The organism is Corynebacterium sp. HMSC036D02 (assembly GCF_001836165.1).
Taxonomy (GTDB): domain Bacteria; phylum Actinomycetota; class Actinomycetes; order Mycobacteriales; family Mycobacteriaceae; genus Corynebacterium.
Map to the genome: position 1 here is coordinate 1 of NZ_KV827648.1, position 115343 is coordinate 115343.

Here is a 115343-nt window from a genome sequence, read left to right on the forward strand (position 1 = left end):
GGTGTCTACCAAACAGGGGTCAGGTCCCAGTCTGACCTGCTTTTTCACAACAAAGGGGAGCTCTAAACTAGACACAGTTGTTGGCAAAGTTGTTTCAGAGTTGTTTTTCACGACACTCAAGCCTCAGAAAAACAACTTCCTGGGAAATGGATACCGAAGAGAGGTGAACCAGGCAAGGGATTTTTTGAAAGTTCACGCTCGAGGGAATGCGCACGTCCATGTTTTGGACTCAAAGAAGGAGCGCCAACCGCATACAACCAGCAATTTTGAAAGAAGGAATGAGTATGAATTCCACCTGCAGAATTGGACGTACCGTCATTTGCGCCTTAAACCCTAAAAGTCGCGCCGCCCCGAAAATTACATATGGCTACTTAATAGAAGATAGCTTTTACTAATGGCATGGACCGTGACACGCGCAAGGCCGCGGTCATGGATTTAGCCGATGAGCTGGGGAATTTAGTCGCGGTCTCCCCCGCCCTGGAGGAACAGCTCGGCGTGGGCCTTCCCCGCTTTGTCCGCACCATCATCGGGTTGGACGAATCCGCGGCGCGTTCCGCGTTTGCGGACATGATGGACGGCGCACGCCTGAACTCGGTGCAGCTGGCCTTCATGAACCAGATCATCGGCGGGTTGGTCCACAACGGAATCGTCACTGTCGCGGAGCTCTTTGAGGCACCCTACGACGACTATGGTTCCCCTTTCGACGTCTTCGACGGCAACGTGGCCACCATCCACGACATCAAGGAGCGCTTAGAGCGCATTGAACACAGCGTGGATGAGGTGTCCTCCTAGGGCCGTTCCTGAGGTACCTCAGAGGCGGTGCCGGAGTAACCGCAGGAGCGGCGCTTTCTTGGGGCGATTTACTTCACCACCAGGTTGACCATGCGGCCCGGGACGTAGATCTCCTTGACCACGTTCTTTCCAGCGGTCAGCTCAGCGATGCGCTCATCGTCCTTGGCGATGCCCACGACGGTGGCTTGGTCGGCGTCAGCAGGCACCATCACGCGTGCCTTGACCTTGCCGTTGATCTGCACCGGAACCTCGATCTCGTCATCGACCAGGTACTTCTCGTCGAACTCCGGGAAAGCCTCGTAGGTGATGGTCCCCTCATGACCGAAGCGCTTCCACAGCTCCTCCGCGATGTGCGGGGCAACGGGGGAGACCAGCTGGGCCAAGGGCTCCACGGCGGCACGCGGCGCGCCCTTCGGGTAGGCCTTGGTCAGGTAATTCACGTACTCGATGAGCTTGGCCACCACGGTGTTCAGGCGCAGGTTCTCGTAATCATCGCGCACGCCGGCGATGGTGCGGTTGAGGTGCTTCAGGTCATCCTCGGAAAGCTCTGCGTCCGTCGTCGACAGCTCGCCAGAGTTCTCGTCGATAGCCAAGCGCCACAGGCGCTGCAAGAAGCGCTGCGCACCGACGACGTCCTTGGTTGCCCACGGGCGGGAAGTATCCAGCGGGCCCATGGACATCTCGTACACGCGCAGGGTATCGGCACCATAGTCGCGGCAAATGTCATCCGGGGCGACGGAGTTCTTCAGGGACTTGCCCATCTTTCCGTACTCCTGGTTGACCTCTTCACCGTTGTAGTAGAATTTGCCATCCTTCTCCTCAACCTCGGCGGCCGGGACGTAGACGCCGCGGGAATCGGTGTAGGCATAGGCCTGGATATAGCCCTGGTTGTAGAGGCGGCGGTAGGGCTCCTTGGAGCTCACGTAGCCCAGGTCGAAGAGCACCTTGTGCCAGAAACGAGCGTAGAGCAGGTGCAGCACGGCGTGCTCAACGCCACCGACGTAGAGGTCAACGCCACCCGGGTCGTTGGCGCCGTGCTCTTCTGTGCGCGGGCCAGTCCAGTAGCGCTCGTTCTCCAAGTCGCAGAAGATCTCGTCATTCGTCGGATCGATGTAGCGCAGCTGGTACCAGGAAGAACCTGCCCACTGCGGCATGACGTTGGTATCGCGGTAGTAAGTCTTGGGGCCATCCCCAAGACCCAGGTCCAGCTCCACCTCGACCCACTCGCGGGCCTTGGCCAGCGGCGGCTGCGGGGAGGAATCGGCATCGTCCGGGTCAAAGGAGACCGGCTTGTAGTCTTCTACCTCCGGCAGTTCGATGGGCAGCATCGACTCCGGCAGCGGGTAGGCCTGGCCGGCCTCGTCGTAAACGATGGGGAAGGGCTCGCCCCAGTAGCGCTGACGGGCAAACAGCCAGTCACGCAGCTTGTACTGGATCTTCTCGCGGCCTACTCCCTGCTCCTCCAGCCATGGAATGATGGTGGCGATTGCCTCATCCTTGGACATGCCGTTGATGTCCAAAGAATCGTTGGCGGAGTTCACAGCCTGGCCGGACTCCGTGTACGCCTCCTTGGTGATGTCGCCGCCAGCAACCACCTCAGTAATCGGCAGGCCAAAGACGGTAGCAAACTCGTAGTCACGGGTATCGTGCGCCGGGACCGCCATGATGGCGCCGGTACCGTAGCCGGTCAGAACGTAGTCCGCGATGAAGATCGGGATCTGCTTGCCGTTGACCGGGTTGGTGGCGTAGGTGCCCAGGAAGACACCGGTCTTTTCCTTGTTCTCCTGGCGCTCGAGGTCGGACTTCGCGGCAATGGAGGCGCGGTAGGCCTCTACGGCCTCCTTCGGATCATCGTGGCCGAAGGTCCAGCGCTTATCCACATCATCCTCGTAGGGGATGGGGGAGAGGAGGGCGTCGACAAGCTCGTGTTCCGGGGCCAGCACCACGTACTCGGCGCCGAAGAGGGTATCCGGGCGGGTGGTGAAGACGTCGATGTTGTAACCCTCGGCGTGGAAGCTGACCTCTGCACCACGGGAGCGGCCAATCCAGTTACGCTGCATGGACTTGACCTTCTCCGGCCAATCCAGAAGCTCCAGGTCATCGAGCAGGCGGTCCGAGTAAGCGGTAATGCGCATCATCCACTGGCGCAGGTTCTTGCGGAAGACCGGGAAGTTACCGCGCTCGGACTTGCCCTCCGCGGTGACCTCCTCGTTGGCCAGCACCGTGCCCAGGCCCGGGCACCAGTTCACGGTGGAGTTAGACAGATAGACCAGACGGAATTCATCGAGTGCTTGGCGCTGCTCTTCCTTGGTCAGATCCGCGTAGTAGCGACCATCCTTGGTGGTGCGCTTGCCCACCTCAAGTTCCTTGATGAGCTCAGAAATCGGGCGTGCCTTCTGCTGCTCCTCATCAAACCAGGAGTTATAAATCTGCAGGAAGATCCACTGCGTCCACTTATAAAACTCCGGGTCAGTCGAAGCCACCGAGCGGCGCGGATCGTGGCCCAGACCCAGCATGCCCAGCTGGCGGCGCATATTGTTGATATTCGCCTCCGTGGTGGTGCGCGGGTGCGTACCAGTCTGGATGGCGTACTGCTCCGCTGGCAGGCCAAAGGCGTCATAACCCAGCGTGTGCAGGACGTTCTTGCCCAGCATGCGGTTAAAGCGGGCATAAGTATCCGTGGCGATATAACCCAGCGGGTGGCCCACGTGCAGACCCGCGCCAGACGGGTAGGGGAACATGTCCTGAATGTTCATCTTCTCCGCGGGAAGTTCCTTACCCTCCTCCGCGAGCGGCCCAACTGGGTTCGGCGCGTTGAACGTACCGTTGTCCTTCCAGTACTGCTGCCAGGCACTTTCAATCTGCGCGGCGAGCTCCGGCGTGTAGCGGTGGGTGGTGTTATCGCTCGGGTTAGTCATGGTTAGACAGTGTAGTCACCGCACGGACATCTCCCCAGTTAGACCCAGCCGGACCGTATTCCTGTTCTGAGGCATGGTAGTAACTAGGTAGCCTGCGCCGTCGCTTCAATCCGTTCAAGGCGCTTGCGTAGATCCACAATGACGTCGGTTTTGTTGTGAAAAATGTCGATGACGGAACCCTCTTCATCAAAGGGAGGCTGGAAGATCTCCTCGTAGGCCACACCACCGTTGTGAACCAGCACATCTACCAGCATCTTGATAAAGCGTATTTGGGCAGCATTGAAAGACGTATTACTGAGCAGGTCTGCAAACTGCTCCCGGACTGCCGCCTCGTCAAGGCCCACCAAGCGGCGGATGAAGGCAGGAATGCTGTCCCCACCCATGCGCTCACGCAGCTTGTCGACGCTTTCCGTGGAACCCCCACTTCCCCCGCCTGCCTGGGCTACCATCGCCTCCAGCGCTGCGACGTCCTCTGCGTTAAGCGTCCGTGCACTGCGCAATTTGATCATCGCCAGGTCGTTGGCATGCTCCTGCAGCAATTCGCGCAGGCGTTGCTCCAGTTGGGTGGGGTAGGAACCGGTGCCGGGCAGCCGCGCCGGCATCTCGTCATCAATCGTGAGCTCACCCATCTCATCTTGGATGTCGAGGGTGACGGCGTTGCGCTTTCCCTTGGGCACGAACTGAATGAGCGAACGCATGCCGATGCGGATGGTCTCGAGGTCCTCGACCGTCACGTTATTCCACCACTCCGGATCGAGCGCGCGCTCGAGGAAGGACCGCCGTTCGGCCACCATGGGGATGGTGGAACTCACGGCCATGAGGTCATTCGCCATCCTCTCGACTCGTTCGCGCAGTGCCGCGAACTCCGGGCTGTGGTCGAGCAGCCCCACCTGGAGCTTTAAAATCACTAGGTCAAAGCGCTTAGCTGTCTCAGAGTCCTTCATCGTGTCCAGCGGCAAGTGCGCAATGTGGCGGCGCAGCTGCTCAGCTTTCTCCTCACTTAGCTCATCCCACGCAGAGCGTTCGCGGTATCGCAGCAAGGTTTCCTTGTCGCTGGGGCGGACCATGATGTGGCCTAGCGGTATAGACGCCGCCGAGGCGTGAAGGGAGTCAGCAAGTTCGGCGCGCATCTCTGGGGCCTTAGCGTGCTTATCCAACTGAGCAAGCAACCCCACGCGGGCATCAAAGAGCTTTTCCGACAGCGACCGTGGGCGGCCAATAACCGATTCACGGGCTTCACCCTTAAAGAACTCGTCCACGTTGCCGCAGAAGTCGAAGATGAGGAAGTGCGTCTTGTCCATCCCCGGGCCGAAGAGGTCCGGGCGCAATCGCGTCCCTCGGCCCACCATCTGCCAGAACTTGGTGGGGGAGTAGACGGGTTTGAAGAACACAAGGTTGACCACCTCGGGCACATCGACGCCGGTGTCAAGCATGTCCACCGAAATCGCGATGTTGACGTCCCCGTCCGGATCTGCGAAGTCGTCCAATGCCGACTGCGCATACTTCGTGTGCGTGGTAATCACGGAGGCTCCAGTACGCGAATACTCCGGGAACGTAGCGTCAAAGACTTGCTTGATGAGCTCCGCGTGACGTTGAGTCCGGGCGAAGATGATGGTTTTGCCCAGTTGGTCACCGCCCACGCGGATCCCGTTCTCCACCACGGTTTTCAACACCTTGCGTATGGTGTCCTTGTTGAACAGGTAGCGGTTAATCTCCGCCGAGGAAATCTGCCCGGGCGGATCTAGGCGCCCACCGTCCTCGTCGGTACCCCAATCGGACGTGTCCCACGCCAGCTGTTCCTCGGGGGAGAGCTCGTCATAGGACATACCACGACGCAGGAAGAGTGAGTCCTGACGAGCCGTCTTGAAGGGAACGAGGTTTCCATCTGCCACGGCTTCATCGAGGCCGTACTCGAAGGACGGTGTTTTATCTTCCATCTCAAAGAGCGCATATGTGTCATGGTCGATTTCGCTCTTCGGCGTCGCCGTCAGCCCCACCACGTAGGCATCGAAGTACTCCAAGATGCGCTTGAAGCGGTTGTACACGGAGCGATGGGCCTCATCCACGATGATGAGGTCAAAGTCGAACGGCCCAAACTTGGCCGGCTTGTCTCCGTCATCCCCAATCAGGTTCATCATGGTGTTGTAGGTAGTGACGTACACATCACCTACCTGCTCAGGATTTTTGATGAGGTTCACGGGCGTGGACTCCGCATACATGCTCACAAAGGCCTTGTGCGCTTGGTTGACCAAGGCGGTGCGGTCCGCCAGGAACAGCACCTTGCCCACCCAGCCGGCCTGACGCAACAGCTTGGCGGTGGCCACGGCCACACGCGTCTTACCAGTTCCCGTCGCCATGACCAGCAATGCTTGGCGACGCCTCCGCCTCTCCAACGTCTCCGTCACCGCGCGGATGGCCTCGAGCTGATACGTGCGGGCGCCGCCGCCAGCAATCTCCGTATCAACCGCCGTCTCACTCAATAGGGCACGCATGGTGCGCCGCCCGATCATGCGGCGAAATTGCTGCGCAGTGGGGAAACCTTCAACCTCTCGGGCGGGATAGCCCACACCGGAGCCAGGAAGGTTAGCGGCATCATCGATCAGGTCAATGTGATAGCCGTTGGTACACAACATGACCGGCCGTGTGCCGTATTCGCGCTCGATGCAATCCGCGTACAGCTTCACCTGTTGGGCGCCCACGCTCATAGACTCCATCGATTTCTTCGCTTCGATAACGGCCAGCGGTGTGCGGTCATCATCCCACAAGACATAATCTGCGTAGCCAACGCCGGAGGGATTGGGCATGCCGCGCAGCTCGAGCTCTCGGGTGATTGAATCATCACTAAACCCTGCTGCTTCGAGCATCGGGTCAATGAGCTGTCGGCGGGTCTCGGCCTCGCTGATCGCCAAAGGCGCAGCCGACGGTGCTGCCACCCCAGCGCGCTCTGCCGCGGCTGCTTGTTGCTCAGCCAACTGCTCCTGGAGGGCCTCAATCTTGGCAGCAAGTTCGTCTTTCACCTGCCGTGCAGCTTCGCGCTCCGCTTCGGCTTGCTCCTGGGCATCGGCGATCTCCGCCTTCGCCTTAATCTCCGTGCTCCGCCGCTTGAGCTCGAACTGGGCTGCCTCACGAAGGCGCTTCTCCTCCGCTTCGCGCGCGGCTTCCTTGGCCTCATCGAGCAGCAGCCGGTTCTTCTTTAGCTCCTCATCCTGCTGCGCTAGCTTCTTGAGGTACGCGGCGGTCTGCGCTTGGGAGCGCCCAGCAACGTGAATGCCTGAAGAGTCAGCTGTGGCCTGGCCCAGCAGGTTAGTATCAAAAGCCGCCTGCGGACCCGGTGCGGCCTGAGGGTTGGCCGAGTGGTACCGCACCGCCCAGGCCATGAGGTCATAGAGGTGCGCCGCCGTCTTCCGCGCCCTCTGCGGGGAGGTCGGCGCTTGCTTGCCTTCCATGTCGTCTGCGTGCGCGGCGTCGTTGCCGCTCTTGCGCACGAGAGTCATCTTGCGCAGCATGGTCTTATTGTCCACACACTTAGTGAAGGCGCGGTCTCGGGTCATCTCCGCCAAGCTACGGTACTGAGTGTCACCCAAATTTCGGAGCACCCAGATGTGGCTGACCACTCGCTCCAGCACCTTGCGCGCATAGAAGCAGGAAATCACCGGGTCCGCATCCACGAACCGCTCTACCTTCAGGCACTCCTCATACGCCGTGGGCCAGACGTAACGTACAAAGCCGAAGTTGCTGCGTGCAGGCCCACCTGGCACACCGTTGCGTCCGGCAGTCGGGGGAGTAGTGGTCACCATAGAGTTCTCCAGGGACAAGTTTTCACATCACCAGGGACGTGGTGTCATATCGAATACAGCTTGATTCCAGTAATTCTAAGTCACCGCCCTATACCTAGCTACCAGAATTACTCCTTTCCCGGGTCAATCTCTTCAGCCTCTCTCTTCCCTGACCTATCGCCGTCCTCCCTGGTTAATCACTGCATTCGCCCCTTGTCCTTGCCTAAATACGCCACTAGAATCACCGTTGTCCTGCAGTTCTACAGTTGGCTGTTCCAAGGTCCACCACTCAAAAACAAGGACACCAATAAACCAATAAAGAAGGACAAAACTCCCGTCCACCGGATGTTCAGACAAGGCAGCTAAAACGATGACCAGTATTTCTTTGCGCGAACTCACCCAGCGTTCTGAGCACATAGTGCGTGCAGTGGCCGCTACGGGTCACAACGTGGTCATCACTGACCGCAATCAAGCCATCGTTCGAATTGTCCCCATCTCATCCCCAGATAGCCCCGTGAAGCAATTAGTGGCTGCCGGAATTTTGAGCCACGCTCCAGAGCCTTATTCACAGCCAGCCGCCACAGCCCCGCAGCCAAGGCACACAGACAATCTGCGTCCTGGAACCGACATTATTTCGCTACTGGACCGTGACGACCGCTTGTGATGGCTTATGTGGATGGCTCGTTGCATGACCCCATCCAGATGCGCCGACAGACTATCCACGCCGAGCCTTCTGCGCCGCTTCCTTGCGGACGTTTTTAAAGATCTGCGTAATGTCCACAGCGCCGTCAGTTTTATCTAGAGTATCTACGTCATAGGCACCAGCACGCTGGGCCTCAGACGCCAGCTCTCGCAGTGCTTTGCGGCGTTCACTCCGCAGCCCATCTCGGTACCGCAATAGGTCAACGAGCCGAACTCTCCTATGCCTTCCACCGGTAGTGCGCTCAAACGCAATCGATCCATCCTCAAGCTTCTTCACCAGAGTCGGCCTACTAATGCCCAGGAAATCTGCCGCTTGCTGCGTTGTGAGCAACTGGTCTACGGGCGCAACAGTCACGGCCTTTCCTTGCTGCATCGCGTGAACTGCGTCAAGTAATACGCTCAATGCCTCCTCGGGCAGATCTACCGCCTGCCCGTCGGGCCCCACTAGCGCAGTAGGTCCCGACTGCTGCTCTAAGAACCTGCTCACGTCAAGCATGACTTTCAGGTCCTGCGGCGGAAGCGTCGTGTGGGGGCGGTGATTCCGTGCCTCATCCATAAGTTCATCATAGGGCAATTCGAAAAATTCGAAAGAGCGAACGCAGCTCCTCGTGCCCGATGAATGCCTACTCATTTTCATGCTGCGGCATGCATCGTTTCTTCAAGGCAGCAGGCCAACAAACAAGCAGATCCATAAAAATAATTTTGATTACTAATAACCAAGACTTCAGACACAATCTTGGGCTATAACTACAAGGTCACTATTTCTCTTCTCTGAAAGTTGAACTCTCCCATGACATACTCTCGGCTCGGCCTTGGCGTCTCCATCGCCGTTTCGCTCTCCTTGGTTTCTGTCCCTTCCGCTACTGCTCTCGATGCTCAGCTGGACACTCGCAACGGCAAAGAGATTTGTGTGGTCTCCCTCGACTCCACGGAAAAGGAAATCTCTAAGAAGTACTTCGCTGCGAAACTCGAGGAACAAACCAAACTGCAGAACCGCATGCGCCAGGACTTCCCGCAGTATGCGGACAGCTTTGCCCGCCTAGACTCCGCCCCTCAGACCCACAGAATGCTCACTTTCTGGTCTGACATCAGCTTCTTTGCGCTCCCCACTGAGGCTGAGCTTGCAGCTCAGGGCTACGACCGCTTGGACGCTTCCTACCTCGTATTCACCAATTCTGACACTGAGGCCAAGTACAAGGATTGGGCGGCCAACGGATATCCCTTCAATTGGGAAGTGGCGCGCAATTGGACTCCCAGCGAACTCGCTGAGTATCCCTACGGCAATCTCCCCGTAGTGAACTCACAGAACGGTGAAGTCGAGGATTCTGCCATGGATCTTCGGACGCAGGTGCCCTCGTACTCCGCAGGTCTACATGCTGGTTTCCCCACTACTTCTCAAAAGCTGACCAATCTCATGAAGCCGGGGGAGCTTCGTCTGCAACCTCTCGAGGATGAATTCGAAGCCGTAGCAGGCCTCGAAGTCATGGGCTTTACCTTGCCCTTCAGCTCCACTGTCACCCTTGCTGGTGCTTGCGAAAACGCCTACCTCGCGAAGGAACAATCCGAAGCTGAGGCCTCTGCTACGCCGCCGACCTCTGAACCAGTTCCGTCCACTAGCACAACCACGGCACCGACCACTTCCGTTGTGCCTCCTTCTTCGACGAAACCAACCACAACCCGTCCGGCTAAGACCACCCCGGCAGCTACTCCTACTGCACCCGCGAAGCCGACCACGGCAAAGCCAACTACAACCAAGCCCAAGCCGACCACGACCAAGTCCACCTCTGCGCCTACGTCCACCGCGCCCGCAAAGCCGACCACAACCACTCCAGCGCCGAAGCCCAATAAGACCAATGACAGCGGTTCCTCCACTGGCGGAATCATCGCCATCGTCTTGGCAATTCTTGCCGCCGCAGGTATTGGTGTTGTGGCCTTCCTGCCGCAACTAGGGTTCAAGCTCCCTTTCTAGAGATTGGCTTCTTAGGTCATCGCCATTAACTCTTTTAAGGCGAAAGAGCGGAAATAGTTTCCCCGACGTGACCAATGACAGGCGCCCAGCTCCATTTCGTTGAGCTGGGCGCCTGTCCTTTTTAAACGCAGCGAAAGGCTGTACTCGCTCCCGCAAACACAAGAATCCGCCCCTACCTACTCGAAGTAATCCTCATCCACCTCGACCAGGGCCACGGTCCTCTTGACCTGCACACCTACGCCGTAACGAATCATCAGTTTCGCCAACCTGTCCCCGTCGATTAAAACGACGCGTGACGACACCGCATCCGCATACTCCTGCGCCTTATCTGAAAACGTCGCTGTAGTCAGAAACACCCCTCGATCCGCCTGCGCACCCTGCAGCGCACCCACGAATCCCTGAATAGCCGGTCGGCCGATGCTCTTGTCCAACGCATACCGCTTAGCCTGCACGTAAATACGGGACAGCCCCAGCGCATCCTGGTCAATAATCCCGTCGATTCCACCATCATTGGATAACTGCGTACGCGTAGCCTTGCCCTGCGTACCGCCATATCCCATGGCCATGAGCAAGTCCAGCACTGCCTGTTCAAAGAACGCCGGCTCATTGTCGTGCAACCGAGTCAACAGCTCACCAGCCACGAATTCGTTGTTACGAGACACACCGGTTTCCACCTGCTCTACCGGATCGAGCTCGCTCTCGGCCTCTGGAAGGACATCTTGCTTATCGACGCCCACCTCGTCCCCAGCCTTATGCCCAGGATTCCTGCCCCGCCACGTAAGTGCCGCTTCCGTGCCCGCAATCTCTCCCAACAGCTGCTTCTCCGTCATTCCTTCGGGGTAGCGCGCCAACAGGTCACGGCCAAAATCTGTAATTTGAAAACGCGCCCGCGCCGGTGAAGTAATGGCATTCGCCTTCTTAAGGAATGTCAACGCCCACCCAACACGGTTTTCAAAGCGCGACTGCCCCGACGCAATGGTCTCAAGCCTCTCTTCGTCAGTAATGCCCGCATAAGACGCAGTTATCTCGATGAGCTCCCTACGCCGGAGCTCAGCACCATTTGCGTTAAGAGCCTCCAACACCGAAATCATGTAGGCTTCCCATCTTTCGATAGCCACTAGAGCTCTCCTTGAAATGCGCGAGTGGATAGGGACTGTCGAAGCTCCTCAAAAGAGGAACGCTGAGTTTCAGCTCTTTCTTGTTCTAACTTCAATAACTCAATTTGAAGCGATAAGGCTCTTACGTCATCTCGCGTCAAATTTGGGATCGGTGTTCGAGAAAGCTGCGACTTATTTATCGAAGCAATTCCAGTTGTTTGTTTCGCTGACCTCAAGAAATGCTTCTTAGGCCTCGAACTACTAAGTATCGCAGCCAGCACTTCAGGCGTCATTACAGTCGAGTCTTGCAGAATGCGGACGCGAAAAATGTGGTTTTGATGGATGCAAACCGGGATCTCGTTATTCCACACTGTTCCTCTCCCCAGCTTGTCGGGATCCCCGCCTTCTGTTAGAACGATGTCGCCCCGTTGCAACTGATATCGCGATATTTCGTCATTTGTCGCGTTGATTTCCTTAATCGGATGCAGTTGAAGGAATCCATCCTTAACATTGGAAACCGAAAGATACGGCACTATCGAGGTTGTACTCTTTTTCGAGACCTTTCTACCCTTTGTAATTCCAGATTGAATTTCGGAGATGGTACCAAGCTCAACTTCTTGATCCCCCCTTGCCTTTAGAAACTCTTCAACGACAACCCGCTTTAGAGCTTCAAGGCCTTCGACTTTCTTTATCTGTATTGAGGATAGCCGGCCAACCTCGTCCAAAACCGCCGCGATGCGGCGCTGCTCGTCGAGGGGAGGGAGGGGGATTCGGATGTCCGCGGCCCTTGTTTTTGAGAGTTCCTTGAATGTCGCACCTGTACCCAGCGACTGAAGGGCATCTTTCTGCGATAGCAAATAGTGGGCTAGGTAGCGTGCATCTATTTCGGAGGAAGGAATGAAGCTCTTGCAACCCTGATTCGTAGTCATGGGTACTTGTGCGATTGCGACATAACCAATTGGTGCACGGCTCGAAAGCACTACACTGCCTGCAGGAAGAAGCACGGCAGAGCTTTTGTCAACACCTCTTTGAGTAATAGCTCGTTCCCCAGAAGATATTTCGAGTCCCTTGAGCTTGCTCAGATCGGCAGGAGTCACCCATGGGATCTCACCGCCCCAATACTCCTCAACACTCGTCTTCGGCGTGCCGCCTGAAACGACCTCACACACATCCCCCAACCGCACCATCGGCCAATCATGCTTTGCAGTGCTAGCCATCCTATTTCCCCTCGCTGAGCATGGCCTTGAGGTTGGCAAGGCCCTGGGTGATGTCGCGGTCGAGCTCTTCGATTTCGGCGATGATGTCCATGGGGTCGCGGGTTTCTTGTGCTTCGAGGACGATCTCCTTGTAGCGGTTCATGGAGAGGTCGTAGTCGGCTTGGGCGATCTCCTCCTTGGGCACGGTGAAGGAGTAGTCCGTGCGGGCGCGCTCACGCTCATCGGTGGTGCGGGAGTGCCAGCGGGCAACCACGTCCGGAAGGTTGTTGAGCTTCAACTGCTCGTCGGTGAGGGTGACGGGAGTGGGGACGTCGGCAAGCGCGGGATCACTTAAGTCCTGGATGTGGGAGGCAGGGGAGGGGCCGAGCAAGGGGCGCTCGAGAAGCGGAGTGCGTTTGTCATCCAGGGAGTAGCCATCCGCGGTGACGTCATAGAACCACACCTCGTCGGTACCACCGGAATCGGTGCGGGTAAAGCACAGCACGGCGGTGGACACGCCCGAGTAAGGCTTGAACACGCCGGAGGGAAGTTTGATGACAGCGTCCAGGCGCTGATCCTCAACCAAAATTTTACGAAGGGCCTTATGCGCCTTGGTGGAGCCGAAGAGAACGCCTTCAGGGACAATCACCGCAGCGCGGCCGCCCGGCTTGAGCAGCTGCAGGAAGCGGTGGACAAAGAGGAGCTCAGTTTTCTTGGCCGTGGTCACGGACTTGAGCTTGGGATCGATGGAGTCCTTATCCAGGCTGCCCGCGAAAGGCGGGTTGGCCAGGACAAGGTCGAAATCCCCAAACTTTGTGGGTAGCTTCTGCAAGGAATCGTGGTGCGAGATGTTGGGCTCTTCAAAACCGTGCATAAACATGTTCATCGCAGCAATGCGGACCATGGTTTTGTCAAAGTCAAAACCCGTCAGGCCCTTCTTGATGAACTTAGAGCGCGTGTCCTTGTTGTAGAGGTCTTCGCGGTGATGCTGAGCAACCCAATCGTTGGCGGCCACCAGGAAGCCCGCGGTGCCACAAGCCGGGTCGATGATCCGCTGCGTTGGCGTCGGCTCCATGAGTGCGACGAGGAGCTCAATGATGTGGCTGGGTGTACGGAACTGACCATTCGTGCCCGAGGTGGACAGCTTGTCCAGCATGTACTCATACAAGTCGCCCTTCATGTCTTTGTTCGGAAAGCGCAACTGGTCAATGAGCTCCATGACTCGCGAGAGCGTGGCCTCAGATTCAATCTCGAAGGAGGCGTTAGCCATGTGCTCCTGGAAGCCGGTGCCGCCCATCTCCTTGAGGAAGGGGAAGACCTTGGTGATGATGGTGGCCTTGCGGCGGGCGATGTCACGGTCTTCGATGAGGTTGCGCCACCGCAGATCCTGCTGGCTCGCATCAAAGATGTCTTCCGTCGCGGTGGGATCCCCCAACGCCCGGCGCTTATCAATCTGGACCTGACGCTCGTCCAAATCCTTGATGAAGAGCAGGTAGGTGAACTGCTCGATGACGGAAACGGGGTTAGAAATGCCGCCGGACCAGAAGGTGTCCCAGATGCGGTCGACGTTGTTCTTAAGGGCGCCGGTAATCATGTAACTCAGGGTAGCTGTCATGCGGAGCCATGCCGGCTATTAGCTCGCGGTAGGGGACTGCCTCCGAGTCTGCCCCACGCAGGTTTTAATACTAAACCTTCTTCACCACAGCAGGCTTGAGCTTCATCGCGCCAAAACCATCAATCCGGCAATCGATGTTGTGGTCTTCCTGGCCGGTGCCGGCATCGACGTTGAGGCGGATACCACGCACCTTCGTGCCAGCCTTGAGTGGCTGCTGAACGCCCTTGACCTTAAGGGTTTTGGTGATGGTGACCGTGTCGCCGTCGGCAAGCGCATTGCCCACGGAGTCGACGATGGTCGGTTCGCTTCCTTCCGCGGACGAGGCTTCGGCAGCGTCGGCGGAGAACTCATGCGCGCACTCAGGGCAGACGATGAGCGGCGGCATTTCGTAGGTGTACTCAGAGGAGCATTCGGGGCAGGGCGGCAGAGTTGCGGCCGAAGTATCAGACATAGGGGAGAGTTTAGCCTGCGTAGGAGGAAAAGATGATCCTTCTCTCATTCCATTGATGGATACCCGGGTGGGGTATAGGCTTGAGTGAACATAATCGGACCCATTCGGAAGACTTATGAAACGCCTCATTTCTCTTGCGGCTGTGTGCGCCGCAGCCATCACCCTGTCCGCCTGCTCCACGGAGAGCCCCGTCCCGAGCGAAGCCTCGAAGAGCGCCGCTTCCAGCACCGACATCCAACAGGTTCCTGCCGAGGAGATCCTCGCCGAGTTCGACCTCGAAGGATTGGATGGCCCGGGGATCATCGACAAGCTGGACCACATGCCCAAGGGGGAGCGCACTAGCAATCTTCACGCCTCCGTATTGCCAAACGAGCTGGTCCTCACCGCCGAGCAGGGCCAAGCATCCCTGCCCCTGCCGGAGGACAAGTTCTACGTCTCCATCGCGCCGTACATGACCCAGACGCATGATTGCTTCAACCACTCCCTGACCACCTGCACTGGTGAGCTCAGCAAGGAAGACATCCACGTCACCATCACCGATGACTCCGGAGAAGAGCTGGTCAACGAAGACACTACGACCTTTGACAACGGCTTCATTGGGTACTGGCTGCCCGCCGATAGGCACGGCACCATCACCATCACCCACGACGGCAAGACCGGCGAGGTTCCCCTGGACACCACCGAGGAAGGCGCTACCTGCGTGGCCACACTGCAGATGGCCTAGCCAACCGTGCCCCCACGCTGAGCGGTGCGCTCCATGAGAGGGACGCACCGCTTGTCGACGATCCACTGTCCTCAGGATCGTTCACCGCCCCATAAAGTTTCCTTCGATTGAATTTCCCCTTCCCCGAACCGACACTTGCGCTTATTACGGTCTCAGAGTGGATTCCGGCCATGCGAACAATGGCCCCCAGTCCGTCTCTTTTCTTGCTCGCTCTTTTCACTTTAGAAAGCTCAATAATGCGTATTTCTTCTCGTGCGCTGCGCACCTGCGCGGCTGTGACCGCCGCTTCCCTTGCCACCGCTGGTGTCGTCGCCCCCGCGCAGGCCGCGACCACGGGCCCGAAGAATGTCATCTACATGATTGGTGATGGCATGGGTTACAACCACATCGCCTCCACCAACCTCTACGAGTCCGGCCAGTCCAAGTACCTGGTTGAGGGCGCTTTCGACGGCCAGGCCAAGGAGCTCGACGGTGAGTCTGTCCAGGCCTTCGAGGACTTCAACCGCCTCTCCATGACCACCTTCCCAGACGGCGGCTCCTACGACCCGGAGAAGGCCTGGACCGACCACGACTACGTCAAGAAGAACAAGGTCACCGACTCCGCCGCTGCCGGCACCGCCATGGCCACCGGCCAGAAGGTGGACAACGGTGTTCTGGGTAAGTCCCCGTACGGCCACTCCCTGAAGAACATCTCCGAGCAGGCTATTTCCCACGGCAAGTCCGCTGGTGTTGTCAGCTCCGTTCCGTTCAGCCACGCCACCCCGGCTGCCTTCGCGGCGCACAACAAGAACCGCAACAACTACACCGAGATCGCTGAAGAGATGGTCGGCTCTGACCTCTCCGTTGTCATGGGCGCTGGCCACCCAGAGTTCGATGACAACGCGCAGAAGGTAGACGCGCCGAACTACAAGTACATCTCCAAGGACTCCTTCAAGTCCCTGCGCGATGGCTCCGCTGGCTGGGAGTTCGCCGAGAACACCGCTGACTTTGAGAAGTGGGCTGAGGGCAACGTTGAGGCCGACAAGAAGTACTTCGGCCTCGCACCGGTTGCCTCCACCCTGCAGCAGGGCCGCGACGGCAACCCGGATGCCGCTGAGCCGGGCACCGACCCGAAGAATGACGTCGTTGATCTTCCGACCATGACCAAGGGCGCCCTCAACGCCCTGGGCCAGAATGACAAGGGCTTCTCCGTCATGATTGAGGGCGGCGCCATCGACTGGTCCGGCCACTCCAACCAGACCGGCCGCGACATCGAGGAAACCCAGGACTTCAACAAGGCTGTCGACGCCGCCATCGCCTGGGTTGAGGAGAACTCCAGCTGGGACGAGACCCTGCTCATCGTCACCGCTGACCACGAGACCGGCTACCTCTCCGGCAAGGAAGAGACCGCCTCCTGGAACCCGCAGACCGGTGAGAAGGGCAAGGCTCCGGAGCACCAGTGGTACTCCGGCGAACACACCAACCAGGTGGTTCCGTTCTTCTTCAAGGGCGCTGGCTCCGAGGACATCATGGCCAAGGCCACCGCACCGACCCGGTCCGCGGCAAGTACATCGACAACACCGACGTTGCCAACCTGATCATCCAGGACTGGTGGTTCGCTGACGGCTCCGCCCCGGAGGACGAGGATCAGAATCAGGGCGACCAGGGTAACCAGAGCAAGGATGACACCAGCAGCAAGGTCGGTTCCTCCATTGGCGCCGGCTTCCTGGGCGCTGGCATCGCTGCCGCAATCCTCGGCGCTATCGCTACCTACCTGCAGTCCATCGGCATCGTGAAGGTTGACTTTGCCGCCCTGCAGAGGATGTTCCGCTAAGCGCTAGGCGCTAAGCGACGCGCTGAACAATCAGCGCCCAAGCAGGCCCTCCGCTTTCGAAGCGGAGGGCCTTTGCCGTTCACGCACTTCGAGTCTTCTCCCTCTACTGGGAGGATTCCGCTAAGCAGTCGTACAGGAAATCCATCAGCGTTGTGGCGTCGTCCGCACGGAAGAGCTCATCGAGGGCAAGGTTGAACTCCAGCCGCCGCGCGTGGGGGATATTCAATGCGCTGTATCCATGACTCAGCAAGAGACCGGACGCTACTAGCCTGGCGGTCCGCTTGTTTCCATCGAAGTAGAACTGGCTTCGCGTTGCAGAGCAGAAATAGGCCAACGCCTGCTCGACGGGGCCTCCACATCCTTGAAGGGAAGCCAACAGATCAGCATGGGCTTCGCCCAACTCTTCAGCAGGGTCGAGGGGGATGAACCCGCCGTCCATTAGCCGCACGCCACCGCCATCTCCCTCCACGTGTCCTTCACCACGGAAAAGGCCGGCATCGAGAGCCTCGTTCCTTGCAAGGACAGCATGGAGCGCGTCACTGGTGGCTTTGTCCACCGCACATTCCTCTTTGATGACCAGCTCATGGAGCAGGTTAAAAGCTTCTGACAGGTCCAAGATCTGTTGCTGTTCAGCAAGTGCCTTTCCACCGACAGTGACGCCATCGAGCAACGTGCGGACTTCCGGGAGGGTAAACGTGTTTCCTTCCAGCGCAGCGGCATTCCACACCAAGTCAGGAAGTTGCTTGGTTAGTCGGAATAACGCGCGCTCGGTCCCCAACTGCGCAATGAGAGGTCGCTCATGGTGCTCCCAGCTCACTCGGCTCGTCGCTCTTCTCATCACCTATGCCCCTCCCACATAGTTTTCTGCGCACGCATCGATAGCGAGCTGGTGCGGTGACACGTAGTGTATTCCTGATTCTTTTGTTGCGCCCGTTAGCTCTTCACCAGCCACTGGCACGAGGGTGATCCCTCCGGATACGGGCTCAGCACTGGCACGAATCCGCGTGGGCAACGAAGGCACGATCTCTGCTGGATTTGTGCACCAGATCAACGTTGATTGAGGTTCTCCTGCACCAGCGATCTGCCCCGCGACTCGTTGAGCTGCAAATGCGCCCGACATCGCCCATGGTTGCCCGCTCGCATCAACCGCTGAGGCAATCGTTATGGGATTCGACGGCAAAAAGTGGAGAGACCCGTGGCGGCCATAAGGGTTGGAGGCCCACGCGGCCCGTTCCATGAGAGCCTGGTAGCTACCGCCGCCGGCCGGGGCGTCACCCCACTGCACAAAGCGGTCAATCCAGGCTTTAACGTCCGGTTCCTCACTCTTGAGGTCCCCACAAAGCACTCGGGCGGCTGTCGCGGCCGCGGCATCACTGGTGCGGTGTACAGATACGGAAACCTCGTATCCGAGCACGCGCATTACCTTCTCCAACCCAGCCAAACTCGGTTGAGCTGTCCCACGCAACCACAGATTGAGCGTATTTCGTGAGACCCCCGAACGCCGCGACACTTCACTAAGGCTCAGTGGGCTTTTCTTGAGGAGTTGTACCGGGTCCATGGCCCTACTATAGCTAGCTGTCCTATTGATAGGACACCTGTCCTACGCATAGGACAGGTGATGCTTCTACCAGCGACATGGCAACAGCACCCCACGGTGTCCTATGATGAAAAAAATGAGCGCGGAGATCTATTCACTTCCCACAACGCCGTTGGTCACCACTGATTTCATCGAACAGGGCCCCCGGATTTCACTGCGCCGGGGAAGCAACATCCTCATGCTTCAACTGCCCGCCACGTACCCCGAAGCGGAACTGACGGATCCGCGGTGGGTGGTCAAGTCCCATTTCATCGATCGCCCCCACTCGGTGCGCGAATTCGCCACCGAAGAGCCGCTGGAAGTCGGCATCCCTGGGCCGTTCACCCGCATCGAGGTCACCCTGCACGATGGCGATGAGGTCCTCATCGAAACCATCACCTTCACCGGCATCACCGAAGACGCGCCCTTCATCGTCTATGACCGCACCACGCTTATCGCGCCGCAGGGCACCCTCAAGGACGCTAAGCCGCTCGGCATCTGGGCCGGCTGGGAAGTAGGCCCGCTGCCGGAGCGGGTGGAGGTGCCACAGAGGGAACCGGTGGACGTCGCCAAGCACGGCGATTTCGAGTGGGACTTTGACGTCGCCATCCTCCCCAACGCCCGTGGCCTCGACAACGAGCCCGTGTTCACCAAGTCCCCGCGCGTGCACCTCATCGCGGAAGGGGAGTGGCGCATCGATCTCACCTATGCGCCCCTCGGCGGCGAGCAGGAGGAGATTTCGGAGCAGACCTTCGACGCGGGCATCGCCGAACCTTTCCCGGGTGACCTCTACGAAGACCCGTGGGTGGGCCGCTACAAAGTGTCGCTGTGGCACGACGAGGAGCTTGTCGACGTCCGCTTCATTTCCCTCGCCGAGGGCCTCCACATGCGCGCCACCAACGACGGTCCGCGCGGCATGGATTTCCGCATCATCGATGCTCTCGGCGCGCACTCGGCCTTTAGCTACACGTTGGCTTCCCCGCCGAAGAAGCCCATCGCGTTGGAAAAGGGGCTGCGCACCTTCGAGGACACCGAGGTCTCGCGCCGCGAGGTCGTGGCCAGCGAGGCCGGCTATGAACTGGAATTCGATGTCTGGCCCGAGGCCCTGTTCAGCCGCGTCAAGCGCATCGGCCTGGAGCCCACTGAGCACTCCGATAAGCCGGTGATTTTTGCCGGCCAGCTCGATCAGGACGACATGTTTACCGTCCACTCACCGCGCCCGCTGCCGCTGGCGAAGTTCGTCACCATCGATGGCCGGCAGAAAATCAAGGAGCTGGCGCGCACCTCGAAGACAACGCAGGCGGTCACCAGCCTCGCCGTTCCCAACGCCGCGCTGGCCAACGCCGTGCGCAAGCAGCCCTCTGCCGAACTTTTCCTCATGTGGTCCACGCTGTCCTACGAGGACTACCTGGATTCGCTCCCGGCAGAGGAGCGCGCGGCCCACGAGGCCCGCAGCCTGGAGCGGCGCATCGTCGAGTACGAGGCTTCCGCATCCACCAGCCTGATCTATGCGGCGCTGGCCACCGTCCGCAAGTCCCCCTTCGTCAGCCGCGGCCTGCTCAACGGCGATGAGATTATCATCGAGCAGAACGCAGAACCGCAGGCAGATTTAGTGGGCTGGGCCTGGCCATTGGCCGAGCCCACCGTGGCGCCTACCCAACTCACTCCCACCGAAGAGGGGTTTGAGCTGCCCGCCGACCTTGCCGAGCAGGGCTCATTGCTTGTCGACGTCCGCGAGCTCCGCGCCTCCTCCAACCTCGCCGCCCCCGCTCGCCCCTCCAGCGCCTCCATCGTGGTCACGCCGGAAGGCTCGCCGGCGGCGCTCGCCTCGAAGGACTGGACCCCGGAGCAGCTCTGGGGCACCTTCCGCGCGCTTCACGTGCTCTCGCAGCGCAGCCCGAACCCAAAGCTGCAGGCGATGTTCGACAGCACGATTGATCGCCTGCGCGCCCAACCGGAGGACGCGCTCCACGCCCTGGCGCGCACTGGCGTTAGCGTGAACCAGCAGGCCCGCTCGCTCGCGCGCACGCGCTTGTTCCACTCGCCGCTGGAGCCCACCGCCGAGTCGAGCGCCGATAGCTACCTGGATCTCCTGCTCGATCCTTCCGCCAGCGAGAACGCGGAGCTGAACGCCGTGCGTGAATCCGGCGCCGATGGCCTAACCCGCCCGATGCTGCTGAATGCTGCGACCATTCACAGCCCCACGCCGCCCGTCGATGATCTGATGGGGGAGGCCGGCCGCGTCGCCGCGCTGCGCGAGTGCTTTGCCAACAACGGCGCACTCGATGCGCTGGGCACCATCGAGCACCTGCGCAAGGACGCCACGGCACTGGCCTCGCTGGTGCAGAACGCGGGCGTTGACATGTCCGTCAGCCACACCCTTATCGCGTTAGGCGCCTTTGCCAGCGGAAATACGGCGGATGAGCTCAATGCCGCTGCGTGGATGCCCTACATCTCCTATGCCTTCGCCTTGGCCTCTCGCGCCGCGGCGAACGACATCATCATGGAAAGCCCGTTGCTCAAGGAGGACATGCCCATGCTTGCCGACGTCCTCCCCCTCGCCCCCCGCCTCTTCTTCTACGACCTCGTGACCGCGGAGGCACTCTTCCACAATCGCGACATGTAGCCGCGTGAGGTGTGCCACAATAGGTGAGCATGAAGGTTATCTCCACGAACGTCGCTGTCCGCCGCCCCGAGCCGCATGGGCGGCACGAGTACACGGGCATCGATAAGCAGCCGCGCCCCTTCCTCGACTTGGAGGTCCCCGGGCCCAACTATGGTGACGGCTCCGGCGTGGTGGGGGATTCCATTGGTGACCACGCCCACCACGGCGGCGCCGAGAAGGCCGTCTACGCCTATGCCCGCGAGGAGCTTGACTACTGGGAGGGGACGCTCAACCGCGTGCTGCGTGACGGCTACTTCGGGGAGAATCTCACCACCGAGGGTATTTCCTGGCCGAATATGCTCATCAACCAGCGCATTCAGGTGGGGGAGTGCGTGCTCGAAGTCTCTATCCCGCGCCAGCCTTGCGCCACCTTCTCCGGCTGGATGGACGAACCGGGCTGGCTCAAGTCCTTCACGGAGCGCGGCGATTGCGGTTCCTACCTGCGCATCATCGAGCCTGGCCGCATCACTCCTGGCGATGAGATCACGCTTATTGGGCGCCCCGACCATGACATCACCATGGGCATGGCCTTTGCCGCCAAGATGGGGGACAAGGAGCTAGCCCGGCGCGTCGTCGACGCCGGCTGCCTCGCCCCAGTCCACCACGATCAGCTGGTTAAGCGTCTGCAGCCCCGCGGTTAGCTAGCCATTCATAGGTTGTCGCTTGTGAACCGCGCGTGCCATCCATACGCACGAATCGTGCCTTCACCAGTGACTTCAGCGCATATCGGACCTGCGCTCGAGTAAGGTTTGTGGCTGTTTCTATTTCGCCGATAGACAGCGGTTGTGCCGCCGTACGCAGCGCCTCCGCTACGCGCGGGGCGTTAACACCCAGGCGTTCCAAGGTCACTGGTGCATCCACTCGTCGTTCCGGGCCGGTGCCTGATTCCTCCTTGCGTAGTGGCTCCCAGATACGGGCCTCTCCACGAGTGTCCGGCCGCCACATTTTCACCGTAAATTGCACGCCAGAATCTATCAGGTCAGGCTCCGGTAGTCCTTGCTCTCGCGCGGCATCCAGCATGAGCTGCACGCCGCCGCCTTCGCCCTCAATAACAAAAGAGCCATCGTCTGCTTTGAGATATCGGCACAGTCTATAGAGCCGCTGGTTAATCTCCTGGCGCGCCAGATCTCTCGACTTGAGCTGTTCAACCGTCAGATCCCGTAGGCCTCCTGGACTGGAGATAACCATCTTGTCCGGTAATAGGCGGACATCAATCGATTTACCCGCACCCAACGTATTTGGCCCAAGATCACGGTGCACCAATGCATTAGCCACGGCCTCTCGAATGGCTGAAAGGGGAAGCTCCGGCACTTCCACCATTGAGCCATCCTCGCGATAGCGCCGAACTGCGGCCAAACGTTGCCTTACCCAGCCCATAACTGAGTTCAATAGGACCGGTATGGGTCCCTCAAAGGTCTCCAACCCCAACACTCGCCCGTGCTTCGAACCATTCGGTAGCCTTTGCGCCACTGTTACTGCTAGGGAAGGAAAATGTCCTTGAGGATAGAATCCCAGCGCATACAGGCCAGCAAGCGTCAGCTCTCCAGTCGCGGTCGTCACCGCTAGTGCCCGTAAGACGTCCTCATCTTGAGTAAGTCCCGATAGTCGCCGATTCTTTCTCCGCGCCTGAACCAAGAAATCTTCCACCACGGCGCGGTCCAAGTCTGCGATACTCGTGCCTTCCACAATCGTCGTGTCATAGGACACTGCCTCCTCGGCATGCAGCTTCGCTACGTCCATCATGCGTAGCTCGGAGGCACTCATACGATAATCCCCATCAGCCATTCGAAGATACGCTTCTCCCCTGTAGATAGCAGGCTTATCAATGATCGGAAGACCCGTAACCTCCGCAATCACGACATGCGTGCCATCTATTGCCACACTGTCGGTATGCACTGTGACTGGAGGGGTGATGGCATGACGCGCCTGCGAGGCCAGAGCAGCCTCCATCTCCGAAGGATTCTCAATGCCAGTGACAATGAATCCTTCCTTCTCATTGACACCGAGAATGATAAGGCCGCCACTCGGCATGTTTGCGAACGCGCACAATGTCTGCGGTAGAGAGTCCGGAATGCCCCCTTGAGCGGTTTTGACCTCGACTGTTGTTGAATCACCGCCGCGCAACTCAAGCTCAGCCAATAGCTCTCTCAGCTGATTCTCGGACCAATTGTTCACGATGAATACCCGCCCTCAATGTTAACAATGACGGCTCAATGCTAACTTCATTCCTCTTCAATGACAAGAGTTCTCATTGATCTTCCCATTGAGGTGTCATTGACATTCTCATTGAGGCCAAATTATGGCCCTGAAACCCCGTATGTTTAAGCTTTATCTAGCGCATAAACCGCAATGAGTGGTTGGATAAGAGTTATCCAACCACTCATTTGCTGTCTGACGAATGGATAGCCTCTACAAGCCTCACTACGTTACCGAGAGCTGGATCCCCGAATCAGGCTCCGGCATTCCCCGGCGCGATAAGGCCGGAGGCCCTTTTTAGGTCTATGTCCCTGACCATCTTGTAAGTAAGGCATGGAGTTTTCCCCAGAGCTCACCAGCCGGGCAGCACGTATCGAGCGAGAGATCTTGGATCTCAACCGTCATGCTGCTTCTGGCCAGTTGGAATCTGTGGCCCGCTTACTCATGCGTTCTGAGGCGATTTCTTCCTCACGCATTGAAGGTATTGCGCCCAACGTCGACAAGGTTGTCCTCGCGGAACTCGCCCAAAAGGAGGAAGTCCGCGGCTTTAAGGAAAGCGCGGAAGAGGTTGCGCGTAACCTCACCGTTCTGTGTTCCATTGAGAAGAGCTTTGCCACCGAACCAACATCTCCATCGGCCTTCTTGAAAAGCTCCAAAGAGAGTTGATGGGGGAGAAGGGCTCTATCCCCACTGGTCTCCGCACTATTCAAAACTGGATTGGTGGAAGTAACCACACACTCTTTGGGGCCGAGTTCATCCCAGCGCCCCCACGTCTAGTCCATGACCTCGTAGACGACTTATGTCTTTACCTCGATGGCGCTTCGCACGGTGCTCTCATCCAGGCCGCGATTGCTCACGCTCAATTCAAAACGATTCACCCATTTGCAGATGGCAACGGCCGTGTGGACCGTGCTCTCATTCATGGGATTCTTCTGCGTCGCGGACCTACTGAATACACCATTCTGCCGGTAAGCCTCGTCCTCGATACGTGGTCCAAATCGAAAGCTACCTGCCTTTTCGCACCATCAAGCGTGGGAAAATCCTCACCATGAAGCGCACGTATAAGTGGGAGCATGTCAAGATTCCCCTCATCCGGAACTAGGCCGCAGTTCATTTTTTAAGAGCCGGTTTGACCGCTTCCGGAGTGCAATACGGCGATGGATACGAGGCCACGTGGGAGCTGCGCGCCGCGGAGAACTGGGTGACTGAACGTGTGTCGATGAACGTTGAAGGCGACGGATGGGGGCGAAGCCTCGAGCTGTTTAGGTCCGAGCAAGGCGTGTGGTCGGCGGAAACCAATGAAGAGGGCGCCCAGCTTGAAGATCTGCCCTCCCCCGGTATCGTCCAGTCAGCCGACCTGAAAGCCGCACTCGATTGCGCTCTCGGTCTGTGCCCTCTCACCAACACAATGCCTATTCGTCGCTTGACGCTACTTGAGACTCAGGTTCCGAAAACGCAGCTGATCATGGCTTGGATTGATATACCGTCCCTCCAGGTGATCGCATCAGACCAGTACTACAGCTCCGTCGATTCTGAAACTGTCCGATATGAAAGCGGAACACGGGGAGTCGACGTCGAGTTGGAGGTCGACGGTGGCGGCGTGGTCGTACACTACCCTGATCTCGCACGGCGGGTCTGATCCGGAAGCAACTCTAACTAAGCCGGGCGGTATGAACGACCTGACCATCGCACCTGGCCCAGGGATCCCCGGGGGTCTGGTCATCGTCGCCGCCGACCTGACGGAGCGGTTCGCGAAGTCGTCGGGACCAGGTGGCCAAGGCGTCAATACTACGGACAGCAAAGTGCAGCTTTCCGTCGATATCGCTACGTGCTCATCGCTTTCCGACGCCCAGCGTCGCCGCGTCCTCCACAACCACGAGCACCGCCTAGACGGCACCGTCCTTACCGTTACCGCATCGACCCAGCGATTGCAGGTACGCAACCGCGCCGAGGCACGCGAACGCATGGCCGCCCTCTTGCGCGAGGCGCTCGCTCCGCCTCCTCCCCCGCGGCGCAGGACCAAGCCGACGCGGAGCTCGGTGCGACGCCGTCTCGAAGCGAAAAAGCGGCGCTCGGAACTCAAGTCCACGCGACGGCGGCCCCAAATTCCCTAGTTCGAACCATCCGCATGCATATCCTCACGCTGACGGACCTGGTTCGGGTAACCGCTACGCTGAGACAGCTTGGACCGGTTGAATCCGCTCGATTTCCGAGAGGATCTTGTCTTCCGCCACGTCCAAGTCATATTGAGCCTGTAACCCGAGCCAGAACTGGGGGCTCATCTCGAAAAACTTCGCTAGACGAAGGGCCGTGTCAGCGGTTACAGCGCGCTTACCGTGAACAATTTCGTTGATCCGGCGGGGCGGAACGCCGATGGAGACGGCGAGCTTGTGCTGGGTGATCCCCATTCCTTTGAGGAAGTCCTCCATGAGGATCTCACCGGGGTGAACCGGAGGGAGCTTGTCAGTGGTAGTCAACGATCTCAACCTCCTCTGGCCCCGCCGATCACCTTTCAACGCCTCGAGCTGGTTTCCCGGGGGAATCCGCTCTCGATTCCACAGACGCTCAGTGTCCTTGTCAGCGAACGACTGGATCATGCTTCACCTTATCCCTGATAACGCGAAGCGTCAATAACGCTACGCGTTAAATTTGAACTCCACGGTATGTAGTTGCAAAGTTACTTTCTCGTTAGCCTGCAACAATCAGAAAACTGTAATTACGTCAGCACACAGAGAACATATGGGCGCATGGAAACACGTAAAGGTTGTGCGGGATGGCGTGGACGTCAACGTGAAGATTCTGGAGAACCTCGCCGCGCACGTCGCTCCCGCGTTGGGTGGCAGCCGAACCACAAAGGACCAGTCATCTGCTATCCCATCGACTAATTCCTGCAGGTCGCAGGACCTTCGCGTAACCGTCAGTTCAGTGCATTTTGAATAGTTCAGCACACGTTGTACTGTTCAGCACATGCTGACTATTGCTTCACGCCTCGACGTTATGAACCGGCTCGGCCGGGCCATGGCTGATCCGACGCGTTCCCGAATCCTGATGACCCTACTCGACGGTCCGGGCTACCCGGCCGAGATTTCGCAAAGGTTGGATCTGACTCGCTCCAACGTCTCGAACCACCTGTCCTGCCTACGCGATTGCGGCATCGTCGTCGCTGAGCCGGAGGGCCGTAAGACCCGCTACGAAATTGCCGATCCGCACCTCGCGGCGGCGCTCGAAGCGCTGGTCAACGCGACGCTGGCCGTCGACGAGAATGCCCCCTGCATCGACAATGAGTGCTCGGTGCCCGGCTGCGGCGAGAAAGGAACGGACGCATGAGTTCAGCATGTGGATGCGAACACGAACCCGCCACGGAGATCGAAGAGCTCGATCGGCCATGGTGGAAGGACCCCGAGCTACTGCTACCGATCTTCTCCGGCGTAGCCCTCATTACAGGACTGGCGCTGGACTGGTCCGACTTGGAGACGCCCGCAACGGTACTGTATTGGCTTGGCCTGCTGTTAGGCGCTTACACGTTCGCACCTGGAGCGATCCGGAACCTTGTCACGAAGCGCAAGCTCGGCATTGGTTTGCTTATGACGATCAGCGCGGTCGGCGCGGTGATCCTTGGTTTCGTCGGAGAGGCCGCGGCGCTGGCGTTCCTGTACTCGATCGCCGAGGCGCTGGAAGACAAGGCGATGGACCGGGCCCAAGGCGGACTGCGGGCACTATTGAAGCTGGTACCGCAAACCGCGACCGTGCTGCGCGACGGTACGACGGCCGAGATCACTGCGAAGGACCTTGAGGTTGGCGAGCTAATGGTCGTACGCCCCGGGGAGCGGATCGCCACGGACGGCATCATTCGGTCCGGACGCTCCAGCCTTGACACCTCAGCGATCACCGGAGAATCCATTCCGGAGGAGGTTGCGCCCGGCGACGAGGTACCCGCGGGAGCGATCAACTCCGCCGGTGTGCTGGAGGTCGAGACGACCGCAGCTGGAACGGACAACTCGCTGACCACACTCGTCGACCTCGTCGAGCAGGCGCAGGCGGAGAAGGGTGACCGCGCCCGGATCGCCGACCGGATTGCCCGACCTCTCGTGCCCGGGGTGATGATCCTGGCGGTGCTGGTCGGCGTGATCGGCTCGCTGTTGGGCGACCCCGAGACTTGGATCACCCGTGCGCTGGTGGTCCTGGTCGCAGCGTCGCCGTGCGCGCTGGCAATCTCCGTGCCGCTGACGGTCGTGGCCGCGATCGGCGCGGCCAGCCAGTTCGGAGTAGTCATCAAGTCCGGCGCGGCGTTCGAGCGACTCGGCGGCATCCGTCACCTAGCGGTAGACAAAACCGGAACCCTTACCCGCAACCAGCCCGAGGTTACCGGAGTGGTCCCGGCAGACGGATTCGATCGGGCGCAGGTGCTTTCCTTCGCGGCGGCGGTTGAGCAGCAATCGACGCACCCCCTCGCCGCGGCGATCGTGGCAACGGAGCCCGAAGCGCCCACCGCCTTGGATATCAGCGAGGAAGCCGGTCATGGCATCGGCGGCACCGTCGAAGGCCGACGGGTGCTGGTCGGCAGCCCCCGATGGATCGACGCCGGGCCACTGAAGGCGGACGTTGAGCGCATGGAGTCCGAAGGCCAGACCTGCGTCCTAGTCACCGTCGATGACGCTCTCGCCGGGGCGATCGGGGTGCGCGACGAGTTGCGGCCCGAGGTGCCCGATGCCGTGCAGTCCCTGCACGACAACGACGTAGAAGTGAGCATGCTCACCGGCGATAACACTCGCACCGCCCGGGCGCTGGCTGACATCGCCGGAATCGACGACGTGCGCGCCGAGCTGCGACCGGAGGACAAGGCAAGCATCGTCGCCGAACTCTCCTCCAAGACGCCGACGGCGATGATCGGCGACGGCATCAACGACGCGCCGGCACTGGCGGGCGCAACGGTGGGCATTGCGATGGGAGCAACCGGCTCTGACGCCGCGATCGAGTCCGCTGACGTCGCCTTCACTGGCCACGACCTCCGGCTGATCCCGCAGGCGCTGCAGCACGCCCGCCGAGGCAGCAGGATCATCAACCAAAACATCGTGCTGTCTCTGGCCATCATCATCGTGTTGATGCCACTGGCGATCAGCGGTGTACTGGGCCTGGCCGCCGTCGTCTTGGTACACGAAGTCGCCGAAGTCATCGTGATCTTGAACGGCCTGCGGGCTGCACGAGCGAAACGCTGAGGCTGTGACCGGCAAGTCTTATAAGGGTTAAACCAAGCGCCGAGCGCACACACGTTGGACCAGGCGAGTCATTCGAGTTCACCACCTGGTCCTTCTCGGTGCGTGCAGGCACGGGAACTGTGGGTGAACCTAATAGTTCCACGGGCACTGCCTTAAAGTTTGCGGATACGCTCTGCATCAGCCACGAGGTTCTGCGTAAGCTTCTCCGCTTCAAGGCCAGCCAAGTCACAGCTGTCGAAGCGGGCCAGCCAGTCAGCACGAATAGCGGGGGGAGTCGAACCAGGTTGCGCGCTCAGCCTCAATAACCTCGATGCCGCTCAAAGTGCGGCCATCGCGGCTGCGGATCTCGAGGTCGTCGACAAGCGGGGCAATCGCTTGAAGCCCTGGGACGATGGCTTTAAAGCCCGACGTGTGGGAAACTTCATTTGTCCAGCGCGGATAGCGACTCACGCGCTGGGCTTCCAGAAAGCGCTGGACCACACCGAGCCTGGAGACCTCCTGCGCCACCGCCAGGCCCACGACCTTCATTCGGAAACCCGCGGAGCGAAACTTGGCTATCTCTCCCGCGATGAATTCCGGGTTAGACAGCGTGTTTTCAATGATGAGCGAATGCCCATGCTGGCGGCCATATTCAATGAGCGAGGACATCCAGTAGGGCACCGGCCCATTGGTGAGCACGTCCATGCGTAAGGGATCGCGTTCCATAATCTCGTCGAGGGCTGGGTGATACTTTCGTAGTTCATCCGAATCTAGAATGACGTGATCACCCGTGAGCATTTCAATCACCGAAGACTTTCCCGATGCTGGTTGTCCTGCTACATAGATGACCTCAGGCTCAGCGGATGGCTGACGAAAAAGATAAGCAATACGCCGCTCAAGGACGCGGCGTTTAAAAGCATCATCTACCGGAAAATCCGCGGCCTTCAGCACTGTCACGCCACCTTTGCCCGGGTTTCAAGTTCATCGAGCAAGCGAGCAAAGAACTCCGCTGCCGCACGGATTTCATCAAGGTCGGTGTTATCAACACCGCTCACAGTGCGCTGGACAAAATCTTCTTGTGCAGTCCAATATTCAATCTCCAGCTCACTGTCGGTCGCAAGCTGTTGGCGGAAATAGGCGGCTTTCAGCGAGGACGCAACCTCCTTCATGGCGTCGAAGGCTGCGTACTCGATCTCCGGGACTTTGGCGGTGCTCATGGCGCTAAGAATAGCAGCGCCATGTCGGTTTTAGCCGTTGATGATCTGCGGGTAGGCCAGGCCCTTGAGGCCCTCGGTTCCGAACTCCACGCCGTAGCCGGAGGACTTGATGCCACCGAAAGGCACGCGCGGATCCACGGCACCGTGGCTGTTGATCCACGTGGTGCCAGCCTCTAGCTGTGCTGCCACCTCCAGAGCGCGCTCGCGGTTGGAGGACCACACGGAAGAGCCCAAGCCCACGTCGAGCTTGTTGGCCTGCTCGATGGCCCAATCGAGGTCCGTGTACTTCACGATCGGCAGTGCAGGACCGAACTGCTCCTCCACGACCAGCGCGTTATCCGGGTCGATGTCCGCCACCAGGGTGGTGGGGTAGAAGTAGCCCGGCGCGTCATAGTCCGGGTCGCCGCCCAGCAGAACTCGGGCGCCGGAGTCCTTAGCGGCGTTGACGAGCTTGTCCACGATGTCGAACTGCTGCTTGTTCTGCAGCGGGCCGAGCACGTTCTCTTCCTCCAGGCCCACGCCCATCGGGGAGGCCTTGGCCACCTCGACGAGGGCTTCGCAGACGGCGTCGTACAGCGACTCCGGCACGTACACGCGCTTCATCGCCGCACAAGTCTGGCCGGTGTTGATGAACGCGCCCCAGAAGAGGTCGCCGGCGATCTCCTTCGGGTCGGCATCATCCAGCACGATGCCCGCGTCATTGCCGCCGAGCTCCAGCGTGAGGCGGGTGAGGTTGTCGGCGCTGGCCTCCACGATCTTCTTGCCGGTGGCGGTAGAACCGGTGAACATGATCTTGTCGACGCCCTCGTGGGTCGTCAGCGCCGCACCAACCTCACCGGCACCGCTGACGACCTGGAGAACACCCTCCGGCAGCACGGAATTCACGACCTTGAGCAGGCCCAATACGGACAGCGGGGTGTACTCGGAGGGCTTGACGACGACCGCGTTGCCCATACGCAGTGCCGGCGCAATCTGCCAGATGGTGATCATCATCGGCCAGTTCCACGGGCCGATGGCGCCGACGACGCCGAGCGGGCGGTAGTTGACGGTGGCGGTGATGTCATCATCGACGGCCGTGTAGTTCGGGTGCTCGAAGGAGGCGGTGGCATTCAACCAGCCGGAGCAGGCACCGACCTCGAAGCGGGCGTTCGGGCCGTTGAGCGGCTTGCCCTGCTCACGGGAGAGAAGCTCAACGAGTGCCTCTGCATTGGCGTCGATGGCGGCGGCTGCCTTGGTGAGCAGCTCGCAACGCTCTTCGTCGCTGAGCTTGGCAAAGTCCTTCTGCGCTGCGCGTGCGTTCTCAACTGCAGCGTTGAGGTCCTCAACGGGGTTCTCTGGGGCGCGGCCAACGACCTCTCCGGTAGCTGGGTTGAGGATGTCGCGTCCGTTCTCGTCCGTGATGGCGTTGAGCAGATCAGCGTAGGTGGCGAACTGAGTCATGAGATCTCCTTGTGAAGCAGTCGAGGGCCCCGCGAACAAAGCCCGAAGAAACTTTTATTCGGTATGTTACCTGCAACACACAATGCCGCTTGACTCTGCGTGCATACAATTTGTCCACAAATGTGTGAGCTCTCACGATATGATTCCAGCTATGTCTGCTTCAGCCGTTGAGCATTTCGATATCGCGTCATGGCGCACGGCGTCATCCGAGTCTTTTGGCCAACTCGACGTGGATACCGAAGACCCCTCGTCCTTTCACTCCACGCTGCGCTCAACGAAAGTGGGGGACATATCCCTCTTCGATATGTGCACCTCCCCGCACACCGTGAATCGCTCCAAGATAGCCGCCAACGAGGCCCCATTTTGCAAGCTCAGCCTGCAAATCACCGGTTCCTCAACCATGAGCCAGGACGGGCGAACATGTGAACTGCACCCAGGGGACCTAGCTCTGTACGTGACCCAACGGCCCTACACGCTGCGCTATCCGGAGGAGCAGAACACACTCATCGTGCACTTCCCGCAGAGCTTTCTCGATATTTCACCCGCGCAGATCCAACGCCTCACGGCGAACCCCATCTCACGCTCACACGGCTTGGGTGCGGTGGCGGTTCCCCTTTTTGAGCAACTGGCTAAGAACCTCGATCTGCTCAAAGGTCCCCACGCCACGGCGCTGGTCCGCTCGGCGCTGACCATGCTGGTGTCAGTCCTGGCTTCCGACGTGGCCGATGAACCTTCTGCGGGCACGCTTCTGTTCAACCAGGCCACCGCCTACATCGAACAGCACTTGGGCGACCCAGACTTAGGCCCCAGCACCATCGCCCAAGCGTTGTTCGTGTCGGTGCGCCACCTCCACGCCAAGTTCTCCGAACAGGGCCTCTCCGTCGGCAGCTACATCCGAACCAGGCGCCTAGAGCACATCCGCAGAGAACTCGTGGACCCGCGGCACTCCGAGGAATCAATCAGCCACATCAGCGCCCGCTATGGCCTGCACGATCCCTCGCACCTCTCGCGTATCTTCAAAGCGGAGTACCACGAATCACCGAGTGCGTACCGCACGCAGAATCTGACACAGTAGCACTCGCGCATTACCTCTTTGCCGCCCGGAAGAGCCGAACCAAGATCGTTACTCAAGTACAACGCGAACAAATTATTATTGCCCCCTTGGCCACCTTCACACTTCCTTCCAGAAGCACCATCAACACACCGAGACGGAAAATGTCCTCATCTCAAGCATCTATGCGAATACTTGTTCGATCTGTAACCCTCCCGATACCCTGGGAGCGCCTCGCAGCCTTTCTTTGAGGCTTGTTTTGAGACTGTTAAGGGAATTTTCCTGCGAGTTTGCCGCGAGGCTCCCACTCTTCCAGCCTTTAGCTTCCCAATTTCCCAATAATCGCATACTTGTTCTGAATCTTTTAGGGTTGAAAGGGATTTGCAGCTTCTAATGTCTTGGGAACTCGTTATTGTCAATACCAAGGGCGAACATCCCAAGTTCTCTCGATGCCGGTTCACTCCTTATTTTTACATTTCAAACGGACATGAACGTCCAGAAAGGCCCTCTCATGATCACTCTCGACATGCTCCTCAAGGCATGTGCTCCAGGCGGCGCATCAGTGTTAACTTCGGTCACCGAGCTACGAGCTGCCGCTGGCGAACATGCCTCCGTTGCACCTGCCAAGTTTGTCGACGGCAACAAATCCGTGTTTGCGTTTGAAACTCGCTATATCGACGGACAGCCAGCCAATGTCGTTGTTATTGATTCCAAGCAATCCAGCATTAATCGCGGTGAACAGGCCGTTAGCCTTGCAATTAGAGATGGCAATCCGATACTTTGCCGGATCCCTCGCATGGTTGTGGACTATGGCAATGGGATGAGGCTGTCAGATTGGGACCTACCCCACCGTTTTGCTGATGGCCATCTTCGCGCCGGCTCCATCGACGGCCAACCGACGGTACGTAACGAAAAATACATCGCGGTGCGAAACTCCACTATGGCTGATGCTAGCGCTGTCCTCAATACCGCGCCTGCGGCTCTATTACTTGGCGGTTGGGATTCAACACGAAAGGCAAACCAGCTTCGGCTTCGCAGCGCCCTCGTTGGCGAGATCATTGGCGTACTAGCGGATCAACAGACAAGCGGAGAAGCACAATTGTCTAAGCGAGGCGGCGCTCGAGTCGACCCGGTAGCTGCCGCCGTAAAGCTAGACAAGGTTGCATACGAAAACCTTTTGAGTGCCCAGGAGTCTGAACTTTCTCCGGGAAATCTCGACAAGAACCGCAATGCTATTAAAAAAGCCAAGAAGGGCGAGCTGCTGACTGCTTCTTCTCTAGGCCTTGGCGCTATCCCGCCGTCACTAGAGTCTCTTGGCGGTGTCTCCTGCCGCCGCGTCATCCGCTCCTGGGTTTTAAGCTTCGCTACCCTTCGCCAGCTTCGCTTCGGGACTTCCGCTGAAGCCAACGAAGCGGCACGCGCTCTTCTCGCCGCCCTCGGTCTTGCTGTTCTAGCACGCGCTGAACAGGAACTATACCTCCGCGCTAATTGCGACCTCATCGAAGCTTCTGCTCCTGAAGTAACTCTTGACTTGCGCCATGGCGATTCGATTGCGCTTCCCCCGCTCACGGTAGAGGCCGCGGATTCTCTCCTCGAAGAAGCCCTCATATACGCAGAGAAACTAGGCGCCGTGCAATGGCACGGACAAACCCTCGACGTTATCGGCTCCCCAGACATTCTTGGTGGAGCAACTGACGAGGCCGAGGATGAATAGTGATGCGAAAGCTACAACTAATGGCCAGATTCCCCCTAGGAATCTACATTGGCCATAAGGCTGACGGAAGTCTCGACCTTTCACCTTCACCTGCACGTTTACATGCTGCACTTCTCAATTCTGCAGCGCAAGGATCTCTCAGTGAGAGTGGTCAGCCCTCCGCCGCCTCTTTGGATGCTCTCACTTGGTTGGAAAACCATCCACCGGTTGCCCTATTCCAACCTGAGAGCCGCCTCCTCGGAACTTCATCGTCTCGTTTCATCTATCGAGGTGTGGGAACTCTCAAGAAGACAAAGTCGGGCGTGCTCGGTACTCGTACCCAAGAACGACGGGTTTCTGACGGAGTGACCATCAACGCACCTTTTGGGTACGAATGGAACGATGTTCCCGAAGACATTGCTTCAACAATTTGCACCCTTGCACAAGACGTCAGTTGCCTCGGAGAAACGCACAGCGTCGTGGTTCTCGAGGAAGCTGAATTCACTCCAAACCTCTTCATAGATCGTAAAGCAACCGCATTTACCCCTGGAACGCAGGCGCGTGAAGTACCGATTCCAGGAAGGACTCAGGCGTTAGTCAAGGCGCATAGCAGGCTTTTTAAAAAGAAGATGACAGATTCGTCTTCTGTACTTCTCGAGCCGAATTCCCCTCCACCGCCAAGGAATTTTATAAAACCTGTTCGATACAGAACGGGGCCAGATTCAAGAGAGACACACACGCCATGGTCCAACGCGCTCTTTTTCAAACTGTCCAAGTCTGTCCCCATGGACAAGGCTGTCGAGCTGTGTTCGACCATGCACAAGGCCCTCATCGCTCGCAACGGTAATGACGTCTCACCCATCATCACCGGAAAGTACCTTCCAGGTACTCTCGAACGGCCTGCCAACCGGTTAGCTATTCAATACATTCCAGTGAATTGGTCTCGGGTTCTCGGCTTCGATTATCCAGTGCTCGTCTTATTCATACCCTCAGGAGCCGCAGGCATTGATCTACAACAGATTCGCGAGGCTGAAAACATTCGTCACTTGTGGTCACGGTCGCTTGGAAAAATCGGCATTTGCTACACAGGTGAAAACCGCTTCGCTGACGATTTTTGGCCTCAACCTGAAGAAGGCATTACGCGGCTATGGAAACCACTCGTGCCCATCATCCCTGAAACTCGACGAGTGTCGAAGAAGAGAGGGCAGTGGCACCTAAGTGATTCCGGCCTGCTGTCCCTTGGTTATGTATTCAGAGATAACATTTCGCCACAAGGCACAGGAGAAGCCAAGTATATCTCGATCCGCAACCAAGTATCTGCCCTTGGTGCAACGGTAAGTGATGCCCACACTGTTCCTGTTCGCGCGCGAAATTTCGTACACCGTACCCATAAAAGCGTACCTGTACAGCCCTACACGGCCACGTTTTCTTTGGGGCAGCTTGCTAATGAGCGTCCAGCAATTATGGTCGGACAATCTCGCCACCTTGGTGGAGGTCTCTTAGTTCCTTTCGACGTGGAGAAAGAAAATGATTGATGTTAAGGATTTCGACAATTTTTTTGCTGCTCTCAACGGGGGGTACCGTCCTTTTTCTTGGCAAGTTGCCACTCTGGAGCATCTCGCGGCAACAGGAACTTGGCCTTCCCAGATTTCTGCTCCGACAGGATCAGGAAAGTCTTCGGTGGTCGACATTCATGTATTTGCTAATGTCCTATCAGCTGCTGGGAAAGCCCCACGGTTGCCAAGAAGGCTCTTCACCGTAGTAAACCGGCGAGGACTCGTCGACAACCAGTACCAACGGGCTCTCGACATTCAAGATGCAATCGATGCTGCAGCAAACACGCCGGGGATTCTGGGCGAGGCCTACGCTGCTCTTCGCACTCTGAATTTCAACACAAATAGCCCCTCATGTATGGCTGTTGCAGTGACTCGTGGCGGTGTATCTACTCGCGACCTTCCTGTTGATGACCCGACGGCATGCGCTGTTATTGCAGCGACGCCCGACATGTGGGGGTCTAGGGCCCTATTCCACGGATACGGTACAAGCCGCCTTGCGCGCCCGCGTGAGGCAGCCTTGTTCACCATGGATGCAGCACTGATTCTCGACGAATCGCACCTCAACCGACAGCTATTACTGACTGCTCGGCGTATCGGTGAGTTGCAATCGCAAGGTCACCCCATCGGAGCTCCGACATTACAAGTCATAGAGACCACAGCCACACCACCAACATCCGGCAAGGTAGAAACAATTGGTGTCGACGTCAGGAACCTAGACCCTGAACGCGACGACGCCCTACGCCATCGCCTCGAAGCACCGAAATTCCTCCGCCGAGTTGGCGTCAGAAACTGGAACGGACGCCCTGCAAATCCTCAGCTTGTGCATCAAGCAGTCGATGAGGTTGAACGTCAACTGCGCGCCCCTAAACGCATCGGGACTATCGGCTGCATAGTCAATCATGTCGACACAGCACTCAAAGTCGCTAGGGAGCTTCGGAAATCTAGCCATACAGTGGAACTCCTCGTAGGACGTATGCGCCCATTTGACCTCGAAGAGCTACACCGAAGACGCCCAACACTGCTCACAACAGAGGGTGACAGTACGGTCGATATAGTAGTTGCAACTCAAACCTTGGAGGTCGGGGTAGACGTCGATTTCCATTCGTTAGTAACTGAAATTGCACCAGCTTCCTCCCTTGCTCAACGCTTCGGCCGTGTTAACCGTCTCGGAACGTTTTCTGGTTCAGAAGTGGTCGTCCTACAGCCAGAAACTAAAGATGACTTCAAGGACCAGCATCCCCCTTACCAAGGTTCGGACCTCGGTGCTAGTTGGGACTGGCTGGATCTTATTGACCAGCAGGACGCAAATCCAGCACTACTAGCAAAGTATCCTCCCCCAGTATCGCAAAACCAGCGACTTCTCCTGCAGCGCCTCGAACGTCGCGACCTGGACATCCTTGCTCGCAGTAGCGCAGTTCACTCAATAGAACCTGAATTAGATCTTTGGCTACGCGATTCACTAGAATCTGAACCACCAATCGGCGGCGTTGTAGTTAGGAATTTGCCGACGAATGATGCCGCTGCTCTCGAGCTCTTGAAGTCATACCCCATTATTGATGACGAAGTTTTTCCTGCTTCACTAAAGATTCTCCGAGCGCTCAAAGAAAAGCTTGTCCCACAGACAAAAACTAAAGCGCCGAAAACAGTTTCGCGGTCAATCTCTAATCGGGCCTTCTTGTGGACGGCAGGGGAGTCAACACAAGTTACGGAACAAACTTCGTTCCGCCCAGGTGATGTTCTCGTCATCGATCAAGGAATACCATTCACCACAGAACTTGTTGCTTCAGAAAATCCGGAAGACGAAGTTGCACCCCCGGTAGTACCTCAAGATCGATACCGCGTTTACCTCAACGAAGGATGTGTTGAGCAGACGATTCGCAGGTTTTTCCAGCGCGCCTCTGAGGTGGATCCTGAAGAACTAACCACACTCTGGCACGAACAATTCCCTAGCGATTCCGGTACGAGCATCATTGCTTCGACCGCATTACGGGAAGATGGTCGTCTGGGGCAAGACGAAGCGGCTTGGATAATTGTCGAGCAACCGGAAGCAATTCTCGAAGATGCGGATGCCCGTCAAGAATGGACACCTTCGGAAAAGGTTCTGTTAGCGCATCATCAGGATGATGTCGCGGAACGGGCCCGGGGCATGTGCGCTGTTCTTGCGCTTTCAAGTGAAGCATCGAATATTGTGACGACCGCTGCGATGCATCACGATGACGGTAAGTCCGACCTGCGTTTTCAACGCATGCTCGGAAACGATTCCTTGGAGGAGAAGTGGGCGAAGAGCATAAACACTAGTTCCCAGTTCATTAGCAGAAGTCGCTCCCAGTCTGGTTTGCCACTCAAATGGCGTCATGAGCAATTATCAGCACTAATCATGGCGACTCTCCAGGCCCGAGGTTCGGAACCAATTTCAGACGCCAGCATCTATGTCGCTGGCATGAGTCACGGCTACGGTCGACAGGGCTTTCCTCACGTGGGTAACCAGCTTGTTCCCGAAGACGATGACAAAGCCATTTTGGCTCACTCTCTGTTTACCACGGGACACTGGGATTCGCTTGCCGCACAACTCCATCGCGAATACGGCATTTATCAACTTGCCTACCTCAGCGCTATCGAACGCGCTGCCGATGCTCAAGTTTCCAAGGAAGGACGATGACACACACAATTACTCTCGCTGGCGACATTACTTCCGGCCTCTCCTATTTCGCACTACTTGGTGCTGCTCGGATAGCAAGATCTTTGTCTGAAGACACTGTGACATTGCACTGGTCTCAGGCTTCGCAACCCCAACCGGTGTTGAGCACCTCCAATGTCAGTCTTACCGAGCTTGCGACTGAGGTACATCGATTGGCAAAGGATTGGGCTGCGGGATGGACAAAGGCTCGTGCCAACTATGGCTCTGGGCAATTTTCACCTTTCAGCCCACGATTTAAAGCCATTGATTCGAATAAGTACCCCGATGATTGGGTAACCCACCAAGAAGTTCGGCATGCTGTAATGGACGAACTAGAGTCAAAGGGAGATATCCTTGCGCTTGACTTTATTCATTCTCTTGGCGAAGCCGCGTATTGGAGGTTTGATCGTAAGGCTCCTAGGCCAGACCATGGTGCATCGCGATGGGAAATGAAAACTCGGAATCAGGGGCAAGAATTCGTTCAGGATCGCTTCCACTTGTTGTGTACCGAACTCAGCGATTGGTCAGTTAAAGACGTTAAGGAGAGTATCACTGGCAATCGCGTGGTCGATTCTTTATCTAAGGGACACCTCAATTCACGCACGTCGACGGGTCTCACCCCACCCGGCCCCGCAGACGTTGCGCTCACTTTTGTCGCTCTTCTCGGAATGATTTACTTTCCTCTATTCCACCGCACGTCATTGATTTCCCTTACACCTTGTGCGTATCCAACGGACGTGCTGCACCCCTTTCGCGCAGTGTTCCCAGTTCCGGTAATTCCCCTCACCCCGGAACGCTTAGAGAACGTAATTATTTCAGCCGATTGGTCCCACGTAGTCGAAGCTCTTGGTCCAAAAGAACGTCCTGAAGAATCTAAAGCAGATGCCACGCTTCTAAAGCGTTGGGGAATCCCCGCCGCCGTTGTTTTTCCAATTAGGAAGTCTGGATCCGATAACGCGCCAGAACGTAATTTTGAAAAAGGAGAGGTGGTGTTGTTGTCATGATGGAAGAGTCTCTACTTCCCATTAGCCTCATTTGCCACACAGCGTTCTGTCCACGAAGAACTTGGTTGGAAGTCAATGGTGAGGAAACGGACACTTACCAAATGCAGGTCGGATATAAAGCTCACTCACGAGTAGATAACCCAGTGAATTCTCGTCGAGAACGTAAATACTCTGTTCCGGTGCGCTCAGATTCCTGGGGAATTGTTGGGAAGATCGATTCCGTTGAAATCGATGCTCACGGTGATCTCCACATCATTGAATACAAATCAACACCAGTAAGGCGGAAAGCAGTTGTTACACCTGCGCAACGCCTACAGCTAGTACTACAGCGTGAGTGCCTTCAATCCGAAGGTCGACCAGTAAAATCAACGTCCATTTATTTTACAGAACATCGCCAACTCGTCGATGTTGAGTTAAGCAGCGACGATGTTGCAGAAGCTCATTCTCTTGTAGAGCTAACCAAATCGATCGTCAATTCCTCCGAATCACCGCCCACCCTAGTCAAAGATGAACGGTGTTCGAAATGCTCGCACTCATTGGTCTGTCTTCCCGATGAGCATCAGCTCACTTCAGTTAAACGGCGTGTTGTAGCAACTGATCCGGATGGACAAGTTCTCCACCTAACAGTTCAAGGATCGCGTGCCTCAATTCGTTCAGGACGGATAATCGTAAGCAAGGCAGGAGAAGAATTAGGAACAATTCCCCTCGAGAAAGTTTGCGGTGTCGTCGTTCACGGCAACATCGATCTTTCGAGTGCATTAAATCGCGCATTCATGTGGAATAATGTCCCAATTGTTTGGTGCTCTTCAACGGGACGAGTTTATGGTTTTTCTAGATCAACGGATAGTCCAAACGGGCTCGCTCGCGCCCGTCAACATGTGTTGAGCCAAACCGGAAGTCTTCCCATCGCTTCGGCTATGATTCACGCCAAAGTTTGGAACCAAGCCACTCTTTTACGTAGGAATGCACCCGCCTCCCGAAACCACGGTCAAATGCGGCAACTTGCCGCGGCAGCTCTGGAGGCGACCGACCTTCCATCACTATTTGGAATTGAAGGCGATGCCGCCTCCCTGTACTTTGAGTCTTTTCCAAACATGTTTAGCCAAGAACGTTTGGCAGATCTGGGCTGGGAGTGGATTGGACGACGCGGTCGCAGCGCCGACGATCCAATCAATGTCCTCCTAAACTACTGCTACGGCCTCCTAAAATCCGAAGCTACCCGAGCGATCCTTGCCTGCGGTCTAGATCCCCACGCTGGATTCCTTCACAGCAGTAACCGAAATAAACCTGCCTTGTCCCTTGACTTAATGGAAGAATTCCGTGCACCGGTAGCTGATTCCACGGTCATAGCAATGGTAAATCGAAGGGAAATCAAGGATTCTGATTTCTCGAAGATCGGCAATGCCTACCGACTTCGTGACACAGGACGAAAAAAGATAATACAAGCATTCGAGCGACGAATTCAAACTAGTTTTAGGCACCCACTCTTCGATTACACGATCACGTGGCGGCGTGCTCTCGAAGTTCAGGCCCGACTAGTCCTAAGCGTGATCGATGGCTCGCTTCCCCAATACGAAGGGATACGAATTCGATGACTAGGGACGACGTTCGACGAACTCTGATTTGTTACGACATTACTGATGACAAACGCCGAACCCGCGTTTCAAATTTGCTATCTAGCTACGGTGATCGAATACAGTTCAGCGTCTTTGTCGTTGATATTTCTCCGGCAAGACTTATACGGCTGAAGGCGAAGGCTAAAGAAAAGATCGATAAGAACGAAGACTCAATCCTGTTCTGTGATTTAGGAAGGGTTGCTGAATTATCTGACATGAAGTTCAGCTACCTCGGCCAAACCCGTGACATCACCGATAACCACGTGCTGGTCTTCTAATCTTCGATAGCGAGCGCGATTGCCGTACGAAAAATCCTGGGGCGCGCTCGCAGGATGGAATCACCAGGTTGTTGCGTGAAAACTGAATAGTGGAACTTAAGCGATAGAATGAAGATTGCCTCGTTTGCTCGCACGCTCGCGCAACGCAGCTAAACAGCAGAACAACGCCACCTTTTTCGTAGCGCAGTCACCATCCCTTCGGGGATGGTCTTTCATTGAGGCGCATGGAACAGTGGACTGAAAACCCTGTACTATTCCCGTCACCATCCCTTCGGGGATGGTCTTTCATTGAGGCCCGAGTCACCTTCGGCAGGCATGCAGGGGACGGGGGTCACCATCCCTTCGGGGATGGTCTTTCATTGAGGCGAGTCGTGGGACCCGGACACCATGGTGAAGGACCGGGCCGGTCACCATCCCTTCGGGGATGGTCTTTCATTGAGGCGAGTGCCTATAGTGTGGTGCTCCCCAGCCGCTTCGCGGTCACCATCCCTTCGGGGATGGTCTTTCATTGAGGCTTCGGATCAACCTCGCACCCGATAGCACGCCGGCCCATAGTCACCTTCCCTTCGGGGATGGTCTTTCATTGAGGCACCGACGACGCTGGCACAGACCTGGCGCTGAATCAGTCACCATCCCTTCGGGGATGGTCTTTCATTGAGGCATTAATAACCAGCTGGTCTACGACCTCTCCGTCGCGTCACCATCCCTTCGGGGATGGTCTTTCATTGAGGCTCAATCGCCAGCGACGCCGACGCCTGAGCCTGCGCGTCACCATCCCTTCGGGGATGGTCTTTCATTGAGGCTTCGGATCAACCTCGCACCCGATAGCACGCCGGCCCATAGTCACCTTCCCTTCGGGGATGGTCTTTCATTGAGGCACCGACGACGCTGGCACAGACCTGGCGCTGAATCAGTCACCATCCCTTCGGGGATGGTCTTTCATTGAGGCGACCACCAGCGGCGCATCATCAGCACAAGGCGCGGGTCACCATCCCTTCGGGGATGGTCTTTCATTGAGGCTACGAGGAGCGTTTCTACATCGTCGGAAAGGACGGGTCACCATCCCTGCGGGGGTGGTCTTTCATTAGATTTGCGGCCCCAAATCGACGCGCCGGCACTTGTGAGGCGACAGGACTTAATCCGTTAACAAACCTCAATACAGCCCAAGAGCTAACCGGTACTCTGCGCTGTCTGACCGGCACCCGTTCATCAGCGATTTCCCTGCCATCTTTAGGTTGAACCCCAAGTTCGAGGCTGATCTTCATTACTTAACCATGGGCCAAGTAAGGGAAGATGTAGCGGCACCCCTTGGTCTTGCTCTACACCTTGGAACCGGACGAGTTCCACTTCTGCTCAATAGTCTTCTGTAAACCCTCAGGCAGGCCCAGCGCAAAATAGTATTCCCCAATGCGCCGACTCACACGGAAACAATCACTTAATCCTCTGTCGCGGACGTTCCATCCGCAGCGGTAACCGTTGTGGAACCATCCCCGTGCTCGATTGCAGTCACGGTGGTGTGCAAGCGGTTCTCACCCGTCAGGTCTTTGCCCATCCACCAAAGAAAGCGGTGGCTGCACAAGGCAACCACCGCTTAGCCATCAAGTACGAGCCCAGCACGAAATCGCCGATTTAACCAGCTGAACAGCACTCATTGCACAGATCCTTTTCTTCCTGTGCCGAATTCAAGTCCACCGTGCAATAACGCACCGGCAACGGCGCTTATCTAGGACAATGTAAAAACTGACGCGGGCGACTTCGTCTCAACGGGCGCGCCGGTCACGTCGACATACCGGGAGATCTCAAGCTCTAGCTCGCGTTCGATGCCGCGACGCTTTCGGGCGTCGGTGACTTCCATCGTGGCGCGAAACGTGCCCGGTAGTTCCATCTACAAGGCAGATTCTCCGGCACCCAGCGTGAGCTCGCCGGCCCGGATGCGGGTGGGGAGCGATTCAAACAAGTCTGCTAGCTGATCTTGACTGAAATCTGCCTTGCTTTTCAGTAGTTACTACGACATTACGATTTCTTCCCTTCAACTCAATCCGAACAAACATTTTTGGAAACCACCACCATTATCGAAAACATAAACGGTGTGGCCTGCGGAAAGTGTAGGACGATAAGACAAAGACGTACCGAACATAGTTTCGCCAGCTGGGCGAGCGGAATCGGTAGGACCACCCAGGGCTGCACCCCACGGGATAGTCGTTCCCAACCACCCCCAACCCACTCGCTAAAAAGAAAATGCTGGCACCTCCTCGAAAGGAGATACCAGCATTGTCAGCGGCGAAATTAATGCACTATTTATGCATTCGCGTACGGGTCACGCATCGCGATGTACTGCAACGACGTGTACTCGTCGATACCCTCGGCGCCGCCCTCGCGGCCCATGCCGGACTGCTTCACGCCACCGAACGGGGCAGCGGCGTTGGAGATGACGCCGGCGTTGAAGCCCATGAGACCGAACTCGAGGCCGTCACCAACGCGCCACATGCGGTCAGAATCCTCAGTGAACACGTAGGAGGCCAGGCCATACTCCGTGTCGTTAGCAATCTCAATTGCTTCCTTCTCATCGGAGAAGGTCAGGATCGGAGCAATCGGGCCGAAGATCTCCTCCTGTGCCACGCGGGCATCACGAGGAACGTTGGTCAGAACGGTCGGGGCGTAGAAGTAACCCTTGCCCTCACCCGGCTTGCCACCGACGATGGCCTTGGCGCCCTTGGCCACGGCGTCGTCGACAAGCGCGGTGATGTTATCCAGCGCCTTCTTCTCCACGAGCGGGCCGCAGGTAACGCCCTCATCGAGGCCGTTACCCACCTTGAGCTCACCGATGCGCTTGGCGAACTTCTCTGCGAACTCATCAGCGATGGACTCGTGGACAATGAAGCGGTTAGCGGCGGTGCAGGCCTCACCGATGTTGCGCATCTTGGCGCCCATTGCACCCTCGACGGCCTGGTCAATGTCGGCGTCCTCAAAGACGATGAACGGCGCGTTGCCGCCCAGCTCCATCGAGGTGCGCAGGACGTTATCGGCAGCGGCCTTGAGCAGAGTCTTGCCCACCGGGGTAGAGCCGGTGAAGGACACCTTGCGCAGGCGGGAATCCGCCATGATCGGCTCAGAGATGGCAGACGCAGACTTACCGGAAACCACGTTGACCACGCCTGCCGGAACGCCGGCATCAATCATGGTCTGCGCGAAGTACTGGGTGGTCAGCGGCGTCAGCTTGGCCGGCTTCACCACCATGGTGCAACCAGCGGCGATGGCCGGGGCAATCTTGCGCGTAGCCATAGCCAGCGGGAAGTTCCACGGAGTAATGAGCAGGCACGGGCCCACCGGCTTCCGGCGAGTGACCATGCGCAGGGTGCCCTCCGGCGCCGGCAGGGTGCGGCCGTAGTTGCGAACGGCTTCCTCACTAAACCAGCGCAGGTACTCAGCGCCGTAGGTGACCTCACCATAGGACTCCGCCAGCGGCTTGCCCATCTCAAGGGTCATCAGCGCAGCGAACTCGTCCTTGCGCTCCTGCACCAGGTCAAAGGCGCGGCGCAGCAAGTCGGAGCGCTCACGCGTCGACGTGCGTGCCCACTCATCCTGCACGGCGCAGGCGGCATCCATTGCCTTCTTCGCGTCCTCAGAGGTAGCGGACGCGAGGGTAGCGATAACCTCACCGGTAGCCGGGTTTTCTACATCGAAGGTGGAGCCATCGGAGGCGTCTACCCACTCACCGTTAATCAGCAAGCCGGTCGGAACCTTGGCCAGCAGCTCGTCAATATTGACCTTGTTGTTTTCACTCATGGTTCTTTTTTACCCTCCCAAATGGAATTTGTCTGCCAGTTGACGTGCCGCACCCGAAAGAAGTTGAACATCCGCCCCAACCAGCGCAAATGATGCGCCAGAAGCCATGTATTTCTGGGCCTGTTCAAGGTTGAAAGCGTTGACGCCTACCTTCTTTCCGGAAGCACGGACTACTTCAAATGTGTGATTGACCGCCGCGAGTACATCCGGATGGGTCTGCTGGCCCAAAAGCCCCATTGAGGCTGCTAGGTCCGAGGGGCCGACGAAGATGTTGTCCACGCCTTCGACAGCCACGATCTCTTCGACGTTCTCCACTGCGGTCGCAGATTCAATCTGCACCGTGAGGCTCACCGTGTCCGAAGCGTTCGCAAGGTAGTTCTCCACGCCGTTCCACCGCGAGGAGCGGGCCAGCGCCGAACCGACTCCACGCACACCGCGGGGCGGGTAGTGCATAGCCGCCACGGCCGCTTCAGCTTCCTTGGCAGTATCAATCATGGGCACCATCAGGTTCTGTACGCCGAGGTCTAGGTACTGCTTGATCAACGCGGTGTTATTCACGGGCACGCGGACCACGCGTGTAAGACCATAGGCATCGGTGGCTCGCAGCAGGGAAAGAATGGTTTCCAGGCCATAGGGCGAATGCTCACCATCGATCAGCGTCCAGCTAAAGCCAGCCGAGGCGATGATCTCCGCCGCGGCCTCCGAGCCAGAACAAATCCAGGCGCCAACGAGCGGCTGCTCAGCCTTCTCGAGGACGTCCGCGAAGGTGGGCGGCAACTTTACTGGAATCGGCATGTGATGGACCCCAACTTTCCGTAGTCTGCATGGACGGTATCGCCCGGTTCGACCCACATGGGCTTGGTGAAGGAACCGGCCAGGATGATGTCACCGGCGGCCAGGCTATCGCCGTGCGCGTGGAGCTTATTGGCAAGCCATGCCACGCCCATGGCCGGGTGGTTGAGCACGGCAGCCGCCACACCCGTATCTTCGATGGACTCGTTGCGGTAGAGCAGCGCGGACACCCAGCGCAGATCGACGTCTGCGGGGTCTACCGGATTGCCGCCATAAACCATGGCGCCGAGCGCCGCATTATCCGAAATCGTGTCGACGATCGTGCGGCCCTCCATCTCGATGCGGGAGGAGAGGATCTCCAGCGCCGGGCCGACGTACTCCGTCGCGCGCAGCACGTCGAAAATGCTGCAATTCGGTCCCTTCAGCTCTTCCTTGAGCACGAAAGCCAGCTCGACCTCGATGCGGACGTTAGAGAACTGTGCGTGCTCGATGGTGGAACCGTTCTCGTAGACCTGGTCTTCAAAAATTGCGCCGTAATCCGGCTCGGTAATTCCCGTGGCCTCCTGCATGACCTTCGAGGTCAGGCCAATCTTGCGACCGACGAGGCGACGGCCGTCTTCGGTACCACGGCGCACCCATTCGCGCTGCACCGCATAGGAATCCTCGATGCTCATCTCTGGGAAACGGGCAGTCAGCAGCGGGACCATCGTGCGGTCCTTTTCGGCTTGCGCCAGTTCATCTGCGATAGCGATGTGCTGTTTCTCATCCAGCATGTACTTCGCTCCTTAAGGTGTTGTAGAACGTGTTTGTTCTGTTTAAGAGGTTTGTTGAACCTGAAGGTTTCACGTGAAACGACAACGCGGCCCCGCGATATGTGCGCTCGCTTCTCGACGCCACGGGGCCACGTTCATCAACCTGAGTACTTAGTCGTTTAGAGCTGGTGTCCCAGCTTGTACTCACCTTGCTTCCACTCCGGAATCTCCTCCGCATCTTCCTTGCGGGTGTAGGAGAAGCCATCCGCGCCAATGGTGGCCTCCAGCTCGGACTCATCCTCGCGGGCAACCAGCGGCACCGGGTTTCCATCCAAGTCGAGGACCGTGGAGCCATCGCGGTACCAAGAAGGAACAACCGGGGTTCCCCACCAGTCACGACGCTGGTTATCGTGAACATCCCAGGTCACGACCGGGTTATCCGGGTCGCCGGTGTAGTAGTCCTGGGTGTAGATCTCTACGCGGTGTCCATCCGGGTCACGCAGGTACAGGTAGTACGCGTTGGAAACACCGTGGCGGCCCGGGCCGCGCTCAATGCGGTCGGACTCGCGCAGCGCACCCAACTTGTCACAAATCGCGATGATGTTGTGCTTCTCATGGGTAGCAAACGCGATGTGGTGCATACGCGGGCCATCACCACCGGTCATGGCGGTGTCGTGGACCGTCGGCTTACGGCGCATCCATGCGGCGTAAACAGTTCCCTCCTCATCGCGGATGTCCTCGGTGGTGCGGAAGCCGAGCTCCTCCATGTACTTCACAGCGGAAGGAACGTCCGGGGTGATCTGGTTGAAGTGGTCGAGGCGAACCAGCGCACCAGGGATATGGGCGTCGTATGCCCAGGCCAAACGCTCGACGTGCTCTACCTCATAGAAGAACTCGTACGGGAAGCCCAGCGGATCCTGCACACGCACGGAATCACCGATGCCCTTGACAAAGCCATCCTTGTTGCGGCGCACCTCGCAGCCGCGTGCCTTGTAGAACTCCTCCGCAAGGTCCAGGTCCTCCGGGGAACGGACGCGGAAGGAGAACGCAGCGACGGCAGCGACGGGACCCTGACGCAGCACGAGGTTGTGGTGGATGAACTCCTCGAAGGTGCGGAGGTAGATTTCGTTCTCGTTCTCCTCGGTGACGACAAGACCGAGGGTGTCAACGTAGAACTTTCGGGATGCAGCGAGATCAGTAACGATGATCTCCATGTAGGCACAACGCAGAATGTCGGGGGCCTGAATGTCAGCCATGATGGCTCCTTAGTTAGTTAGTGGTGGGGGAGTAGAGAGTGGACGGCTTAGTCCTGCTTGCCAAAGACCGGGTTGTGCACCTTGTCCAGGTTGATGTGAACGGCCTGCTGGTCGGTGTAGAAGTCGATCGAGCGGTAGCCGCCCTCGTGGCCCAGGCCGGAGGCCTTAACGCCGCCGAACGGGGTGCGCAGGTCACGGACGTTATTGGAGTTGAGCCACACCATGCCGGCCTCAACGTTCTGAGCGAAGTTGTGAGCGCGCTTCAGATCCGAGGTCCACACGTAGGCGGCTAGGCCGTACTTCGTGTTGTTGGCCAGCTCGAGTGCTTCCTCATCGGTATCGAACGGGGTGATGGCAACGACGGGGCCGAAGATCTCTTCCTGGAAGATGCGGGCGTCCGGCTTGACGTCAACGAAGACGGTCGGCTGAACAAAGTTGCCTTCCTCGAAGCCCTCCGGGCGCTCGCCGCCGGCGGCCAGGGTGGCCTCCTGCTTGCCGATCTCGATGTAGGAGGTGACCTTCTCGTAGTGCTCCGGGTGGACCAGAGCGCCGACCTCGGTGGTGGGGTCGGAAGGCAGACCCACCTTCACGCGCTTAGCCTGTGCGGTGTAGCGCTCCACGAACTCGTCGTAGATATCGCGCTGAACCAGGATGCGGGAGCCGGCGGTGCAACGCTCACCGTTGAGGGAGAAGACGCCGAAGATGCAGGCATCAATCGCGGTCTCCAGGTCGGCATCGCTGAACACAATGGCGGGGGACTTGCCGCCCAGCTCCATCGACAGACCCTTGAGGTGCGGGGCTGCGTTGCCAAAGATGATCTGGCCGGTGCGGGACTCGCCGGTGAAGGAGATCAGCGGCACATCCGGGTGCTTGACCAGCGGGTCACCTGCATAGCCTTCCTCACCAAAGCCGTTGACCAGGTTGAAGACACCCTTCGGCAGGCCAGCCTCCTCAAAGATTCCTGCCCACAGCTGTGCGGAGAGGGGAGTGAACTCGGCCGGCTTCAGGACGACGGAGTTACCGGTGGCGATGGCCGGGGCAAGCTTCCAGGACTCCAGCATGAACGGGGTGTTCCACGGGGTAATCAGGCCCGCGACACCAATCGGCTTACGGTTGACATAGTTGATCTGGCGGCCCGGAACCTTGTAGGCGTCGTCAGCCTGCGCCACGATCAGGTCTGCGAAGAAGCGGAAGTTCTCAGCAGCACGCTTAGCTTGGCCGTTGGCCTGGGTGATGGGCAGGCCGGAGTCGAAGGACTCCCACGCGGCAAGCTTGTCTGCGCGGGTTTCGACAATGTCCGCAATCTTGTTGAGGACGCGTGCGCGCTCGCGCGGCAGGGCCTTGGACCACGGGCCGTTCTCGAAGGCCTCCTTGGCGGCAGCGACAGCCTTGTCAATGTCTGCCGGCTTGCCGGAAGCAGCCTTGATGTAGGTCTTATTCGTTACCGGATCCAGGACCTCGAATTCATCGCCGTCAATCGACGGAACAAACTCGCCGTTGATGTAGTGAAGAATCTTCTCGGGAAGATCGGTGGGCTTAGCAGCATCGTTGTTGATAGCCATGGGTGCTTGAGACTCCTTAGTCGTTTTTCTTGCGATAGGTGCTGAGGGTGGTCAGGCGGTGTTGCCTGGCCACTTTTTCTATGTAGGCGGGTTCCGCGCCAGCCTCGATGAGGCTGACCAATTGCTCGTGCTCGCGCGTTGACTCTTGGGCTCTCTCGGGCACGTACCGAAAGGTGGAGACGCGGTGATATTCCAGTTGCTTCCACTGGTCCATCACCAAGTTCTTCAGCCTCTCGTTCGGGCATTTGGAGAAGAGAACGCTATGAAATTCCTTATTGAGCTGGGTAAATTCCTCTGGATCATGGTGGATATCGAGCTCCCGCATGCGCTGGTTGATCTCCCGTGCCCGGGCAAGATCCTCCGCGTCAAGATGCGGGGCGGATTGGGCGGTAGCGTTTGCTTCCACGGTGGCCACGATGTCCATCGATTCGTAATAGGCCTCGCGATTGTGAGTGGTCACGCTGGCACCGACGTTGCGCTCGTAGGTGACCATTCCTTCCGCCTCAAGCTGGCGAATGGCTTCGCGGACAGGGACCACGCTGATTCCCAAGTCTTCCGCGATTGCTGCCAGCACGAGGCGGTAGCCGGGTTCATACTCGCGAGTACGAATCTTTTCACTTATCCAGTTATAGGCTTTCTGGGACTTGCTCTCCCCAGCTGGTGCTGCGGGTTCCGTCATTGACCACCCGCCTTTCCATCACGGAACGCGATGTAGGCTTTCTTGTTCGCTCCGGTCGGCGGGAAGAGGCCATCCAAGCTGGCTCCCGTCTCCACCTGAGAAGCAACCCATTCGTCTTCGTGCTCCTTGGCCAGGGCGGCCTCGGCGACTTCGGCTGCGATGTCGCGGGGAATCACTACGACGCCGTCATCGTCGCCGACGATGATGTCCCCGGGAAGGACGGTAGCGTTACCGCAGGAGACGGCGATGTCGCTATCCCACGGAACGTGTTTGCGTCCGAGAACGCAGGGGTGCGCGCCCTGGGTGAAGACGGGAAGGCCAATCTCCTTGACGGCCTCGTAGTCACGCACGCCGCCATCGGTCACAACGCCTGCGGCACCGCGCACCTTGGCGCGCAGAGCCAAAATGTCACCCAGTGTTCCGGAACCGGATTCCTGGCGGGCCTCAATGACGATGACCTCGCCTTCCTTGACCGTGTCGAAGACCTTCTTCTGCTCGTTGAGACCGCCACCGTGGGACTTGAACAGGTCCTCGCGGCCAGCCACGAAGCGCAGCGTGCGGGCAACGCCCACCATCTTGGTTCCTTTGGCCTGCGGGTACACGCCTTCGATTACGGACTGGTTGATGCCGCGCTTGCGCAGCTGAGCGGACAAGCCAGCGGTCGGGGCCTTCTCCAGGGCCGCCTTGAGCTCTGGGTCGAGGCCACCGTCACCCTTGGGGGGAAGCCCGGCGGATTCGCGGTCTCCGTAGGCGTCCTCGCGCTGCTTATCATCCACGTAGGGAAGATTGCCCAGCTGCGGATCGAAGGAGGCGGGGACTTCCTTCACGGTGGTCTTCAGCCTGCCGGAGCTCACGCCACCTGGCACGTCGACCTCGACCTCGACGACGTCACCAGGCTCAATGACAGAGGAGCCGGCCGGGGTACCGGTGAGGATGATGTCACCGGTCTCTAGTGTCATGTGCTGGGAAAGGTCGGCAACAAACTGTGCGAGCGGGAAAATGAGATCCTCATCGGAAGAGGTTCCCTCTTGGACAACTTCGCCATTGACCCACGTGCGGAGGCGAAGACCCTTCGGGTCGATCCCCTGGGCGTCGATAAGCTCCGGCCCGATGGGGGTGTAGCCATCGCGGGACTTGGAGCGGGTGTTGGAACCCTTGTCCTGCACCTTGTAGTCATACAGGCCGATGTCATTCGAAGCCGTCACGTACGCAACGTGCTTCCACGCATCTTCGAGAGAGACATTACGGGCCGGAGTGCCAATGATGAGTGCAATTTCGCCTTCGAAAGCCAGCAGCTCTGTCCCCTGGGGGCGTTCGACGATCCCGCCCGACTCAGCCAGCGTGCTGGTTGCCTTGAGGAAGTAACTCGGGGTCTTGGGCCAGCGACCGCGCTGCGCTGCGCGGGACTCAAAGGCCACATGAACAGCGATCATTTTGCCCGGTTTAACCGGCAAGAACTCAGGTACAGCCATGAAGAATCCTTAATTGTGAATAAATCCTTGCCCAGATCGTATATTATCCCTACCACCACCGCAAGTGGTTCAACTCACACGCACTTCCGTATATGGCACACCACATGCCGAAAGGAATCACACCATGTCGCACACATCTGTCACGCCGGCAATTTCGACGGCCGAACGCCGCCGCGTCGTCGCCGCGACTACCATCGGTACCGCCATCGAGTGGTACGACTACTTCCTCTATGCCGCAGTGGCCGGACTCGTGTTCAACCAGCTCATGTTCGGCCCGCTCGAGGGTGGCCTAGCCACCATCATTTCCTTCCTGACCGTGGGATTGTCCTTCCTGTTCCGCCCGGTCGGCGCGTTCCTAGCAGGGCACTTTGCTGACCGGCTTGGCCGCCGCGTGGTTCTCATGGTCACGCTCATCGCCATGGGAGGTGCGACCACCCTCATCGGCCTTCTGCCCACCTACGAGACCGCTGGAATCTGGGCGCCGATCCTCCTCATCACCTTGCGCATGATCCAAGGCATCTCCGCAGGTGGCGAGTGGGGATCCGCCGTGCTCATGGCTGTGGAACACGCGCCGAATGACAAGCGCGGCCTCTACGGCGCAGGACCTCAGATCGGCGTTCCTGCCGGTCTGCTGCTTTCTTCCGGCGTGCTCTCCATCATGAACACCATCGCGCCTGGCGACGCCTTCATGAGCTGGGGCTGGCGCGTTCCCTTCCTCCTTTCCTTCGTCCTCATCTTGGTGGGCTACCTCATCCGCATGGGCGTCGACGAGTCTCCGGTCTTTGAGGAAATCGCAGAGCGCGAAGAGGAAGAGGCCACCAACCCCATTGGCAAACTCTTCAAGAACTTCACCCCGCTGGTGCTGGTCGCCGCGCTCGTCTTCGCAGGTAACGGCACCGTTGGCTACATGACCACGGGCGGCTACATCCAGCGCTACGCTACCGACCCCGACGGCCCCGTCGCACTCGACCGCGGTGATGTTCTTAACGCGGTGACCGTGTCCGCCTTCGCATGGGCCCTGACCACCTTGCTCGCCGGATTCATCTCCGACTACATCGGCCGTCGGAAGACCTATCTCCTCGGGTTCATCCTGCAGGGCATCGGCGCCGCCGCACTCTTCCCCCTGGTCAACACGGGTAGCCTGGGGATGCTCTACGGTGCGCTCCTCTTCCTCACTGTGGGTCTGGGTCTCACCTACGGTGCACAGTCCGCGATGTACGCCGAGCTTTTCCCCGCCTCCATTCGCGCCACCGGCGTCTCCATTACCTATGCCCTCGGCTCTGTCCTGGGCGGCGCTTTCGCCCCCATGATTGCCGCCTCGCTCGTCGAGGCAACGGGTACCACCTTTGCAGTGTCGGGCTACCTGGTTTCGGCCTCGATTATCGGCTTTATCTGCACATTTATCCTGCGTGAGCGCAAGGGAATAGACCTCGGCGCAGAGCACGAGGCCGAGCAATCCCAGGGCCACTTCATCTTCAGCCAGCGCTAGACGACGCCCCTCCACCCATGCGCTCCCCTTTCTGCACAAGCCATTGTGCGCGGGGGGCGCATCATATATGATTCTCATATACGACCCAGCTCACATCCTCCTGAAGCCTTGAACTGAGTCACCAATACAACGAGCGAAGCTCACATAGAAGTGGGGGAGCAGTCACCACCCCCATCACTCTCTTTGTTCTCGTCCACTACAACCGCCAACTAAGGAGTCCACAGTGCAGTTCCACCACAACGGCTATGTTTCGGAAGATCCCCGCGTGCACGAACCTGCCGGATACGGCATCGATCGCGTCTCTGAACTTCCGGATGAAATGGACGTTCTCATTGTGGGCTCCGGTCCGGCCGGCATGATCGCAGCCGCTCAGCTAGCAATGTTCCCCGACGTCAACACGCGCATCATTGAGCGCCGTCCTCACCGCCTTGAGTTGGGCCAGGCCGACGGCATCCAGTCCCGTTCCGTGGAAACCTTCCAGTCCTTCGGCTTTGCCAAGGAAATCACGGAAGAGGCCTACGAGATCACGGAGATGTCTTTCTGGAACCCGGATCCGCAGGATCGTTCCAAGATTATCCGCGGTGCTCGCCCCATCGATGACGAGCAGGGCATCTCTGAATTCCCCCATCTCATTGTCAACCAAGCCCGCGTGCTGGACTATTTCGCTCGCTATGCGCACCGCGCCCCGGGCCGCATCACCCCGGATTACGGCTGGACCTTCGTTTCCCTTGAGGTAGGGGAGGGCGAATACCCGGTAACGGTCCACCTCGAGGATGTCGACGGCAACCCGCGCGACGTACGCGCCAAGTACGTCGTCGGTTGCGATGGTGCTAAGTCTCGCGTCCGCAAGTCCATCGGCCGCTCGCTCAAGGGCGACCAGGCTAACCACGCGTGGGGCGTCATGGATGTCGTGGTTGACACCGACTTCCCGGACTGGCGCACCAAGTGTGCCATCCACTCCCAGGCCGGCTCAATCCTGCACATCCCGCGTGAGGGCGGCTACCTCTGCCGCATCTACGTCGACCTCGGCGTCGTGCCCGAGGATGACAACCACAAGGTCCGCTCCACCCCGATTGAGAAGATCATCGAGAAGGCCAACGAGATCTACTCGCCTTACTTCATCGACGTCAAGATGGTTGCTTGGCACTCCGTCTACGAGGTGGGCCACCGGCTCGTCGATGCCTTCGACGATAGCGACGACGATCCACGGGTCTTCCTCACCGGCGATGCCTGCCATACCCACTCCGCCAAGGCCGGCCAGGGCATGAACGTCTCCATGCAGGATGGCTTCAATATCGGGTGGAAGCTCGGTCACGTCCTCGACGGCCGCGCCCCGAAGGAACTCCTGACCACCTACCACGGCGAGCGTCAGCCAGCTGCTCAGAACCTCATTAATTTCGACCGCGAGTGGTCCACCCTCATGGCCACACCTACCGAAGAACTCGAAGATCCGGAGGCAGTGGAGAAGTACTACGTCGCCGCGGAGGAGTTCGCCGCTGGCATGATGACGCAGTACGAAGAAAACCTGATCGTCGGAACAACACAGCACCAAGATCTGGCTTCCGGCTTCCCGGTGGGCAAGCGTTTCAAGTCCTTTGAGGTTCTTCGCCGCTGCGATGCTTACCCTCAGCACCTGGGGCACCAGCACACGGCCGATGGCCGCTACCGCATCTACGCCTTTGCCGATGCCCCCAAGGCCGGAGAGAACTCCACTCTGAGCGAGTGGGCCGAGAAGCTCGGCCCCATCCTGGACAAGTTCACCCCGGAGGGAGCTGATGAGAATACCTACTTCGACGTGAAGGTTATCTACCAGCAGACCAACCATCACGATTATGAGATTCTTGACGCCCCACTGTTGTTCCGCCCGCGCAACGGCAAGTTCAACATCCCGAATTGGGAAAATGTCTTCAACGCTCTCCCTGGCGACAAAGACATCTTCGATGCCCGCGGAATTTCCCGTGACGGAGCGGTGGTCATCGTTCGCCCGGACCAGTACGTAGGCGCTGTTCTCCCTCTCGATGACCCATCAGCAGTCGAGGACTACTTCTCCTCCGCGCTCATCAAGCTCAAGTAGTTTCGGTTTCACGTAAAACGAAAAGGGCCCAGCACAACGCTGGGCCCTTTTTGTGCTTGAATGGCGCAGCACAAGGCATAAAGAGACCTAGGTGCCGAAGAGGCGGCACCTAGGTTTCACGTGAAACAACCACGGAGGAACGCTACTGCAAGAGGGTCCTGTCGGAAGTCGCGCCCTTGATCTTCGCGAACTCTGCCATGAGATCCTCCACCGTGAGCTTTGCCTTTTCCTCGGCATCAGCGGAGTAGATGATCTCTCCCTCATGCATCATGATGAGGCGGTTTCCCACCTGCAGGGCCTGTGCCATATTGTGCGTCACCATCAGCGTGGTGAGCTGCCCTTGCTCGACAATGCGCTTCGTCAGTGTGGTCACCAGCTCCGCGCGTTGCGGGTCGAGGGCAGCCGTGTGCTCATCCAGAAGCATCACCTTCGGGTTGGTAAAGCCGGCCATGAGCAACGACAGCGCCTGGCGCTGACCGCCGGAGAGCAAGCCCACCTTCGTTCCAAGGCGCTTCTCCAAGCCCAGCTCGAGCGACTCCAGCTGTTCCACAAAAACAGCCCGGCGCGCGGAGTTGAGGCCCAGGCCGAGTCCGCGCTTCTTGCCGCGCAGATAAGCGAGTGAGAGGTTCTCCTCAATCGTCAGGTTCGGCGCTGTACCCGCCATAGGATCCTGAAAGACGCGCCCAACCTTCCTCGCACGCTTATGCTCCGGCTGGTTCGTCACGTCTTTGCCGTCGATCGAGATCCTTCCCGAATCCGGGATCAGCCGGCCCGCAACGGAGTTCAACAGTGTCGACTTTCCCGCACCGTTGGAACCGATGACGGTAACGAAGTCACCAGGGACGAGTTCCAGGGAGACGTCGCGAAGCGCACGGCGTTCATTAACCGTTCCCGGAAAGAAGGTCTTTGAGATCTTGTCTATGTTGAGCATGATTTAGGCCTTCCTTTTGCCGCGTACCCGCGTCATGCGAGGCACCAGGAGAGCGACGATAACCAGCAGCGCCGTAATGAGCTTCATGTCATTCGGGTTGAGGCCCACCTGCAAAGCGGCGAAGATGATGAGTCGGTAGATCACGGAACCCAGTGCCACCGCCACGACGGCCATCCACAGGCGCGACTGGGGGAGTACCGCCTGCCCAAGGATGACGGAGGCCAGACCCACCAGAATGAGACCAATGCCCATCGAGATATCGGCAAAGCCTTGATATTGCGCGATGAGCGCACCGCACAGACCCACCAGACCGTTGGACAGAGCCAAGGTCAAAATCTTGGTGAAATCCGTGGACACGCCAAAGGAGGTGATCATCTGTTGGTTGTCACCGGTGGCGCGCAGCGAGAGGCCCAAGTCCGTGGACAGGAACCACACGATCAGTAGACAGAGCACCACCGCGCCCACAGCGAGCAACCCCACCCCGGCCCAAGTTCCCATGACGGCATCCAGCGGAGTGAAAACCGAATCCTGCGTCAGCAACGGCACGTTAGCGCTGCCCATGATACGCAAGTTGATGGACCACAGACCGATCATCGTGAGGATGCCAGCAAGCAGCCCATCGATGCGGCCCTTGGTATGGAGGAGTCCGGTGATGCAGCCAGCCACGAATCCGGTGGCGAAGCCGGCCAACGAGGCCGCAAAGGGGTTGACCCCATTTGTGATGAGCACGCCGGCTGTTGCAGCCCCGGTGGTAAAGGAGCCGTCGACTGTCAGGTCTGGGAAGTCAAGCACGCGGAACGTCAGGTAAACGCCCACGGCCATGACCGCATAGATGAGACCTAGCTCGAGTGCTCCAATCACAGCGTCTCAGCCTTGTCTAGGATTTCCTGCGGCACCTCAACGCCCTGAGCCTTCACTGCGTCTTCATTGATCACGTACGTGTACTCGGAGGCGGTTTCCACCGGGGTTTCGGCCGGGTCAGCGCCGTCCTGGAGGATGCGCAGCGCCATCTCACCGGTCTGGCGGCCCAGCTCCTTGTAGTCAATACCGATGGTGGCTGCAGCGCCGCCTTCAACGGCACCGGAGTCCGCAGCGATGACCGGTATGGTCTTGTCATTCGCAACCTTGATGAGCGAAGAGATGCCGGAGACGACCATGTTATCGGTCGGGATGTAAATGGCATCGACATCACCCAGCGCCTCCACGGCCTGCGGGATCTCCGTCACGGAGGTCACCGTCTGCGACTTCACTTCAATGCCCTTCGGCTTGGCTGCTTCCGTCAGCTGTTCGACCTGCACCTTGGAATTCACCTCAGCGGAGGAGTAGACGACGCCCACAGTTTTGGCGTCTGGGACCAGCTGGGTAATCAGCTCAACCTGCTCCTCGATGGGCGCGGCGTCAGAGGTACCAGTGACATTCTTGCCCGGCTTATCCAGCGACTCCACTAGCTCCGCCTCCACGGGGTCCGTCACCGCGGTGAACAGAAGCGGCTTGTCCTTGATGGACTTGCTCATGGCCTGGCCGGCTGGGGTGGCGATTGCCAGGTAGAGGTCGTGATTGGCGTTCGCCATCTGCTGGGAGATGGACACCGCGGTGCCTTGCTCGCCGTTGGCGTTCTGAACATCCCAATCCACGTCCACGCCCGCCTCTTCGAAGGCTTCCTGGAACCCTTCCGCGGCGGCGTCGAGGGAGGGGTGTTGAACCAGCTGGTTAATTCCGATGGAGTAGGAGTCTCCGCCCCCGGAATCCCCGCTGGCGCTTTCCGACGACGAGGAGCAGCCCACGAGGGCAGCAGCGCTCAGGGCGATAGCTGAGAGAGCAGCAGCAGTTTTAGAGAACATAGTGGTCCTTTTCTACGTGAGAATGACAGTAGTGACCGCTATTTAATCCTCTTTTCACCCTTTTAAGCAGCAGTTTTATGAATATTGTTCCCGCGCGGGGGTACTCTTAGCCCTGCAAAAGCTATAAGTCTACAGTTTTAGAGTTGTACCTCACACCGGCTAGCTGCATGTTTCTTGTATCACTCTCGATTTAATGAGCTCGGACCACCATGAGGCCACGGGGGTACCCGAATGACCTTTATCTGTACGACAGAAGGTATCGGTGTTAAAGTCAGTGATGTGAAGAACACTTTTAACCTTTGGTGGTGGCGCGCGTAACCCGCGGGCCTCGTTCTTCTCCCAGTTTTTAAGGCCCGCAGCTGCGGGCTTTTCGGCGTTTTGCTCTCTTGCGAAGCTCGCGGCAGCACACAAAATCGTTAAAGAAAGACACAGTATGCCGTTTACAGCCAAACGCGAGGTCAGGTACACACCCGACGCCAGTGCGCTCTTTTATGCCCTCGCCACACCGCAGGATTCCCTGCTCTTAGAATCCGCGGACATCGAGTCCAAGAAGAACCTCACCTGCATCGCCATCACCAAGGCAGCACTCAAGGTCGTATGCCGTGGCCAGGAGGTCACCGCAACGGCCTTAACGCCAGCCGGTCACCTACTCTTAGATGAGCTTCGTCAGGACTTCCGCTCCAGGATGAGGCAGAACGGTGAGGAGACCGCCACCTTTAGCTTTGAGCTCTCAACCGAGCACGATGAGCGCGCCCGCCTCCGCGCCACCTCAACCGCGGATATCCTTCGCACACTGCAGTTTAGCCAATCCTATTCCGGCGAGTCGCTGCCTTTGCTTGGTGGGGGATTCGCCTTCGACTACGTCGATACCTTCGAGGCACTGCCGCCGATTCCTGATGGCCCTAACGAATACCCCGACTATGAATTTCTCGTAGCCGAGCACGTCCTCACGGTGGACCACCTGACGCAGACGGCAAAGATTGAGGGGTGGGGCGTCGACAAGCACGTCCTCGAAGAGGAGCTCAACCGGGCCGCCGCCACCGAACCTATTACTCCCGAGGCCCCCTCACCGCGTGAGACCATCAGCGCGCGCGCCTCCATCGACGACGCCGCTTTCCGTCGCCACGTGGAGCGCCTCCAGGGCAACGTCCACGCCGGCGATATCTACCAGGTCGTTCCTTCCCGTGCCTTCAGCCTCGACTGCCCGGATGCCTTTGCCGCCTACCGCACGCTGCGAGAGACCAACCCCTCGCCGTACATGTTTTACCTACGCGGCACTGAGCACGAGCTCTTCGGTGCCTCTCCGGAATCCAACCTCAAGTACACGGCCTCTGACCGGCAGGTACAGCTCTATCCGGTGGCCGGCACTCGACCGCGCGGTGCCACTCACGAGCTGGATATCCGCAATGAACTGGAGATGCGCACCGACTCCAAAGAAGTCTCGGAGCACATCATGCTCGTGGACTTAGCCCGCAACGACCTCGCCCGCGTCGCCGTCCCCGGCACCCGAAAGGTCGCCGACCTGCTCCAGGTGGACCGCTACTCGCGCGTCATGCACCTGGTTTCCCGGGTCGTCGCCACGCTGCACGAGGATTTCGACGCCCTCGACGCCTACCGAGCCTGCATGAATATGGGCACGCTCACCGGCGCACCGAAGCTGCGCGCCATGGAGCTCATCCGCGACACCGAAGGTACTCGCCGCGGCTCCTTCGGCGGCGCTATCGGATACCTGCGCGGCGATGGCTCTATGGACAACTGCATTGTCATCCGCTCCGCCTACGTCAAGGATGGAACGGCAGTCGTCCAGGCCGGCGCGGGAGTCGTGCGCGATTCCGTCCCGCAATCCGAAGCCGATGAAACGGTCCACAAAGCCTACGCGGTGCTCAGCGCCATCGCCCAGGCACACAACGCAAACTTGGAGGTCATCCGATGAATCCACACGTTGTCCTCATCGATAACCACGATTCCTTCGTCTACAACCTCGTCGACGCGCTCGCCGGCTACAACACGACCGTCTTCCGCAACACCGTACCGGTGGAGGAGGTCCTCGCCGCACAGCCCGACATCATCATCCTTTCGCCCGGCCCCGGTCATCCGCGCGACGCCGGCTCGATGATGCAGCTTATCGACGCCTCCCTCGGCCGCATCCCCATCCTCGGCATCTGCCTGGGCTTCCAGGCGCTGCTCGAGCATTTCGGCGGCACGGTCGAAGCCTGCGGTCCAGTGCACGGTTCCTCTGTGCCCATGACGCTGACCGACGCCGGCGCGAACCACCCACTCTTCCACGGGCTCACCACTGATTCCGAGCCAGATAACCCGAACTACGTGGGCCGCCTCGTCCCCGTTGCGCGCTACCACTCCTTAGGCTGTGCGAACATTCCCTCCCAGATGCGCAGCCTCGCGGAGACCGAGACCGACATCGGCCCTGTCACGATGGCGGCGGAGACCCTCGACGGCATCGCCCTCGGCCTGCAGTTCCACCCCGAGTCTGTACTCACGCCGACGGGACCAATCATCATTGAACGCTGCATCAAACAACTTTCTACTCAACCTACAACGAAGGGAACCAAGTAATGACAGACAATAAAGCACTAAATACACTGCAGGAATTCCTCGATATCTCCGAGCCAACGCTCGAGCAGGCTATCGAGGTCTTCACGCCACTGACGGTAGGGGAGTACGACGATATTCACATCGCTGCCCTCCTTACCCACATCCGTACCCGCGGCGAGACCTTCGCCGATGTCGCCGGCGCGGCCCGCGCATTCCTTAATGCCGGCCATCCGTTCCCAATCACAGGCAAGGGGCTCATGGATACCGCGGGAACCGGTGGCGATGGCGCTAACACCATCAACGTCACCACCGGCGCGTCGCTCGTCGCCTCCGCCGGTGGGGTCAAGATGGTCAAGCACGGCAACCGCTCCGTATCTTCCAAGTCGGGCTCCGCGGACGTCCTCGAGGCCCTCGGCATCCCGCTCAATCTCGATCCGGACCGCGCGGTTCGCCAACTCGAGGCCTCGAATTTCACGTTCCTCTTCGCTCCTGCGTATAACCCGGCCGTTGCCCACGTGCAACCGGTGCGCAAGGGACTCGGGATTTCGACTCTCTTCAACACCATGGGCCCGCTGCTCAGCCCGGGCCGCCCGGAGTTCCAGATCATGGGAATCGCCAACCCCGAGCAGGGCCAGCTCATCGCCGAGGTATTCAAGGATCTGGGCCGCACGCGCGCGCTCGTCGTCCACGGCGCCGGTACCGATGAGATTGCCGTCCACGGCACCACCCAGGTCTGGGAGCTTCGCGATGGCACCATTAGCCACTACGAGCTCACCCCGGAGGACCTCGGTATTTCCCACCACGAACTGGCTGACCTCGCCGGCGGCAACGGGGAAGAGAACGCAAAGGCCCTCCGGGCTGTTTTCGCCGGTACCGGTGAGCCCGCCCACCACGACGCGATCGCCGCTACCGCCGGCGCGATGTTCTACCTCAATGGCGCTACCGACTCCATCCACGAGGGCGTCACGCATGCCGACCAGCTCATCAAGAATGGCACCGTGGCCGCTTGGTTGAAGAAGCACGAGGAGGCGAACTATGGCTCTGCCGACCGTGCTTGAGGGGATCGTCGCCAAGCGCCGCACGCACCTGCCCGCCATCCGTGAGCGCCTGGCACACGTGGACCTCGCTGCTCTCCCACGCTCAGAACGTTCCTTCTACGATGCGCTCAACGGCACCAACCGTTTCATCATGGAGTGCAAGTCCGCCTCGCCATCGCTGGGGCTCATTCGGGAACACTATGAACCTGGGGCCATCGCTCGCATCTACTCGCGCTATGCGTCGGCTATCTCCGTCCTCTGCGAACCCGATCGCTTCGGTGGCGACTACGACCACATGCAGACCGTCGCACTGTCCACGCACCTGCCCGTGCTGTGCAAGGACTTCATCATTGATCCGATCCAGGTCTACGCCGCGCGCTATTTCGGCGCCGACGCCATTCTGCTCATGATGTCCATCGTCGATGACGAGACTTACGCGGAGCTCAAGCAGCTGGCGGATTCCCTCGGGCTCGATGTCCTTACCGAGGCAATCACCGAGGAGGAAGTCGCCCGCACCACCGCATTTGGTATCGACGTCATCGGAATTAATAACCGCAACCTCCACGACCTCAGCATCGATCTCACTCGCTCCGAACGCCTTTCGCACCACGTCCCGTCTGGCAAGGTCATCGTCTCGGAGTCCGGTATCCGCGACAACCAAACCGTTCGCCGCCTGGGTTCTCACGCCAATGCCTTTCTCGTTGGCTCGCAGCTCACCGGCACACCTGACATCGACCGCGCCGCCCGCGAGCTTGCCTATGGCCACAACAAGGTCTGCGGCCTCACTACGTGGTCTGCGGCCCAGGCCGCCCGCGCCGCCGGCGCGATCTACGGTGGTCTCATCTTCGAAGAGGCATCGCCGCGCAATGTTTCACGTGAAACCGCGCTCGATATCATCGCTCATGAGCCCGACCTTAACTATGTCGCGGTCTCACGCCGCACTACCGGTTGGGAGGACCTGGCCATCGATGGCATCTCTGCCTTGCAGATCCACGCACCTTACCAGGGGAGCACAGAGGCCGAGCTCGAACTCATCGAGTCCGTACGCGCAGCAGCGGGGGAGCGCCAGGTGTGGCGCGCCATCGACATGACGGCACCCCACGGCCCGGCCCTCGCTTCCGCGCTTGCCGACGCCGTCGACTTCCTCATCCTCGACTCCGGCACCGGGGGCACCGGCACCTCCTTCGACTGGACGTCTGTCCCGGACGAGGTCAAGGCAAAGTCACTTCTCGCTGGGGGCCTGAATCCAGAGAACCTCACCGAGGCTCTTCGCGTCGGCACCGCCGGATTGGACATTAACTCAGGAGTCGAAGTCAACGGTCGAAAGGACAGTGCGCTCATCGCCCAGGCCTTCCATACTATTCGTCACTTTACGTATTAATTCCCAACCCGAGCCCTAGCAACAGCCCGAGACAAAAGGACAATCATGACCAACGATCAGAACACCAGGGAGACCATTCTTCCCGCCTACTTCGGTGAGTTTGGCGGACAATTTGTTCCCGAATCACTCATTCCAGCACTCGACCAGCTCGAGCAAGCCTTTGTCGACGCCCAGAATGATCCGGCCTTCCGCGAGGAACTTGCCGGCTACCTACGGGACTATCTGGGCCGCCCTACGCCTCTCACCGAAGCGACCAAGCTTGGCGGAAAGGCACGCATCTTCCTTAAGCGTGAGGACCTCGTGCACGGCGGCGCTCACAAGACCAACCAGGTAGTCGGCCAAGCGCTCTTGGCCAAGCGAATGGGCAAGACCCGTATTATCGCGGAGACCGGCGCCGGCCAGCATGGCACGGCGACCGCCCTCGCTTGTGCGCTGCTTGACCTCGACTGCGTGATCTACATGGGCGCAAAGGATGTCGAGAGGCAGCAGCCCAATGTCTACCGCATGGAACTCATGGGCGCCAAGGTGGTGCCCGTGGATTCCGGCTCAGGAACCCTCAAGGATGCTGTCAACGAAGCTCTCCGTGACTGGACCGCGACGTTCCACGAGTCTCACTACCTCCTAGGCACCGCGGCCGGCCCTCACCCCTTCCCGACGATTGTTCGAGAATTCCACAAAGTCATTTCTGAAGAAGCCAAGGCCCAAATGCTGGAGCGCACTGGCGGGCTCCCCGACGTGGTCGTCGCCTGCGTCGGCGGCGGCTCCAATGCCATTGGCATGTTTGCGGATTTCATCGACGAGGAATCAGTCGAACTCGTCGGTGCCGAGCCTGGGGGAGAGGGCCTAGACTCCGGCCACCATGGCGCCACGATCAACAACGGCACCATTGGCATCCTCCACGGTGCCCGCTCCTACCTCATGCGCAATGCTGACGGGCAAGTTGAGGAATCCTATTCTATTTCTGCCGGCCTCGACTACCCGGGTGTAGGCCCACAACACGCCCACCTCGCACAGACCGGCCGAGCCACTTATGTCGGCATCACCGACGCCGAAGCACTCGAAGCCTTCCAGATTCTCAGCCGCCGGGAGGGCATCATCCCAGCTCTCGAATCCTCGCATGCCCTTGCCTATGCACTCAAGCGCAAAGATGAGGACATCACCATTCTCGTTTCCCTTTCTGGCCGCGGTGACAAGGACATCGACCACGTTCGCCGCACCCTCGACGCGCACCCCGAATTCCAGATCACGGAGGACAAGTAATGAGCCGCTACGAGAAACTTTTCTCCAGCCTCGCCGCCCGCAAGGAAGGGGCATTTGTCCCCTTCATCATGCTGAGCGATCCCGGCCCAGACACCGCTCTCGCCATTGTTCGCGCCGCTGTCGCCGGTGGTGCCGATGCGCTCGAGCTCGGCGTCCCCTTCTCCGATCCGGTCGCCGACGGCCCCACCATTCAGGCCTCCCATATCCGCGCACTTGCAGGCGGCGCGACGGTCGACTCCGCGATCGAACAAATCCGCCGCATCCGAAGCGAATTCCCCGACCTACCAATCGGCATGCTCATCTACGGAAACGTTCCCTTCACTCGCGGGCTAGAGACCTTCTACTCCGAGTTCCAGGAAGCGGGTGCCGATAGCATCTTGCTTCCCGACGTCCCCGTTCGCGAAGGCGCACCTTTCGTCGCCGCCGCCGAAAAAGCCGGAATTGACCCAATCTTTATCGCCCCGGCTCAAGCATCTGAACAGACTCTCCAGGGAGTGGCTCAGTACTCCAAGGGATATATCTACGCTATCTCGCGCGACGGCGTCACTGGCACCGAGAAGGAGTCAGAAACCCGCGGGCTCGATGAAGTGGTGAATAACGTGAAGCGCTTCGGTGGAGCGCCGATTCTTCTTGGGTTCGGTATCTCGACGCCTCAGCACGTCGCCGACGCAATCGCCGCCGGCGCAGCTGGTGCAATCACCGGTTCCGCTTTAACGAAGATTGTCGACGCCCACCTCGACGAAGAAGGCCGCCCCGCCGACGGGCTCGCCACTGCGGTCACCGACTTTGTCTCCAAGATGAAGGCCGCTACCAAACATACGGAATCCTAAACAAGCTTTCTAGGCACCCTTCTGGACGCCTTTTCGGGCAACCATGACTAGGAGCGCCCCAGACTAGTCAACTCACCTCGGCCTCTTCCATCACGTCGTCCGCCGCCGCGCATCGCGATGGAAGGGGCCGTTTCACGTGAAACTACGCACTGTCCGCGTGCGCTAACCTGATGACTACCGACGTCGAAATAGGTAACAACCCGTGGAGCCTAATCCATGTCCCTCCAGATGCCTCCTCACTTCCCCGTGCGTTCCTAACAACTTCCGACCCTAGACCCCTAGAAGGGGATATCCTCGTGCCCACTCGAGTAACGATCTGCTGGGTCCGTCCTGTCGAATATTTCGACCATTTCACCGCCGTCCAGCTCCACCTTCAAGGCTTTTGCTTCTTCGTGCATCTTCCGACGGTGAGAAATGACATCCTCCGCAATGGTTCGCGCCCACACCTTTGACGCCGGAGCCAGGGGGCCAGTTGCCTCGGTCACCGCCCAGGTTCCGTCCTCAAACAACCACACAACGTCACCGGTAACTGGGTCTAGGATATAGAAGGCCCGCCCATCAGTTTTCATGTTGTGGTGGTGCTGGCAAAGAGCAACCAAATTGGATGCATGCGTCTGGCCACCATCGGAATAGTTGATCCGATGGTCCAATTGGCAAGTCCATGCTGGACGATTACAGCCGGGGGCGCGACAAGTCCCGTCGCGCCCCTCGACATACTTTCGTGTGACATCTGAAGGCTGGTAACCCTTGCACGGTTCTGGAGCATCACTAAAGTCGCGCGCCACTGTCTTCGACGCCGGGACTCCTTCGCCGGCCCATCCATGTCCTTGGACGTAAACTGGGGCTCCTTCCACATCCGTGGCTTTGTATTCATGCACGACCACCTTTCCTACCTCAGGTTTGATTTTGCCCGTAATGAGGAGGATCAAGGCATCCGCCATTGAGACGTCGTGCTCTTTAGCGGCCAATTTGATGGTTTCGTGGATGACGATGCCGACATTGCTGTCTACCTCAAGTTCAATCGAGGCACGCTCTCCGCGAGTGAGGAGCGAGTAGCGATTCTTCCTCCGACTGTCTCGGAAGGCGATTGAATCATCTAAGACCTTCGCAATGTCACGCACCTTGCGCCGGATCTTATCTGCGCTTGGGAAAAGTTGGTTCGGCTTAGTCGGCGTTAACCACGCCGCCAATTGACTATCAATCTCGGCAACAACTGATGAAATAGGGTTTCCGAGCTTTGCCATTACTTGATCGATAGCGACCAAGGCCTGCATGTCAAGCAAGAACTCAGCGTCTTGCAAAGCCTTTACCTTCGGCAACTCATTGAGACGAATGAGTCCCATAACATTCCGCGCCACATGGGCAAGAGACTTTCCTGTCTTTTGCCCAATGCGCATGAAGGCAGTACCTGAGTCTGCATCGAGCGGTGGTTGGACACTGGACCAAAACTCGTACTCTATTCTCCGCATCAGTTGGCCCGCCTTGCAATCAGGATCGTGCGGGTTTGAGTGAGAGAAGTACGCGGTAGGTATTGACGTTGAAGAGTTTGTTGTGGTTCCCATGGGTAGTTGCACCCCCTAAACTAGCCGAACAATGACGTCCCCACGCCCACCTATAGAATACCTGTTCGAACGAGAGCCCGCAAGGGTTAACTAAAATCTTTCCACCGAGGGCTCCCCAGTCACGGAAGGCGGTTGCGCAACTAGCGAAGGAACTATTCGGGCAAACAAAAGTCCCCCTCCCAGAGCCCGCGTTCCAGAAGGTTGGTCTCGGTAAATAGACCACCGAAGTGAAGCGGGCTAGGGGAGAGGGAAGCTATCAGCGTTTCACGTGAAACTTAGGCTGTGGCGGCCTCCTCGTTGGCGGCAGAGGAGTCAACTTCAGCTTCCAAGCCTTCGATCTTGTCCCGTGCGAAGCGGTCAACGATCATCGCAATAGCGCCGTCGCCAGTAACGTTCGCAGCAGTACCAACAGAGTCGATGGCAATGTAGGCAGCAATCATCAATGCCACCATCGAATCATCGAAGCCCATATTGGCCTGCAACAGACCCACAGCGACCATCACAGCACCACCCGGAACGCCAGGGGCAGCGATCATCATAATGCCAAGAAGAAGAATGAATCCGAGAGCCTTACCCAAATCAGCTTCCATACCGTCAGCCATGAACACGATCGCAAAGGCATATAGAGTCAGCTTGATCATCGAACCGGAGAGGTGAATGGTCGCGCAAAGGGGGATAACGAAGCCAGCAACAGGCTTGGAAATCCCATTCTTCAAAGTGGCATCCAAGGTAACCGGAATCGTAGCCGCCGAGGAGGATGTACCCAGCGCCGTGAAGTAGGCCGGTGCCATGTTCTTCAAAGCGCTGAACGGATTCTTACCTGCGATGGCACCAGCAATGACGTATTGGAGCACAAGGTAAACCAAGGTCATCACAACTGCGAGTAAGAGTACCTTCGTGAAGGCGATCAGAACCGTGCCGATGTTTCCGTTCATGCCCAGCGAGAGGAACATACCGAAAATGTAGATCGGCAGAAGTGGGATAACGAAGCCCCAGATCACCTTGATGACAACGTTTTCGAATTCCTTGGTAATCGCATAGAGATTGTCGGATTTCACAGTGGTCATGGCCACGCCAATGCAGAAGGACAGAAGTAGGGCCGTCATCACCTCAAATGGTGCTGGCATCTCAACAGTGAAATAGGGCTCGAGTGCACCAGCATCGATGTCGGATACCTCGGTATTGAGCGTTTGCCCAGCCAGCAAAGTGGGGTACAGGGCCTGGGTCAGACCATACGCAACAAGGCCCGCCACGATGGTTGAGCCATAGGCAATTCCTGCAGTAATGCCCAGCCACTTGCCGGCACCCCGCCCGAGGCCGGCAATTGCCGGAGCCACGAGCGCAAGAATAAGAATGGGGATGAAGAAGCCGAGGAAGTTTGAGAACAGGCCGTTATATGTGGCGAAAGCCCTGCCAAACCACTCTGGGGCAAACTGGCTAACGATGATGCCCAAAACTATCGCGACGATAATCTTGAACAACAGAGAGTTGAGAACACTCTTAAATGTCATGATTGAGTCTTTTCTATGGTTGCTACCACGTCGGTTTTCTCGCTCGATGATAAGTACATTAATATCTACCAAGCGACACGAAATGTATAATACAGCAGGATGCGAATAATTTGAACTGGCTTTCTCGCCAGCTAGGAAGCGGGATAGACTAAGGGGCATGCTCGTAGTCGGAATCATTTTCCTCATCTTGGCCGCGGTACTTATTATCGTCGGCGGCCTTGCCACGCTCCGTAAGCTTCCTGGAAATAGCGTCGTTGGTTTACGCCTGGCCGAGATCCGCAAATCTAAAGAAGCCTGGGATAACGCCCACGCTGTCGCGGGCCCGTTCTGGTTCTTGGGCGGCGTCGCTTTAGTATTCGGCGGCATCATCGCACTGCGCGCCGAGGGATGGATGTGGCTGATTCCTGCACTCACGTTCGTCGTAGCGATCCTCGCGCTCTCCATCGGTTCCAACATGGGTGCCCGCGCAGCCTACCTGTGGGACCAGGCACACAAGGAGGATGAGGGTTGTGGTGATTCCTGCAACTGCGGCGATGGCGGGTGCGGGGGAGAAGCGCCGACAGTCGACGTCTCCGCGGCCCGCGCAGCTGCGGAACGTGCCGACAACTTGAACAATGACTAGCACTGTCATTATGGCACAGTGACGTAATAGGTACGCGTATGACGTTTCCCCCATTTCGTAACAACTAAATTAATACTTGGTCACGCCAACAGTGGGAAACTCTACTGTTGGCGTGACCTTTTTAATTATCCTGTGTCCGCACTGGGAACCACGCACCAACTCAATGGAAGGATGGCGCGGCACAGTGAATGTTCACTATCGACGGCGCACCATGGATCCCATGAACAAGAGGAAGAATATTCGCGCGCTTAAAATCATCGCTGCAGCTGCGTTCAGTTTCACCATTCTTGGCGCGGGAGCGACCTATGCGTTCGCAGGCGATAGCCGCGGCGTGCGCAACGTAGCTGGAACCATCTATAGCGATGTCGGCACAACCTACGGCGCCTACGATTTCAGCGGCAGTAGGGAAGAAGAGCTGCCCTTGTGGGATGGCAATCTCAGCTAGCAATTCAACACGGTCCCCACCAAAGGCGGGGAATCAGATAGAGTAAACCACATGACTACGTGTTCGCGCCGCCTCTTCCTGCTTGGTACCGCCACAACCTTTGCCGGAGCTTACCTCGCTGCTTGCGGCAAGGAGCCCTCGGCGGAGATCGCTGCCACGGAAATCCCCGTTGGCTCAGCCATCATTGTGGACAAGGTGATCTTCGCACAACCTACCGAGGGCGAATTCAAGGCATATTCGCAAACTTGCCCGCACCAGGGCTCCCTCATTACGAAAATTGAGGGCATGACCGCCACCTGCACGAGCCACTACTCCAGCTTTGATCTCAGTAATGGCGAGGTCACCGGCGGCCCCAGCCCCAAGCCGCTCACGGAATATGGCGTGGAAACCAACGGCGGAACAATCAAGAACGTCACCGCCTAGGACAATCCCCGCGGCCTCACGAGGCTAAAGCGGTGTTTCACGTGAAACAGTGGGTGCGGGTCTACACTCTCTTATATGCTTGAGCGCCTGAAAAGACTCGACCCCCTCATTGTCCTCATCCTCTGCGCCGTCACGCTCGCGATCGTTTTCCCCGCGCGGGGGAGTTTTGCGGAAAGCTTCGATGTCCTCACCAACATCGGAATCGCTCTCCTCTTCTTCCTCTACGGCGCGCGACTCTCAACGCGCGAGGCCATCAACGGCATCAAGCATTGGAAGCTTCACCTGACCATTCTGGTATTCACCTTCGTGGTTTACCCAGTCATCGGCCTTGTTCTCCGGCCACTCACCTCCTTCATCCCGACCGACCTCTACTTGGGAATCCTTTACCTGACGCTCGTGCCGTCCACAGTGCAGTCTTCGGTGGCCTTCACGTCAATCGCCCGCGGAAACGTTCCCGGCGCAATTGTCTCCGCGTCCGCATCGAATCTGGCCGGCGTCTTCCTCACGCCCCTACTGGTCATGGCGCTCATGGGTGCCGGCGACGGGATCCACATCGATGGCTCAGTATTCCTTGAGATCTCAATCCTCCTGCTCCTTCCCTTCGTGCTCGGCCAACTTACTAGAAAATGGGTAGGGAATTTCGCAGCCAGTAAAGCCACGAAAGTAGTAGACCGCGGCTCCATCGCGATGGTGGTGTATGCCGCCTTTTCAAAGGGAATGGTGGACGGGATATGGGCGTCGATTAGCGTCTGGCAGATCCTTTTCCAGATTGCATTCTCAACTGTGTTCGTCTTCTTCATGCTCTGGCTGACCAAAGTGGTGAGCAGAAAGCTGGGCTTCGACCGAGAAGACACCATCGCCATCCAGTTCTGCGGTTCGAAAAAGTCCTTGGCCACGGGCCTTCCCATGGCATCGGTCATCTTTGCCTCTGGCGGTACCTCTCTGGGGCTGCTCATCCTCCCGCTCATGATCTACCACCAAGTGCAGCTTATGATTTGCGCGTCTATGGCGGCTCGCTACGCGCGGGTAGAGTGAGAGCACATGAAAAAGCTTTACGTTCGCACCACCATGACTGTCCCAGAGGTCGGCACCGCCATCCATATCGCAGAACTTGAGGAGATTAACGGGGAAGCCTGCTCGATGCTGCGCATGATCGCGCTCGCGCCGAATGACGCCATCGTCGGCGCCGCAACCCCGACCGCCTCCGTGGGTGATGCCAACATCCCCCAGCAAGTAGTGCCACACCCCGATACCTACGATAAGTTCCCCGACATCGACGCCGAGCTTATCGACGCCTTCCAGTTCCACTCCCTGTGGACAGAGGCCATCGCCCTGTACGGCGACTTTTAAAGCACCAAGTTCACCAACACCATGTACACGGCCGTTCCACCAAAGATGGACAAGCCGGAATTGCGGCGCCAGAGGTGCAGCACGGCAGTAGCCGCTGCACCGACGAGGGGAGCCACCACGCTTCCCGTGTCTTGAGTCTGACTAAACAAGGTATAGACCACCAGAACAGTCATCACACCCACGGGCATAGTGAACCCCAGCATGCTGATGAACTGGCTTCCTTTAAGCGCTTTGACGAATCCGAAAGGCAGCCAACGCAAAAGAACGGTCACTACCCCCACAGGAATCAAAACTGCGAGGATGCTCCCTAGGGTTACTCCGACTGGCAAGACGGCTCCCTCCGTAGAATCATCGCGCTATCGATACGCGGGGAAAAGTAGCGCACCACCAAGAGCAGGAAGTAGGCACTCAGCGCCACCATGAGTAGCTGATCGGGGAAAAGGAATCCCGCGAGGACGCCCAGGACCGCCGCGGACAGGGGAAGCGAGTAGTCCTTGTTGTTCTGGAAGGAGTCAATCGCCAGGCCGATGAACAAGGCGACGAGGGCGAAATCCAGGCCCTTCACCGAGGGCGGAATAGCCTGGCCGGCCAGCGCACCAATGATGCCCGAAACAACCCACAGCACCTGGCAGAAAAGCTGCACGGTGAAGACAAATGCACCGCTCGGGCGCGAACCGCGGGGAAGGGCGGAGAGGACGGCATAGGATTCGTCGGTCAGCGCGTACGTGGAATAGGCGCGGCCGAAACGATTCCGAATCTCATCGCGTGGAAAGGTCAACCCATAGAAGATGTGGCGGAAGTTCACCATGAAACCCGTCAGCGCGGAAACGGCGGGCGTCACGCCACCGGTCACCATGGAAATGGCGAGGAATTCCATCGAGCCGGCGTAAATAACGATGGAAAAGATGGGGGTCCACCACCAGTCGAAACCGGTCTGAACCATGAGCACGCCGAAGGCGAGGCCCAGCGGCACCACCCCCACGGCGATGGGCATGCAGGTCCGTATTGCCTTGATGATCTCCGCACGCATGGCAGAGATGTTAGCGCAGAGGGTGAAGAGGAACTCTAATTATCTTCATCGATATAGCGCGGGAAGGTGGCAAACAACGGCAGGGGCATGGCTTGGCGGCGCATGACGTCTGACCACGTGTCTGTCGATCCGGAGGAGACCACGTCTTGGGGCAGAGCGGGGGCCACGTACCACTCACCGCGATCGATTTCCTCATCGAGTTCGCCCGGTCCCCACTCGAAATGCCCGGCAAAAAGGCGCATGCCCTCCACTAATTCGGTGACGGCATCCGGACCGACGCGCAGATCGACGAGAGCCACGCGCGGGGCGAGACGGCTCAACGAAGGCTGCTTCTCGATGTCGACGCCCTGCTTGGTCAACGCCACACCAATGGCCGCCTGCTGGTCGTGCGGACCACCGATATAAAGAGCCTGCGGCTTAGCCACAACGGGTAGCCACTCCGGCATGACGTTGAAAACGGCGACTTCGGAGCGTTTAGTCAGGTCCACGCCATAGGTACGCCCAGCATGCTGTTCGGTGATGAGGATGACGGAGCGATTGTAATGGGGCGCAAGGACGTCGGGAGCCGCCACGAGAAGCTGGCCAGGGGCGGGATCGTTGCGCTCAAGGGCGTTGAAGAGTCTGTCTGCGTACATCCCTATCTAGAATTCCACCACTCGCGCAGCTTCGCAATAGCAACTTCGCGCTCCAGAGGGCCTTCCTCGAGGCGCAGCTCCTTGAGGTAAGACCAGGCCTTGCCCACCTCGGGACCGGGCTCAAGGCCGAGTATCTCCATAATCTCGTTGCCGTCGAGATCGGGACGTACGCGAGCGAGATCCTCCTTGGCGGCGATATCCGCGATGCGTTCCTCCAGCTGATCGTAGGTGCGCTGCAGGCGGCGGGCCTTGCGCTCATTACGGGTAGTGCAATCGGCGCGCACAAGCTTGTGCAGGCGCGGGAGGAGATCACCGGCATCGGTGACATAGCGGCGCACGGCGGAATCGGTCCACTGGCCATCGCCGAAACCGTGGAAACGCATGTGCAGGTAGACCAGCTGGCCGATGTCCTCCGTCGTTGCCTTGGGGAATTTCAGCTTGCGCAGACGCTTGCGGGTGAGCTTCGCACCCACGACTTCGTGGTGGTGGAAGCTGACCTTGCCGTCGGTAGTGTCACGGGTATCCGGCTTGCCAATGTCATGGAGCAGCGCCGCCCACCGCAGAATCAGGTCGGGACCGTCCTCTTCCTGGTCCATGGCCTGGCGCAACACGGTGAGCGAGTGCGCGTACACGTCCTTGTGCTGCGCGTGCTCGTCAGGGGCCATGCGCAATGCCGGGATCTCCGGAAACACATAGTCCGCAATACCGGAGTCAACGAGCAGGTCAATACCCTTCCACGGCGCGACGCCGCAGATGAGCTTGTTGAGCTCCACCTGCACGCGCTCCACGGTGATGCGCTGGATTTCAGCGGCCATGTCCTTCATGGCATCGCGCACGCGCTGGGCGACCTCAAACTCCAACTGCGCCGCAAACCGCGCAGCACGAAGCATGCGGAGGGGATCATCGTGGAAAGAAATCTCCGGAGCATCCGGGGTATCGAGAATGCGGTTCGCTAGGTCGTCGAGGCCACCCATCGGATCGTGGAATTCACGGGTGCCGTCCGGCCGCAGCTCGATGGCCATGGCATTGACCTTGAAATCGCGGCGCACGAGATCACCCTCGAGGGTATCGCCGTACATGACCTCGGGGTTGCGGGACTGCCCGTCATAGCTATCTGAGCGGAAAGTCGTGATCTCAATCTGCTGGCCCTTATAGGCCGCCGAAACCGTGCCGAAGTCAATGCCGGTATCCCACACGGTCTCCGCCCACTCTTCGAGAATGGAATAGACCACATCGGGCCGAGCCGGAGTGGTGAAGTCGAGATCGTTGCCCAAACGGCCAAGTAGGGCATCGCGGACGGAGCCGCCAACGAGGTAGAGGGGGGCGTCGTGAAGCGCAAAGCGCTCCACCAGGCCGCTTAAGAGGCCACTGAGCCGGCTGACGGTAGCGTCCGCGCGGGCAAGAACGCCGATTAGCTGAGTGTCCTGAAAATTCACGGATCGAAGTCTACTACGATTAGCAGGGATGACTAAGAACACGCCAGGGTCCAAACGCCGCCGCCGGCGGGGCGCGGGCCACCGGAACCACCGCACGGGACGCCCCCAGCGCACGTCCACCAACCGCATGACCACGCGGGATGAGACCTCCGCCGGCGGACTCGTCGTGTCCGGATTGGCGGAGGCCGTCGACGAAGACGGCAACGTAGACCTGTCCCAGATCTATGTGGCGCTCATCGGCAGGTTGGACCGCCGCGGGCGCCTGCTGTGGTCCATGCCGAAGGGGCATGTGGAAAATGGCGAAGCCAAGGAGCTCACCGCTGAGCGCGAGGTCTGGGAGGAGACGGGAATCCACGGCAAGGTCTTCGCAGACCTCGGCATGATTGATTATTGGTTCGTCTCCGATGGCGTGCGCATTCACAAGACCGTGCACCACCACCTGCTGCGTTTCGTGGACGGCATCATGAATGACGAGGATCCCGAGGTCACGGAGGTGTCCTGGATCCCGGTCTCCGAGCTCATCGAGCACTTGGCCTATGCGGACGAACGCAAGCTGGCTCGCATTGCCCACGACCTCCTCCCGGATCTCGCGCGAAAGGAAGCTGCCGCAGGAAAGGCGACCCCACGGTGAGGTGGCGCGCAGCGGCGGCCATCGCGGCGCTGGCGGTGGGCTGCGCCGTCCCCGTGGCCCAGGCACAAACTCCCGAAACTGGGATCACTGACTCCCACTATTGGCTCGGCTCCCGCGGTCCCGACGAGCTGGAGCTCAGCCTGCTCAGCGCAACGGAGGCGCGGGTAGGGGAGACGCTCAAGCTACAACTGCGCATCCACAACCCAACCGAGAGCGCCGTTGATGACTTGCAGATAACCTCCAGGCGCAGCACTGCCGTGAACTCCACCACCCAGGCCCGCCAAGAGCTCGCTGCGGGATCCTTTCCTTATTATGGGGCGACACTCAGCGCAGGAAAGCTTGAACCGGGGGAGAGCCGCGAGCTGACCGTGGAAGTTCCCACCGCATTGGGCGAGGACTCCACGCTCGCCATCACGGAACCTGGCGCCTACCCGCTCCTGTTCACGCTCACCGGCACCCGCGACGGCCAGGCTGCCAGTTTCGCGGAGGAGCGGACAATCCTGGATTTCCAAGGAGAAGAAACGGCTCCCGAAGACGAGGGCGAGCATTCCTTTTCCTTGGTCTATCCCGTCACCGCCGAGGTAGATGTGGTGCCGGGGGATACCGGTGGCGAGGAGCTCATCCTGGAAAGCGAGCAGCTGGCTGAGCAGCTCTCCCCGGGCGGGCGGCTCGATCAGCTGCTCGATGCATACCTGCAGCATGATCTGCACGGTTCCGGCTGTATGGCCTTGGACCCCGCGCTTGTCAACGCCGCCGACCGCATGTCCGCCGGCTACACCGTCAACGAGACACGCCCCTCCACAGCCAAACACCCCACACGCCTGCGCGATTCCTGGTTCAGCAGCGCCGATTCCGATCGTGGCACGCCCGGCGCGGGTGCCCGAGACGCCGCCGCGTGGCTGGAGAAGCTCAAGAAGGTGGACTGCCGCATGCTCATGCCGTGGGCTAACGCAGACACCGATGCCGTGGCTCAAGTTGGCAACGAATGGCTCACCCACGAGGCCGTCGAGCAAGGCGCCGACACCATCGAGCGCATCCTCGGTGCCCCGCTCAGCACGCAGCTCACCGCACCTGCCTCTGGGACGAGCGAGCATGCGATGCCCGTCCCTCTGTTGGTGGCGGATAACTCCGAGTGGGCAGGCAAGGCCGCCACCTTTGATGCCTCCCTCGGCGCGCTCTTGGCCCAAACCGGGTCGAAGCCGCAAACCACCGGGTACTCCAATCCGGAGCTGCGCTACGACTTCTCGATCGATTCGGAGCAGGCGAGGGCGCTGACGGCGGGGGCGTCGATAAGCGTGGCGTCTGCACAAGAGGAGACCGTGGCCAAACTGCCGAATTACCAGGACCCTGCCGCCGCACGTGCGGTGATGGAAGCAGCGCAGCGGCTCCTCGATTCTGGGCGCCTCCAGCCTCGCCCCGTTACCACGCTAGAGGTGGAGGAGGGCAATGGGAGTCCCGGCAGCCCCTACCCGGACCCTTCAGCATTTCACGACGCCGAGATCACACAGGTAACACAGCAGGCGCGCTATACCGACGAGTTGATGTCCATCATGGTCAACGACCCCAATATTGCCATGACGCGCTACGACTTCACGGCGCCCCTGCGCCACGATCTGCTCACAGCGCTCAGCGCGACGGGCCGCTCCAGTCTGCACGGTTTTCCGACTTCGGTGACGCAGAGCCGCTCCCGGCTGGAGAAGAACGCGGATATGCTTCGCGAGCTCCGCGCCTCCGTATCTCTCATCCCACCGGGCAACGTGTATACCCGCGTCTCAGAGTCATCGCCGCTGCTCATCGTGGCAGAAAACGGCCTGCCGCTGCCTGTCGACGCCCACTTGGCTTATGACGCCCCCGACGGCGCCACGTTGAACACGCAGAACATGATTCACATCCCGGCCAAGGGATCCATTACCGTGTCCATGACCGCTGACCTGCCCAGCAATGCTGACCAGATGTCGCTGCGCCTGTGGCTAGCAACACCATCTGAGCACCTGATTTCGGATCCAATCGACATCACGGTGCAGACGCGTGCCGGTATCGTTAGCGTCTATGGAGTCGGCGCGATCGCCGCGCTCGCCCTCGTCCTAGCTGCACTGTTCCGGCTGGGTAAGCGGAAGAAAAAGAAGTCTCACGGATAGTTTTCTCTATGACACATGAACCTATGTCTGGTGCCCGTCGACGCATTGTCACGCCCTCGCCGCCGGCACCGGTCCCGGAAAAGCGCGCGCCGAGCGGCGTTGTTGCTGTCGACGACGAACTCGAGGACCGTTCGGGACTGAAGGGCAAGGCTGCCTCGGCCCCGAGTGAGTCCGCCGGCGAGAAGAACTCCGACGGCGCCGTCGTCCGCGCGACCGGCTCCATGGCTATCGCCACGTTGATTTCCCGTATCACGGGATTCATTCGCAACGTGCTCATCGGCTCTTCGCTTGGCCCGGCCATTTCCTCCGCCTTTACCACGGCGAACCAGCTGCCCAACCTCATCACGGAGATCGTGCTGGGTGCGGTGCTGACCTCCCTCGTGGTTCCGGTGCTGGTGCGCGCAGAGAAGGAAGATGCCGACCGCGGCGAGGACTTTGTCCGGCGCCTCTTCACACTGGCCTTCTCCCTGTTGGCCACGATCACGGTGCTTTCCTGTATTTTTGCCCCGCAGTTAACGCGCATGATGTTGCCAGAAGACGGCGAGGTCAATGCCGTGCAGGCAACCTCGTTTGCCTACTTGCTGCTGCCGCAGATCTTCTTCTACGGGCTTTTCGCGCTCTTCCAAGCGGTGCTCAACACCAAGAACATCTTCGGGCCGGGCGCGTGGGCACCGGTCGTCAATAACATCATCTCGATTTCGGTGCTGGTGGCCTACCAGCTGGTGCCGGGCAGTCTGCATCCCGATGCGCCCTCGCCGATTACGGACAGGCACGTGCTGCTCCTTGCGCTGGGCACCACGGCGGGCGTGGTGGTGCAATGTCTCATCCTCTTCCCTTATCTTAAGAAGGCGGGCATTAACCTCAAGCCGCTCTGGGGCTTGGATGACCGCCTCAAGCAGTTCGGCGGCATGGCCATGGCAATCGTGGCCTATGTGGCGATTTCCCAGTTGGGTTACGTCATCACCTCCCGCGTGGCGGCGCATGCGGATAAAGGCGCACCCTTTACCTACCAGCAGGCCTGGCTGCTTTTGCAGGTGCCCTATGGCGTCATCGGCGTCACGCTACTCACCGCGATTATGCCGCGCCTGTCCCGCAACGCCGCGGACGGTGACGTCAAGGCCGTGGTTCGGGATCTCACGCTCGGCACAAAGCTGACGTTTATCGCCCTGATCCCGATCGTCATCTTTATGACGGGCTTCGGCATCCCGATCGCCCGCGGCCTTTTCCAGTACGGCGCCTTCGACGCCGACGCGGCCGAGCTGCTCGGCCTCACGTTGAGCTTCTCCGCCTTTACCCTCATCCCCTACGCCCTCGTGCTGCTGCACCTGCGCGTCTTCTACGCCCGTGAGGAAGCGTGGACGCCGACGTTTATTATCGCCGGCATCACGCTGACCAAGGTGGTGCTTTCCCTGCTGGCCCCGCACGTTGCGGACTCCCCGGAGCGCGTGGTCATCCTGCTGGGTACGGCCAACGGCTTCGGCTTCGTGGCCGGCGCGGTGATCGGCGGCTTCCTGCTTAAGCGCAAGCTGGGCAGCCTGGGCGGCCGGGCGGTTATCGCGACGACTATCTGGTCAGTGCTGGCCTCCCTCGTGGGCCTCCTCGTGGCCTTCGTCATCAACTACGCCATAAACCTGGTGCTGCCGGAAGAGCTACCGCCCTTCGTACACCTGCTGAAGCTAGCCGTCGTGGGCCTAGTGTTCGTGATCGTGACCGGCATCGTGCTCTCGCGTTCGGGCCTGCCGGAAGTCATCAACCTGGGCCGCCAGCTGCAGCGTATTCCGGGCATGTCCCGCTTCATCAAGATCGAGCATGCAGAGGCTATCGAGGTCGAAGCCCCGGAGCAGCTGGAGTTCCAGCCCATCTTCAGCGTGGATGCCTTCAACTCCTCGCCGGTGCCGCCGCCAATGTCTGCCGGTATCGTGCGCGGCCCGCGCCTGGTTCCGGGTGCCCCAGTCTCCGACGGTCGCTTCCGCCTCCTCAAGGACTATGGCTCCGCACCGGGTACCCGCTTCTGGAAGGCCCGCGAGCAAGCAACTGGACGCCTCGTATCTCTGACCTTCGTGGACACCACGGGCGAAGCTCCGATGGCACCGGCCACCCCGGCCGTGGCTGCCCGCCGCTCCGCGGAGGTATCCCGCTCCACGCGCCGCTTGGCGGAGATGGAGCTGGATGCCATGGCGAAGAACATCGATATCCTGTCCTACCGCCAGGGCTGCCTCGTCGTGGCGGATTGGGTGGAGGGCACGTCCCTGAAGACGGTCTCGGAGGATGAGGACCTCGATCCCCGCGCCGTCGCCCATGCCTTGGCACCGCTGGTGCGCACCACGGCCGCCGCCCACGCGGCAGGTCTCGTGCTGGGCATTGAAAACCGCAACCGCATCCGCATCTCCACCGAGGGCATTGCCACGCTGGCCTTCCCCGCGGTACTGCACAGCAACGATGAGGAAACTGACCGCTCAGCGTTGGCCTCCGCAATCTCGCTCCTGGTGGAGTCCACCAGCCCAACACCGGAGGTGCTGCAGGAGATCGCTACCGACGCTGAAGAGGGTGAGGACTCCGACCTCGAGGACATCGCCCACCGCTTGGCGGCCTTCGCCGGCGATGGCGAGGACGGCGAGGAAACCCTCCAGGTACCGGTGGAGGAGACCCCGCGCAAGGAGGACCCGAGCCCTGCACCGGGCTTCGGCGGCCGCGGTTACTCTGGCTCCGGCATCATCGTGCTCGGCGTACTCGCCACCCTCTTCGTCGTGGCGATGGCCGCACTCAGCGTGTGGATTCTCTCCCAGGTGGGTAATGAAAAGACTTCCCCAGTGGTGACGAAGAGCGAATCCACGACGGAAACGACCTTCCCCAACGTGCCGCCGGTGCTCTTCAAGGACGTAAAGACCACCTCCGTCCCAGAAGGCAAGGAGGTATCCAGCTCCTGGTCCACGAAGGAAGCAGACACCGGCCTCCTGCTCAGCATTGATAAACCCACGCAACTTCACGCGCTTCCGCTGCAACAGAGCAAGTCCACCGGCGCGAAGTATGAGGTTTATGGCGTCAATACCAAGGACTTCGATCCCACGAACCCTAAAGCCGCGACGCTGACCGAGCTCGCACACGGCACCCTGACGAGCGCACGCCAAGACATCGAGCTCAAGGAGAAGTCGGTGGCTTTCGACGGCGCCCTGATCATCTTCACCGACATGCCCAAGTCCGGTTCTGTCACTCTGAAGGAGGCCACACTGGTGGGCATCCCCACCAACTAACGCACTGCCTCACACACATCCCCAGACCTGAAACCCGAAACTACCTGGGCTCGCTGACTCAGACGTGCAACGCGCTTGACGACGCCCACCCAGGTTTCGGGTTGCAGGTCTGGGGCTTTATTGTTCTTGCGATTTCCTCCCTTGACAGATAAGAGAAGGAGCGTATAATTATTGTTGTCACGTCAACAACCTAGAGAAACCTAGAAGAAACGAGGAAACCATGACTATCACCGCAGGAACCTACGCACTGGACGCAGCACACACCACTATCGGCTTTGTTGCTCGCCACGCCATGATCACCAAGGTGCGCGGCAACTTCAACGAGTTCGAAGGCACCCTAACCGTAGGGGAGAACATTGCCGACTCTGCCGCCACCGCCACGGTGAAGACCACATCCATCGATACCAAGAATGCTGACCGCGATGCTCACGTGAAGGGCGAGGACTTCTTCGACGTTGAGAAGTTCCCAGAGATGACCTTCACCGCGACCAAGTTCGACGTTAACGAGGCAGGCGAGGGCACTGTCACCGGTGACCTCACCATCAAGGGCACCACCAAGTCCGTCGACTTCAAGGTTGAAGAGACCGGCGTAGCTGAGGATCCCTTCGGCAACACCCGCCTGGGCTTTGAGGCTAAGACCTCCATTAACCGCCTCGACTTCGGTATCGACTTCAACGCTCCGCTGAAGACCGGCGGCGTGCTGGTCTCCGAGGAGATCAAGATCGAGCTCGAGGTTTCTGCCATCAAGCAGTAAACCCAAAAGCGCGAAACCTCTCCGTAGGAAGTAGTTCTTAGTTGTTGCCCGTAGTGCCCATTTCGGTACTGCGGGCAACAGTTTTTGCTGCGGAGTTGTTTGAAACAACTTTGAGTGACCGGCATGTGATACGCACCGCAGCGACGTTTAAGATGTAGCGCATGACTACCGCAAACCTCACCCATGCAGAAGCTTCCGCCCGCAGCGCCGCGCTGCGCCTGAGCACCTACGAGCTGCACCTCGACGTCACGAGCGCGCCAACCGACGCCGATTCTTACGAGGTCACCTCACGCATTACGTTCACCACCACCGAGCCCGAGACCTTCGTGGATTACTTGGGCAAGGCCGTGCACGCAGTGCGCATCAACGGCGAGGAGGTGGAGAACACCTTCGACGGCGGACGCATCTACCTGCGGGATCTTCCAGTGGGAGAGGAGCTCACCGTGGAGATCACCGGCTCCTCCTATTACTCCCGCACCGGCCAGGGCCTGCACCGCATGCACGACCAAGCCGATGACACCACGTACCTCTACTCGCACCTCGAGCCTTCTGATGCCCGCCGCATCTTCCCCTGCTTTGATCAGCCGGACCTCAAGGCAAGCTACGAGGTGCACCTCACCGGCCCGGAAGGCTGGCAGCTGCTCAGCAACCAGCCGGAGGTCGGCCGCGAGAAGACGGATAGCGGGGAAGTAGCGCACTTCGCGCCGACCCCGCTGCTGTCAACGTATCTGACGGCGTTTGCGGCGGGGCCGTACGTCGAGAAGCACAGCACCTGGACCGCACCCGATGGCTCCTTGGAAGTGGAGCTGCGCGCCTTTGCCCGCGCCTCCATGGCTGAATACCTGGATGATGAAATCCTGCAGGTCACAGCACAAGGCATGGACTTCTTCCACAGCAGTTTTGGCTACCCGTACCCGTGGGGCAAGTACGATTCCATCTTCGTTCCGGAATACAACCTGGGCGCCATGGAGAACCCCGGCCTCGTGACCTTTACGGAGCACTACCTCTTCCGTTCCGCCGCCACCCGCGCGCAGCATGCCGGGCGCACGAATACCATCCTGCACGAGATGTCGCACATGTGGTTCGGTGACCTAGTCACCCCGCAGTGGTGGGATGACCTGTGGCTCAAGGAGTCCTTCGCGGAGTTCATGGGCGCGGATTCCTCGGTGCACGCCACCAAGTACACCGAGGCCTGGGTAAACTTCGCTGGCCAGCGCAAGAACTGGGCCTACCTGCAGGATCAGCTGCCCACCACGCACCCGATCAAGGCCGAGATCCCGGACGTGGATGCCGCACGCCAGAACTTCGACGGCATCACTTATGCCAAGGGTGCGGCGGTGCTCAAGCAGCTGGTGCACTACGTGGGCCGGGAGAACTTCTACGCCGGCGCGCGCGACTACTTCCAGGAGCACGCCTTTGCCGCCGCCACCTTCGAGGACCTTCTCAAGGCGCTGAAGAAGCACACCGACCGCGATCTCGACGCCTGGTCCACCGCCTGGCTGCGCACGTGGGGCCCGGACACGCTCACCCCGGAGCTGCACACTAACGGCGATAAGATCCACGAGCTCGCCATCGCTGTCGAGGCCGAGGACACCACGCGCCCGCACCGCCTCAACGTGGCGTTCTTCGATGACTCCCTGAACAAGTACGCCACCCTCGACGTCGATCTGGAAGGCGAGCGCACCATCCTCGATGAGGCATCGGGGCTTCAGGCACCGGCGTTGCTGCTGCTAAACGACGGCGACCACACCTACGCCAAGGTCCGCTTCGACGAGACTTCCCTGGTGACCATCCGCACGCGCCTGTCTGAAGTCCCGGATGAGCTTTCCCGCGCGGTTATCTGGACCTCCCTGTGGAATCTCACCCGCGATGGCGAGTGGCCGGTGCGCTCCTACCTGGACACCGTGCTCAACCACGCCCCGGCGGAGTCCAACCCGACGCTTCTGACCACGGCCTTTGCCAATGTTCGCTATGCCATCGACCACTTCGTGGGCGAGGATGTTCGCGAGGAGATCCGCGCCGACTACGCCGAGCGCCTCTGGGAGGTTCTACAGAAGGCCCCGGGCGGCTCCGATGCGCAACTCACCATCGCCCGCGCCGCCATCCAGGCCTTCGCGGCCACCCCGGAGGAGTCCGGCACGCAGCGCCTGCGTGCGCTTTACGACGGCTCCCTCGACGGCCTCGCCCTCGACCCGGATATCCGCTGGGCCATCCTCCGCGCGCTGGCCGCCCGAGACGCCGTCAGCACCGAAGAGCTGGAGGCGGAGAAGGAGCACGATAACACGCTCACCGGTGCCGCCGCCTACCTGGGCGCCTCCCACGCCTTCCCGTCTGCCGAGCTCAAGCGCGAAGTCTTCGACCTCGTGCGCACGCCGGGCAAGTACTCCAACGCGGAAGTGGATTCCCTGCTCGCGGCGTTTAACGCCCCACGCTCGGCCCACCTCACTGAGGCCTTTGCCCAGGAGTATTTCGATTCTCTGGCCAAGCTCTGGGAGGAGCACCCCATCGAGATTGCCAACCGCCTCGTCCGCGGGCTCTACCCGGATCTCGCAATGGCCGACGCCGCCACCAGCGAGTTCTTGGGCAGCGAACGTCCGCGTGCACTTCGCCGCGTGCTGCTGGAATGCCAGGATGCGCTGCGTCGCGCGCAACGCGTGCGTGCGTGCCGCGCAGTGATCGCGGCACGTTAGAAGCGGCGCGTAGCGGACAGCAGAATCTTCCCGTAAACTCGCAGACACATTAACGGGGGGACAATCACTAGCCTTCGGCTTCGGCTGAGGGCTGTGTTGACCCAATTGTCATTGCTCAAGTTTCCGGGGGGATTCTTAGTGTCAGCACAGCCGACCGATCGTGAACTCGTCGACGCCTTCATTGGCGGAGATACCAAGGCCTTTTCGGCAATCGTCGAGAAGCACCGCGCGCGCCTGACCGCCATGGCGCGGCGCTACACGCGCAACGATGATGATGCGCAGGACATTGTGCAGGAGGCATTGCTCAAGGCCAGCTGCAACATGGCTTCCTACCGGCATGATGCCGCATTGAGCACGTGGCTGCACCGACTGGTGATGAACTCCGGCTATGACTTCCTCAACCATCGGTCGAACCGGGAAAATGCCTCCCTGGATGCGGAGATCATTGAGGATGACCGCAACTATGCACTCGCGCACAATCCCAGCGAGAACCTGGCGGAGCGCATCACGGTGGCCCAAGCGATGGAGACCCTGCGCGAGGACCAGCGGGAGGCGCTGTACCTGACCGATGTTGCTGGCTATCCCATCGATACGGTGGCCAAGGTGCAAGGCGTGGCACCAGGCACGGTGAAGTCGCGGCGAGCCCGGGCTCGGCAAGTGCTGCGTGCGGCGATAGACTGAGGCCGAGTAGAATCTGATTCTTGATCGGAATTGTCGTCTCAAGGGAGTTTTTTGTGACCATCCACGATGTCGCCATCGTCGGCTCCGGCCCTGCCGGCTATACCGCAGCGCTCTACGCAGCACGCGCCGAGCTCAATCCCATCGTCTTCGAGGGCTTTGAATACGGTGGCGAACTGATGAACACCACCGAGGTGGAGAACTACCCGGGCTTCCAAAAGGGCATCATGGGCCCAGAACTCATGGAAGAGATGCGCGCCCAAGCCATCCGCTTCGGTGCCGACCTGCGCATGGAAGTTGTAGATTCCATCGAGCTCGAAGGCGAAGTTAAGAAGCTGCACGTGGGCGATGAAGTTTTCGAAGCCCGCGCCGTCATCCTCGCCACCGGTGCCGCTCCGCGCTACCTGGGCATTCCAGGTGAATCGGAGCTGACCGGCCGCGGTGTGTCCGCGTGTGCCACCTGCGATGGCTTCTTCTTCAAGGACCACAACATCGCCGTCGTCGGCGGTGGCGATTCCGCCATGGAGGAGGCCACCTTCCTCACCAAGTTCGCCGAGACCGTCACCATTATTCACCGCTCGGAGAACTTCCGCGCCTCCAAAATCATGCTGGAGCGCGCCAAGGAGAACCCAAAGATCAAGTGGCTGACCAACACCACCGTCGAGCGCGTCCTAGAGAAGGACGGCAAGGTCGGTGCTCTCGAAGTCAAGAACGTTCTCACTGGTGAGACTAGCGAGCTGGATTTGACCGCCATGTTCGTGGCCATTGGCCACGACCCGCGCTCCGGCTTCCTCAACCGCCAGGTAGAGACCGATGAGGCTGGCTACGTCGTGGTGGAGCAGCCGTCCACCAAGACCTCGCTGCCAGGTGTCTTTGCCTGTGGTGACTTGGTCGATGACCACTACCAGCAGGCCATTACCGCTGCGGGCTCCGGCTGCCGCGCGGCGATTGATGCGGAACATTTCCTCGCCGAGAACCGTTAGTAATCACATGAGCAACATTAAAAACGTCACTACTGATTCCTTCCGCGCTGACGTCGTGGAGGCAGGCAAGCCCGTCGTCGTGGACTTCTGGGCCGAATGGTGCGGTCCGTGCAAGAAGCTGTCCCCGATCCTCGAAGAGGTTGCCGAAGAACTCGGTGAGGACGTCTCCGTGGTCAAGGTCAACGTGGACGAAGAGCGCACCTTGGGTGCCATGTTCCAGATCATGTCCATCCCGTCCGTGCTGATTTTCAAGAACGGTGAGAAGGTCGATGAATTCGTTGGTCTTCGTTCCAAGGCCGACATCGTGGCGCAGATAAAGAAACAGCTCTAACTGGTATTCTTTAACTCGTTGATGGCGCACTGCGGTGCGCCTCCTTGATCACGAAAGGGGTAGGTGTGAATCGCGTTTTACGTGTAGGTGACCAGAGCGTTCGGGTCGCCGAAGCACGCGCAACCCTTGCCCGCCTCGGCCTGATGACTGACTACCAGGGGACCTTGTCCGACTGGAGGAAGCAGAAGTACTCCGAAGCCGATAAGCACTTTGACGCCGAGCTAGCGGAGGTTCTTAAGGCCTTCCAGCAATCGCGTGGCATCGTGCCCAGCGGCGATATCGATGACCTCACTCTGCGCGAGCTGCGCCAGGCTTCCTACACGCTGGGCGCTCGCGTTCTGGCCTATGAGCCAGGCAACGTGCAGGTGGGCGATGATGTTTCCCAGCTGCAGCAACAACTCCAGGAGCTCGGCTTCTACCAGGAACGCATCGACGGCCATTTTGGCGCCCGCACCTATGCGGCGCTGGCGGAGTACCAGTTGAACTCTGGGCTGCGCAGTGACGGAATTTGTGGCCCGGAGACCATCAACGCGTTGAACCTTTTGGGTCGGCGCATCACCGGCGGCTCAGCGCACAACATCCAGGAACGTGAGCGCGTCCGCAATGCGGGGCCCCAATTGGCCGGCAAGCGCGTTGTCATCGATCCCAGCTTGGGCGGTTTCAACAAGGGCCGTACGGTCAAGGGCCGCTTTGGTGACATCACTGAGGAAGAGATCCTCTGGGATTTGGCTGAGCGAGTTGCTGGCCGCATGATTGCCGCCGGCATGGAGACCATCATCTCCCGCCCGCGTACCGATGATCCCTCCATCCACGATCGCGCCGATATTGCCAATGCCTTTGGTGCTGACTTGGTCATTTCGCTCGCCTGCGACGAGTACCCCACAGAGAAGGCCAATGGTGTGGCCACCTTCTACTTCGGTTCGGAGTCCGGCAATTCTTCCCTCATCGGGGAAACGCTCTCCGGCTTCATCCAGCGTGAGATTGTTGCCCGTACCGAACTGGGTAACTGCCGCAACCACGGCCGCACGTGGGCGCTGCTACGTCTGACGCAAATGCCGGTCGTCCAAGTGGTTCTGGGGTACCTGACCAGCCCGAAGGACGTGGCTATTCTGACCAACCCGGATCGCCGCGATGACATCGCCGAGGCCATCGTTGTCTCCGTCAAACGCCTGTACCTCCTCGACGATGACACCGCCGTGACCGGCACCTACCGCTTCGACGAGCTGCTGCGCGCCGAGCGCTCTTCTTAACAGGCCTAGGCTAGGGCACGGGCGAGGAGGTCTTCGACTGCAGCGGCCGTCAGCAGGTCGAAGGCAGGGGGCAGCTCAAGGCGCAAGCGCGGCGTAATGGGGTGATCGCGCACCACCATGAACCCGGCGGATTCCAACGTTTCCACAGGTAAAAGGCCGATGCGGCCGGGTTTGTCCCGCAGAAGATCTTCTGCGGCTTGGGCATCTCGGTAGCCAAAAGCTTCGACGGCGCTGGCTTCGCGGGGGGTGAGGTGCATAATGGTGGCGTCGAGAAGCACCGCCTCCAGGCCCTTCGCCGCACGGTGCGACTTCACGAACAGCGAGGACACGAGCACAGCATCCTCCGAGACAGGAGAGGTGGGCAGTTTCGCGGCACCGGGGGCAAGGTCAGGTGGGCAGAAGAAGACGGTAGCTTCATCGCTCACGGTGAAGCCGCATTCGCCGCAGCGCAGCAGAGTAGCGCTGATCCATGCTTCTTTCTCAAAGGCCGGATCAGCGACCGTGGTCTTCAGCTCCCAGAAGATGGATCGGGCCGCCAAGGGATTGATGGCAATGCCTTCCTTGACGGCCTGAACGAACATAGTGGGCTAGCTACTTTCCTTGCCCTCAATGAGGGCCAGAATGCGCTCGAAATCTTCCTGGTCGCCGAATTCGACGACCATCTTGCCCTTGCGCTTGCCCATGGTGACGGTGACCTTGGTGTCGAAGCGATCTGCCAGACGTTCAGCGGAATCGGTGAAGAACTGCGGCTGTGGAGCGGCAGGCTTCTTCGTTGGCTCGGCCGGCTTACCATCCCGCTTGTATAGGGTGACAGCTTCCTCCGTGGCGCGCACAGACAGGCCCTCGGCCACAATGCGGTTGGCAATGAGCTCCATGGCCTCAGCATCCGGCAGGCCCAGCAGCGCGCGGGCGTGGCCGCCAGACAAGGTGCCAGCGGCAACGCGCTTCTGCACACTGACCGGCAGCTTGAGCAAGCGAATCATGTTGGTGACCTGAGGGCGGGAGCGGCCGATGCGATCAGCCAACTCGTTCTGGGTTACACCAAATTCCTCCAGCAGCTGCTGGTAGGCGTGAGCCTCTTCCAATGGGTTGAGCTGCACGCGGTGGATGTTCTCCAGCAGGGCATCCCGCAGCAGATCATCATCCTTGGTATCGCGCACGATAGCTGGGATGGTGGCCAGGCCTGCCTTGGAGGAGGCGCGCCAGCGGCGCTCACCCATGATGAGTTCGAAGCCGCCCTCCTCAGCAGGGCGGACCACGACCGGCTGCAGCAGCCCGAATTCCTTGATGGAGTGGACCAGCTCCGCTAGCTCATCCTCATCGAAGACAGTACGCGGCTGCTTCGGGTTGGGCATGATGTCCCCGACGGAGATCTCGCGGTACGTCGCACCAATCACCGAAGGCTTGGCCTGCCGCTTCTTCGAGCCAGAAGACTGCTGGATGGTGGGCGCACCCTGCACCTTTTTCGGCGCAGATCCGTGAGCCCCGCCGGTCGAAGCGCCAAGGATAATGTCAGCCGCCGAATCCCCAAGGCGCGGCTTGCGGGAGGGCGCACCCGGGCCAGACGGAATGAGAGCGGCCAGTCCCTTGCCTAGGCCGCCCTGGCGCTGCTCCGGCTTCTGCTCTGCCTTCTTATCTGCCACGGTGTCCTATCCTTCCAATTCCGCGAAAATCTCTGGGCTCACGCCAATGGCACCCGTGGTGGGGTGCGGCGTGTAGTCTCCGCGCTTGTCCAGCTCGCGTGCAGCGGCGGAGTAGGCGCGGGCGCCCGTCGACGACGGGTCATAAGCAATAACTGTCTTACCATAGCCCGGCGCCTCCGAAACGCGCACAGAACGCGGGATGACGTTGCCCAAGACGACGGCGCCGAATTGCTCACGCACCTCATTAGCCACCTGCTCTGCCAGCTTGGTGCGGGCGTCAAACATGGTGAGCAGCACACCGGAGATGTGAAGGTCCTCGTTGAGGTGCTCCCGGATCATGGAGATATTGCCCAGCAGCTGGCCCACGCCCTCCAAGGCGTAGTACTCACACTGGATGGGAATAATAACTTCTTCTGCACACGTCATCGCATTGATGGTGAGCAAGCCTAGGGAAGGTGGGCAGTCGATAAAAACGTACTCAAAGCCATGCTCCTCGAGGAAGCCATTGTGCAGGGCGTCATAGAGGCGGAACTCGCGGCGGACCAGAGAGACCATTTCAATCTCTGCGCCAGCGAGGTCGATGGTGGCCGGGATGCAGTAGAGGTTCTCATCATCGGGGGAGTGCTGCATCGCATCCTCCGCGCTGCAGTCACCCAACAAAACCTCATAGCTGGATTTGGTGCCGGAGGTGTGCTCCGCGCCTACCGCGGTGGAGGCGTTGCCCTGCGGGTCCAAGTCGATCACCAGGACCTTCTTGCCGGCCTCAGCAAGCGCGGCGGCAAGGTTGACGGCGGAGGTGGTTTTACCCACGCCACCTTTCTGGTTCGCGATGGTGATAAGACGAGGATGAGTCATGCCGTCTACTTTAGTTCACGCGCGGGACACGGATAATGGTGGTGCCGTGGATGGTCATGACCTCGGCTTTTCCGCCACCGGCGCGCTTGATATCAGCAGCATCGCGCTCTAGCTCCTCATGCACTGAAGAACCCTTGAGAGCAATCATCTCGCCGCCTTTGCGCACCAGCGGTAGGGACCACTTGGCCAGCTTTCCCAGCGGGGCCACCGCGCGGGAAGTCACGATGTCGGCACCCTTAACGGCCTTCTTCACTGGACCTTCCTCGGCGCGGCCGCGAATGACGGTGACGTTATCGAGGCCCAGCAGGTCGACGACCTCGTTGAGGTAGGTCGAGCGCTTCAGCAAAGGCTCGATGAGAGTGATCTTAAGGTCAGGTCGCGCGATGGCGAGCGGGATGCCGGGGAGGCCGGCGCCACTGCCGACGTCGATAAGCGTGGCGCCCTGCGGCATTACCTCCGCGACCACGGCGCAGTTAATGAGGTGGCGCTCCCACAGGCGTGGGACCTCGCGGGGGCCGATAAAACCACGAGTGGACCCGTCCGTGGCGAGCGAATCGTGGTATTTCTGCGCAAGCGGCAGACGCGATCCGAAGACGTCAGACGGGTCCAGTGGCACAGTGTCGGACACAGATTCAGTCACTGTGAAAACTCCTGGGTTAAGTTCTAGTTATTGTTCTTGCGGCGCTGCTTCTTGGAGCGATTGTCCTTCTTGCGTGCGCCCGGCTTCGGAGCAGAGGTGCGCTTGAGCTCAGCCTTGGCGGCTGCCTCTTCTTCTTCCTCGCGGTCCATCTTGGCGTAGACGATGCGGGTCTGGAAGAAGGTCCACACGGTGTTAGCCAGCATGTAGAAGAGCAGACCAATGGGCCAAATGGAGCCGGAGAAGACCAGCATTGCCGGCATAAACCACAGCATCATCTTGTTCATCATGGCCATCTGCTGCTGCATCATCTCCGCATTCTGACCCTGGGGTGCAGCAGTCTTGCCGGCGGCGCGACGAGCCTCCTGGCGGTTCAAGGTCATACGTGCGTTGAAGTGCGTGAGTGTCGCAATGATCGCGATGAGCGGGACGATGATGACGGCCGCCTGGGCGGTGGTGGTTTCCTTAACAATCTCCAGCCCCGAGTTGAGGCGCAGGTTGGCCACCAGCGGAACGCCAAAGATCTTCGCGTCCACGAACTGCTTCACCAGCTCCGGCTCGAAAATGTAGTTCGCAATGGAGGCGTTCATCTCCTCCGACATTGCTTCACCCGCCGGGTGGCCAATGCCACCGGCGACGGCAACAGTGCGGTCAAAGGAGCGCAGCACGTGGAACAGACCAATGAACATCGGGATCTGCGCGAACATAGGCAGGCAGCCCGCTACGGGGCGGACGCCAGATTCCTTGTAGATGCGCTGCATCTCCTGCGCCGCCTTGGTCTGGTCATTGGCGTACTTGGTGCGCAGTTCCTGGATTTGCGGCTGTATCTCCTGCATCTTGCGGGAAGAGCGCAGCTGCGTGATGGTCGGCTTGACCATGATGGCCTTGAGCGTCCATGTCAGAAGAACAATGGCGATGATCCAGGTTCCGCCCCATGCGGAATCAAGAACGAAGCTCAAGAGCCAATGCCAGAACCACAAGACGGCTGAAATTGGCCAATAGATGAAATTAAGCACGAGAGTTATTTACCTCAGTTGTTGTTTGGTCGGTACCGGATCAAACCCGCCCGGGTGCCAGGGACCGCACTTGCATAACCTGGCGAGGGCCATGCCCGATCCCTTGAGGGCTCCATGAATCGATATGGCCTCGAGGGCATAGGCACTGCATGTCGGATCAAAACGACAGGTGGAGACCATCTTAAGGCCTGATAGGTGCTTTTGGTAGAAGCGCACCCCGTGAACCAGGACTCTGCCGAAGCCGCGAGCTTCCGGGATCTCCTCACCTTGGGAGTTCAGATATCCCATGTGCTTAGCGCTTTGCGGATATCACGCTCAAGGCGTTCACTGGTGGCCTCGCCGCTGGCGGGCAGGGCGCGGATGACAATGTCAACGTTGGCGGGCAGAATTGCCCCTTTGACGCCATCGCGCATGAGGGACATGCACACATGACGAAGCCGCCGGGAGGTGCGGTGGCGAACCACGGCATTCCCGACGGCCTTCGACACGATGAGACCGAACCGCGGCCCAGTGGCCGCGATGGCGTCTTCACCGTCATTAAAGCGCAAATGCACGACGGCAGTGCGCGTGCCCGCCCGGCGCCCGCCCTTGATGGTCCTCCGAAATTGCCTCGGGGACGTGAGCTTGTGCTGGGCTGGAAGCATGAATTAAGCGGTGAGCTTAGCGCGACCCTTCTTGCGACGAGCGGCGACGATGGCGCGGCCGGCGCGGGTGCTCATGCGGGTACGGAAGCCGTGCTTGCGAGCACGACGACGGTTGTTCGGCTGGAAGGTACGCTTACCCTTTGCCACGATTAACTCCTTGAAGTTGTTGGTGGATGGCACAGCTTCGCGCCACTGATGGCGGTGGGCTTAAACATCCACTGATGAATGGTGTACGTGGGGATAAGGCTTCGCACTTTAAGCGCCGTGAGGCGTGGCGAGGCATTCCCACATGCAACATGTGCGCCATGCACTGTTGCGATAGACCATCACAGGTTACGTGACAGATAGTGCGCGAAACAAATCGACACACTGGGTGTCCCCGAAATTACAAAGATGTTTTTATCCGCAGCTAGAACGCCACTTTTTGCCCACATGCTGCGCGGCTAGCGCCCCCTCCCGCTGTCCGCCCACCGCGCTAGGCGCCACCGTGTCGAGCGCACATAAAAGCGCGTTAGACAGCGCCCCTATAAAGCGGTACAACTGAGGAATCGAATTCCACAGTCACCCACAGGATGTGGATAACTCTCAATCATAACTTGAGACTTTTGCTGTTAACGCAGGTCAACTGCATTAAGGAGCCAATTCATAGTTATCCACAGCCATAAGATAGGCTGTGGATAAACCACCTATCCACACCTGTGGATAACTTTGTGGAAACCGAGGTTACACGCTAAAACATTGTGTGGAATCTCCGGTGGAAATCACAAACTTCTTGTGATTTCTCGTTCCGTATCTCTTTCTTATCCATCCGTCCATCCCCGATTCTCACCCAAAGTCACGCAGTAAATATTTGGTTCTCAAGGCCACTTCTTCCCAGAACCACATAGGTGTGGCCGCCTCTTTGGCAGCACCGCGTGAACTTTAACTACACAGAAGGTAGGCGTTGTGTCCGATCCGCAAGCAGCCCTCCGGGCCAGCTGGAAAGCTGTGGTCAGTGATTTACTGGCTCAGTCCGAACAATCAAATTCGGACGTACCCAACTTCTCCCATAGCCAGCGCCTCAACCTCCAACTCGTCGAACCCATCATGATCGGTGATGGCTACGCGTTGATCGCCGCGCCACATGAGAACGCCAAAACTGTCATCGAAACTGAACTAGGGGAATACATCACCCGCGCTTTATCGCAGCACATGGGTCGCCCCTGTTCTTTGGCCGTGACCATTGCAGCGCCACCGCAGCCGGCACCACAGGAAGAGCCCCCAGCACCCGCACCTCAACGCCCTATCCAAACCGAGGCTCCCGAACACGGCATGGGGCACCAGGCTCAGGCTTTCCAGCAGCCGACCCAGTCCACTCAGCCCGCTCCAGCTTCCCAGCCAGAGACACCAAGCCACCATCAGCCGCGCTCATGGGAGGCCGCGCATTCCCCAGCCAGCCTCGATGAATTGGCGCAACACTACAGCGAGCAACAGAGCACCGCTCCCAGTGGCTACCCCGAAGCAACCGGGGCACGGATCCCGCGGGAGGAGCCAGCGCACAACCCGAACCGAGAAAAGTCTCTCAACCCGAAGCACACCTTTGAGAACTTCGTCATCGGTTCCTCCAACCGCTTTGCCAACGGCGCCGCCGTGGCCGTCGCGGAGAACCCCGCGCGCGCCTATAACCCACTCTTTATTTGGGGCGGCTCCGGCCTCGGCAAAACGCACCTGCTGCACGCGGCCGGCAACTACGCCCAGGTCCTGCACCCGGGACTGCGCGTGAAGTACGTTTCCTCGGAGGAATTCACCAACGACTACATCAACTCCCTGCGTGATGACCGCCAGGAATCCTTCAAGCGCCGCTACCGCAACCTGGACATCCTCATGGTCGATGACATCCAGTTCCTAGAAGGTAAGGAGTCCACGCAGGAGGAGTTCTTCCACACCTTCAATGCGCTGCACCAGGCCAATAAGCAAATCATTTTGTCCTCCGACCGCCCACCGAAGCAGCTGACCACGCTGGAAGATCGCCTCCGCACGCGCTTCGAGGGCGGGCTAATTACAGATATTCAGCCGCCAGACCTAGAGACGCGCATCGCCATTCTCATGAAGAAGGCCTCCGCGGACGGGACCGACGTCGATCGCTCGGTCCTCGAGCTCATCGCCTCTCGCTTCGAATCCTCGATCCGCGAGCTCGAAGGTGCGCTCATCCGCGTTTCTGCCTATTCCTCTCTGGTCAATGAGCCGATCAGCCTAGAGATGGCGGAGATTGCTCTGCATGATCTAGCCCCGGATTCTGCAGATCGCCAGATCACCGCAGCAGCCATCATCGAAGTCACCGCGGACTACTTCAACATCGACGTGGATACCTTGCGCGGTTCTGGTAAGAAACGCGCCGTCGCCCACGCCCGCCAGCTGGCGATGTATCTGTGCCGCGAGCTCACTGAGCTCTCCCTGCCAAAAATTGGTGATCAATTCGGCGGCAAAGACCACACCACCGTCATCTATGCGGACCGCAAGATCCGTAAGGAGATGACTGAGAACCGAAATACCTACGACGAGATCCAGGCCCTAACCCAACGCGTGAAGAACCACAACCAGCGTTAACACCACGCAGCGCTTGGCGACGCCCCTGCCCACCTCCCGCAACAACCATTCCGCGGGGATGGGTAGGGGCGTCTTTGCGTCCGCTAAAAAGTTATCCACACCATTATTCACAGCTGTGTAATTTCACTGTTGTAATTTGTAGATCCTCATCACGTTTTCTTCTTCCACAGCAGATCAGAAGGGTCATTGCCCTTGTGATTAACCCTGTGATCAGCGCAGACAGATCTGGGGATGGATTGTGGATAACTTTGACCCCGACCCAGTTACTCACATTTCTTGTCATTTGATCACAGTGATCCCACATGCTGACTCACAGATCGGTTCGCGGCTCAGAGCTTGGCTTTTAGCGGGTTGTCCACAGATCCCACAGCGCTTATTACTACTCCTATTTTGTTTTCTCCCTAACTAAGAAGAAAAAGGATGTGTGTGATTCGTCGGCGCCCTGCTCGGCCGCACGCCTGAATCGCAAAGCAGAGAAGGTGAATGACAAAATCCTGTGCTTCGGCACCGATCCTGTAAGTTGGAGTGAGCTTGCAAGAATCTTCCATCCGCAACTAGAGGAGCGTCTCACCATCATGGAGCAGTCCGTGTCATTTCGCGTTGCCAAAGATGACCTCGCCAACGCCGTAGCGTGGGTCGCGCGCAGCCTTCCCTCGAAGGTCACCCAACCGGTACTGCGCGCCATGCTGATCACCGCGGATGACAATGGTTTGGAATTCACCGGCTTCGACTACGAAGTCTCCACCCGCGTGCGTATCGCTGGCATGGTGGATGAGCCGGGACGCATCGCCGTGGCCGGTAAGTTGCTCTCTGACATCGTTGCTTCCTTGCCCAACAAGGAAATCGAGATGACGCAGGAAGACAACAAGGTTTTGTTGATCTGTGGTTCCTCCCGTTTCGAGCTGCCGCTCATTCCGCTGGATGATTACCCCCAGCTTCCCGTCCTGCCGGAGGTCACCGGCACCATTAACCCGCAGCTCTTCGTGGAGGCCATCAGCCAGGTCGTTGCGGCCGCCGGCAAGGATGACACCCTGCCGATGCTCACCGGTGTGCACATCGACATCAATGGTTCCCACGTGGAAATGACGGCGACGGACCGTTTCCGCCTGGCCATGCGCACCTTCGAGTGGGAGCCGGTATCTCCTGATGTCCAGGCCAAGCTCCTTGTCCCGGCCAAGACTCTGCAGGAGACCGGCCGCTCCCTGGACACGCACCTCAACATCCCGGTTGAAATCGCCGTGGGCACGGGTGAGAACATCGCTGCAGAAGGCCTGTTTGGCCTGCATGCGGATAACCGCGAGACCACGACACGTATGCTGGACGCCGATTTCCCTAACGTTGCTCCCTTGCTGCCCAAGACCCACAGCGCCATGGCCAGCATTGAGGTTGCTCCGCTCCAGGAAGCCATTCGCCGCGTCTCGCTGTTGACGGATCGCAACGCTCAGATCCGCATGGAATTCAGCGAAGGTGAGGTGACCTTGGCGGCCGGTGCGGACTCTGGTCGCGCAAGTGAGACCTTGCCGTGCGCTTTCAACGGCCGTGAGGATTTTGTCATTGCCTTCAACCCGTCCTACCTCAAGGATGGTTTGGCAGTGGTTCACACAGATCGCGTGGTCTTCGGCTTCACCGAACCTTCGCGCCCGGCAATCATGATTCCGGAACCGGAAGAGCTGCCGGCAGCCAACGAAGACGGCTCTTTCCCCACCCCGGAGACTGATTTCACCTACCTCTTGATGCCGGTGCGCTTGCCAGGCTAGGCCATATGTATATTCGCGATCTCGATGTCAGGGACTTCCGCTCCTGGCCCGAGCTCACCCTCAGGCTGAAACCGGGAATTACCCTGTTTGTCGGCCGCAACGGTTTCGGCAAAACCAACATCGTCGAGGCCATCGGGTATACCGCGCATCTATCCTCGCACCGTGTGGCCCACGATGCCCCCCTCGTGCGCCAGGGTGCGCACAATGCTCGTATCTCCGCCACGGCGGTGAACCAGGGCAGAGAGCTCACGGCACACCTACTAATCAAACCCCACGCGGCTAACCAGGCGCAGATTAATCGCACGCGCCTGAAATCCCCGCGTGAGCTCCTGGGCGTGGTGAAAACCGTGTTATTTTCCCCGGAGGATTTGTCCCTCGTGCGCGGTGAACCGGCAGCGCGCCGCCAGTATCTGGATGACATCATTGCCTCACGCACGCCGCGTTTGGCTGGTGTGAAGGCTGATTATGACAAGGTGCTCAAGCAGCGGAATGCGTTGTTGAAATCGGCGTCGCCAAGCTTGCGTCGCGGCTACAGCGACAGTGATGGTGCCTCGGCGCTGGCGACTCTCGACGTGTGGGATACGCAGCTGTCTTCCCTCGGTGCGCAGGTGATTCAGGCACGCCTTGCGCTTGTCGACGAACTCCGCGAGCTCATCCCCGCCGCCTATGCCGGTCTTGCCCCGGAATCGCGACCGGCGAATATTGAGTACAAGTCCACTGTGGACATTTCTGACCGCGAGGTCATCGAGGCCATGATGCTGACGGAACTCGCTACCAAGCGCCAGCGAGAGATCGAACGTGGCATCTCTCTCGTCGGTCCGCACCGCGATGACCTCCTGCTTAATCTAGGAACGAGCCCAGCTAAGGGCTTTGCCAGCCACGGCGAGACGTGGTCCTATGCCATCTCCTTGCGGTTGGCGGAGTTCAACCTGCTGCGCCAGGACGGCACTGATCCGATCCTCATCCTCGATGATGTCTTCGCTGAGTTGGATGCCAAACGCCGCGAGAAGCTCGTTCACCTCGCGGCAGGTGCGGAACAGGTGCTGATCACTGCGGCGGTGGATGAGGATCTGCCCGGCAACTTGCAGCCCATCGAGAGATTCACGGTCACGGTTCGGGATACCGACGAGGGCCGAGTTTCTGAGATCGCTCCTTATGACGCGGGTGGTGATGAGGATGACTGAGCAGGACTTTGATCCGGTGAAGGCGCTTTTTGAACGCACGCGGAACAATTCCAAGAATCCGCCGAAGCTCAATAAACCGGCGCCCAAAATGAACTTGGCACAGACATCTTCCGAGAAGAAGCCAAAGCCCTATCAGCGTGGTAGGCCGAGCGGTCCTGATGGCCGTCGCAGACGCCGCAGCCTCGAGATCCCTAGCCTCGGCGCACAGATCCAACGAGAGATTGGCAAGCGCGGCTGGGAACACGAATTGGCTCATGGCTGGGTCATGGGAAATTGGGAGAACCTCGTCGGCGAGCGGATCGCTGCGCATACGCAACCGCTCACTATCAAGGAGCAGGTTGTCTACGTGGCGTGTGATTCCTCCAGCTGGGCTACCGAGTTGCGCTACCTGCAGCGCCCCATCTTGCAAAAGATCGCGGATCGCCTGGGCCCGGACGTGGTGGTTAAGCTGCACATTCAGGGCCCTAAGCAGCACCGCAACTATGAAGGCCGCCAATGGGTCAAGCCGCAAGGTTCCCAAGATACGTATGGCTGATTTTCGGCGATCGCGAAATTCACGCAAATTTGGGGCTCTCACGGACGTGCAGTGCCCTTGCGTGGGGGGACACAGTGTAGAATGGCTAGAGTCTTAGATTTAGCTCTAGCCAAAAGGAGAACACGAATCCGTGGCTGAACAACACGCATATGATGCGGGGTCAATCACAATTCTGGAGGGCCTCGAGGCTGTCCGTAAGCGCCCCGGTATGTACATCGGCTCCACCGGTGCCCGTGGCCTGCACCACCTGATTTGGGAGATCGTTGATAACTCCGTCGATGAGGCGATGGCAGGTTATGCCGACAAGGTCATCGTCACCCTCCGTGAAGATGGCGGCATCGAGGTTATCGATAACGGTCGCGGTATCCCGGTGGAAATGCACGCTTCTGGCGTTCCCACCGTCCAGGTGGTCATGACCCAGCTGCATGCTGGCGGTAAGTTCGACTCTGAATCTTATGCTGTTTCCGGTGGTCTGCACGGCGTGGGTATCTCTGTGGTCAACGCTTTGTCCACCCGTGTGGAGGCGGACATCAAGCGCGATGGCAAGCACTGGTACCAGAACTTCAACAATGCCATCCCCGATGAGCTCGTCGAAGGCGATAATGCTCGCGGTACCGGAACCACCATCCGCTTCTGGCCGGACCCGGAGATCTTCGAGACCGTCGAATTTAATTACGACACGATCGCTCGCCGCCTGCAGGAGATGGCCTTCCTGAACAAGGGCCTGACCATCGTGCTGCGCGATGAGCGCACCATCTCCAAGGAACAGGCCGAACTGGAGGAGATCGCCGAAGCCGGCGACTCCGCCGTGAGCCTGAGCTCCCTCGATGAGAAGGAAAAGTCTGAAAAGGACGGCGAAGGTAGCGAGGAGAAGACTTCCAAGAAGAAGGAAGTCACCTACCACTACCCAAACGGTCTGCAGGATTATGTTGAGCACCTCAACAAGAACAAGACCGCCATCCACCCCACCATCGTTGCTTTCGACGTTAAGGGTGAGGACCATGAGGTGGAAATCGCGCTGCAGTGGAACCAGGGCTACAAGCAGTCCGTCCACACCTTCGCCAACACCATTAACACTCATGAAGGCGGCACGCACGAGGAAGGCTTCCGCGCGGCGCTGACCTCCCTGATGAACCGCTACGCCAAGGAGCACAAGCTCCTCAAGGAAAAGGATGGCAATCTTTCCGGCGAAGACTGCCGCGAAGGCCTGGCCGCCGTCATTTCCGTCAAGGTTGGGGATCCGCAGTTCGAAGGCCAGACTAAGACGAAGCTGGGTAACTCGGAGATTCGAGGATTTGTCCAGCGCTCCGTTAATGAGCACCTCAACGATTGGTTCGATGCCAACCCGGCTGAGGCCAAGGTCATCATCAATAAGGCCGTGTCCTCCGCGCACGCCCGAGTGGCTGCGCGAAAGGCTCGCGAGTTGGTACGCCGCAAGTCCGCCGGTGACCTCGGTGGCCTTCCGGGTAAGTTGGCGGATTGCCGTTCCAAGGACTCGAAGCGCACTGAGCTTTATATCGTGGAGGGTGACTCCGCAGGTGGTTCCGCCAAGGGCGGCCGCGATTCCATGTTCCAGGCCATCCTGCCGCTGCGCGGCAAGATCCTCAACGTGGAAAAGGCCCGCATGGACAAGGTTCTGAAGAACGCTGAGGTCCAGGCCATCATTACTGCCTTGGGCACGGGCATCCACGAAGAATTCGATATTTCCAAGCTGCGCTACGACAAGATCGTGCTTATGGCCGACGCCGACGTTGACGGCCAGCACATCGCCACGCTTCTGTTGACTCTGCTCTTCCGTTTCATGCCGCAGTTGGTGGAGGATGGCCACGTCTTCCTGGCTAACCCGCCGCTGTACAAGCTGAAGTGGGGCAAGGGCCAGCCGGGCTACGCCTTCTCTGATGCGGAGCGCGACGAGCAGCTCGCCGAGGGCTTGGAGCAGGGACGCAAGATCAATAAGGATGACGGCATCCAGCGCTACAAGGGTCTGGGTGAGATGAACGCCGCTGAGCTGTGGGAGACCACCCTGGATCCGACCACCCGCGTGCTTCGCCGCGTGGATCTGGAGGATGCGCAGCGCGCCGATGAGCTCTTCTCCATCCTCATGGGTGATGATGTGTCTGCTCGTCGCTCCTTCATTACCCGCCGTGCGAAGGACGTGCGCTTCCTTGACGTCTAAGCGCTAGGTAAAACCCGCAAAAGCCAGCACCTCAACTGAGGTGCTGGCTTTTTTCGTCGTCAAGCGCGCGCTCTTAGACAGTGCCCATGTGGCGCTGCAGAACACGGCCGATGATCGCCACGTTGGGCTCCAAGATGGAGGAGGCCTTGCCGCGAAGTGACTTGTAGGTGCGAGCGATACCAGGGGCCTTAACGTCCTCAGCGGCTTTGTCCGCAGTGTTCATGATGACCTCTGTAACCTCAGCGCTGCGTCCGTCCAGGTAAGTGCCGAAATCAGACTGCTCAGAGCCTTCGAATTCCTTCCAGTAGGAATCCAGGCTGTTGAGCAACTCCGGAAGCATGTGGTTGATTCCCTTGGACAAGACCTTAGAATCTGCCTTCTTGGCGGCGCCTAAAGCGCCTTTGAAGGCCATTCCGGAAATGCCGGAGAGCGAAGAGACGGTGTCATCGGCGGCCGTGGCCAAGTCCGCCACTACGGCGTTGCGGGTAGGGGATTGGAGAAGCTGGGTGAGGTTTGTCATACAGGCGAGCTTACTGTGCCGGTGCGGTGGAGCCTGCCTTGAGCGCGGCGAGCTGGTCAGCAATCTCCGGGAAGCCGTTGGTGCGGGCCAGGCGCTCGAGGTCGAAGTCGAGGCCACCTTCGTAGAGGCGGCTGTTCTCAGAAGAACCGGAGGAGCCGGCCATCCCGATCTGGGCGGCAAACTCGTCTACCTGGGCGCGCAGTGCCGGGACGTTATCCACCACTAGTTTGAGCAGTGCCGCTGCGGCGGCGATGCTACCGCCGATGATGAGCGTCATGTCGATCGGGGTGGAGCCGGTGAGGGAGGAGCCGGCTTCGCCCTGCTCGAAGTCGGGGTTGAGGTTGTTCTGCCAGTCATTGTCGGCGGTCTTAGCGCTCGCAGCTGGCGTTGCGGCGGTGGCGAGGGTGGTAGCCACGACACCGGCGGCGAGGAACTTCTTCAAAGACTTCGAGGGCATAGGGGGATTCCTTCCTACAAGGGAATAGAGACTTCTTTATCATGTTTAACTTACATAACTTCTGCAACAGAAAGATAGACCTCGGCGCAAAATCGCGCGAATTCTTCATTCTTTCCGCTGAGCGCGGGGACTGCGCGTAAGATCTTTTCTAGTGATTCAGCCGCCGCCGTGCGGCTGCCATGGACGGCAATTCCCTCGACGGTGGCCGTACTCGCGGCCGCTGCAGCGGCCAAGGCGGCAAAATCGGTAACCCGCACCCGATGGGCCTGGCAGAACTCCCGCGCTATGAGGAGCAATTGCTCTATGTTCACTGACTCCCACCCCGGGCTTGGCGGATCTCTGCCTCCAATTCCGCACGCCCAGGCAGCAGCCGGCGCGCGGTGTCCTGCACGGCAGCATCCGAGAGGGTTCGTGCGGCCGCCGCAACTACGGCTCGCACCACCGCTTCGTGTTTGGAGGTGCCTTGCGCGGAAGCCAACAAGGTCAGCGCATGGTCTTGTTCTGGGGTCAGGCGCAGTGTCATAGCCATAGCGCGAATGGTATCACTGTGATACCACTGCTGTGCCACAAACGGCTTTATACGGCCCTGAACGGTAGGATAGGGCGTTATGAGTGATAACAACGGTGATCTTTTCGATCGCATCCAACCAATTGACATCAATGAGGAGATGGAGTCGAGCTACATCGACTACGCCATGTCCGTCATTGTCGGCCGCGCCCTGCCGGAGGTGCGTGACGGTCTTAAGCCTGTCCACCGCCGCATCCTCTACGCCATGTATGACTCCGGCTACCGCCCGGATCGCGGCTACGTAAAGTCCGCCCGCCCGGTCTCGGACACGATGGGCCAGTTCCACCCGCACGGTGACTCCGCTATTTACGACACCCTCGTGCGCCTGGCCCAGCCATGGAACATGCGTTACCCGCTGGTCGACGGCCAAGGTAACTTCGGCTCCCGCGGTAATGACGGCCCGGCAGCTATGCGTTATACCGAGTGCCGTATGACGCCGCTGGCGATGGAGATGGTGCGTGATATCCGCGAAAACACCGTTGACTTTGCGCCGAACTACGACGGCAAGACGCAGGAGCCGACTATCCTGCCCTCCCGCGTTCCGAACCTGTTGATGAACGGCTCCGGCGGTATCGCCGTCGGTATGGCCACCAATATCCCGCCGCACAACCTTAACGAGTTGGCGGAGGCTATTTACTGGTTGCTTGATAACCCGAATGCTTCTGAGGAAGAAGCCTTGGCTGCCTGCATGGAGCGCGTCAAGGGTCCGGATTTCCCGACTGCGGGCCTCATCGTGGGCGATCAGGGCATCAAGGATGCCTACACCACCGGCCGCGGCTCCATCCGCATGCGCGGCGTCACCTCCATCGAGGAGGTGGGCAACCGCCAGACCATCGTTATCACTGAGCTGCCCTACCAGGTCAACCCGGATAACATGATCTCCAACATCGCGGAGTCCGTGGTCAACGGCAAGATCGCGGGAATCGCCAAGATCGAGGACGAGTCCTCCGACCGCGTAGGTATGCGCATCGTGGTCACCCTCAAGCGTGATGCTGTGGCCCGCGTTGTCCTCAACAACCTGTACAAGCACTCCCAGCTGCAGACCTCCTTCGGCGCCAACATGCTCTCCATCGTCGATGGCGTGCCGCGTACCCTGCGTCTGGATCAGATGCTGAGCTACTACGTGGCCCACCAGATTGAGGTCATCGTCCGCCGTACCCAGTTCCGCCTTGATGAGGCTGAGAAGCGCGCCCACATTCTGCGCGGTCTGGTCAAGGCGCTCGACATGCTCGATGAGGTCATCGCGCTCATCCGTCGTTCCCCGACGGTGGAGGAGGCCCGCGAAGGTCTGATGCAGCTTCTCGGCGTCGACGAGATCCAGGCCGATGCCATCCTGGCCATGCGCCTGCGCCGCCTTGCTGCCCTGGAGCGCCAGAAGATCATCGATGAGTTGGCTGAGATCGAGGAGATCATCGCGGACCTCAAGGACATCCTGGCCCGCGAGGAGCGCCAGCGTCAGATCGTCCACGATGAGCTGGAGGAGATCGTCGAAAAGTACGGTGATGAGCGCCGCACCCAGATCGTTGCCGCTTCCGGCGACGTTAGCGATGAGGACCTCATCGCCCGCGAGAACGTCGTTGTCACCATCACCGCTACCGGTTATGCCAAGCGCACCAAGGTGGATGCCTACAAGGCACAGAAGCGCGGTGGCAAGGGCGTGCGCGGCGCGGAACTAAAGCAGGACGATATTGTCAAGAACTTCTTCGTCTGCTCCACGCACGACTGGATCCTGTTCTTCACCAACTTCGGTCGCGTCTACCGCCTCAAGGCCTACGAGCTTCCGGAGGCTGGCCGCACCGCCCGCGGCCAGCACGTGGCCAACCTGCTGGAGTTCCAGCCGGAGGAGAAGATCGCCCAGGTCATCCAGATTCAGTCCTACGAGGACGCTCCTTACCTCGTCCTTGCTACCCAGCAGGGCCGCGTAAAGAAGTCCCGCCTCACCGACTACGAATCTGCACGTTCCGCTGGTCTCATCGCTATCAACCTCAACGAGGGCGATGCGCTGATCGGCGCCCAGCTGGTCAACGAGGGCGATGACATCCTGCTCACCTCTGAACAGGGTCAGGCCATCCGTTTCACCGCGGACGATGACCAGCTGCGTCCGATGGGCCGCGCTACTGCCGGCGTGAAGGGCATGCGTTTCCGCGGCGATGATCAGCTGCTGTCCATGTCTGTGGTCAGCGACGGTCAGTTCCTCTTGGTGACCACCTCTGGCGGCTACGGCAAGCGCACCGCGATTGAGGAGTACACCCCGCAGGGCCGCGGTGGCCTCGGCGTGATGACCTTCAAGTACACACCGAAGCGCGGCAAGCTCATTGCGGCCATCTCCGTTGATGAAGACGACGAGATCTTCGCCATTACCTCTGCTGGCGGCGTTGTCCGCACTGAGGTCAACCAGATTCGCCCGAGCTCCCGTGCCACCATGGGCGTGCGCTTGGTCAATCTGGCTGACGACGTCGAACTGCTGGCCATCGACCGCAACGTGGAGGACGATGGCGAGGAAGACGCCCAGGCAGTAGCCAAGGGCGAGAAGTCCGTGGAGGACGTCAAACCTGAGCACCTCAAGCTTGGGGAAGACTCCCAGCAGGACGAAGCTGACAGCAAGGATGCCGATAAGGACGAGGAGTAACCCATGATTGGACGAGAGCTTCACCTCGCCCGGATTTCGCCCATGTCGGCGTTCCGCGTTGGCTTGGCCATGTCCCTCGTCGGCCTCGTGGCCTGGCTCATCGCCGTGTGCTTGTTGTACGTCGGCCTTGACCAGGCGGGCATCTGGGATTCCTTCAATAGCCTCGTCGGCGGTGTCGGCGGCGGCTTTGAGGTCTCCTTCGGGTTGGTCGTCTCTGCGGCCGCACTGTTTGGTGCCATCATCGCTGTGCTGATGACCATCCTGGCGCCCATCATGGCGGTGATCTACAACGCCATCGTGGACGTCTTCGGCGGATTCAAGATTCGCCTCCAAGACGAACCGAGTAACTAGCGAATATCACCGAGAAAAACTACATATGACCAGGCGATTTGTAATAGATCGCCGGTCCTATGTAGAGTAACTATTCGTTCCGGTCAAGGGCCTATAGCTCAGTCGGTTAGAGCGCATCGCTGATAACGATGAGGTCGCTGGTTCGATTCCAGCTAGGCCCACCACGGAACAATGGGGCATTAGCTCAATTGGTAGAGCATCTGCTTTGCAAGCAGAAGGTCAGGAGTTCGATTCTCCTATGCTCCACAGCATAAGTGGAAGGCGCCCGGCGGAAACGCTGGGCGCCTTTCGCATTTGTCCGCTCAGGGGATCTAGGACCAGACTAGAGGCACCTTATGCAGATCTCCTTAACCATTCACCTGGGGGTTTCGCGCCGGAGGTCTTCACATGGTGCCTTTAGCGTGGCCCCAGCACGTGCCGCTCTGCGCTAGCGGGTGAGGTACTGCCTTCCCGCCTGCGGATTGGGGATGAGGCGGTCGAGGCTGACCGGCTCTAGGCCTTTCGCGCGCAGACCGTCGATGACGCAGTCCGCGGCGCCTACGGTTGTGGCGTGAATGTCGTGCATGAGGACGATGGAGCCGGGCTGCGCCCCGCTGACCGCGGCCTCGCAGACGTGCTCAGAATTGCGGTCCTTCCAATCCACGGTGTCGACGGACCACAGGGCTTGCGCCTGGCCATTAGCCTTCGCAGCGGCCTCCACAGTGCCGTTGGTGGCACCGTACGGGGGACGCATCCACCGCGGGTTCTCACCCGTCGCTGCCTTGATGGCCGCGGCACCGGCCTTGATCTCGCCGTCTACGTCGCTGGGGGAGAGCTTGTTGAGCTCACGGTGGGTTGCGGTGTGGTTTCCCACGGTGTGGCCCTCAGCCTTCATGCGGTGCAGCAGTTCCGGGTGCGTGGAGGCACTGGGGGCTAAGACCATGAAGCTGGCCTGGGCGTCCTTGGCCTTCAGGGTGTCGAGGAGCTGAGCGGTCAACTCGCCGGGGCCATCGTCATAGGTGATAGCCACGCAGTTGGAGCAGGTGGAATCAGCAACCGACTGCGACTGCCGTTTGCCGGTCGGCGCGGGCTTCGCAGCCGGCCGCGAGGAGCCGGCAAAGACAGGACTGTTTTGAAGCTCCTTGGGAAGTGCGTCGTAGGCGTCCCGCTCCAGTTGCTTAAGGTCCTTCTGGACGTCGGGGAGCTGCGGTAGCTGTGGCTGCTGAATCACCGGCTGGGGGAGTGCGGGAAGCTCCGCAGCGGCAGCCGTGCTAGGTAGTGCCGTGGCTGCGGCAAGGGCGATGAGGGAGCGGACAAGAACACTTTTTCGGCGCATGACAACCTTCCACAGACTTTTTCAGACCCCTTATTGTCTGCCCGGTGAAGGTGCATTATCCCTAATGACACGCAACTAGAGTGAAAGAAGTTGACTTCTGAGGTTTTGCTGGACCCGTCCTAGGGGTGATTTCGCTGCTTCTACTGGGAGGAGTACGCTCTACAGGTATTGGGGCATTAGCTCAGTTGGTAGAGCGTTGCGTTCGCAATGCAAAGGTCAGGGGTTCGATTCCCCTATGCTCCACAGGGCGCTCACACAGTGAGCGCCCTTTAACTTTGATGGTTGACTTATTCAGCAGCCTTAAAGCGCTTGACCAGAATGATGTGATCATCGCTTTCGCCCACTGGCTCAAAGCCAAGGTGCAGATAAAGGCGGTGGGCGCGGTCGTTATCTTTAGCCACCGAGAGCGAGATACCCGGGGCGCCCATCTCGCGGGCGAGTTCGGTGGCGGCGTCGATAAGCATGGTGCCCACTCCTTGGCTGCGGAAGCGAGGTTCTACGGCTAGCGCGAGCTCCGGAATGCCCTCGGCAACGTGGCCGAAACCATGGCGCTGCGCTGTACCCCAGTTCAGCCACACGCCACCGGCGGGGACGTGGCCTTCCCAGGCGATGAAACCTCCGCGGGAAGGCTCCCAACCGCCGAGGTAGTAGTCAAAGCCTTCCTCGAAACCCGCGGGGAGTTCCTTGTGCTCATTGCCAAAGGTATCGGCGAGGAAATTGATACGTGCCAGGTAAGTGCGGTCAGCTTCAGTGAGGGAAAGTAGATGCATAGCTCCCATGGTAGAAGGCGGCTTCGAACTACCTACTTCCCATGCTCCCACTGGGCATAGGCTGAGGCATAGCGCCCGCCCCGATCGATGAGCTCGGTGTGGGTGCCATCCTCGACGATCCGACCCTGTTCCATCACAATAATGCGGTCGGCCTCCCGGGCCTGGTCCAGGCGGTGGGCAACGACGAGCGCGGTGCGGCCCCTCGTGACTGCTCTAGCAGCGTGTTCGAGCACTTCCGCGTGCTCGGAGCCGGCTTCAGAGGTGGCCTCATCCATGATGAGCACCGGCGGCTGGCGCAGGATCATGCGAGCCAGGGAAAGCTGTTGCTCGGCCTCCGCACCGATCTCCTCGTTGCCGGCGCCAATCTTCGTATCGAGGCCCTGAGGCAGCCACCGCGAATGCTCATCCAAGCCCACGGTGTTGAGCGCCTGCCACAGCTCCTCATCGCTGGCGTTGGGTTTGGCCAGGAGTAGGTCCTCGCGCAGCGAACCAGAAAAAAGATGCACTTCTTGGGTAATGAGCGCTACGTGCTCTGTAATCCACGTGTTCGGCACGGTGGCGGTATCGATGCCATCGAGGCTGATGCTCCCCGCCGATGGGTACTGCAGGCCCGCCACGAGGGCGGCGAGCGTGGACTTACCCGCACCGGAGGTACCCACCAGGGCGGTGGTGGTGCCGGCGGAGAGGGTTAGGGAGACGTCGTCAAGCACGCGTGCCCCGCCGGGGTAGGCGTAGGAAAGGTGCTCGATGGTGATAGTGGGGGCGTCGTTTAGCCGGGGAGTGTCCTTAAGCGCCTTCGTACCAGCGCTGTTGTCCAAGGTGGCCAGGGCCACCGCGCGGCCGAGGGAGGTCACGGAATGCTGGATCTCGCCAGCGAAGAAGAGGATGTTGAACACGTGGATCTCTAGACGCATCACTAGCAGCACCGCGGCGGTGGCCTCACCGGGGGTCAGCCACTCCCACATCACCATGGGCACGGACATGAGGACCGAACCCAAGAGCAACACCGCGAAGGCCAGGGCGCCCTGGCCCAGGATGCGGTTGATCAGCGGAACCTTGTCACCCCAGGCCTGTACCGTGTCCCAGGAATAGCGCTTCATGCGTGTATGCGCCCAGTCCTTCAGGGAGAACTGACGGAGGGTCTCCAGGGCGCGAATCGTGTCTAGCAGGACGTTGTTGCGGTAGGCCTCCACCGAGGACACCTCGTTGGCCACGGCGGGGATATCCCGCATGGTGCCGCGGATGAAGGGGTAGAGCAGACAACTCACCGCGATGAAGAGCAGCGCATAAGCGGGGTGGATGAAGATCATCATGAGCGCGGTCAGCGGCAGCATGAAGAGCGTGAGCACGAGGCGGTCACCCATCATGGAGATGGTCATGACCACGGTGTCGATGTCCTTGGACAGGCGCGTGATGATGTTGCCGGTGCCCAGTTCCATGACGGCAGGAACGGGAGCGCCGAGGGTAGAGTCCAGCGCTGAGGTGCGCAGATCCACCGAGAGACGGCGGGTAGTGGAGGTAACCAGGTAGCGGCCCACTGTGCGGCCGGTGACCTCCACGAGGAAGCCCACCGCGATAACGATGAGCGCGCCCACCATGGCTGCGCGCCCAGTGCCGAGGACGGGTAGCTCCACGCCTTGGATGATGTCCACGACGCGGCCAAGCACCTGGGAGACCAGGTTCATCATGATGACCGTAACGGTAAACAGGCCGAAGAAAAGGGCGATGCCAAGCCGGCTGGGCGCACTGGGCAGGGTTTTCAGAAAACGGAGACACTCCCGCGGGGAGGCAGGTGCAAGGGCATCCGCGCGATCCTGCTGGCTCATAGCTCCACCACCTCATCCGCGTTGGCGGCCCACGTGGAGGCGGATGTAATGATCACGGTGATCTTGCCGGCGCGCAGCTCACGCACGCGCTTGGCGACGTCCGCCAAGGTCAACGAATCCAGTCCCGTCGTGGGGTTGTCCAGCACGAGAACTTCCGGGTCCACAGAGAGTGCGCGGGCAAGCGCGACGCGCTGGCGCTGGCCACCGGAGAGGTTGAGGCCGGCCTCACCGATGGGCGCGGTGGGCAGCTCGCCGTTGGGACCAAGACCACCAAGACGGATAACAATATCCTCGCAGGCGGAGGCGTGGAGGGCGGCGTGAAGCTGCGTAGCGCTAGCACTGCGCAGCGGATCGACGTTGTCCTGCAGGGTCCCCTCCAGCACGGAGATGCGGTGCGGCGGGCACAATGCGCCGTGCTCATGAAGGTAGCGCACCCAGGAGTCCACGGTGTTGCGCCCCTCAGTGGTGGTGGGCATCCACACGTGCAATCCGGGGGAGAGATCGACGGGGGTGCCGGCGGTTTCGGTGGTGTTGGTAGAAAGCTGGCCGAGCAGCTCGCCGACGCGCTCCACGGAGGCCCGAGCCCGCGCCCAGTTCTCCGTGAGCAGGCCGAGAGACACACCTAATGCTGTGAGCGCGGGCGGGACGAGCATGGTGATCGCCATCATCCCGCCGGGGGCGATGCGGCCCTCGAAGGTTTCCCAGGAGGTCCAGGCAAGAATGCCCACGGCAAAGGACGCGGGAACCATCTGGCGCAGCCAGGCCATGAGGGAGGAAAGTTTGGCCTCGCGGAGCATGGCGCCCAAGGAATCCTGGGCGGCGTCGGAAAAACGTTGGCGCGCGATGTTCTTGGCGCCGAGGCCCTTGATCACCCGGGAGCCTTGAGCAAAGTCCGTGGCGAGTGAAAGCGCGGTGTTCTCCAACTGGCGGCGGCGCGCGGCGATCCTTGTCAGCGGCTTCGTGGTGGCCCAGGAGGCCAGCGCGGTGGCGAGTGCGCCAACCAGCAGCACAGCCGAGACCTGCCAGGAAATCGGGGCCAGGCTGACCACCGCGCCCAAGAGGTAGCCCACCATGACCAGTGGGAAGTTGAGGATCTGCTTGAGCTGGCCGATGTAGTGCGAATCCTCATCCATCGTGTTGAGCAGCCGGCCGGGGCTTATCCCTGCGGTGGAGGCACCCAGCAGCTTATCCAGCAAGTTCAGCCGCAGTGTATGGGTGGTGCGTGCTTGGGATAAGTCTGTGAAAGCATCCGCCGTGGCCTCGCAGATATAGGCGATGAAGAGGAGGATCGCCGTGGCCGCAAGCGGCAGCGCTACGGTGCGCCAGGAGGGCTCGGAGAAGGCATACTGCGTGGTCTGGCCGATGATGACGGAGACCAACGCGCCCAGCGGCGCGTTGATGAGGGTGGCAACGAAGATGCCGATAACGCCGGTGCGCTGGGCGCCGAGCAGACGCCACGTGGCGGCGCCGGGCCGGGAGAAATCGGTGGTCTCGGTGAGGGAGACCTCCCCGGAAGGGGGCTCATCGGGGAGGTACCACGACCACGTCCTCATGCGGGGGTAGTGAGTCATAAGAACTCATCCTATAGCGCACAACGCATAAGGGAGTGATTCAGATTACGATCGGTGACTCACTGGGGGAACTTAAGCCAGGTGGTAGTTCTCCACGTCATAGCCGTTGAACTCACGGTCGACTCCATAATCATCGACGGAGCTGAACTGCGTGCCGTTTTCAATGGCAAAGCGCAGGTTATCCACGCGGGTGGACGGATCGCCGCTCACGGCACCGGCCGGAAAATAAAAGGTGTCCCCACTCTTGAGCTTGACTATGAGTGATTCGAAGCTCATGCCTTGATCTCCTTGGCTGCTGTTGACAGGACGTAGGCGCGAAAACTGCGCGCGGGCACCGATCCTTCAAGATCGATGCCAGTTGACCCTCGATTCAAGCAGGTCGCGCGCGCGGGGGCAACGCAGTGAGATCAAGGCAACGAAATGCGCACCCCCAAGGATGGGGGGTTAGTTCTCGTCCTCGGTCTGGAGGCGGTGCTTGCCTTCGGACTCATGGTCATCGGTGATGCGGGAGGTGTCGGCATCCTTCTTGTCGGCGTTGCTGACCTCGATTTCGGTCTCGACGGCGTCCTGAATAGCGGTTTCTTCCTCGCGGTGCTTGGCCAGCTGCTCATCCAGCGAGCCCAGCAGCTCTTCGTCGCGCTCGACGACGCCCTCCTCAGCCAAGTCGGACTCCTTCTTGGCATCATCCTCAGTGGTGGAGGTGTAGACCAAGGTGGAGCCCTGCGGCGCGGACGGGGAGGAGAAGTCCTCAACGCGCGGCGGAACGGCGGATTCCTTCTCCTTCTTCTGGGCGAAGAAGTAGTAGATGCCACCGCCGATGGCAGCAATGGCGGCAACGAGCGCGGAGATCAGCCAGATCTTCGAGCCCTTCTTCTTGTCCTTGCCGCTGAGGCGGCGGGCCTTCTTCTGCAGCTGGGCGCTCTGCTTCTGCGCCTTCTTCTCAGCCTTAGAAGCCTTCTTCTTAGCCTGCTTGCGGGCCTTGGAGGTCTTCTTTTCTGCCTGCTTCTGGGTCTTTTTCCACTGCTTGGAGGCCTTGTCCTGGGCCTCTGATGCAGCCTCAGAGAGCTTCTCGGTGGCTTCCTCGCTGCGCTCCTTGAGCTGTTCGAGGGTGCGCTCGAGGCGGGCATGCGCGGCCTTGGTTACGGCACCCGCTTCGCGGCGGGCCTCCGAGAACCACTCGCCATCGCGCTCTTCCATGCGGGCGGCGGCGGTCTCCAGGGCGGAGTAGGCCTCACGGGCCTTCTCATCGCGGCGTTCCTTGAGGCGCTCCACCAGGGCGGAGGTGGCGCTGATGGCTGTGGACAGGGCGGCGGGGTTCATGGGCTCAGGTGCTCCTTTACGTCAATACTGAGGTGATTTGAGTTGGACAACTGTTTATGGAGTGATTGTCGGCGCCGAACCGGGTGTGCCCGCGTTAGCGCTGGATACTCCCTTTCAGCGTAGTGGTGGCGCGCAGGTCCCGCCACCAGATATGCCAGGCCGCGAGCTGTCCAAAGAAAATAGACAGCTTTGTACGGATTGGCCGGGTTTTTATTCACTAGCGCTATGGGCTAACGGTGCAGCTGACTGAGTTCTAAAGGTATTACCAATGTAAAAAGCCTTTCGTCCGAAATGGACAGCTTGGTACGTTTTGGGACATTAACACCGAAGACAAACAACGATAACCTGCAGAGGAGGTGAGCATGTCCCCGCGACTTTCCGCATCCGCACCACTAGACCAAATCAGCGAAGATACGCCCAAGGAGCTTAAGCGCACCGCTCTCTCCTTCGAGGTGATCCCGCCGCGCCACGATGCGGACGCTGCCAAGATTGACCGCTTGCTCGCCACGCTCGCCACGTATAACCCCGACTACATCGCAGTCACCAGCTCCCAACGCTCTGGGTGGCTGGAGGGAACCGCAGCCTTCATTGAGAAGATCTCGCGCGATACAGCGATGCGTCCCCTGGCCCACCTGGCCTGCACCGCCGGCACAGAGGAAGAGCTCGTTGGCTGGATCGACACGCTGGTCGACGCCGGCGTCCGCGGCCTCCTTGCCCTCCGCGGCGACCTTCCGGAGGGCGGCATGCCCGAAGGGCACCTGCCGCACGCCGATTCCCTGGTCCGGCTCATCCGCCGCTGGGAATCCGACCGCGTGGCGCGCTTGGCAGCCGGCCGCTTGGCGGTGGGCGTGGCTTGCTACCCCAACGGCCACGCCGAGTCCGCCACGCCGGACGAGGACATCGACGTTCTTTTGGCCAAGCAGCGCCTCGGCGCAGACTTCGCCATCACCCAGCTTTTCTTCGACGCGGAGGATTACGTCCGCTTTGCCCAGCGCGCTCGGCTGGCGGGTGTGCGCATTCCGCTCATCCCCGGGATCATGCCGATGACGAGCCGTGCTCGGGTGGAGCGAATGTGCCAGCTGTCCGGGTTGGACGGGCCGACCAAGGTCCTTGACCGACTCGCGGCAGCGACCTCCCCCGAGGAAGAGAAAGAAATCGGCATGCAGATTACAGCCAAACTGGCTAAGTCGGTGATGAACGCCGGCGCCGACGGGCTGCACATCTACACGCACAACAATCCAGACATTACGACTGACCTGCTCAACCGAATTGGAGTCACCCCATGACCGCATCCTTCCCTAAGGCCACGATTGAGGGCTACCCACGCGTCGGTGCCCACCGCGAGCTCAAGCGCGCGCTGGAGTCCTACTGGTCCGGCAAGATCGACGGCGAGACCTTCGAATCCGCCGCGCACTCCCTGCGCCTCGACACCTACGCCCGCCTCAAGGAGCTGGGCCTCACTGAGGACTACGCCATCCCGGCCGACGTTGCCTACTACGACCACGTCCTCGAGACCGCGTTGACCGTAGGCGCTGCTCAGGGCGAGAGCCTCGATGATGAGTTCACCCTGGCCCGCGGAAACAAGGACACGGCGCCGCTGGAGATGACTAAGTGGTTCGACACCAACTACCACTACATCGTTCCTGAGATTACCGATGACCAGACCTTTAGCGCCCGCCCGCAGCGCGTGCTGAAGATCGTCGAGGAGGCCCGCGCCGCTGGCCACACCGTGCGTCCGGTCCTCGTTGGCCCAGTGACCCTGCTGGCGCTGTCCAAGCAGGCCGAGGGCGCCACTAAGCAGCCGCTCGACCACCTTAATGAGCTCGTGGACTCCTACCTCACCGTATTGGCTGAGCTTCACGACGCCAGCGTCGAATGGATCCAGCTCGCCGAGCCGGCTCTAGTAGCCGACCTCGCCGCGGCTGACGACGCCACCCTCGCCGCCGCACTCAAGAGCGCCTATGGCCGCATCCTGGGCGCGGAGAAGCGCCCGCAGGTTTACCTGACCACGCCCTATGGTTCTCTCAACGCTGGCCTCGACGTCATCACCGAGCTTCAGCCGGAAGCAGTCCAGGTGGATCTCTCCGTGGGCACACTGGCTCTGGACAACTCCTACCTCGAGCGCGTGGCCAAGCTCGCCGGCGCCACCCACCTCTCCGCCGGCCTGGTCGACGGCCGCAATGTCTGGGCCGCCAACCTCCGCGACCTGCGCGAGAAGCTCGAGACCCTCGGCGAAGGCGTTTCTGTAACCACCTCCGTGTCCCTGCAGCACGTGCCGCACACCGTGGAGGCGGAGACCTCCCTGCCGGTGGACGTCGCCACCTGGTTCGCTTTTGCTGATGAGAAGATCCGTGAGGTCGTAGCACTCGCCGCCGGCCCGCTCGATGCCCCAGAGGCTTATGCTCAGGCCGACCGCGCCGTGCGCACCCGCGCCGAGTCCTCCCGCACCCATGACCAGGCAGTACAGGATCGCACTGCGCAGTTGCCGGAGGGCCAGGTTCAGCGCCAGCCGGAGTTCGCCGAGCGCAACAAGGCCCAGGAAGCCCTCGGCCTGCCACAGCTGCCAACCACCACCATCGGCTCCTTCCCGCAGACTGCTGAGATTCGCGCCGCCCGCGCCGCACACCGCAAGGGCGAGCTCTCCGATGCCGACTACACCGAGGCACTGCGCAACGAGGTGAAGTCCGTCATCGAGCTGCAGGAGCGCCTAGGTTTGGACGTTCTGGTCCACGGTGAGCCGGAGCGCAACGACATGGTGCAGTACTTCGCCGAGCTTCTCGACGGCTTTGTCGTCACCGAGAACGGCTGGGTCCAGTCCTACGGCTCCCGTTGCACCCGTCCGCCAATCGTGGTTGGTGACATCTCCCGCCCGAAGGCCATGACCACTGAGTGGGCGAAGTTCGCGCAGTCCCTGTCCGAGAAGCACGTCAAGGGCATGCTCACCGGTCCGGTGACCATCTTGGCCTGGTCCTTCGTGCGCGATGATGTTCACCAGTCTGTCTCCGCTGATCAGCTCGGCGTGGCGCTGGCCGACGAAGTCCGCGACCTCGAGGAGGCCGGCATCGACATCATCCAGATCGACGAGCCCGCCCTGCGCGAGCTGCTGCCGCTGCGCGAGCAGGACCGCAAGGCCTACCTCGACTGGGCAGTTCGCTCATTCCGCCTCGTAGCACTCGAGGCCAAGCCGACCACTCAGATCCACACGCACCTGTGTTACTCGGAGTTCGGCCAGATCATCGACGCCGTCGCCGGCCTCGACGCCGACGTCACCTCCATCGAGGCGGCCCGCTCCCGCATGGAGCTGCTCGAGGACATCGATGAGAAGTTCCACTCCGAGATCGGCCCGGGCATCTACGACATCCACTCCCCGCGCATCCCGTCCGTGGCGGAAATGGCCGAGCTCATCCGCGCCGCTCTGAAGAACGTGCCTGTGGAGCGCCTGTGGGTCAATCCGGACTGCGGCCTGAAGACCCGCGGTTACGAGGAGACCGAGGCCTCCCTGCGCAATATGGTCCTCGCCCGCGACGAGGTCCGCGCCAGCCTCTAGAGGTTTAAATCTTTGGATTTAAACCTTTTAAAAGTAGCCCATCGCCGTGAGCTCACTGAGCGCGGCGATGTCTCCGTTTCCGGCCCTATCGAAGTGCAGCGCCTTGAGCCCCGCGGCCCGGGCGCCCTCGACATCATTGGCCACCGAATCGCCCACCATGAGAGTGGCGCCCGGTTCCACCTCTAGGCGCCGACAAGCCTCGAGGTAGGCCTCCGGGTGCGGCTTGGGGCGGCCCATCTCCACGGTGGGAAAGAGCTCAACGCCTGGCAGGTCGAGTCCGCCCGCCTTGAGCTTGCCCTCCTGCATCTCACGAGCCCCGTTCGTCAAAACGCCCACCTTAAGGCCGCGGGACAGGACATGCTGGAGGGTGGGGAGGGCGTCGCCAAGCGCCTGCCAATGCTTTTCATACGCGGCCAAATACTTGGCATATTCCGCCAACGCCTCCTGCTCCGTCATCTCCGGGCGGCCCAGGAACTCGCGGCAGCGCTCCACGCGCTGGCCCTGGTGGGAGACCTCGCCGCGCTCGTAGGCGGCGAACCACTTCTTTTCGATCTCCGCGAAGCGCTCGTGATGACCGCCCGGCAGCCACTCCTCGACGGCCGCATGCATCGCAGCGGTGTGGTCCATGAGAGTGTCATCGAGATCGAAGAGAATGGCGCGGATCATGCTTGTAACCGTACGCAGATCGCTCACAGCGTTGTGCCGAAACGACGCACCGGGAGAAATTTCCATACAATGGCTGGCATGACTCAGAAGACCGCAACTGCAACGATGCACACCAACTACGGTGACATTGTTATCGAC

Annotated in this window: 101 protein-coding genes, 3 tRNA genes and 1 CRISPR repeat array (1 of these 105 running past the window's edge); of the genes, 55 read left to right on the plus strand and 49 right to left on the minus strand. The window is 59.6% G+C overall.

The window, feature by feature from the left end; genetic code table 11:
- The first annotated feature begins 399 nt into the window (after positions 1–399).
- A complete protein-coding gene (locus HMPREF2743_RS00145; RefSeq protein WP_010187941.1) occupies positions 400–792 on the plus strand; it encodes a type I restriction-modification enzyme R subunit C-terminal domain-containing protein in 393 nt (130 codons plus the stop codon).
- 68 nt (positions 793–860) lie between these two features.
- Here the strand turns inward: HMPREF2743_RS00145 and leuS are convergent, their stop codons facing one another.
- Positions 861–3710 carry a leucine--tRNA ligase gene (gene leuS, locus HMPREF2743_RS00150; protein WP_010187942.1) on the minus strand — a complete coding sequence of 950 codons (2850 nt, stop codon included), beginning with the start codon at positions 3708–3710 and terminating at the stop codon, positions 861–863.
- 83 nt (positions 3711–3793) lie between these two features.
- Positions 3794–7507 (minus strand): type I restriction endonuclease subunit R, encoded by a 3714-nt coding sequence (locus HMPREF2743_RS00155; RefSeq protein WP_246824424.1) that lies wholly within the window; start codon positions 7505–7507, stop codon positions 3794–3796.
- Positions 7508–7856: 349 nt separating this feature from the next.
- Here HMPREF2743_RS00155 and HMPREF2743_RS12280 point away from each other — a divergent pair, with 349 nt between their 5' ends.
- Complete coding sequence (locus tag HMPREF2743_RS12280) at positions 7857–8150, plus strand: type II toxin-antitoxin system Phd/YefM family antitoxin (RefSeq protein WP_083309044.1); 294 nt, start codon at positions 7857–7859, stop codon at positions 8148–8150.
- Positions 8151–8201: 51 nt separating this feature from the next.
- Here the strand turns inward: HMPREF2743_RS12280 and HMPREF2743_RS00160 are convergent, their stop codons facing one another.
- The gene (locus HMPREF2743_RS00160; protein ID WP_070818059.1) at positions 8202–8744 is read right to left on the minus strand and encodes an excisionase family DNA-binding protein; all 543 of its coding nucleotides are present in this window, start codon (positions 8742–8744) and stop codon (positions 8202–8204) included.
- 234 nt (positions 8745–8978) lie between these two features.
- Here HMPREF2743_RS00160 and HMPREF2743_RS12555 point away from each other — a divergent pair, with 234 nt between their 5' ends.
- Positions 8979–10157 carry a hypothetical protein gene (locus HMPREF2743_RS12555; protein WP_070817949.1) on the plus strand — a complete coding sequence of 393 codons (1179 nt, stop codon included), beginning with the start codon at positions 8979–8981 and terminating at the stop codon, positions 10155–10157.
- Positions 10158–10333: 176 nt separating this feature from the next.
- On the opposite strand, the gene HMPREF2743_RS00170 is transcribed toward HMPREF2743_RS12555, so the two are convergent.
- The 4 genes from HMPREF2743_RS00170 to HMPREF2743_RS00185 all read right to left on the minus strand — a co-directional run bounded on the left by HMPREF2743_RS00170 (position 10334) and on the right by HMPREF2743_RS00185 (position 14516).
- Positions 10334–11275, minus strand: a complete 942-nt coding sequence (locus tag HMPREF2743_RS00170) for a restriction endonuclease (RefSeq protein ID WP_070817950.1) — start codon at positions 11273–11275, stop codon at positions 10334–10336.
- The gene (locus tag HMPREF2743_RS00175; RefSeq protein ID WP_083321586.1) at positions 11275–12471 is read right to left on the minus strand and encodes a restriction endonuclease subunit S; all 1197 of its coding nucleotides are present in this window, start codon (positions 12469–12471) and stop codon (positions 11275–11277) included. Before HMPREF2743_RS00175 ends, HMPREF2743_RS00170 begins: the two co-directional genes overlap by 1 nt.
- 1 nt (position 12472) lies before the next feature.
- A complete protein-coding gene (locus HMPREF2743_RS00180; RefSeq protein WP_070684575.1) occupies positions 12473–14044 on the minus strand; it encodes a type I restriction-modification system subunit M in 1572 nt (523 codons plus the stop codon).
- A 91-nt stretch (positions 14045–14135) separates the two neighbouring features.
- Positions 14136–14516 (minus strand): zinc ribbon domain-containing protein YjdM, encoded by a 381-nt coding sequence (locus HMPREF2743_RS00185; RefSeq protein WP_070684573.1) that lies wholly within the window; start codon positions 14514–14516, stop codon positions 14136–14138.
- 115 nt (positions 14517–14631) lie between these two features.
- Here HMPREF2743_RS00185 and HMPREF2743_RS00190 point away from each other — a divergent pair, with 115 nt between their 5' ends.
- Together HMPREF2743_RS00190 and HMPREF2743_RS00195 are read left to right on the plus strand one after the other, a co-directional pair.
- The gene (locus tag HMPREF2743_RS00190; RefSeq protein WP_070684571.1) at positions 14632–15240 is read left to right on the plus strand and encodes a CueP family metal-binding protein; all 609 of its coding nucleotides are present in this window, start codon (positions 14632–14634) and stop codon (positions 15238–15240) included.
- 236 nt (positions 15241–15476) lie between these two features.
- Positions 15477–16817 (plus strand): alkaline phosphatase, encoded by a 1341-nt coding sequence (locus HMPREF2743_RS00195; protein ID WP_070817951.1) that lies wholly within the window; start codon positions 15477–15479, stop codon positions 16815–16817.
- A gap of 339 nt (positions 16818–17156) precedes the next feature.
- Here HMPREF2743_RS00195 and HMPREF2743_RS00200 read toward each other — a convergent pair whose 3' ends face one another.
- Positions 17157–17891 (minus strand): Fic family protein, encoded by a 735-nt coding sequence (locus HMPREF2743_RS00200; protein WP_070818061.1) that lies wholly within the window; start codon positions 17889–17891, stop codon positions 17157–17159.
- Between the two features lie 3 nt (positions 17892–17894).
- A complete protein-coding gene (locus HMPREF2743_RS00205; protein WP_083321587.1) occupies positions 17895–18611 on the minus strand; it encodes a helix-turn-helix domain-containing protein in 717 nt (238 codons plus the stop codon).
- 115 nt (positions 18612–18726) lie between these two features.
- Here HMPREF2743_RS00205 and HMPREF2743_RS00210 point away from each other — a divergent pair, with 115 nt between their 5' ends.
- Both HMPREF2743_RS00210 and HMPREF2743_RS00215 read left to right on the plus strand, forming a co-directional pair.
- On the plus strand, positions 18727–21255 hold the full coding sequence (locus HMPREF2743_RS00210) for a hypothetical protein (protein ID WP_246824425.1): 2529 nt from the start codon (positions 18727–18729) through the stop codon (positions 21253–21255).
- Between the two features lie 29 nt (positions 21256–21284).
- Positions 21285–21935 carry an MOSC domain-containing protein gene (locus HMPREF2743_RS00215; RefSeq protein ID WP_070817954.1) on the plus strand — a complete coding sequence of 217 codons (651 nt, stop codon included), beginning with the start codon at positions 21285–21287 and terminating at the stop codon, positions 21933–21935.
- Here the strand turns inward: HMPREF2743_RS00215 and HMPREF2743_RS00220 are convergent.
- Positions 21910–23469, minus strand: a complete 1560-nt coding sequence (locus tag HMPREF2743_RS00220; protein WP_070817955.1) for an ATP-binding protein — start codon at positions 23467–23469, stop codon at positions 21910–21912. The two genes, HMPREF2743_RS00215 and HMPREF2743_RS00220, sit on opposite strands and share 26 nt — an antisense overlap.
- Positions 23470–23823: 354 nt before the next feature.
- Here HMPREF2743_RS00220 and HMPREF2743_RS12890 point away from each other — a divergent pair, with 354 nt between their 5' ends.
- The 4 genes from HMPREF2743_RS12890 (at position 23824) to arfB (ending at position 25604) form a co-directional block, all read left to right on the plus strand.
- Positions 23824–24156 carry a Fic/DOC family N-terminal domain-containing protein gene (locus tag HMPREF2743_RS12890; protein WP_005530810.1) on the plus strand — a complete coding sequence of 111 codons (333 nt, stop codon included), beginning with the start codon at positions 23824–23826 and terminating at the stop codon, positions 24154–24156.
- Complete coding sequence (locus HMPREF2743_RS12895; RefSeq protein ID WP_083298943.1) at positions 24156–24542, plus strand: Fic family protein; 387 nt, start codon at positions 24156–24158, stop codon at positions 24540–24542. The genes HMPREF2743_RS12890 and HMPREF2743_RS12895 overlap by 1 nt, the downstream gene beginning before the upstream one ends.
- Before the next feature lie 77 nt (positions 24543–24619).
- Positions 24620–25129, plus strand: a complete 510-nt coding sequence (locus HMPREF2743_RS00230) for a putative glycolipid-binding domain-containing protein (RefSeq protein WP_246820184.1) — start codon at positions 24620–24622, stop codon at positions 25127–25129.
- 31 nt (positions 25130–25160) lie between these two features.
- Positions 25161–25604, plus strand: a complete 444-nt coding sequence (arfB, locus tag HMPREF2743_RS00235; RefSeq protein WP_010187974.1) for an alternative ribosome rescue aminoacyl-tRNA hydrolase ArfB — start codon at positions 25161–25163, stop codon at positions 25602–25604.
- Positions 25605–25658: 54 nt separating this feature from the next.
- Here the strand turns inward: arfB and HMPREF2743_RS00240 are convergent, their stop codons facing one another.
- On the minus strand, positions 25659–25967 hold the full coding sequence (locus HMPREF2743_RS00240; RefSeq protein ID WP_029158886.1) for a HigA family addiction module antitoxin: 309 nt from the start codon (positions 25965–25967) through the stop codon (positions 25659–25661).
- A 490-nt stretch (positions 25968–26457) separates the two neighbouring features.
- Here HMPREF2743_RS00240 and HMPREF2743_RS00245 point away from each other — a divergent pair, with 490 nt between their 5' ends.
- On the plus strand, positions 26458–26817 hold the full coding sequence (locus HMPREF2743_RS00245; protein WP_070525126.1) for a Cd(II)/Pb(II)-sensing metalloregulatory transcriptional regulator CmtR: 360 nt from the start codon (positions 26458–26460) through the stop codon (positions 26815–26817).
- A complete protein-coding gene (locus tag HMPREF2743_RS00250) occupies positions 26814–28706 on the plus strand; it encodes a heavy metal translocating P-type ATPase (protein WP_070525124.1) in 1893 nt (630 codons plus the stop codon). The genes HMPREF2743_RS00245 and HMPREF2743_RS00250 overlap by 4 nt, the downstream gene beginning before the upstream one ends.
- 252 nt (positions 28707–28958) lie before the next feature.
- Here the strand turns inward: HMPREF2743_RS00250 and HMPREF2743_RS00255 are convergent, their stop codons facing one another.
- The 3 genes from HMPREF2743_RS00255 to HMPREF2743_RS00265 are packed head-to-tail and all read right to left on the minus strand — an operon-like array spanning position 28959 to position 31342.
- Positions 28959–29642 carry a zeta toxin family protein gene (locus tag HMPREF2743_RS00255; RefSeq protein ID WP_246824427.1) on the minus strand — a complete coding sequence of 228 codons (684 nt, stop codon included), beginning with the start codon at positions 29640–29642 and terminating at the stop codon, positions 28959–28961.
- Positions 29639–29902, minus strand: a complete 264-nt coding sequence (locus tag HMPREF2743_RS00260; protein ID WP_070817956.1) for a hypothetical protein — start codon at positions 29900–29902, stop codon at positions 29639–29641. The genes HMPREF2743_RS00255 and HMPREF2743_RS00260 overlap by 4 nt, the downstream gene beginning before the upstream one ends.
- Positions 29903–29932: 30 nt before the next feature.
- Entirely contained in the window at positions 29933–31342 is a 1410-nt protein-coding gene (locus HMPREF2743_RS00265) for an aldehyde dehydrogenase family protein (protein WP_070817957.1), read from the minus strand.
- Positions 31343–31493: 151 nt separating this feature from the next.
- On the opposite strand from HMPREF2743_RS00265, the gene HMPREF2743_RS00270 reads away from it, so the two are divergent.
- The 7 genes from HMPREF2743_RS00270 (at position 31494) to cas2 (ending at position 41217) form a co-directional block, all read left to right on the plus strand.
- A complete protein-coding gene (locus HMPREF2743_RS00270; RefSeq protein WP_070817958.1) occupies positions 31494–32417 on the plus strand; it encodes an AraC-like ligand-binding domain-containing protein in 924 nt (307 codons plus the stop codon).
- Positions 32418–32904: 487 nt separating this feature from the next.
- Positions 32905–34107 (plus strand): type I-G CRISPR-associated RAMP protein Csb1/Cas7g, encoded by a 1203-nt coding sequence (gene cas7u, locus HMPREF2743_RS00275; protein ID WP_070817959.1) that lies wholly within the window; start codon positions 32905–32907, stop codon positions 34105–34107.
- A 20-nt stretch (positions 34108–34127) separates the two neighbouring features.
- The gene (gene csb2 / locus HMPREF2743_RS12300) at positions 34128–35621 is read left to right on the plus strand and encodes a type I-G CRISPR-associated protein Csb2 (RefSeq protein WP_168167308.1); all 1494 of its coding nucleotides are present in this window, start codon (positions 34128–34130) and stop codon (positions 35619–35621) included.
- Positions 35614–38301, plus strand: a complete 2688-nt coding sequence (cas3u, locus tag HMPREF2743_RS00285) for a type I-G CRISPR-associated helicase/endonuclease Cas3g (RefSeq protein ID WP_070817961.1) — start codon at positions 35614–35616, stop codon at positions 38299–38301. Before csb2 ends, cas3u begins: the two co-directional genes overlap by 8 nt.
- Positions 38298–39323 (plus strand): hypothetical protein, encoded by a 1026-nt coding sequence (locus HMPREF2743_RS12565; RefSeq protein ID WP_141761374.1) that lies wholly within the window; start codon positions 38298–38300, stop codon positions 39321–39323. The genes cas3u and HMPREF2743_RS12565 overlap by 4 nt, the downstream gene beginning before the upstream one ends.
- The gene (gene cas1, locus HMPREF2743_RS00290; protein WP_246824429.1) at positions 39320–40918 is read left to right on the plus strand and encodes a CRISPR-associated endonuclease Cas1; all 1599 of its coding nucleotides are present in this window, start codon (positions 39320–39322) and stop codon (positions 40916–40918) included. Before HMPREF2743_RS12565 ends, cas1 begins: the two co-directional genes overlap by 4 nt.
- Complete coding sequence (gene cas2, locus HMPREF2743_RS00295) at positions 40915–41217, plus strand: CRISPR-associated endonuclease Cas2 (protein ID WP_070817962.1); 303 nt, start codon at positions 40915–40917, stop codon at positions 41215–41217. Before cas1 ends, cas2 begins: the two co-directional genes overlap by 4 nt.
- 186 nt (positions 41218–41403) lie before the next feature.
- A CRISPR array of direct repeats spans positions 41404–42308; the repeat unit is 36 nt; unit sequence GTCACCATCCCTTCGGGGATGGTCTTTCATTGAGGC.
- A gap of 1207 nt (positions 42309–43515) precedes the next feature.
- Here cas2 and HMPREF2743_RS00300 read toward each other — a convergent pair.
- From HMPREF2743_RS00300 to HMPREF2743_RS00330, 7 genes are all read right to left on the minus strand, one after another.
- On the minus strand, positions 43516–45003 hold the full coding sequence (locus tag HMPREF2743_RS00300; protein ID WP_070817963.1) for an NAD-dependent succinate-semialdehyde dehydrogenase: 1488 nt from the start codon (positions 45001–45003) through the stop codon (positions 43516–43518).
- A gap of 9 nt (positions 45004–45012) precedes the next feature.
- On the minus strand, positions 45013–45798 hold the full coding sequence (locus HMPREF2743_RS00305) for an HpcH/HpaI aldolase family protein (protein WP_070817964.1): 786 nt from the start codon (positions 45796–45798) through the stop codon (positions 45013–45015).
- Complete coding sequence (gene hpaH / locus HMPREF2743_RS00310) at positions 45783–46568, minus strand: 2-oxo-hept-4-ene-1,7-dioate hydratase (RefSeq protein ID WP_070817965.1); 786 nt, start codon at positions 46566–46568, stop codon at positions 45783–45785. The genes HMPREF2743_RS00305 and hpaH overlap by 16 nt, the downstream gene beginning before the upstream one ends.
- A gap of 158 nt (positions 46569–46726) precedes the next feature.
- Positions 46727–47803, minus strand: a complete 1077-nt coding sequence (hpaD, locus tag HMPREF2743_RS00315) for a 3,4-dihydroxyphenylacetate 2,3-dioxygenase (RefSeq protein WP_070817966.1) — start codon at positions 47801–47803, stop codon at positions 46727–46729.
- Between the two features lie 47 nt (positions 47804–47850).
- The gene (hpaE, locus tag HMPREF2743_RS00320) at positions 47851–49365 is read right to left on the minus strand and encodes a 5-carboxymethyl-2-hydroxymuconate semialdehyde dehydrogenase (RefSeq protein ID WP_070817967.1); all 1515 of its coding nucleotides are present in this window, start codon (positions 49363–49365) and stop codon (positions 47851–47853) included.
- Positions 49366–49381: 16 nt separating this feature from the next.
- Positions 49382–50044, minus strand: coding sequence for a GntR family transcriptional regulator (locus HMPREF2743_RS00325; RefSeq protein WP_070817968.1), 663 nt, complete (start codon positions 50042–50044; stop codon positions 49382–49384).
- Entirely contained in the window at positions 50041–51516 is a 1476-nt protein-coding gene (locus HMPREF2743_RS00330) for a fumarylacetoacetate hydrolase family protein (protein ID WP_070817969.1), read from the minus strand. Before HMPREF2743_RS00330 ends, HMPREF2743_RS00325 begins: the two co-directional genes overlap by 4 nt.
- A gap of 124 nt (positions 51517–51640) precedes the next feature.
- On the opposite strand from HMPREF2743_RS00330, the gene HMPREF2743_RS00335 reads away from it, so the two are divergent.
- Both HMPREF2743_RS00335 and HMPREF2743_RS00340 read left to right on the plus strand, forming a co-directional pair.
- Positions 51641–53005: an MFS transporter gene (locus HMPREF2743_RS00335; RefSeq protein ID WP_070745282.1), complete on the plus strand. Its 1365-nt coding sequence runs from the start codon at positions 51641–51643 to the stop codon at positions 53003–53005.
- A gap of 223 nt (positions 53006–53228) precedes the next feature.
- Positions 53229–55079, plus strand: coding sequence for an FAD-binding monooxygenase (locus tag HMPREF2743_RS00340; protein ID WP_070817970.1), 1851 nt, complete (start codon positions 53229–53231; stop codon positions 55077–55079).
- Positions 55080–55221: 142 nt separating this feature from the next.
- Here the strand turns inward: HMPREF2743_RS00340 and HMPREF2743_RS00345 are convergent, their stop codons facing one another.
- The 3 genes from HMPREF2743_RS00345 to HMPREF2743_RS00355 are packed head-to-tail and all read right to left on the minus strand — an operon-like array spanning position 55222 to position 57851.
- Positions 55222–56010, minus strand: a complete 789-nt coding sequence (locus tag HMPREF2743_RS00345) for an ABC transporter ATP-binding protein (RefSeq protein WP_070745289.1) — start codon at positions 56008–56010, stop codon at positions 55222–55224.
- Positions 56011–56013: 3 nt separating this feature from the next.
- A complete protein-coding gene (locus HMPREF2743_RS00350) occupies positions 56014–56871 on the minus strand; it encodes an ABC transporter permease (protein ID WP_070745292.1) in 858 nt (285 codons plus the stop codon).
- Positions 56868–57851, minus strand: a complete 984-nt coding sequence (locus tag HMPREF2743_RS00355; RefSeq protein ID WP_070817971.1) for an ABC transporter substrate-binding protein — start codon at positions 57849–57851, stop codon at positions 56868–56870. The genes HMPREF2743_RS00350 and HMPREF2743_RS00355 overlap by 4 nt, the downstream gene beginning before the upstream one ends.
- Positions 57852–58284: 433 nt before the next feature.
- Between HMPREF2743_RS00355 and HMPREF2743_RS00360 the strand changes: the two genes are divergently transcribed.
- From HMPREF2743_RS00360 to trpA, 6 genes are read left to right on the plus strand one after another with little or no spacing between them, the layout of a single operon-like run.
- Entirely contained in the window at positions 58285–59784 is a 1500-nt protein-coding gene (locus tag HMPREF2743_RS00360) for an anthranilate synthase component 1 (RefSeq protein WP_070817972.1), read from the plus strand.
- Positions 59781–60425: an anthranilate synthase component II gene (locus tag HMPREF2743_RS00365; RefSeq protein ID WP_070817973.1), complete on the plus strand. Its 645-nt coding sequence runs from the start codon at positions 59781–59783 to the stop codon at positions 60423–60425. Before HMPREF2743_RS00360 ends, HMPREF2743_RS00365 begins: the two co-directional genes overlap by 4 nt.
- Positions 60425–61462 carry an anthranilate phosphoribosyltransferase gene (gene trpD, locus HMPREF2743_RS00370; RefSeq protein WP_070817974.1) on the plus strand — a complete coding sequence of 346 codons (1038 nt, stop codon included), beginning with the start codon at positions 60425–60427 and terminating at the stop codon, positions 61460–61462. Before HMPREF2743_RS00365 ends, trpD begins: the two co-directional genes overlap by 1 nt.
- Positions 61440–62822: a bifunctional indole-3-glycerol-phosphate synthase TrpC/phosphoribosylanthranilate isomerase TrpF gene (trpCF, locus tag HMPREF2743_RS00375; protein WP_070817975.1), complete on the plus strand. Its 1383-nt coding sequence runs from the start codon at positions 61440–61442 to the stop codon at positions 62820–62822. The genes trpD and trpCF overlap by 23 nt, the downstream gene beginning before the upstream one ends.
- Before the next feature lie 45 nt (positions 62823–62867).
- Complete coding sequence (gene trpB / locus HMPREF2743_RS00380) at positions 62868–64082, plus strand: tryptophan synthase subunit beta (protein WP_070817976.1); 1215 nt, start codon at positions 62868–62870, stop codon at positions 64080–64082.
- Positions 64082–64912, plus strand: a complete 831-nt coding sequence (gene trpA / locus HMPREF2743_RS00385; RefSeq protein ID WP_070817977.1) for a tryptophan synthase subunit alpha — start codon at positions 64082–64084, stop codon at positions 64910–64912. Before trpB ends, trpA begins: the two co-directional genes overlap by 1 nt.
- A gap of 278 nt (positions 64913–65190) precedes the next feature.
- On the opposite strand, the gene HMPREF2743_RS00390 is transcribed toward trpA, so the two are convergent.
- Entirely contained in the window at positions 65191–66309 is a 1119-nt protein-coding gene (locus HMPREF2743_RS00390; RefSeq protein WP_246818763.1) for an HNH endonuclease signature motif containing protein, read from the minus strand.
- Positions 66310–66749: 440 nt separating this feature from the next.
- Positions 66750–67985 carry a dicarboxylate/amino acid:cation symporter gene (locus tag HMPREF2743_RS00395; RefSeq protein ID WP_070745313.1) on the minus strand — a complete coding sequence of 412 codons (1236 nt, stop codon included), beginning with the start codon at positions 67983–67985 and terminating at the stop codon, positions 66750–66752.
- Positions 67986–68142: 157 nt separating this feature from the next.
- Here HMPREF2743_RS00395 and HMPREF2743_RS00400 point away from each other — a divergent pair, with 157 nt between their 5' ends.
- The 5 genes from HMPREF2743_RS00400 to HMPREF2743_RS00420 all read left to right on the plus strand — a co-directional run bounded on the left by HMPREF2743_RS00400 (position 68143) and on the right by HMPREF2743_RS00420 (position 70825).
- Positions 68143–68607: an SdpI family protein gene (locus tag HMPREF2743_RS00400; protein ID WP_070817978.1), complete on the plus strand. Its 465-nt coding sequence runs from the start codon at positions 68143–68145 to the stop codon at positions 68605–68607.
- Between the two features lie 220 nt (positions 68608–68827).
- Complete coding sequence (locus HMPREF2743_RS00405) at positions 68828–69052, plus strand: hypothetical protein (RefSeq protein ID WP_070524909.1); 225 nt, start codon at positions 68828–68830, stop codon at positions 69050–69052.
- Between the two features lie 51 nt (positions 69053–69103).
- Positions 69104–69475, plus strand: a complete 372-nt coding sequence (locus HMPREF2743_RS00410) for a Rieske (2Fe-2S) protein (protein ID WP_070524911.1) — start codon at positions 69104–69106, stop codon at positions 69473–69475.
- Positions 69476–69550: 75 nt separating this feature from the next.
- Positions 69551–70510, plus strand: coding sequence for a bile acid:sodium symporter family protein (locus tag HMPREF2743_RS00415; RefSeq protein WP_070524913.1), 960 nt, complete (start codon positions 69551–69553; stop codon positions 70508–70510).
- Between the two features lie 6 nt (positions 70511–70516).
- The gene (locus tag HMPREF2743_RS00420) at positions 70517–70825 is read left to right on the plus strand and encodes a hypothetical protein (protein ID WP_070524915.1); all 309 of its coding nucleotides are present in this window, start codon (positions 70517–70519) and stop codon (positions 70823–70825) included.
- Here HMPREF2743_RS00420 and HMPREF2743_RS00425 read toward each other — a convergent pair.
- From HMPREF2743_RS00425 to HMPREF2743_RS00440, 4 genes are read right to left on the minus strand one after another with little or no spacing between them, the layout of a single operon-like run.
- Complete coding sequence (locus HMPREF2743_RS00425; RefSeq protein WP_070524917.1) at positions 70822–71154, minus strand: branched-chain amino acid transporter permease; 333 nt, start codon at positions 71152–71154, stop codon at positions 70822–70824. The genes HMPREF2743_RS00420 and HMPREF2743_RS00425 overlap by 4 nt on opposite strands.
- Positions 71139–71855, minus strand: coding sequence for an AzlC family ABC transporter permease (locus HMPREF2743_RS00430; protein ID WP_070817979.1), 717 nt, complete (start codon positions 71853–71855; stop codon positions 71139–71141). The genes HMPREF2743_RS00425 and HMPREF2743_RS00430 overlap by 16 nt, the downstream gene beginning before the upstream one ends.
- Before the next feature lie 35 nt (positions 71856–71890).
- A complete protein-coding gene (locus HMPREF2743_RS00435) occupies positions 71891–72490 on the minus strand; it encodes a YqgE/AlgH family protein (RefSeq protein WP_070524921.1) in 600 nt (199 codons plus the stop codon).
- Between the two features lie 2 nt (positions 72491–72492).
- A complete protein-coding gene (locus HMPREF2743_RS00440) occupies positions 72493–73926 on the minus strand; it encodes a CCA tRNA nucleotidyltransferase (RefSeq protein WP_070524923.1) in 1434 nt (477 codons plus the stop codon).
- Between the two features lie 28 nt (positions 73927–73954).
- Between HMPREF2743_RS00440 and HMPREF2743_RS00445 the strand changes: the two genes are divergently transcribed.
- From HMPREF2743_RS00445 to HMPREF2743_RS00485, 9 genes are all read left to right on the plus strand, one after another.
- Complete coding sequence (locus tag HMPREF2743_RS00445; RefSeq protein ID WP_010188049.1) at positions 73955–74557, plus strand: NUDIX hydrolase; 603 nt, start codon at positions 73955–73957, stop codon at positions 74555–74557.
- Positions 74554–76695, plus strand: a complete 2142-nt coding sequence (locus HMPREF2743_RS00450; RefSeq protein WP_070817980.1) for a hypothetical protein — start codon at positions 74554–74556, stop codon at positions 76693–76695. Before HMPREF2743_RS00445 ends, HMPREF2743_RS00450 begins: the two co-directional genes overlap by 4 nt.
- An 8-nt stretch (positions 76696–76703) precedes the next feature.
- The gene (gene murJ, locus HMPREF2743_RS00455; RefSeq protein ID WP_070817981.1) at positions 76704–79946 is read left to right on the plus strand and encodes a murein biosynthesis integral membrane protein MurJ; all 3243 of its coding nucleotides are present in this window, start codon (positions 76704–76706) and stop codon (positions 79944–79946) included.
- Positions 79947–80166: 220 nt separating this feature from the next.
- Positions 80167–80700, plus strand: coding sequence for a YceI family protein (locus HMPREF2743_RS00460; RefSeq protein WP_070524929.1), 534 nt, complete (start codon positions 80167–80169; stop codon positions 80698–80700).
- Positions 80701–80861: 161 nt separating this feature from the next.
- On the plus strand, positions 80862–83390 hold the full coding sequence (pepN, locus tag HMPREF2743_RS00465; RefSeq protein ID WP_070817982.1) for an aminopeptidase N: 2529 nt from the start codon (positions 80862–80864) through the stop codon (positions 83388–83390).
- A gap of 138 nt (positions 83391–83528) precedes the next feature.
- The gene (locus HMPREF2743_RS00470; RefSeq protein ID WP_070817983.1) at positions 83529–84071 is read left to right on the plus strand and encodes a sigma-70 family RNA polymerase sigma factor; all 543 of its coding nucleotides are present in this window, start codon (positions 83529–83531) and stop codon (positions 84069–84071) included.
- A 53-nt stretch (positions 84072–84124) separates the two neighbouring features.
- Positions 84125–85051: a thioredoxin-disulfide reductase gene (gene trxB, locus HMPREF2743_RS00475; protein WP_070817984.1), complete on the plus strand. Its 927-nt coding sequence runs from the start codon at positions 84125–84127 to the stop codon at positions 85049–85051.
- A gap of 7 nt (positions 85052–85058) precedes the next feature.
- The gene (trxA, locus tag HMPREF2743_RS00480) at positions 85059–85382 is read left to right on the plus strand and encodes a thioredoxin (RefSeq protein ID WP_070817985.1); all 324 of its coding nucleotides are present in this window, start codon (positions 85059–85061) and stop codon (positions 85380–85382) included.
- 65 nt (positions 85383–85447) lie between these two features.
- Positions 85448–86632, plus strand: coding sequence for an N-acetylmuramoyl-L-alanine amidase (locus HMPREF2743_RS00485; RefSeq protein WP_070524933.1), 1185 nt, complete (start codon positions 85448–85450; stop codon positions 86630–86632).
- 5 nt (positions 86633–86637) lie between these two features.
- Here the strand turns inward: HMPREF2743_RS00485 and HMPREF2743_RS00490 are convergent, their stop codons facing one another.
- Genes HMPREF2743_RS00490 through rpmH form a run of 8 tightly spaced genes read right to left on the minus strand, consistent with a single transcriptional unit; the run spans position 86638 to position 91574 of the window.
- The gene (locus HMPREF2743_RS00490; RefSeq protein ID WP_070817986.1) at positions 86638–87213 is read right to left on the minus strand and encodes a hypothetical protein; all 576 of its coding nucleotides are present in this window, start codon (positions 87211–87213) and stop codon (positions 86638–86640) included.
- 6 nt (positions 87214–87219) lie between these two features.
- Positions 87220–88275 carry a ParB/RepB/Spo0J family partition protein gene (locus HMPREF2743_RS00495; RefSeq protein ID WP_070524937.1) on the minus strand — a complete coding sequence of 352 codons (1056 nt, stop codon included), beginning with the start codon at positions 88273–88275 and terminating at the stop codon, positions 87220–87222.
- 6 nt (positions 88276–88281) lie between these two features.
- The gene (locus HMPREF2743_RS00500; RefSeq protein ID WP_070444533.1) at positions 88282–89130 is read right to left on the minus strand and encodes a ParA family protein; all 849 of its coding nucleotides are present in this window, start codon (positions 89128–89130) and stop codon (positions 88282–88284) included.
- A gap of 10 nt (positions 89131–89140) precedes the next feature.
- Positions 89141–89770 carry a 16S rRNA (guanine(527)-N(7))-methyltransferase RsmG gene (rsmG, locus tag HMPREF2743_RS00505; protein ID WP_070524939.1) on the minus strand — a complete coding sequence of 210 codons (630 nt, stop codon included), beginning with the start codon at positions 89768–89770 and terminating at the stop codon, positions 89141–89143.
- A gap of 23 nt (positions 89771–89793) precedes the next feature.
- Positions 89794–90783 carry a membrane protein insertase YidC gene (yidC, locus tag HMPREF2743_RS00510; RefSeq protein WP_070817987.1) on the minus strand — a complete coding sequence of 330 codons (990 nt, stop codon included), beginning with the start codon at positions 90781–90783 and terminating at the stop codon, positions 89794–89796.
- 9 nt (positions 90784–90792) lie between these two features.
- Positions 90793–91071: a membrane protein insertion efficiency factor YidD gene (gene yidD, locus HMPREF2743_RS12305; RefSeq protein ID WP_010188079.1), complete on the minus strand. Its 279-nt coding sequence runs from the start codon at positions 91069–91071 to the stop codon at positions 90793–90795.
- Positions 91059–91427 carry a ribonuclease P protein component gene (gene rnpA / locus HMPREF2743_RS00515; RefSeq protein WP_070817988.1) on the minus strand — a complete coding sequence of 123 codons (369 nt, stop codon included), beginning with the start codon at positions 91425–91427 and terminating at the stop codon, positions 91059–91061. The genes yidD and rnpA overlap by 13 nt, the downstream gene beginning before the upstream one ends.
- 3 nt (positions 91428–91430) lie before the next feature.
- The gene (gene rpmH, locus HMPREF2743_RS00520; protein ID WP_003847033.1) at positions 91431–91574 is read right to left on the minus strand and encodes a 50S ribosomal protein L34; all 144 of its coding nucleotides are present in this window, start codon (positions 91572–91574) and stop codon (positions 91431–91433) included.
- Between the two features lie 798 nt (positions 91575–92372).
- Between rpmH and dnaA the strand changes: the two genes are divergently transcribed.
- From dnaA to gyrB, 5 genes are all read left to right on the plus strand, one after another.
- Positions 92373–94013: a chromosomal replication initiator protein DnaA gene (dnaA, locus tag HMPREF2743_RS00525; protein ID WP_070817989.1), complete on the plus strand. Its 1641-nt coding sequence runs from the start codon at positions 92373–92375 to the stop codon at positions 94011–94013.
- Between the two features lie 575 nt (positions 94014–94588).
- Complete coding sequence (gene dnaN / locus HMPREF2743_RS00530) at positions 94589–95770, plus strand: DNA polymerase III subunit beta (protein WP_070524942.1); 1182 nt, start codon at positions 94589–94591, stop codon at positions 95768–95770.
- 5 nt (positions 95771–95775) lie between these two features.
- Entirely contained in the window at positions 95776–96954 is a 1179-nt protein-coding gene (recF, locus tag HMPREF2743_RS00535; RefSeq protein WP_070817990.1) for a DNA replication/repair protein RecF, read from the plus strand.
- Complete coding sequence (locus tag HMPREF2743_RS00540; RefSeq protein ID WP_070817991.1) at positions 96947–97489, plus strand: DciA family protein; 543 nt, start codon at positions 96947–96949, stop codon at positions 97487–97489. The genes recF and HMPREF2743_RS00540 overlap by 8 nt, the downstream gene beginning before the upstream one ends.
- Before the next feature lie 130 nt (positions 97490–97619).
- Positions 97620–99665 carry a DNA topoisomerase (ATP-hydrolyzing) subunit B gene (gene gyrB, locus HMPREF2743_RS00545; RefSeq protein ID WP_070817992.1) on the plus strand — a complete coding sequence of 682 codons (2046 nt, stop codon included), beginning with the start codon at positions 97620–97622 and terminating at the stop codon, positions 99663–99665.
- 73 nt (positions 99666–99738) lie between these two features.
- On the opposite strand, the gene HMPREF2743_RS00550 is transcribed toward gyrB, so the two are convergent.
- Genes HMPREF2743_RS00550 through HMPREF2743_RS00565 form a run of 4 tightly spaced genes read right to left on the minus strand, consistent with a single transcriptional unit; the run spans position 99739 to position 101171 of the window.
- Entirely contained in the window at positions 99739–100185 is a 447-nt protein-coding gene (locus HMPREF2743_RS00550) for a DUF6918 family protein (protein ID WP_070524946.1), read from the minus strand.
- Between the two features lie 10 nt (positions 100186–100195).
- On the minus strand, positions 100196–100642 hold the full coding sequence (locus HMPREF2743_RS00555; protein WP_070524948.1) for a hypothetical protein: 447 nt from the start codon (positions 100640–100642) through the stop codon (positions 100196–100198).
- Positions 100643–100692: 50 nt separating this feature from the next.
- Positions 100693–100953, minus strand: a complete 261-nt coding sequence (locus tag HMPREF2743_RS00560) for a cell filamentation protein Fic (protein ID WP_070524950.1) — start codon at positions 100951–100953, stop codon at positions 100693–100695.
- The gene (locus tag HMPREF2743_RS00565; RefSeq protein WP_070525256.1) at positions 100950–101171 is read right to left on the minus strand and encodes a CopG family transcriptional regulator; all 222 of its coding nucleotides are present in this window, start codon (positions 101169–101171) and stop codon (positions 100950–100952) included. Before HMPREF2743_RS00565 ends, HMPREF2743_RS00560 begins: the two co-directional genes overlap by 4 nt.
- Before the next feature lie 79 nt (positions 101172–101250).
- Between HMPREF2743_RS00565 and gyrA the strand changes: the two genes are divergently transcribed.
- The 4 genes from gyrA (at position 101251) to HMPREF2743_RS00585 (ending at position 104436) form a co-directional block, all read left to right on the plus strand.
- Positions 101251–103839 carry a DNA gyrase subunit A gene (gyrA, locus tag HMPREF2743_RS00570; protein ID WP_070524952.1) on the plus strand — a complete coding sequence of 863 codons (2589 nt, stop codon included), beginning with the start codon at positions 101251–101253 and terminating at the stop codon, positions 103837–103839.
- 3 nt (positions 103840–103842) lie between these two features.
- On the plus strand, positions 103843–104190 hold the full coding sequence (locus tag HMPREF2743_RS00575) for a DUF3566 domain-containing protein (RefSeq protein WP_070524954.1): 348 nt from the start codon (positions 103843–103845) through the stop codon (positions 104188–104190).
- Between the two features lie 87 nt (positions 104191–104277).
- Positions 104278–104354 (plus strand) — tRNA-Ile (locus tag HMPREF2743_RS00580).
- 9 nt (positions 104355–104363) lie between these two features.
- Positions 104364–104436, plus strand: a tRNA-Ala gene (locus tag HMPREF2743_RS00585).
- Positions 104437–104617: 181 nt separating this feature from the next.
- Here HMPREF2743_RS00585 and HMPREF2743_RS00590 read toward each other — a convergent pair.
- On the minus strand, positions 104618–105505 hold the full coding sequence (locus tag HMPREF2743_RS00590; protein WP_070524956.1) for a polysaccharide deacetylase family protein: 888 nt from the start codon (positions 105503–105505) through the stop codon (positions 104618–104620).
- 170 nt (positions 105506–105675) lie between these two features.
- Here HMPREF2743_RS00590 and HMPREF2743_RS00595 point away from each other — a divergent pair.
- Positions 105676–105748 (plus strand) — tRNA-Ala (locus HMPREF2743_RS00595).
- A gap of 44 nt (positions 105749–105792) precedes the next feature.
- On the opposite strand, the gene HMPREF2743_RS00600 is transcribed toward HMPREF2743_RS00595, so the two are convergent.
- From HMPREF2743_RS00600 to HMPREF2743_RS00620, 5 genes are all read right to left on the minus strand, one after another.
- A complete protein-coding gene (locus HMPREF2743_RS00600) occupies positions 105793–106284 on the minus strand; it encodes a GNAT family N-acetyltransferase (protein ID WP_070524958.1) in 492 nt (163 codons plus the stop codon).
- A 23-nt stretch (positions 106285–106307) separates the two neighbouring features.
- Complete coding sequence (locus HMPREF2743_RS00605; protein ID WP_070524960.1) at positions 106308–108101, minus strand: ABC transporter ATP-binding protein; 1794 nt, start codon at positions 108099–108101, stop codon at positions 106308–106310.
- The gene (locus HMPREF2743_RS00610; RefSeq protein WP_070817993.1) at positions 108098–109672 is read right to left on the minus strand and encodes an ABC transporter transmembrane domain-containing protein; all 1575 of its coding nucleotides are present in this window, start codon (positions 109670–109672) and stop codon (positions 108098–108100) included. The genes HMPREF2743_RS00605 and HMPREF2743_RS00610 overlap by 4 nt, the downstream gene beginning before the upstream one ends.
- A 72-nt stretch (positions 109673–109744) precedes the next feature.
- Positions 109745–109948: a hypothetical protein gene (locus HMPREF2743_RS00615; RefSeq protein ID WP_070817994.1), complete on the minus strand. Its 204-nt coding sequence runs from the start codon at positions 109946–109948 to the stop codon at positions 109745–109747.
- Between the two features lie 168 nt (positions 109949–110116).
- Positions 110117–110992 (minus strand): hypothetical protein, encoded by an 876-nt coding sequence (locus HMPREF2743_RS00620; RefSeq protein WP_070817995.1) that lies wholly within the window; start codon positions 110990–110992, stop codon positions 110117–110119.
- Positions 110993–111354: 362 nt separating this feature from the next.
- Between HMPREF2743_RS00620 and HMPREF2743_RS00625 the strand changes: the two genes are divergently transcribed.
- Both HMPREF2743_RS00625 and metE read left to right on the plus strand, forming a co-directional pair.
- On the plus strand, positions 111355–112278 hold the full coding sequence (locus HMPREF2743_RS00625; protein WP_070817996.1) for a methylenetetrahydrofolate reductase: 924 nt from the start codon (positions 111355–111357) through the stop codon (positions 112276–112278).
- Positions 112275–114539 carry a 5-methyltetrahydropteroyltriglutamate--homocysteine S-methyltransferase gene (gene metE, locus HMPREF2743_RS00630; RefSeq protein WP_070817997.1) on the plus strand — a complete coding sequence of 755 codons (2265 nt, stop codon included), beginning with the start codon at positions 112275–112277 and terminating at the stop codon, positions 114537–114539. The genes HMPREF2743_RS00625 and metE overlap by 4 nt, the downstream gene beginning before the upstream one ends.
- A 27-nt stretch (positions 114540–114566) precedes the next feature.
- Here metE and HMPREF2743_RS00635 read toward each other — a convergent pair whose 3' ends face one another.
- A complete protein-coding gene (locus tag HMPREF2743_RS00635; protein WP_070817998.1) occupies positions 114567–115205 on the minus strand; it encodes an HAD family hydrolase in 639 nt (212 codons plus the stop codon).
- Between the two features lie 69 nt (positions 115206–115274).
- Between HMPREF2743_RS00635 and HMPREF2743_RS00640 the strand changes: the two genes are divergently transcribed.
- Positions 115275–115343: the start of a peptidylprolyl isomerase gene (locus tag HMPREF2743_RS00640; protein ID WP_039672975.1), read on the plus strand. Its footprint extends 462 nt past the window's final position; only the first 69 of its 531 coding nucleotides appear in the window; its start codon is at positions 115275–115277; its stop codon lies beyond the right edge, outside the window.

What these genes read in the sequence shown, in the direction of transcription:
- HMPREF2743_RS00145 (WP_010187941.1), top strand. Translation starts at nt 400, where the DNA reads ATGGACCGTGACACGCGCAAGGCCGCGGTCATGGATTTAGCCGATGAG.
- HMPREF2743_RS00400 (WP_070817978.1), top strand. Translation starts at nt 68,143, where the DNA reads ATGCTCGTAGTCGGAATCATTTTCCTCATCTTGGCCGCGGTACTTATT.
- HMPREF2743_RS00215 (WP_070817954.1), top strand. Translation starts at nt 21,285, where the DNA reads ATGAAGGTTATCTCCACGAACGTCGCTGTCCGCCGCCCCGAGCCGCAT.
- HMPREF2743_RS00205 (WP_083321587.1), bottom strand. Translation starts at nt 18,611, where the DNA reads ATGGACCCGGTACAACTCCTCAAGAAAAGCCCACTGAGCCTTAGTGAA.
- HMPREF2743_RS00415 (WP_070524913.1), top strand. Translation starts at nt 69,551, where the DNA reads ATGCTTGAGCGCCTGAAAAGACTCGACCCCCTCATTGTCCTCATCCTC.
- metE (WP_070817997.1), top strand. Translation starts at nt 112,275, where the DNA reads ATGACCGCATCCTTCCCTAAGGCCACGATTGAGGGCTACCCACGCGTC.
- hpaE (WP_070817967.1), bottom strand. Translation starts at nt 49,365, where the DNA reads ATGGCTATCAACAACGATGCTGCTAAGCCCACCGATCTTCCCGAGAAG.
- cas1 (WP_246824429.1), top strand. Translation starts at nt 39,320, where the DNA reads ATGATGGAAGAGTCTCTACTTCCCATTAGCCTCATTTGCCACACAGCG.
- HMPREF2743_RS12890 (WP_005530810.1), top strand. Translation starts at nt 23,824, where the DNA reads ATGGAGTTTTCCCCAGAGCTCACCAGCCGGGCAGCACGTATCGAGCGA.
- HMPREF2743_RS00200 (WP_070818061.1), bottom strand. Translation starts at nt 17,891, where the DNA reads ATGAGAAGAGCGACGAGCCGAGTGAGCTGGGAGCACCATGAGCGACCT.
- HMPREF2743_RS12555 (WP_070817949.1), top strand. Translation starts at nt 8,979, where the DNA reads ATGACATACTCTCGGCTCGGCCTTGGCGTCTCCATCGCCGTTTCGCTC.
- HMPREF2743_RS12895 (WP_083298943.1), top strand. Translation starts at nt 24,156, where the DNA reads ATGGGGGAGAAGGGCTCTATCCCCACTGGTCTCCGCACTATTCAAAAC.
- HMPREF2743_RS00445 (WP_010188049.1), top strand. Translation starts at nt 73,955, where the DNA reads ATGACTAAGAACACGCCAGGGTCCAAACGCCGCCGCCGGCGGGGCGCG.
- HMPREF2743_RS00405 (WP_070524909.1), top strand. Translation starts at nt 68,828, where the DNA reads ATGAACAAGAGGAAGAATATTCGCGCGCTTAAAATCATCGCTGCAGCT.
- HMPREF2743_RS00540 (WP_070817991.1), top strand. Translation starts at nt 96,947, where the DNA reads ATGACTGAGCAGGACTTTGATCCGGTGAAGGCGCTTTTTGAACGCACG.
- HMPREF2743_RS00390 (WP_246818763.1), bottom strand. Translation starts at nt 66,309, where the DNA reads ATGCGCATTGGGCAAAAGACAGGAAAGTCTCTTGCCCATGTGGCGCGG.
- HMPREF2743_RS00195 (WP_070817951.1), top strand. Translation starts at nt 15,477, where the DNA reads ATGCGTATTTCTTCTCGTGCGCTGCGCACCTGCGCGGCTGTGACCGCC.
- trpCF (WP_070817975.1), top strand. Translation starts at nt 61,440, where the DNA reads ATGGCTCTGCCGACCGTGCTTGAGGGGATCGTCGCCAAGCGCCGCACG.
- dnaN (WP_070524942.1), top strand. Translation starts at nt 94,589, where the DNA reads ATGGAGCAGTCCGTGTCATTTCGCGTTGCCAAAGATGACCTCGCCAAC.
- HMPREF2743_RS00305 (WP_070817964.1), bottom strand. Translation starts at nt 45,798, where the DNA reads ATGCCGATTCCAGTAAAGTTGCCGCCCACCTTCGCGGACGTCCTCGAG.
- HMPREF2743_RS00260 (WP_070817956.1), bottom strand. Translation starts at nt 29,902, where the DNA reads ATGAGCACCGCCAAAGTCCCGGAGATCGAGTACGCAGCCTTCGACGCC.
- HMPREF2743_RS00250 (WP_070525124.1), top strand. Translation starts at nt 26,814, where the DNA reads ATGAGTTCAGCATGTGGATGCGAACACGAACCCGCCACGGAGATCGAA.
- HMPREF2743_RS00210 (WP_246824425.1), top strand. Translation starts at nt 18,727, where the DNA reads ATGAGCGCGGAGATCTATTCACTTCCCACAACGCCGTTGGTCACCACT.
- pepN (WP_070817982.1), top strand. Translation starts at nt 80,862, where the DNA reads ATGACTACCGCAAACCTCACCCATGCAGAAGCTTCCGCCCGCAGCGCC.
- HMPREF2743_RS00575 (WP_070524954.1), top strand. Translation starts at nt 103,843, where the DNA reads ATGATTGGACGAGAGCTTCACCTCGCCCGGATTTCGCCCATGTCGGCG.
- HMPREF2743_RS00590 (WP_070524956.1), bottom strand. Translation starts at nt 105,505, where the DNA reads ATGCGCCGAAAAAGTGTTCTTGTCCGCTCCCTCATCGCCCTTGCCGCA.
- HMPREF2743_RS00155 (WP_246824424.1), bottom strand. Translation starts at nt 7,507, where the DNA reads ATGGTGACCACTACTCCCCCGACTGCCGGACGCAACGGTGTGCCAGGT.
- HMPREF2743_RS00180 (WP_070684575.1), bottom strand. Translation starts at nt 14,044, where the DNA reads ATGATTACCGGCGCCCTTAAGAACAACGTCGACCGCATCTGGGACACC.
- HMPREF2743_RS00185 (WP_070684573.1), bottom strand. Translation starts at nt 14,516, where the DNA reads ATGTCTGATACTTCGGCCGCAACTCTGCCGCCCTGCCCCGAATGCTCC.
- HMPREF2743_RS00420 (WP_070524915.1), top strand. Translation starts at nt 70,517, where the DNA reads ATGAAAAAGCTTTACGTTCGCACCACCATGACTGTCCCAGAGGTCGGC.
- HMPREF2743_RS00335 (WP_070745282.1), top strand. Translation starts at nt 51,641, where the DNA reads ATGTCGCACACATCTGTCACGCCGGCAATTTCGACGGCCGAACGCCGC.
- murJ (WP_070817981.1), top strand. Translation starts at nt 76,704, where the DNA reads ATGACACATGAACCTATGTCTGGTGCCCGTCGACGCATTGTCACGCCC.
- HMPREF2743_RS00500 (WP_070444533.1), bottom strand. Translation starts at nt 89,130, where the DNA reads ATGACTCATCCTCGTCTTATCACCATCGCGAACCAGAAAGGTGGCGTG.
- HMPREF2743_RS00610 (WP_070817993.1), bottom strand. Translation starts at nt 109,672, where the DNA reads ATGACTCACTACCCCCGCATGAGGACGTGGTCGTGGTACCTCCCCGAT.
- cas7u (WP_070817959.1), top strand. Translation starts at nt 32,905, where the DNA reads ATGATCACTCTCGACATGCTCCTCAAGGCATGTGCTCCAGGCGGCGCA.
- HMPREF2743_RS00360 (WP_070817972.1), top strand. Translation starts at nt 58,285, where the DNA reads ATGCCGTTTACAGCCAAACGCGAGGTCAGGTACACACCCGACGCCAGT.
- HMPREF2743_RS00460 (WP_070524929.1), top strand. Translation starts at nt 80,167, where the DNA reads ATGACTATCACCGCAGGAACCTACGCACTGGACGCAGCACACACCACT.
- HMPREF2743_RS00430 (WP_070817979.1), bottom strand. Translation starts at nt 71,855, where the DNA reads ATGCGTGCGGAGATCATCAAGGCAATACGGACCTGCATGCCCATCGCC.
- HMPREF2743_RS00345 (WP_070745289.1), bottom strand. Translation starts at nt 56,010, where the DNA reads ATGCTCAACATAGACAAGATCTCAAAGACCTTCTTTCCGGGAACGGTT.
- HMPREF2743_RS00190 (WP_070684571.1), top strand. Translation starts at nt 14,632, where the DNA reads ATGAAACGCCTCATTTCTCTTGCGGCTGTGTGCGCCGCAGCCATCACC.
- arfB (WP_010187974.1), top strand. Translation starts at nt 25,161, where the DNA reads ATGAACGACCTGACCATCGCACCTGGCCCAGGGATCCCCGGGGGTCTG.
- leuS (WP_010187942.1), bottom strand. Translation starts at nt 3,710, where the DNA reads ATGACTAACCCGAGCGATAACACCACCCACCGCTACACGCCGGAGCTC.
- HMPREF2743_RS00550 (WP_070524946.1), bottom strand. Translation starts at nt 100,185, where the DNA reads ATGACAAACCTCACCCAGCTTCTCCAATCCCCTACCCGCAACGCCGTA.
- HMPREF2743_RS00160 (WP_070818059.1), bottom strand. Translation starts at nt 8,744, where the DNA reads ATGGATGAGGCACGGAATCACCGCCCCCACACGACGCTTCCGCCGCAG.
- HMPREF2743_RS00490 (WP_070817986.1), bottom strand. Translation starts at nt 87,213, where the DNA reads ATGTTCGTTCAGGCCGTCAAGGAAGGCATTGCCATCAATCCCTTGGCG.
- HMPREF2743_RS00625 (WP_070817996.1), top strand. Translation starts at nt 111,355, where the DNA reads ATGTCCCCGCGACTTTCCGCATCCGCACCACTAGACCAAATCAGCGAA.
- gyrA (WP_070524952.1), top strand. Translation starts at nt 101,251, where the DNA reads ATGAGTGATAACAACGGTGATCTTTTCGATCGCATCCAACCAATTGAC.
- HMPREF2743_RS12565 (WP_141761374.1), top strand. Translation starts at nt 38,298, where the DNA reads ATGACACACACAATTACTCTCGCTGGCGACATTACTTCCGGCCTCTCC.
- hpaD (WP_070817966.1), bottom strand. Translation starts at nt 47,803, where the DNA reads ATGGCTGACATTCAGGCCCCCGACATTCTGCGTTGTGCCTACATGGAG.
- HMPREF2743_RS00605 (WP_070524960.1), bottom strand. Translation starts at nt 108,101, where the DNA reads ATGAGCCAGCAGGATCGCGCGGATGCCCTTGCACCTGCCTCCCCGCGG.
- recF (WP_070817990.1), top strand. Translation starts at nt 95,776, where the DNA reads ATGTATATTCGCGATCTCGATGTCAGGGACTTCCGCTCCTGGCCCGAG.
- csb2 (WP_168167308.1), top strand. Translation starts at nt 34,128, where the DNA reads ATGGCCAGATTCCCCCTAGGAATCTACATTGGCCATAAGGCTGACGGA.
- HMPREF2743_RS00270 (WP_070817958.1), top strand. Translation starts at nt 31,494, where the DNA reads ATGTCTGCTTCAGCCGTTGAGCATTTCGATATCGCGTCATGGCGCACG.
- HMPREF2743_RS00330 (WP_070817969.1), bottom strand. Translation starts at nt 51,516, where the DNA reads ATGGCTGTACCTGAGTTCTTGCCGGTTAAACCGGGCAAAATGATCGCT.
- HMPREF2743_RS00555 (WP_070524948.1), bottom strand. Translation starts at nt 100,642, where the DNA reads ATGCCCTCGAAGTCTTTGAAGAAGTTCCTCGCCGCCGGTGTCGTGGCT.
- HMPREF2743_RS00300 (WP_070817963.1), bottom strand. Translation starts at nt 45,003, where the DNA reads ATGAGTGAAAACAACAAGGTCAATATTGACGAGCTGCTGGCCAAGGTT.
- HMPREF2743_RS00615 (WP_070817994.1), bottom strand. Translation starts at nt 109,948, where the DNA reads ATGAGCTTCGAATCACTCATAGTCAAGCTCAAGAGTGGGGACACCTTT.
- HMPREF2743_RS00355 (WP_070817971.1), bottom strand. Translation starts at nt 57,851, where the DNA reads ATGTTCTCTAAAACTGCTGCTGCTCTCTCAGCTATCGCCCTGAGCGCT.
- rnpA (WP_070817988.1), bottom strand. Translation starts at nt 91,427, where the DNA reads ATGCTTCCAGCCCAGCACAAGCTCACGTCCCCGAGGCAATTTCGGAGG.
- HMPREF2743_RS00620 (WP_070817995.1), bottom strand. Translation starts at nt 110,992, where the DNA reads ATGAACCCCGCCGCCCTGTCCACAGCCATCAGCGCCACCTCCGCCCTG.
- trpA (WP_070817977.1), top strand. Translation starts at nt 64,082, where the DNA reads ATGAGCCGCTACGAGAAACTTTTCTCCAGCCTCGCCGCCCGCAAGGAA.
- HMPREF2743_RS00435 (WP_070524921.1), bottom strand. Translation starts at nt 72,490, where the DNA reads ATGTACGCAGACAGACTCTTCAACGCCCTTGAGCGCAACGATCCCGCC.
- HMPREF2743_RS00245 (WP_070525126.1), top strand. Translation starts at nt 26,458, where the DNA reads ATGCTGACTATTGCTTCACGCCTCGACGTTATGAACCGGCTCGGCCGG.
- HMPREF2743_RS00265 (WP_070817957.1), bottom strand. Translation starts at nt 31,342, where the DNA reads ATGACTCAGTTCGCCACCTACGCTGATCTGCTCAACGCCATCACGGAC.
- HMPREF2743_RS00635 (WP_070817998.1), bottom strand. Translation starts at nt 115,205, where the DNA reads ATGATCCGCGCCATTCTCTTCGATCTCGATGACACTCTCATGGACCAC.
- HMPREF2743_RS00600 (WP_070524958.1), bottom strand. Translation starts at nt 106,284, where the DNA reads ATGGGAGCTATGCATCTACTTTCCCTCACTGAAGCTGACCGCACTTAC.
- HMPREF2743_RS00175 (WP_083321586.1), bottom strand. Translation starts at nt 12,471, where the DNA reads ATGGCTAGCACTGCAAAGCATGATTGGCCGATGGTGCGGTTGGGGGAT.
- cas2 (WP_070817962.1), top strand. Translation starts at nt 40,915, where the DNA reads ATGACTAGGGACGACGTTCGACGAACTCTGATTTGTTACGACATTACT.
- trxA (WP_070817985.1), top strand. Translation starts at nt 85,059, where the DNA reads ATGAGCAACATTAAAAACGTCACTACTGATTCCTTCCGCGCTGACGTC.
- trpD (WP_070817974.1), top strand. Translation starts at nt 60,425, where the DNA reads ATGACAGACAATAAAGCACTAAATACACTGCAGGAATTCCTCGATATC.
- HMPREF2743_RS00565 (WP_070525256.1), bottom strand. Translation starts at nt 101,171, where the DNA reads ATGGCTATGACACTGCGCCTGACCCCAGAACAAGACCATGCGCTGACC.
- cas3u (WP_070817961.1), top strand. Translation starts at nt 35,614, where the DNA reads ATGATTGATGTTAAGGATTTCGACAATTTTTTTGCTGCTCTCAACGGG.
- HMPREF2743_RS00410 (WP_070524911.1), top strand. Translation starts at nt 69,104, where the DNA reads ATGACTACGTGTTCGCGCCGCCTCTTCCTGCTTGGTACCGCCACAACC.
- yidD (WP_010188079.1), bottom strand. Translation starts at nt 91,071, where the DNA reads ATGGGATATCTGAACTCCCAAGGTGAGGAGATCCCGGAAGCTCGCGGC.
- hpaH (WP_070817965.1), bottom strand. Translation starts at nt 46,568, where the DNA reads ATGCTGGATGAGAAACAGCACATCGCTATCGCAGATGAACTGGCGCAA.
- HMPREF2743_RS12280 (WP_083309044.1), top strand. Translation starts at nt 7,857, where the DNA reads ATGACCAGTATTTCTTTGCGCGAACTCACCCAGCGTTCTGAGCACATA.
- HMPREF2743_RS00395 (WP_070745313.1), bottom strand. Translation starts at nt 67,985, where the DNA reads ATGACATTTAAGAGTGTTCTCAACTCTCTGTTGTTCAAGATTATCGTC.
- HMPREF2743_RS00325 (WP_070817968.1), bottom strand. Translation starts at nt 50,044, where the DNA reads ATGACGGAACCCGCAGCACCAGCTGGGGAGAGCAAGTCCCAGAAAGCC.
- trpB (WP_070817976.1), top strand. Translation starts at nt 62,868, where the DNA reads ATGACCAACGATCAGAACACCAGGGAGACCATTCTTCCCGCCTACTTC.
- HMPREF2743_RS00365 (WP_070817973.1), top strand. Translation starts at nt 59,781, where the DNA reads ATGAATCCACACGTTGTCCTCATCGATAACCACGATTCCTTCGTCTAC.